Here is a 111,701-nt window from a genome sequence, read left to right as displayed (position 1 = left end):
GTCCGGGAGGTCGGGTCGGCGTAGTCGAGCTTCAGGTCGCTGGCCCAGTGGGCGTGGACGTCCCCGGTGAGCACCACCGGGTTGCGGACCCCGGCGGCCAGCCAGCCGCGGGTGATCCGGTCGCGCGAGGCGACGTAGCCGTCCCAGGCGTCCATGCTGGTGACGGTCAGCGGCCCGGAGTTGTTGTCCCGCTGGGCGAAGAAGACCTGCTGGCCGAGGATGTCCCAGCGGGCGTCGGAGCGGCGGAAGCCGTCCAGCAGCCAGGCCTCCTGCTCGGCCCCGGTGATGGACCGGGCCGGGTCGGCGGCCGCGGCGCAGTTGCGGTAGCCGTCCCCGCAGGCCTGGTCGTCGCGGTACTGGCGGGTGTCGAGCATGTGGAAGGTGGCCAGCCGCCCCCAGCGCACCCGCCGGTAGAGCTGCATGTCGATGCCGCGCGGCACCGAGGTGCGGCGCAGCGGCATGTTCTCGTAGTACGCCTGGAAGGCCGCCGCCCGCCGCGCGGCGAACTCCGGGTCCGGCGCCTCGGGCGTCTCGTCGGCCCAGTTGTTCTCCACCTCGTGGTCGTCGAAGACCACCACCCAGGGCGCGACGGCGTGCGCGGCCTGCAGGTCGGCGTCGGTCTTGTACTGGGCGTGCCGCTGCCGGTAGTTGGCCAGCGTCCGGGTCTCCGGGCCCTCGTGGTCACGCGGGTTGCCGCCGGGCGCGTTGTACGTGTCCGGCGCGTACTCGTACTGGTAGTCACCCAGGTGCAGGATCAGCTCCGGCTCGGTCTCGGCCAGCCGCCGGTAGGCGGTGAAGTATCCGTGCTCGTACTGGGAGCAGGAGGCGAAGCCCATGGCCAGGGCGGCCGGCATGCTCCACGGGGCCGGCGCGGTGCGGGTCCGGCCCACGGGGGAGACGTGGCCCTCGGCCCGGAACCGGTAGAAGTACTCCCGGCCGGGCAGCAGCCCGTCCAGTTCCACGTGCACGCTGTGCGCCGACCCGGGTCGCGCCCGGGCCACCCCGCGCCGGACGACGTGCCGGAACCGCTCGTCGGCGGCCAGTTCCCACCGCACCGGCACGACCCGGTCCGGCATCCCGCCGAGGCCGTCCTCGGCCAGCGGCTCGGGCGCCAGCCGGGTCCAGAGCACGAAGCCGTCGTGGTCCGGGTCGCCGGACGCCACGCCGAGGGTGAACGGGTACGCCAGCCGGCGGGTGCCGGTGGCCGGCGTTCCGGCGGGCTGCGCGCCGGCCGCGGCGGGTAGGCCGACGGCGCCGGCCGCGCCGACCGCCGCGCCGCTCAACAGGATCGTTCGTCGGGACAGTGCCACGAATTCCTCCCCAGAGTCCGGTTCTTGCCGACCTGGGGAGCGTCCCGAGCGCGGGTGACCGCCAGATGACCGGAAGGGCTCCTCGTCGTCGCCAACGGCCGAACAAGGAGCCCTTCCCGGTCGCTCAGACGGCGACGTCCCGCCGGGTGAAGGCGGCGGTGCCGGCGGCGACCAGCAGCACGGTGGCGCCGAGCAGCAGCAGCGCGCCGGCCGGCTGCACCCCGTCGACCAGCGGCGAGCCGCCCAGGTACCAGTGGAACGGGGACACCTCCCGCGCCCAGGCCAGCCCCTCCACCTGCGGGAAGACCGAGTTCGCCAGGTAGCCGAGCACGGCCACCGCGGCACCCGCGCCGAGCGCCGCGGCCCGCCGCCCGGTGGCCGCGCCGACGGCGAAGGCGAGCGCGGCGAAGGTCAGCCCGAACAGGGTGAGGTGCACGGTCATCGCCGCGAAGCCGCCGGCGCCGATGCCGTCGAACTGCGCCGGCCCGCTCAGCGCGACCATGACCAGGCCGAGCAGGACGGCCACCGCGACGATGCCGGCCGCCACCGCCGCGAAACGCAGCAGCGCGAGCCGGGCCCGGCTGACCGGATGGGCCAGCACCAGGTCGAGGGTGCCGGCCTCCTCGTCGCCGGCCACCGCGCGGGTGCCGGCGGCGATGGCGAAGACCGCCACCAGCAACGGCACCAGCAGGCCGTAGACGGCGCTGCCCAGGTAGCCGGCGGCGGTGGTGAGGTCGCTGTAGTTGAACGCCTCCAGCACCCCTTCCGGATACGCCGCCAGCGCCTCCTTCATCTCCGGCGTCTGCACGGTCGGCCAGAACGAGGCGTACATCGCGCCGACGGCGACGATCGCCACGGTCCAGCCGAGCAGCGACCGGCGCGCGTCGTGCAGCGCCTTGGTGAACGGGTCACGCAGCAACACGGGTGCCCTCCTCGCGGGAGTAGTAGCCGAAGAAGAGTTCCTCCAGGTCCGGCTCCTCGGAGAGCAGCCCGACCACTGTGTGCCCGGCGGCGGCCTTGACCAGTGCGTCGGCCCGGCCGTCGAGCCGGCAGCGCAGGGTGGTGCCGGTGACGGTGACCTCGCTGACCCCGGGCAGGTCCCGGAACTCGGCCTCGCTGACCGGGTCGTCGAAGTGGATCTCGACCTTGCGGACGGCCTGCTCGCGCAGCTCCTCGACCCGGGCGACGGTGACCAGCCGGCCCTCGCGGATGAAGCCCACCCGGTCGGCGGTCTGCTGCACCTCGCTCATCACGTGCGAGGACATGAAGACCGTCCGCCCGTCGGCCCGCGCCTCGCGCACCAGGGACAGGAACTCCTGTTGCAGGAACGGGTCCAGCCCGCTGGTCGGCTCGTCGAGGATGAGCAGCTCGGGCTGGTGCATGAACGCCTGCACCACGCCGACCTTCTGCCGGTTGCCCTTGCTCAACCCCTTGATCCGCCGGCCGAGGTCCAGGTCGAGCCGGGCGGCCAGCTCCTCGATCCGGGCCCGGGACACCCCGCCGCGCAGGTTGCCGAGGTAGGTCAGCAGCTCGCGGGCGGTCTGCCGGCCGTCGACCACGAAGTCGCCGGCCAGGTAGCCGATCCGGCGGCGCAGTGCCACCCCGTCGCGGCGGGGGTCCGCGCCGAGCACGCTGACCCGGCCGCTGGTCGGGCGGATCAGGTCGAGCAGCAGCCGGATGGTGGTGGACTTGCCGGCTCCGTTGGGGCCGAGGAACCCGTACACCTCGCCAGGCTCGACCCGCAGGTCCAGCCCGGTCAGGCCGCGGTTGCGGCCGTACGTCTTGACCAGCTTCTCCGTCTCGATGGCAAGCTCAGCCATCGCCCTCTCCCTTCCCCTGGTACTCGGCCTCGAAGCGTTCGACGAGCTTGGGCACCTCGCGTTCGATGAACGCGTAGAAGTCGCGCATGACGCGCAGCCGCTCGGTACCCGGGGCGTCCTCGCCGCCGACGACGGCCAGGCCGCGCTCCATCAGCTCCCGGAACGCCCGGAACTTGGTGGCGTCCGCGGCGATCCGGATGATCGCGTCCGGCCGCACCTCGTACGCGTGGCCGCGGTGGCCCGGCACCGGCACCCGACGCGCCAGGCCGCTGGTCTCCAGCAGCCGCATGCCGGTGCTGACCGAGCCCTTGGAGAGCCCGAGCCCCTCGGCGAGCTGGCCGCTGGTCTGCCACGGCGGATCGCAGACCAGCAGCCAGCCCAGCAGCTTGCCGTACGCGGGCGGCAGCCCGAGCCCGCTGAGGACGACGGCGGCGTCCTCGGCGTACCGGCGCTGGGCGGTCAGTTCCGTCATCGTCCCCTCGTTCCAAATGTTCAATAAGTTCTGAACGAAGAGTACACGCGGAAGCCGCGATGCGGAAGTCCGGGTGGGGTCAGCCGTCGCGGAGCAGGTGGCGGAGCCGGCCCGGGGTCTGCCCGAGCTGGGCGCGGACCGTCCGGGTCAGGTGGGCCTGGTCGGCGAAGCCCAGCTCCGCCGCGACGGCCGCCAGGTCGGCCCCCTCGCCGAGCAGGTCGAGTGCCCGCCCGACGCGCAGCCGGTTGCGGTACCGGGTCAGCGGCACCCCGACCAGCGCCTGGAACGAGCGGCTCAGCCGGTACGGCGACACCCCGAGGGCGCGGGCGAGCGGCAGCAGCCCGGCCGCCTCGGGCGCCCCGTCGCGTACCGCCGCCCGGGCCGCGGCCACCAACGGCCGGTCCCGCTCCGGCGCGCCGGGAGCCGGCCCGGTGGCCCCGGCGACCAGCCGGACCAGCCGCTCGGCGGCGCCGAAGTCCGGGTCGGGCCGGGTGGTGGCCCGCAGCAGCAGCCGGTGGGCCAGGTCGAGGCGGGCGTCGACGTGCACCACCGCCGGCGCCGGCCGGTCCGCGAAGAGGTCCCGCCAGAGCCGCTCCGACAGGTGCAGCGAGGTGCAGTCGTCGCCCCCGGCCGGGTGGGCGAAGCGCTCCTCCTCGCCGGGCACCGTCAGGTAGCCCACCGTCGGGTCCACGAACTCCTCGCCGCCGCGCCCGTGCCGGCGGAAGCCGCCGCGGCGGGTGAGCACCATCCCGTACGCGGCGTTCGGCTCGGGGGCCGACCAGCGGGTGTGGTCGTCGCGGCAGCGCACCGCCTGGATCCGGAACTCCGGGTGGCTGGTCAGCACGGTGCTGGTCCGCATGCCGGCCAGGGTAGCCAGCGCCGGCGCCCGCAAGGATCGACAAGACGCCGACCCCGGGCGGCCGGCAGCGTGGCGGCATGAGCGAGCCGATCCCGAAGCGGCCTGCCGCGCTGCTCGTCATCCTGCTGACCGGGCAGGCGATGGCCTCGATGGACACCTCGATCGCCGCGGTCGCCGCGCCGACGATCCGGGCCGACCTGGCCGGCCCGCCCGCGCTCGCGCAACTGGTGCTGGCCGGCTACACGCTGGCCTTCGCCGTGCTGGTGGTCACCGGCGCGCGGCTGGGCAGCCGGCACGGTCCGGGCCGGGTCTTCCTGCTCGGCCTGGCCGGCTTCACCGTCACCTCGCTCGCCTGTGGGCTGGCTCCCGGGCCGGGCAGCCTGGTGGCGGCCCGGGTGCTCCAGGGCGCCACCGCGGCCCTGCTGGTGCCGCAGGTGCTGACGCTGATCCAGGCCCGCTTCAGCGGGGCGGCCCGGACCCGGGCCATCGGGGCGTACTCGATGATCCTGGCGCTCGGGGTCGCGGCCGGGCAGGTCGCCGGCGGCCTGCTGGTCACCCTGGACCTCGGCGGGCTCGCCTGGCGGGCGGCGTTCCTGGTCAACGTGCCGGTCGGGGTGCTGCTGCTGGCGCTCGGCCGGCGGGTGCTCGCCGCGCCCACGGACCCGCGCCGGCGGGAGGCCCTCGACCCGCCCGGGGTGCTGCTGCTCTCCACCGCGATGCTCGCCCTGGTGGTGCCCCTGGTGCTCGGCCGGGACCTGGGCTGGCCGGGTTGGTCGGTGCCGGCCGTGGCGGCCGCCGGCGCCGCCGGGCTCGGGCTCTTCCTGCGGTACGAGGACCGGCTCGCCCGGCGCGGCGGGGCGCCGCTGCTCGACGTGACAGTGCTGCGGCTGCCCGGCGTGGCGACCGGCCTGCTGGCCGCTGCGACAGTGATGGGCTGCTACGCCGGCTTCCTGTTCAACCTCACCCTCTGGTTGCAGGACGGGCTGCGGTTCAGCGCCCTCGCCGCCGGCCTGGCCTTCCTGCCGTACGCCGCCGGGTTCGCCCTCTGCGGCCTGGGCGTGCCGCGACTGCCCCGGCGGTGGCGCGACGTCCTCCCGGTGGCCGGTCCGCCGGTGCTGGCGGCGGTGGTGCTCGCGGTCGGCGCGCTGTCCCGCGAGGGCTGGCCGTGGCCGGTCGCGGCCGCGGTGCTGCTGGTGGGTGGCGCCGCGCACGCCGCCGCGTTCAGCCCGCTGGTCGCCCGGCTGGCCGCCGTCGTGCCGACCGGCGCCGCCGCCGCGCTCTCCGCGCTGGTCTCCACCGGCACCCTGCTGGCCGCGGTGCTGGGCGTCGCGGTCCTCGGCGGGCTGCACCTGTCCCGGTCACCCGGGACGGCCGGCGCCACGACGGCGGCTCTCCTGCTGGCCGGCGCCGTGGCCGCCCACCGCTCACGCCGGGCGTCCGCCACCCTGGCCGCCCGGCCCGGCGGATCGCCCCGGCAGGAGCGCGTCACCGCGGCGCGGCAGCGGCCCGGGGCAGCCGCCGAGGCGCCGTCCCGGCGGCCGGGGACGGCGAGAACCGAGAGGTCGGAGGCCTGAGCGGCGCGACAACAAAGATGATCAACTATCCGTCCGGACGTAGGATGGGCGGCATGGCGCAGCACACCGCTCCCTCCACCGGGCCCGACGTGGACCGGCGCTCCGGGGTGGCCGGGGACGCGGTGCGGCGGATCATGCACGTGGCGTCCGCCCTGCGGCACTACCAGGATGTCGAGATCGCCGCGCTGGGGCTGACCCCGGCGGTCGCCCGGGCGCTGCACGAGCTCGACCCGGACCGGCCGCTGCCCGCCCGCGACCTCGCCGAACAGTTGCGCTGCGACCGCTCCAACGTCACCGCGCTGGTCGACAAGCTGGAGCAGGCCGGGCTGGTGCGGCGCCGGGTGGACCCGGCCGACCGGCGGCAGAAGACCCTGGTGGTGACCGACGCCGGGCGCCGGATGCGGCAGCGGGTGCACGAGGTGATGTCCGACTCCCGACTGCTCGCGGGGCTCACCACCGACGAGCTGTCCACCCTTCGTGACCTGGTCTGGAAGGTCTCCGACGGCGGCTGCCCGGAGGGCTGCGGCACCGACTGAGCCGCCCCGCGCGGTTCGTGTCCGACTGGGCGAGCCGGCCTTCCGTCGGTAATGCTGTCCGACGTGACCACCCCGCAAAATCTCGACGACCGGCTCCGGGAGGCCCTGGCCGCGCTGGCCGCGCCGGAGCAGCGGCGTGACCCGGCCGAGCCCGTCACCGACGGCGCGGCGCTGACCGGCGCGCAGGCGCTCGACCTGTTCGACGCGCAGGTCACCAGCCGGCAGCTCGACCTCGCCGGGCGCTGGCTGCGCAGCTTCGGCGAGGGGTACTACACGATCGGCTCGGCCGGCCACGAGGGCAACGCCGCGGTCGCCGCCGCCGTCCGGGCCACCGATCCGGCGCTGCTGCACTACCGCTCCGGCGCGTTCTACTGCGTCCGGGCCGCGCAGGCCACCGCCGGTCCCGATCCCGCCGGCGCGCCGGGCGCGACCGGCCCGGCGGGCAGCGTGGCGGACACCCCCGCCGCCGCCGAGGACCCCGCCGGCGACGAGGGCGCCGGTGGTGCGCCCAGCGGCGACGACGCCGCCGGGCCCGCCGGGGACCGGCCGTTCGCCCGGGGGTACGCCGAGGCGGCGCGGGACGTGCTGCGCGGGATGGTCGCCTCGGCGCGCGAGCCGATCGCCGGCGGCCGGCACAAGGTCTTCGGCCGCGCCGACCTGGCGGTCGTGCCGACCACCTCGACCATCGCCTCGCACCTGCCGCGCGCCGTGGGGATGGGGCTGGCGGTGGAACGGCTGCGCCGGCTGGACCTGGCCGGGCGGCGCACCGGCACCGGGGTGCGGATCGGCAGCGGCGGCGGCGCGGAGCACGCGCCCTGGCCGCCGGACGCCATCGTGGTCTGCTCCTTCGGTGACGCCTCGGTCAACCACGCCAGCGCCACCGCCGCGTTCAACACCGCCGGCTGGTACGACCACACCGGCCTGCGCATCCCCGTGCTCTTCGTCTGCGAGGACAACGGGCTGGGCATCAGCGTCCGCTCGCCGAAGGGCTGGGTGGCCACCGCGTTGCAGGCCAGGCCGGGGATCCGCTACTTCGCCGCGGACGGCACCGACCTGCCGCGGGCGTACGAGGTGGCGGCGGAGGCGGCCGCCTGGGTGCGCCGGCACCGGCGGCCGGCGGTGCTGCACCTGTCCACCGTGCGGCTGATGGGGCACGCCGGCGCGGACGTCGAGACCGCGTACCGGGGGGCCGAGGAGATCGCCGCCGACCTGGAGCGGGACCCGGTCGTCGGCACCGCGCGGCTGCTCGTCTCGGCGGGCGTGGCCACCGGCGAGGAGCTGCTGGCCCGGTACGACGAGATCGGTTGGCGGGTGCGGCGGATCGCCGAGGAGGTGCTCGACGAGCCGAAGCTGACCGCCCCGGCCGAGGTGGTCGCCCCGCTCGCGCCCCGCCGGCCGGTCCGGGTGGCCCGGGCGGTGGCCGACGCGGCGGCCCGGGCCAGCGGCCCCGGCGCGGCCGCGCGGGCGGAGTCGTTCGGCGGCAAGCCGCCGGAGCTGGCCGGCCCGCTGACGCTGGCGCAGAGCATCAACGCCGCGCTCGCCGACGGCATGCTCGACCACCCGCAGATGGCCGTCTTCGGCGAGGACGTGGCCGCCAAGGGCGGGGTGTACGGGGTGACCAAGGGGCTGCGGGACCGGTTCGGGGCGGCCCGGGTCTTCGACACGCTGCTCGACGAGACCTCGGTGCTCGGGCTCGGGCTGGGCGCCGGACTGGCCGGGATGCTGCCGGTGCCGGAGATCCAGTACCTGGCGTACCTGCACAACGCCGAGGACCAGCTGCGCGGCGAGGCGGCCACCATGCAGTTCTTCTCGCAGGGGGCGTTCCGCAATCCGATGGTGGTGCGGGTGGCCGGGCTGGCGTACCAGGAGGGCTTCGGCGGGCACTTCCACAACGACAACTCGGTGGCCGTACTCCGGGACGTGCCGGGGCTGGTGATCGCGGTGCCGGCGCGGCCGGACGACGCCGCGCCCATGCTGCGGACCTGCCTGGCCAGCGCGGCGGTGGACGGCAGCGTCTGCGTCTTCCTGGAGCCGATCGCGCTCTACCACACCCGCGACCTCTACGCCGAGGGCGACGGGGAGTGGCTGGCCGGCTATCCCGAGCCGGGCGCCTGGGTGAGCGGGCACGTGCCGATCGGGCGGGCCCGGGTCTACGGCGTCGGCTCGGCCGAGGACATCACGATCATCACCTTCGGTAACGGCGTACGGATGTCGCTGCGCGCGGCCGCGACGCTCGCGGACGAGGGGATCGGCACCCGGGTGGTGGACCTGCGCTGGCTGGCGCCGCTGCCGGTGGCGGACATCATCCGGGAGGCGGCCGCGACCGGCCGGGTGCTGGTGGTGGACGAGACCCGCCGCTCCGGCGGGGTCGGCGAGGGGGTGATCGCCGCTCTGGTCGATGCCGGATATGTCGGGGCGGCGCGGCGAGTTGCCGGAGTTGACTCGTTTGTACCATTAGGTCCGGCGGCACGTCAGGTTCTGGTCTCCGAGGAAGCCATTACCCAGGGTGCCCGTACGCTCCTGGCACGGTAAATTCCGTTCCACCCGGTGCGCCACTTGCGCGGGGAGCCACAACTGTGTGGACTTTGCCTGACGGCGTCGCCGACGTCGCTGGCAGGGATGAGATGAGGAGGCACGCGACAGTGAGCGCGACCGCTGGTCAGGCCGCCGACGGGGTACGCAGCCTGGCGGACCGGTTCGGGATCGAGCCGGGGATGGTCGTCATGGAGATGGGGTACGACGACGACGTCGACCAGGATCTCCGGGACGCCCTGACCGACCGCTGTGGAGAGCTGGTCGACGAGGACACCGACGAGGTGGTCGACGCGGTGCTGGTCTGGTACCGCGACGGCGACGGTGATCTCTTCGAACTCCTCGTCGACGCCCTCGGCCCGCTGGCCGACAACGGTGTCGTGTGGCTGCTCACGCCCAAGGCGGGGCGCGAGGGGCACGTCGAGCCGAGCGAGATCGCCGAGTCCGCACCCACCGCCGGCCTCCAGCAGACCTCGACCGTCAACGCCGGCCGGGACTGGAGCGGCGCCCGGCTCGTGCTGCGTCGCGGCGCCAAGAGCCGGAAGTAGGCACACCCCGCCCGTCCGGCAGCGGCTGCCGGCGGCACCGCCCGGCGGCCCGATCCGGCCGCCGCCGGGTGTGACAGGCTGGGCGCCGACCCCGACTTCGAACCCAGGAGCTGGCATGCCGATCGAGGTGGGCGCCGAGGCGCCGGACTTCGTGCTGAAGGACCAGAACAACCAGGAGGTGCGGCTCGCGGACTTCCGCGGCCGGCGTACCGTGCTGCTGGTCTTCTACCCGCTCGCCTTCACCGGCACCTGCCAGGGCGAACTGGCCGAGGTGCGGGACAACCTCGACGACTACGTCAACGACGACATCCAGGTGCTGACCGTCAGCGTCGACTCGGTCTACAGCCACAAGGTCTGGGCCGACCGGGAGGGCTACCAGTTCCCGCTGCTGGCCGACTTCTGGCCGCACGGCGCGGTCGCCCGGGCGTACGGCGTCTTCAACGAGACCGCCGGCTTCGCCGACCGGGGCACTTTCGTGATCGACAAGGCCGGCGTGGTCCGCTTCGCCGAACACAACGGCCCGGGCGAGGCGCGCGACCAGCAGGCGTGGCGCAAGGCACTGGCCGAGGCCGCGGGGGCCTGACCCGGTCGGGCACGCCGTGCGACCGGGCCGGTGGCGGGCAGGGTAAGCTTGCCAACCTCCGGCCCCGTACGGGCGTTCCGGGCGCGTAGCTCAGTGGGAGAGCACTCGCCTTACAAGCGAGGGGTCGCAGGTTCGAAACCTGCCGCGCCCACCACCTCATCAGCACCAACGCCGGCCACAAGATCAGAGAACCGGCCGATGACAGCAACGGTGTTCACGAGAGCCGCCCGTCGAGCTTGCCGAGTGCCTGACGCATGGCGTCGAGGTTGGCGTGCGAGTAGACCTTCAGAGTGATCTTCGCATCGGCGTGCCGGGCGATGGCCTGGACGATGTGCGGCGGAACGCCCAGCCCCATCAGCAAGGACACGACGGTGTGCCGCAGGTCGTGTAGCCGGACGTCGGGGCAGCCGGCCTTCTCGCGCAGCGCGGCGATAGGTGTCGGTTCGGGTGCGGCGATGGCGGCCGGCGGTGCCGGCTCGGTGACCTAGGCGCGGAGCGGTTCGGCCGGTGCAGCAGCCGGCGGCGGGGTGGCCAGCTCCGACCCTGGGAGCCGCGTTCGTGCCGGGCGAGGCTGGGTCAACTGCGTCACTGTGGCGGTGTCCGCCGGGGGTACGCTCCGCGACACGAGAGCCGACCCAGTCTGTTCCGGCAGCGCCCGCACGAGCCGTCAAGGCCCGCTTGACATGGGGGCCGAGCGGCGGCCCGCTTCCCTGCGGCACGTCTCGAACCCGCTACGGTGGCTCAGCTCAAACCGAGACCGTGGCACTGGTGGGTGGACCTCCGGCCTTTCCCGGGCGAGAGGCTGTGCGAGTCTGATCAACGATGTGATGGGGGATCGCTGGTGGGACAGCGGCACGTGCGGAAAATGTTGCGGAAGATGGCCGGCGGGCAGCCGGTGGAGGTCGAGCAGGTGGCCACGTTGCGCTCACTCGCCCTTATGGCCGCTGTTGCCGAGCAATTCGGTTACGCGTACACGGACACACGGCAGCGACACCGCAACGGACCGCAGCTGTTCTTCGTACCCGACCCCCGTCCGCAGGCCCGCGAAAGGGCCGAGCGGAACCGAGTGCAGTACCCGGATGCTTCCACCGGGGGCGCACTGCCCCCCGTGCCTGCCGACGTGCTGGATCTGTTCAAGGCCCGTATCAGCTACGACCTTGAGGGCTGGAACGACGACAAGCAGCGAACGTGGCTCCTCTATGTCGTCCTCACCGTGCTGTGCGCGATCCTCGGTGTGCGGCTCGGGCTAGGAGGGACGCCCCCCACCGCCGCCGCGGCTGTCGCCGCCGTCGCCTGGGCGGCGCTGATGTCTGTCACCCTATTTTTGGTCTCCATTCGTCGACGCAGACGGGCTAAGTTCGCTGCGATCCTGGAGGCGGCCGGGTTCACGAAGACGACTGAGCAGAGCGGCCGGGAGCGGTATCTGCCGCCGACGTACCAGTAGGCCGCACAGCCGCGGCGATCACGAACAGGGTGTCGGTGGTGGCGGAGAGCCGGTCATGCCCGTTACGTGCCCGTGAGGTCGGTCAACAAGGGTCAACAGCAGCTCCTACCAGCTCCGAGCCGTGACTGTCCGGGAGGAAGGCCACCCGATCACCAGTGCCGCCGCGAGCGCGTGCCGGCAGATCAAGGCACCTTCCAAACTAACGGTGCGGCACGTGACAGCCAGTGCCTGACGCATGGCGCCGAGGCTGGCGTGCGAGTCGACCTTCAGGGTGATCGTCACATCGGCGTGCCGGGCGATGGCCTGCACGATGTGCGGCGGAACGCCCAGCTCGTCGCACTGGCATATCCCCGGCGGCTAGGTAGCGCAGCGCGAGAGCCCGCGGCACACTCCCGCCCCACCAGCTCTCAGCCGTCTCCTTCCGGGACGGCGAGCTCGCGGAATGGGCGTTCGGTTACGGACGAGCAGCTCGACGACCGGCCAGCCGAGGATCCCGTGGAACTTTTTCTCGGAATGGCGTCGGATCCGGGCCGAGTCGTTCGTGGAACGGGCGAGAGGCGGGAGACGCCTGCCCGATCCCGGAACAGACGTGCTGCTCAACCGGCCAGCGGGCGAAGGTGACCTCCCCATCGGGACCGAAAGGTAGAGGCATGGCAAAGCTGATCTACGTGACCAATGTGTCGCTCGACGGCTATATTGAGGACGACAGCGGAGCCTTCGACTGGTTCCCGCCCGACGAGGAGGTATTCGCGTTCACCACCGACCTCCTGCGGTCGGTGGGTACTTTCCTTTACGGGCGGCGCCTGTACGAGTCGATGGCCGTCTGGGAAACCGACGCTGCGCTAGCCGCGCAGTCCGGCCTCATGGCTGACTTCGCGAGCGCCTGGCAGGCGGCGAACAAGGTCGTCTACTCCACGACTCTCACCGCGGTGTCAACGGCCGCCACCAGCTTGGAGCGCCGTTTCGACCCGGCCGCCGTACAGCGGCTGAAGGTGACGGCCGGCAGTGACATCACCATTGGCGGCGCCAACCTGGCGGCGCAAGCCATGCGGGCTGGACTGGTTGACGAGTGCCAGTTGTTCGTCTGGCCCGCGGCCGTCGGAGGCGGCAAGCCGGGGCTGCCTACTGGCGTGCGCGCCGACTTCGCGCTCCTCGACGAGCGTCGATTCCGAAACGGCGTCCTTCACCTCCGTTACCGCTCGCTCGGCCGCTAACCAGGGGGCTGTCAAGCCGGCCCGAGACCCCGCCGCTCACTGCTCGGCGCCAGGAAAACCGGTGGCCTCGCCGAGCCGTCCCGCCCTAGCTTGTCACCGGACCTGCTGCTCCGACCCATCACGAGAGGACTTCACCCCGCGTGACGCCGCCTGCTCTCTAGAACTGACACCTTCCCCGCGCATCGGTCGCCGACGTTGCCGTCGGCTCCTTTCCCATGCCTTCCGTCAGGTCTGAAGAGAGATCATGTCTACGCGTCCTCATATCGTGTTGTCCTGGACCGTGTGGCGCACGCGCCCTCCCCTGCTCGCGTTCGCCTGCGTCCACTGCCGTTCCGGCCTCGCCGGCGACGGGACGTTCCGGGTCAGTGCCAACGGCAAACTCGTCGACGTCTGGCTCCTGGTCGGCTGCGTGTCCTGCGACCGCACCAGCAGAGTCACCGTCCACGATCGCGTCCCGGTCCGGTGCCTGGATCCGGTCCTTCTGTGCGGCTACCTCCGTAACTCCGCTGCCCTCGTCGCCCGCGTCCTACTCGACCCGCTGATCGCCCAACGCAACCGGCTCGCGCTGAAGTGGGAGCCGAGCCGGGAACTGCTCGCCCCGACCCCACCCGACAGCCCCTGGCCCGTCCAGGCTCCGGTCATCGTCGGCCAGCCCGTGCCCGTTCGTTCCGAACGGCTCCTCGCCCAGAGGGTTGGGCACCAGCCACGCGGAGGCCGCTCGCCGGGTCACGATCGGCATTCCGGTCGACCGCAGCACGCACCGGGACTTCTCGTTCGTCCCGCGGTGAGCCGCCGCCGCGGGCCCGAGCCAGGGCCGAGGGCACGGTGGCCCTGCCCCGGACCGCATCACGCGGCGCTGCGCGCGCGGTCGCTGATGACCGGGCGCGAACGACGGTCAGGGTCGGCCCGACACCGGAGACTGCGGTGAACGCCCGGCTCCGTCGTCGACCCTGACGGAGTCGGGCCACGGAGGTCACCGACCGCGACGACATGCCGCTCGGACTCCACGATCCGCGTGCCGAGGCCCGGCGGACCGAGGCGGCGCTCGACCCGTCAGCGGTCGGCGGCGCACGAGGCCGCCGGGCAGCGGGACGCGGTCAGCCGCCCGGTCGCGGGCGACAAAGCGGGTGACGTCGGTGGTCATCCCCGTGACGATGGCCGACGTGGAGAAGGTCGAGGTCGTCGTCGCCCATGACGAGCGCGCGACCCTGCGCGCCGGCGACGTCTTCCTGAAGATCGACGCTGATCAGCTGCGCACCGTGTTGAGGTCCCGGCGGTGACCCCGCACGGGCCCGACGGGAGCAGGTGACGGCACACCGCACCGCAGAACTCGTGCGCTGCGACAGCGCAAGCGCGCGTCGGAGCCGATCAGCCGGCGAGCTGGTCGCGGCGGCGGGTGAGGTAGGCCCGCTCGGCGGGGTTGCCGGCAAGACCGATGGCCCGGTCGTAGGCCGCCCGCGACTCGCCGCCGCGCCCGAGCCGCCGCAGCAGGTCGGCGCGCGCGGCGTGGAAGGCGTGGTAGCCGTCGAGGACGGCGGCGAGCCGGTCGATCTCGGCGAGCCCGACCCCGGGACCGTCGACCTCGGCGACCGCGACCGCCCGGTTGAGCCGCACGACCGGTGAGGGGTCGAGCCGCACCAGGCGCCCGTAGAGGGCGACGATCGAGGACCAGTCGGTGTCCCGGGCGGACGGGGCAGCCGTGTGGACCACGTTGATCGCGGCCTGCAGCTGGTAGCGCCCGGGTGGGTCACCGCCGGCCGCCACCGCCTTGACCCGCTCGCGGACCAGGGCGGCGCCCTCGGCGATCTGGGTGCGGTTCCATGCGCCGCGGTCCTGCTCGCCGAGAGTCACCAGCTCTCCGGTGCGGGACACGCGCGCCAGCCGCCGGGCGTCGGTGAGCAGCATCAGGGCAAGCAGGCCGGCCACCTCGCCGTCGTCCGGGAGGAGAGTTCGGAGCAGGCGGCCGAGGCGGATCGCCTCGTCGGTGAGGTCGACGCGCACCGGGTCGTTTCCCGCGCTGGCGAGATAGCCCTCGTTGAAGACGAGATAGACGACCGCGAGCACACCGGCGAGCCGCTCGCGGACGTCGTCGGCCGAGGGCACCCGGTAGGGAATGTGTGCCGCTTTGATCTTCGCCTTGGCGCGGGTGATCCGTCGCGCCATCGTGGTCTCCTGCACCAGGAAGGCGCGGGCGATCTCGGGGACGGTGAGGCCGCCGAGCAGGCGCAGGGTGAGCGCCACCCGGGCCTCCATCGCGAGCGCGGGGTGGCAGCAGGTGAAGACCAGTCTGAGCCGGTCGTCCTCGACCGGACCGGTCGGCTCAGGAGGGGTGTCGTCGTACACCATCCGGGCCGCCTGGTGCTTGGCGTCGCGCTGCGATTCGCGACGGAGCCGATCGATCGCCTTGCGGGTCGCGGTGGTGGCGAGCCAACCGCCGGGGTTGGGCGGTACGCCCTCGCGCGGCCACCGCTCCGCCGCCGCCAGGAACGCCTCTGCCGTCGCTTCCTCGGCGACGTCGAGGTCACCGAAACGGCGCGCGAGACCGGCGACCACCCGCGCCCACTCCTCGCGGTGGACCCGGGTGATCACCTGCTCGACGGTGGGATCGCTCACGGCCTCAGCGGTGCTCGACGGGGTTCCTCGGCCCGGAAGGGACGCACCTCGACCGGGCCGTGGCACGCTCTCGACCCTTCGGCGGCAAGCGCCAGGGCCACGTCGAGGTCGGCCGCCTCGATCACCCAGAAAGCGTCGAGGTGCTCCGTCGTCGCCAGGTACGGCCCGTCCGTGAGGGCCGGCTTCCCGCCCTGCCCGTCGACGGTGGTGGCGGTCGTCGCGGGCGCCAGGCCGTCGGCGAAGACGAGGTGACCGTCGCGCTGGAGTCTTTCGTTGAAGGCGCCGGTGCCAGCGAACGCCTGCACCATGGCGTCCCGGGAGGCGTGGCCGCTCGACTCGGTGCGCTCGGCCGGTCCGTAGACGGACAGCAGGTACCGGGGCACCGCGCTCACTTCTCCGCAGAGCCGTTACGCCGGGCCTGCCCGGGACCTCGGAACCGGTGCACCTCCTGCGGCCAGTCGAGCGCGGTCGCCAGCCGGCCGGCCCAGTATCGCGCCGCCGCGTCGTCGGGCACGTCCACCACGGCGAAGCCGCCGAGGTGTTCCTTGGTCTCGACGTACGGGCCGTCGGTGAAGACGGGCTTGCCGTCGACCGACTCGACACTGCACACCGCGGTGGACCGGTCGAGCCCACCGTTGGAGAAGATGAGGACGCCGTCGGCCTGCATCTCCTCGATCACCGCCAGGCCAGCCCTGCTCTTCTCGCGTACCTGCTCCGCCGTGTGCTCGGGCACCCACTCATCGTTGAAGGTGATCAGGTACTCCGTCATGATTGTCTCCTCTCGGTCCGGGACGAGGGGCATCTCCCGACTCCTCGCGTGCGGCAGTCCGGCCGGCCGCCGCACACCAGTTCCACGAACGGCTGCGCTCTGATACGACACCATCCCAAAAGTTCCGCTGCGGCGAAGACATCCTCGGCCGGAGCGCCGTCGACGGCCTTGACGAACACCGACGGCGCGTCCCGGCGGGTGGCTATCCCCGCGAGCGACGTGCCGGCGACCGCCCGGACCGCTGGCATAGCATGCGGCGGGTGGGCCCGAACCGACGTGAGCAGGTGCTGCTGCGCCTGGTGGACCACCTCCTGCGGCGCCGCGTGGCACACCCACTACGGGTGGCCGTCGACGGTCCCGACGCGGCCGGGAAGACCCGCTTCTCCGATGACCTGGCCCACCTGTTGAGCCAGCAGCGGGAAGTGATCCGGCTGAGCGTGGACAGCTTCCATCGGCCGGAGGCCGTGCGCCGGCAACGCGGCTCCCTGTCGGCCGAGGGCTACTACCTGGACTCGTTCGACCACGACATCATCGTCGGCTCGGTCCTGCGCCCGCTGGGGCCCGGCGGCGACGGGCGCTACCGTCCCGCCGCGTACGACTACCGAGCGGACGAGCCAGTGCCGCCGGCGTACCGGCGGGCCGCGGCGGATGCCATCGTCGTCTTCGACGGCGTCTTCCTGCTCCGCCCTGAACTGCACGAATACTGGGACGTCGCGCTGTACCTGCACGTCGCGCCCGAGGTGACGGTGCGGCGGGCCCTGGAACGGGATCTCGAACTGTTCGGCTCGGCGGCTGCCGTGGAGCAGCGGTACCGCGGCCGGTACCTGCCCGGGCAGGAGTTGTACCGCGTGCAGGCACGGCCGCTCGACCGAGCAGACATCGTGCTCGACATGACCGACCCGCTCAACCCCGGCACGCTGCGCTGGAAGCCGGCCCCTGCGTCGGCAGGGCGGCACGCAAGCCTTGGCCCCGATCGGTGAGGCGGGTCCCGACACCGAGTCCGTCGGGCAGGCCGCGAATCAAGGGCTGACCTCGTGCATCGTCCCGTCCGGCCCCAGCCGGAACGTCCGCGGCGGGCCCATGGCCCGCAGTGCCTCAGCGTATGCGGCTTCCCGCGCGGCCTGCTCCCGGCCGGACGGGTCGGTGACGCGGAAGCCGTGCAGATGAACGTTCTCGGCGTCGACGTCGTCCGGCTCGGGGCGCCCCTCGACGATGAAGCCGAACAACGCGCGCAAGGCCTGCTCGCCCAGCGCCAACGGATGGAACGGCAACGGGTGCGGACCTTGGTCGGGCCAACCCGGGACCGGTTCGACGGGATGCTCGCCCGCCCAGTAGGGCAGCTCGAAGTCGTACGGCTCGCCGATGTTCTCGCGGATGCCGCCGTCGGGCGACAGGCTCAGCGATCTGATGAGCACGCCGTCTTCCCAGACCGCGAAGCTGAGGCAGTCCACGACCGAGTGCATCCCGTGCATGACGATCCGCCTGCCCGCTCCCGCTGCGCGCAGGTGCTCCGGCAGGTCGGACGGACGATCGAGCGCCAACCGCCGGTCGCAGTACAACTCGGCCCCGGCAAGCTTGGTGGCGTACGTGACGTCATCGGGCGGATAGACGTCGTCCCACAACGTGCTCTCGTCGAAGGGCTCCACGGCGTAGCCCGGATGGACCTGACGTACCAGTGCCTCGACATCGGCTCGCTCCGAGCGGGTCGCCGCACGCAACGCGGGGCGGATGTCTCCATCGGCGAACGCCAGCAGGGCTGTCTTCGCCCCCACGTCGAACCTCCAGGTTGTCGGTCGCACAAACGCCCGCACACTACCTGTCGAAGAGCGGCCGGCCGGCGGCACTGGCGGCGACGATCCACTGTGGGAGACCCCCGTGGCGGTCGCCCGTCGGGCTCATGTGAACCTTGACGAGTGGTGGAGACGTCATCCGGGCAACCGCAACATAGTGCTGAGGACCGGATCGAGGCGGCCCGCCGCGTCGGCGCCACCTCGCTGGATCTGAGTCGCCTGTCGTTGGCGGCCCTGCCGGAGTCGCTGGCCGGCCTGCCCGGCCTCACCGAGCTGCTGCTGGTCGGCAACAACCTCACCGAACTGCCGGACTGGTTGGGTGACCTCACCGCCCTCACCCGGCTGGGCCTGGGCTTCAACCAGCTCACCGCGGTGCCGGAGTCGCTCGGCAACCTGACCTCCCTCACGTGGCTGGGCCTGTCCGGCAACCAGCTGCGGGCGCTGCCGGAGTCGCTCTCCCGGCTGACCGCTCTCACCTGGCTCGACCTGTCCCACAACCAGCTGTCGGAGCTGCCGCGATGGGTGGGCGAGCTGACCTTTCTCACCCGGTTGGACCTGACCGAGAACCGGCTCACCGTGCTGCCGGAGTCGCTGGGTGAGCTGACCGCCCTCGCCCGGCTGGAGCTGACCGGCAACCAGCTCACCGCGCTGCCGGAGTCGCTCGGCGGCCTGACCGCGCTCACCCGGTTGGACCTGGCCGGCAACCAGCTCACCGGGTTGCCGGAATGGCTGCGCGACCCCACCGCCGGCCGGTCGGTGAACGCGCCGCTGCACGCCTGGATCGACGGCACCCAGAGTGTCGTGGCCGGCCCGGCCGACCTCGACGCCCTCCTCGACGGCTCACCGGCCGGCGGCGTGACGCTGGTCAGCGAGGACGGCGTGCGGAGCCTGCACATCACCCTGCAGGGAGACAGCTCCGCGCTGGTCTGGGAGGACGAGGAAGAGATCATGCTCAGCTGGGGGCCGGTGCCGCCGGGCGCCCCACCCGGCCAGACGGCCGGCGACGCCGAATACGCCTACGCCGACCCGTGGTTCACCACCGACGACGCCGAACCCTTCGAGCTCACCGAGGAGGAGGCCCGTCGGGCGGGGCACGGGTTCCTCCGCACCGGCCGGCGCCCGGTCAACGTCCAGTGGGTCGACAAGCCCTAGCGTTGCCCGCCCCGACCCGGGTGGGCGGCACCCGGCCCGCCGGTCAGCCGGGCAGCTTCTCGAAGAGTTCGTGCGGGGCGTCGTAGTACCGGGTCGTACGGCCGAGACCGGTCATGCCGAGCCGGCCGATCGAGGCGAGGGCGTCGTCGCGGGTGGTCATGGTGGTGGGATGCGCGCCCAGGAAGCGGACGACCTCCCAGCGCGACTCCAGATCCAGCAGGAAGTCGGCGTCGTCGTCGCGCCAGGGGCGCAGCACGAGACGGTCACTGGTGACGGTGCGCACGGAAGGCATGTTGCCAGCGCCGGGCGGCGCGCCGTGAACGGTGCGACAAAGTCGGTGGCCGGCGGGCCGGCGCCCGGGGAGGATGCGGCGATGGCGCGTTCCACCCTGCTGCGTCGCGCGCAGGACCTCTGGGTGCACCTGGCCGGTGTGCCGGCCGGCTTCCCCACCGACGGCGTCCGGGTGGTGGTGGCCGCCGACTCGCGGCTGTGCCCACCCGGGTGGGCGGGCGTCGTGGTGCTGGGGGACGCCGGCCTCGCCACCGCGCCGGACGCCGCCACCGCCCGCTTCCTGCGCGACTCGCTCGCCGCCCGGTCCGCCCGGTCCGCCGTCGCGGCGCAGCGGTGGCGTGGCATCCCCGGAATTCGGGATGTGCTCGGTCCCGCCACCCTGGCCTACCTGGACGAACCCGAGTTCCAGCCGGCGACGGGCATGGTTGACGTGGCACCGCTGCCGCCTGGGCACCCGGATCTCGCCGCGTTCCTCGCGGCGGTCGCCGCTGACGAGGCCGCGGAGAGCGGCCTCCGGGACGTGACCTCGCCGGTCTTCGTCGTACGGGAGGGCTCCCGGGTGGTGGCGGCGGCCGGCTACCGCCGGTGGCCGGGCTCCGTCGCCCATCTCGGCGTGCTGACCGGCGCGGGGTTCCGGGGCCGAGGGCTCGCCGCCGCGGTGGCCGCCGCGGCGGTGGCGGACGCCCTCGGCGACGACTTGCTGCCGCAGTGGCGCGCCCGCCCCGAGCCCTCCCGCCGGCTCGCTCGCCGGCTCGGATTCCGCGAACTCGGCGACCAGGTGAGCATCAGGGTCGATCCGATCGACTGACACCGGCCGTCGGCAGGGAGCGACACGATGCAGGCGTGAGCCTTCCGCCGGTCTTCCCGCCGCCCGAGGCCGCCGCGGGGCCGCCGCCGTCGGGGCGGGGCACGGCGCGGTGGTGGGTCCTCGGCGGCGGCCTGGTCGTCGTGAGCGCGGTCTGCGGCGTCGTCGTGTTCTGCGCCGGTCTCTGGACGTACGCGAACCACGACCGGCCCGAGCTGATCGACGATCCGCCGGTCAGCGAGGTGGCGGAGAGCGCGTGCGCGACGATGCGCGCCACCGTGGCGGCGAAGGCCGCGCCGCCCGGCGCCCCCGTCGACGCGCGGGTGCGCTCGATCCGGGAGCAGAACGCCGCAGTGACCGCCATGGTGGCGCAGGTACGCGGACTGGACGCCGACCTGCTCGCCGACGACCGCCCGACCACGCTGTGGCTGGCCGACTGGGAGACGCTCGTCCAGACCCGCGAGCGGTACGCCGCCGACCTCGCCGCCGGCGGCCGGCCGCACTTCGTGGCGCCGACCGCCGACGGCGAGCCGCTCACCGACCGGATGAATTCGGTGGGGCTGCTCTGCGAGGTCCCGCCGCAGCTCCTCGATCTCCCCTAGCCGGGCGAGCCCACCCGGTCAGTGGGACGTCGCCCCGCCCACGTTGAGGGTCACCACGCCGGCGACGATGAGGCCGACCCCGACCACCTTCACCAGCGTGATCGGCTCGCCCAGGAACGCCGCGCCGATCGCCACGATCGCCGCGGTGCCCAGGGCCGACCAGAGCGCGTACGCGACGCCCACCGGGATGTCCTTGACCGCCTGTGACAGCGCGACGAAGGAGACCAGGTAGCCGGCCAGGCAGGCGACCGTCGGCCAGAGCCGGCTGAACCCCTCGGTCGCCTTGAGCGTGCTGGTGGCGAAGACCTCGGCCGCGATGGCGGCGAGCAGGAAGACGTACGGCACGGGCACTCCTCGGTACGGGGACGGTCAGGCGAACCGTTCGGTAGTCACGGGGATGAGCCCCTGCTCGCGTACGGCGGTGGTCAGCTCGCGCAGCACCGGCCCGACGGCGGTGTCGTCGGCGGTCGCCAGCAGCACGGTCAGGTCGAGACCCCAGGCGATGTCCCGGCCGACCCGGCGGAGCTGCCAGCTGAACCGGTCCGCGCCGATCCGCTGCCGGCCGGCCGGGCGGCAGCCGTCGGGCCCCCAACGGGTCGCCAGGTCCGCCAGCCGGTCCGCGGGCAGGTCCTTGGCGAACAGGACCCGGTAGACCCGCCGTTCGTGGCACCCGTCGGGCGCGCCCGCCGGACCGAGCCGCAGCGGCGCGGCCGTGGCGAACGGCTGGCGGTCGCGGAACCGGGTGCGCAGCACCGCTTCGGCGGGCAGCGGTGCCCCGGCGAGCCGATGATGGACCGCCGCCGCGGTGTCCCGGCGCACCGGCGTCACCCGGGCGCGCAGCTCCGGGTCGGCACGCATGCGCTGGCTGAACGCGGCGGAGCTCCACCAGCGGCCGGCCGCGGCCGTCCAGCCCGCGCTGTCCAGGCCGACGGTCGAGTGGTCCGGGCCGCGGACGAACTCCTCGACCACGATCCCGTCGATCCCGCCGGCCGGGGCGCGGATCAGGTAGTAGTCCAGGACCGGTTCCGGTCCGGTGCCCTCGGCGAGGGCCGCCACCGGCCCGGTCCGCCACGGCGCGCTGTCCACGTCCGATCCTCCGGCTGCTCGGCTGGTCGCGTCCCGCCGGTCATTGTGCCGGCCGATCCGCCAGCAGGTCGCCGGTGGCGGCCCGCAGCGCGCGTACGCAGGCGGCGACCGCCGGGTGGTCGCCCGCCCCCTTGCGGTACGCCACCCGGGTGCGCCGCCGGACCGCCAGCGGCAGCAGGCGGACCCGCGGCACCGGCTGCCCGACCGCGAGTTCGGGCACCAGACCGACGCCCTGACCGGCGGCCACCAGGGCGAGCACGGCGGTGAAGTCGTCGGCGTGGTGCCGCACGGTGGGGCGGAACCCGGCCAGCTGGCAGGCGTGCAGGGCCACGGTGTGGCACAGCGTGCCGGGGCTGCCGACGATCCAGTCCGCCCCCTGTGCGGCGCGCACCGGGTCACCGTCGCCGGCCGGGGCCGCCCCCGCCGGCACCGCGAGGTACACCGTCTCGTCCAGCAGCGGGGTGGATTCGAGCGCCGGATCCGGTTCGACCGGCGCGATGTCGTAGTCGTGCAGCAGTGCCACGTCGAGCCGACGGTCGCGCAGCGCGGCCGGCACGGCGACCGGATCCAGTTCGGCGACCATCAGGTCGAGCGCCGGGTGGTCGCGGGTCAGCGTCACCAGCGCCGCCGGCAGCAGGGTGCGTACCGCGCTGGGGAAGGCGCCGATGCGTACGGTGCCGGACAGGCCCGCCCGCGCGGCGGCCAGGGTGGCGTCGGCCGCCTCCAGCGCGGCCAGGACGGCCTCGGTGTGCCGGACCAGCGCCTGCCCGGTGGCGGTGAGCGCGACCCGCCGCCCGGCGCGTTCCAGCAGCCGCACGCCGGCCTGGCGTTGCAGGGCCGCCAGCTGCTGGGACACCGCGGAGGGCGTGTACGCGTGGGCCTCGGCGACGGCCGCGATGGTGCCGAGCCGGGCCAGGTCACGCAGCAGGCGGAGACGGCGGACGTCGAGCATCAGCTCAGCTTACGTTTCCGTTCAGGAATCTGAACTGGTGCTGCACAATTGTCCGGCCCAGGCTGGAGGCATGACACTGACCGGCCTGTACGTTCCGCTGATCACCCCGTTCGACGACGCCGGGGCGGTCGCCCCCGATGCGCTTGCCGCGCTCGCCCACCAGGTGCTGGACGCCGGGGCCACCGGGGTGGTCGCGCTCGGCACCACCGGGGAGCCCGGCGCGCTGACCGACCGGGAGCGCCGGGAGGTGGTTGACGTGGTCGCCGGGGTGTGCCGGGAGCGCTCGGCGCCGCTGCTGGTCGGCGCGAGCAGCGTGGCGGCGCTGCGCGCGCTGGCCGACCGGCCCGAGGTGACCGCCGCCCTCTGCCTGGTGCCGCCGTTCGTCCGCCCCGGTACGGAGGGGGTGCTCGCCCACTTCGCCGAGCTGGCCCGGGTGAGCCCGGTGCCGCTGGTCGCCTACCACGTCCCGTACCGGACCGGGCAGCCGTTGTCGGCGGACGCGCTGCGCCGCCTGGTCCGGCTGCCCGGCGTCGCCGGGGTCAAGTACGCGGCCGGCGGGATCGACGCCGACACCTCCGAGTTCCTCGCCGACCTGCCACCCGACGTCGCGGTGCTCGGCGGCGACGACGCGGTGGTCGCGCCGCTGCTCGCCCTCGGCGCGCACGGCGGCATCCTGGCCTCCGCCCACCTCGCCACCGCCGAGTTCGCCGCGCTGATCGACGCGTGGCGGGCGGGCGACGTGGCCCGGGCCCGGCCCCTCGGGCACCGCCTCGCGGCGCTGTCACGGGCACTGTTCGCCGAGCCCAACCCGGCGGTGGTCAAGGCCGTCCTGCACGCGCAGGGCCGCATCCCGACCCCGGCGGTACGGCTGCCGCTGCTGCCCGCCGGCCCGGCGACCCTCCGGGCGGCGCTGGCGCACCTCGACCGGTAGTCGCCGTCGTTTCCCTGGTGTGGGATCGGGACCGACGACGGCGGGGGCGGCGTGAGCTACGCGGAGGTGAACGGGCTGCGGCTCTGGTACGAGTCGCACGGCACCGGGCGGCCGCTGGTGCTGCTGCACGGCAGCTACGGCGCGGTGGAGACGTTCGCCGAGATCCTGCCGGCGCTGGCCGAGCGGCGCCGGGTGATCGGGGTCGACCTCCAGGGCCACGGGCACACCGCCGACATCGACCGCCCGCTGCGCTACGAGTCGATGGCCGACGACGTCGCCGCGCTGATCGGTCGGCTCGGCCTGGCCGAGGCCGACCTGATGGGCTACTCGCTCGGCGGCGGGGTCGCCCTGCGTACCGCGATCCAGCATCCGGCGCTGGTCCGCCGGCTGGTGGTGGTCTCCGCGCCGTGCCGCCGGCGGGGCTGGTATCCCGAGGTGCTGGCCGCGATGGCGGAGCACGACGAGCAGGTCGGCGAGCGGATGCGCGGCACCCCGCCGCACCTGCTCTACGCGCGGCTCGCGCCCCGGCCGCAGGACTGGCCGGCGCTCTGGGCGAAGTCCGGCGCCCTGCTGCGGCGCGAGTACGACTGGGCGGCGCAGGTGGCCGCGCTGACCGCGCCGACGATGCTGGTCTTCGCCGACGCCGACTCGATCCCGGTGACCCACATGGCGGAGTTCTTCGGGCTGCTTGGCGGCGGCCACCGGGACGCCGGCTGGGACGGCGCCGGCCGGCCGGCGGCCCGGCTGGCGGTGCTGCCCGGGCTGACCCACTACGACATCGTCCGCTCACCGGCGCTGCCGGCCGCCGTGCTGCCGTTCCTCACCCACCCGGCCGGCGCGCCCGGCTGACGGCGCCGAGCCGAGCGCGGGCAGGACATCCGCCGGCGGAGTCGGGCGCGGCGGCACGGCACCGCCACGCCCGGCTGGCGCAGCGGGCCAGGCGCGCCGGTCAGCCCGTGAAGCCGCCGACCGCCGCCGCGTTCGGCCCGTCCGCCGGGCTGGCGTCGGTGTCGGTCGGCCCGGGGTTGACCAGGTGGAGGTCCGCCGCGAGGTCGACGCCGGGCGGGTCAGCGACCGGTGCCGGGTGGATCGCCGGCCAGGCCGAGGCCGCGCTCGCGCAGCGCCGCGCGCAGCACCCGGACCGCCTTGGGGCCCACGCCGTGCAGGGCCAGCAGCTCCCGCTCGGTCACCGCGGTCAGTTGGGAGAGGCGGGTCCAGCCCGCCGCGGCCAACGCGCCGCGGGCCGGTGCGCCGGCCGCGCGCGGGATGTCGTCGTCGCTCATCGTGTCGGCTCCTCGCCGTGTGCCGTCTGCCCCGCCGCCGGTGGTGTCCGCGCGGCCGGCCCGTGGGGGGACGGTAGCGCCGGCCACCGACAGGTTCAGCGCATCCGCTGGGCCAGCCAGGGCAGCAGGGCGTCGGCCTGGGCCTGCTGGAACGCCCGGACGGTGGGGATCCCGGGCGGCGGCGGCCGGCGGGCGGCGTCGGCGAAGAAGCCGGCCAGGCCGGCGTACACGCCGGTCAGGGCGGCCGGATCTACGTCGGCGGTGAGCGGCAGCCGGCGCAGCAGCGCCTCGGTGTCGTGCCCGCCGTGCAGGCGGACGTTGACCAGCAGCAGGGCGGTGTCCAGCCAGGCCGGCCCGCGGCAGGCCCACGGCCAGTCCACCACGGTCACCCGGCCGGCCGCGTCGAGCAGCAGGTTGTCGGCGCGCAGGTCGGCGTGGCAGAGCGTGTCGCCGTCCAGCGCGGCCAGGCCCTGCTCGGCTGCGGCGCAGAGCTCGGGCAGGCGTTGCGCCGCCCACGGGTCCAGGCCCGGCGGTGGGTCGGCGGCGATCCGGTGCCAGCCGGTGAAGTCGTACGCCAGGTGCTCGGCGGCGGTCGGCGCGTGTGGCACCGGGTTCGGGGTGAGCGCGGCGGCCAGCGTCTCCACGGCGGCCAGCACGACGGCCAGCTCGTCGGCCCGCCACGGCGTGACCGGATGCCGGCCGTCCACGTCGGTGAGCACCAGCGCGACCCAGTGGCCGTCGTCGTAGTGGCCGAGCAGCCGTGGCGTCGGGGCGTGTCCGGGCAGGGCCGCCGTGTTGCGGGCCTCGGTGCGGTGCAGCCGCGGGCTGACGTCGTTCTGCGCCGGGCTCACCGCCTTGACGAACGCGCGCCGGCCGCCGGCGGTGCGCACCCGGTCGGCGGTGCCGGGGGAGAAGCCGCCCGGTTGCGACACCGCCTCGACCACCCGGTCGCCGAGGATCCGCTCGACCTCCGCGCGCACGTGGTCGGGCAGGTCGGCCCAGCCGATCCGGCCCTTCGTCAGGCTCTCCACCGGTCCACCGTGGTCGACATCGGGACCGGCGGGCAAGCCGATTATCGGCGGCGCGGACCGTCACCTCCGCGATCCCCGGTGCCGGTCCCGCGCGATGTGGTGCCGCTCGTGCCGCGCTGCCGCGCCGTGCCGGGTCGGCGTGTCGTCGCGGGTGGGCACCTCGTCCCGCAAGCCCGATACCTCTACGGCATATTGATGACTCAGAGGTATCAGCCTCGTTCGTCTGGTGTCTCCACCCCGGCCGGCCGGGTTCGGCCCGGCCGGCGTGGTTTCCGCCTTGGTGTCCCGTCCACGAGAGCCTCGGCTTCCAGGTCACCGCGGCAGATGGCCAAGCCGATCGACCCGGCGGGCTGACCGGGCGAGGGTTGTTCCCGGGCGCAACGGGAAACCCCCCTGGACGCACCTGGGGAGGAGCGACGGATGACGCGTGGCGCCGGACTGACCATCGGTGTGCTCGGCTCGTACGGCGGTCGCAACCTCGGCGACGAGGCGATCCTCACCGGGCTGCTCGCCGATCTGCGCGAGCAGGAGCCGAACGCCCGGATCATCGTCTTCTCCCGCAACCCGGCACACACCCGGGTGGCCCACCCGGACGTGGAGGCGGTGCCGTGGGAGGGGGTCAGCCGCACCGACTCCGCGCTCGTGCTGGCCCAGCTCGACCTGCTGATCCTCGGCGGGGGCGGCATCCTCTACGACAAGGAGGCCCGCCGCTACCTGCGGGTGGTCCGGGTCGCCCAGGAGCGCGGCCTGCCGCTGCTGACGTACGCGGTCGGGGTCGGGCCGCTCAGCGAGGGCGTGGACACCGGGATGGTGCGGGAGACCCTGGCCAGCGCCACCCAGGTGACCGTCCGGGACCAGGAGTCCCGGATGGTGCTGGAGGAGGCCGGCCTGCTCAACCCGATCACGGTCACCGCCGACCCGGCGTTCCTGCTGGAGCCGGAGGACTTCCCGGCGCACCTGCTGCGCGAGGAGGGGGTGCCGGCCGGCAAGCGGCTGATCGGGATGAGCGTGCGCGAGCCCGGTCGGGCCGCGGAACGGCTCGACGTGGACGGCTACCACCGGCTGCTGGCCCAGATCGGCGACTTCCTGGTGCACCGGGTCGACGCGTACGTGCTCTTCGTGCCGATGGAGCGGGACGACATCCGGCACTCGCACGGCGTGCTGTCCCACATGATCGCCGCCGAGCGGGGCCGGATCCTGCACGGCACCTACTCGCCCCAGCAGGTGCTCGGCCTGATGCGCCACTTCGACCTGGCCGTCGGCATGCGGCTGCACTTCCTGATCTTCGCGGCCATGGTGGGCACGCCGTTCCTGCCCCTGCCGTACGCCGGCAAGGTCTTCGACCTGGCCCAGCGGCTCGGCGTGCCGGCGCTGCGCGGTGTGGAGCGGGAGGTGGAGGGGCCGCTGCTGGCCGAGGTGGACCGGCTCTGGGACGAGCGGGAACACCGGTCCGAGGCCACCGCCCGGCGGGTGGCCGAGGTGTGCGACCAGGCCCGGGGCACCTCGCAGGTCACCCGCGCGGTGCTGGAGAGCCTGCGCGCCCGGAACCTGGCCCGGGTCGGCGCCTGAGCGCCGCCGGCCGCCGGCCGCGCGTCGCGGCCGTCACACCGCCGGGCCGCGCCAGCAGTAGCGCCAGTCCCGGGCCCGGCCGCCGACCGTCTCCAACTCGTAGATCTCCGCCTGGGCCAACCCCTCGGGACCCAGGTGGTGGTGGGTCAGCGGGGGACGGCCGTTCGGGTCCAGCTCGACGGTGACCGTCTCGCCGTCGGCCGGCCCGCCCGCCAGGGGGATCTCTACCGTTGTCGCCATGGGCCCATCCTGCCCCCGGCGACCGCGCCCCCGCAGCGAATAGCGGGGCAGCGGACCGGCCGGTCGCGGGGCTACCGTCAGCCGATGGCGGAGATCTCGATCGACCCCACGCTCGGCCCGGTGCTGGCCCGGACGGGCGACGAGCGGGCGGTGCTGGAATCCTTCCTCGACTTCCACCGGGCCGTGCTGCTGCGCAAGGTGCGCGGCCTCTCCGACGCCGACGCCACGCGTCGGCTGGTGCCCTCCGCGACCACCCTCGCCGGCCTGCTCAAACACCTCGCCCTGGTGGAGCGGAACTGGTTCCCGTGCCTGCTAGCGCCGGGCCCGGGGGACGTCTACCTGACCACCGAGGAGGAGGCGCTGGCCAGCTTCACGCTGACCGGGGAGGACACCGTCGAGCGGCTCGCCGCCGACTACGAGCGGGCCTGCGCCCGCTCCCGGGAGGTGGCCGCCCGGTTCCCGCTCGACCACGTGGTGCCGCACCCGCAGCTGGGCGAGGTCTCGCTGCGCTGGATCCTGGTGCACATGGTCGAGGAGACCGCCCGGCACGCCGGGCACGCCGACGTCCTGCGTGAGCTGACCGACGGCAGCACCGGCGCGCTCTGAGCCGGGCCGCCGTCGACGGCGACCCGGGCCGCGACCCGGCCCACGTGGCCGGAGCAGCGTGGCCGGAGCCGCGTGGCCGGAGCAGCGGGGCCGGGCCGTCAGGGGCGCGGCAGCAGGCCGGGCGGGTACTCCATGCCGTCGTGGGTGCAGGCCGCGGCGGCCACCCGGGCCGCGTACGCCGCCGCGTCGGGCAGCGCCGCGCCGCGCAGCCGAGCGGCGATCAGGCCGGCCGCGAAGGCGTCCCCCGCGCCGTTGGTGTCCCGCACCGGCGCCGGCGGCGCGGCGGGGGGCACCGGCCGGGCCCCGGGTGCAGCTCGGCGCCGGCCGCGCCCCGGGTCACCACCACCGTGCGCGGCGCCAGCGCGGCGGCGACCGGACCGGCGGTCCCGTCCAGCCGTACGCCGCTGACGAAGACCAGGTCGGCGGCCTCGGCGAAGGGGCGGTGGTAGGGGTTGGTGCCGTCCCAGTCGTGCAGGTCGGTGGAGACCGCGGCGCCCGGCGCGAGCCGGGTGCGCAGCGCGGGCAGCAGGTCGAGCGTCCAATCCATGATCGACAGGTGGACGTGCGCGGCGTCCCGCACCAGCGCGGCCAGCTCGGCCGGGGTGAACGGGGCCGGCCCGCGCCACGGCCGCGGGTCGTAGAGCGACATCCGCCGGCCGGCCGGGTCGACCAGGTTCACCGACCGTCGGGTGCCCGCCGGGGCGTCGGCCAGCACCGCGTGCACCCCGGTGCGGGCCAGCGCGGCCCGGACCACGTCCCCGGCCGGGTCGGCGCCCAGCACGTCCAGTACCGCCACCCGCAGGCCGAGCGCGTGCGCGGCCAGGGCCACCCCGGCGCCGGTGTTGCCGATCCGCAGGTCGATCGGGTCGACGGTCACCGAGTCGGCGGCCGGCAGCGGCAGCCCGGGCACCCGCACCCGCACGTCCACCCCGAGGCCGCCGATCACCAACAGGTCGTACATGGCGTTCGACGGTAGCCTGCCCCGGTCGCCTATCCTGGGCCCGGGCGTCGACGAGGGGGAGCGAGTGCTGGTCATCCACGGGTCGTGGCTGCCCGGCGACGGTCCGGACGGCGGCCTCGCCGTCTGGGCCGAGGACAGCACCCGGCCGGGCGACGCGCCCCGTCGGCCCGGCCGCGCCCCCCGGGAGCGCCCGCACCCGTTCGCCGCCGACCACGCCACGCTGGCCGCCGCGCTGGCCGAGGGCGCCGACCCCGCCGACCTCGGCACCGCACTGCTCACCCTGCCCACCCGGGCCGGGTCGCCGCTGGACTCACCGGAGCTGGTCCGCACCGCCGCCGTGGCGCCGGCCCGCGGGGCGGTCACCCTCGCCGGCTGGCGGGTCCCCGTCCTGGTGTACGCCCCGGACGCCGCCTGGGCGCTGCTGCGCCGCCTCGACCTGGCCGCCGCGGCGCCCGGCGCCACCCTGCGGCACCTCGCCGAGCTGGCCGAGTTCGCCGCCGACCTGGTCACCCGGGGCCGGGTCCTGCCCGGCCTCGCCGACCCGCCCGCCCGGGCGGCGGATCCGGCCGGCGACCCCGACCGCGCCGGCGGCGACGGCAGCGGGGCCCGGGCGGTGTGGCGGCCGCTGCTCACCGGCACCGACGCGGCCTGGGCCCGGGCGCTCGCGCTGGCCCTGCCCCCGGCCGCCCGCGCGGTGCTCCGGGTGGACCGGCTCGACCCGGCCGTACGCCCGCCCGCCGGCCCGCGCGCCCCGGACGGTCCGCGAGCCACCGATCGCCGGCCGGTGAGCCCCCAGACGGCGGAGCTGCCGGCCGGCGAGCTGGTCGCGCGGGCCCTCGACGCGCTCACCGACGCGGCCGCCCGGGCGGCGCTCGGGGAGATCTCGCTGGCCCGGGGGGTGCGCCGCAACGGCGCGGTGCCGGCCTGGCTGGCCGCGCTCACCGGCCCGCGCCGGGACTTCACCGCCGACCCGGCCGCCCTGGACACCCTCCGCACCGAGCTGGAGAGCTGGCAGCGCGACGCCGCCGGTGGCTCGGTGCGGGCCAGCTTCCGGCTGGTCGAGCCGCCCGCCGACGAGATCACCGAGCCGGTCGTCGTGGTGCCCGCCGACCCGGCGGCGACCGTGGCGCAGCAGGGCCACTGGCGCGTCGAGTTCGGCCTCCAGGCGGCCGACGAGCCGAGCCTGCACGTCGCGGCCGGGCAGGTCTGGCGCGCCGAGCAGGCGGTGGGCGGGCTGGCCGGCCGGCTGGACAGCCCGCAGGAGACCCTGCTGGCCGAGCTGGGCCGGGCCAGCCGGCTCTGGCCGGAGCTGGACGTCGCGTTGCGCACCGCCACACCGGAGGCGCTGGAGCTGGACGTGGAGGGGGCGCACCGGTTCCTCCGCGAGGGCGCCCCGGTGCTGCACGCCGCCGGCTTCGCCGTGCTGCTGCCCTCCTGGTGGCAGCGCCCCTCGTCGCGGCTGGGCGCCCGGTTGCAGGCGCGCAGCCGGACCGCGCCCGGCACGGTGGCCACCGCCGCCGGCGGGGTCGGGCTGGACGCCCTGGTCGACTACCGCTGGGAGGTGGCCCTCGGCGACCAGCCGCTGACCGCTGACGAGTTGGCGTCGCTGGCCGCGTTGAAGACCCCGCTGGTCCGGCTGCGCGGCCGCTGGGTGGAGCTGGACCCGAAGCGGCTCGCCGCCGGGCTGCGGCTGCTCCGCTCGGCCGGCGAGCTGACCGTGGCCGACCTGCTCCGGCTCGGCCTCTCCGACGCCGAGCAGCCCGACGCGCTGCCGGTGCTGGAGGTGACCGCCGACGGCGCGCTGGGCGACCTGCTCGCCGGCGCGGTGGAGCGGCGGCTCACCCCGCTCGACCCGCCGCCGACCTTCCACGGCACGCTGCGGCCGTACCAGCGGCGAGGGTTGGCCTGGCTGGCCTTCCTCCAGTCCATCGGGTTGGGCGGGGTGCTCGCCGACGACATGGGGCTGGGCAAGACCGTGCAACTGCTCGCGCTGCTCGCCGGGGACCCGCCGCAGGCCGGTCCGACCCTGCTGGTCTGCCCGATGTCGCTGGTCGGCAACTGGCAGCGGGAGGCCGCCCGGTTCGCGCCCGGGCTGCGCGTACACGTGCACCACGGCGCCGAGCGGGCCCGGGGGGCGCGGTTCGGCACGGCCGTGCACGACGCGGACCTGGTGCTCACCACCTACTCGGTGGCCGCCCGCGACGCCGTGGAACTGGCCGGCATCGACTGGCACCGGGTGGTGCTGGACGAGGCCCAGGCGATCAAGAACGCCGCCACCCGCCAGGCCGAGGCAGTACGCGCGCTGCCGGCCCGGCACCGGATCGCGGTCACCGGCACCCCGGTGGAGAACCGGCTCGCCGACCTCTGGTCGATCATGCAGTTCGTCAACCCCGGGCTGCTCGGCCCGGCGGCCACCTTCAAGAAGCGGTTCGCCGAACCCATCGAGCGGCACGGCGACGCCGAGGCCGCCGAGCGGCTGCGCCGGATCACCGGCCCGTTCGTGCTGCGCCGGCTCAAGACCGACTCGTCGATCATCTCCGACCTGCCGGAGAAGCTGGAGATGGAGGTGGTCTGCAACCTGACCGCCGAGCAGGCCTCGCTCTACCAGGCGGTGGTCGACGACATGATGGCCCGGATCGAGTCCAGCGACGGCATCGAACGGCGCGGGCTGGTGCTGGCCACCATGACCCGGCTCAAGCAGGTCTGCAACCACCCCGCCCAGCTGCTGCGCGACGGCTCGCCGCTGGCCGGGCGCTCCGGCAAGCTGGCCCGGCTGGAGGAGATCCTCGACGAGGTGCTCGCGGCGGGGGAGAAGGCCCTGCTGTTCACCCAGTACGCCGAGTTCGGCGGCATGCTGCGCGGGCACCTCGCCGCCCGGTTCGGCCGGGAGGTGCTGTTCCTGCACGGCGGGGTGGGCAAGGCCGAGCGGGACGCGATGGTCACCCGCTTCCAGTCGCCGGACGGGCCCGCCCTGTTCGTGCTCTCGCTCAAGGCCGGCGGCACCGGGCTCACCCTGACCGCCGCCAACCACGTGGTGCACGTCGACCGGTGGTGGAACCCGGCGGTGGAGGACCAGGCCACCGACCGGGCGTTCCGGATCGGCCAGCGCCGCCGGGTGCAGGTACGCAAGTTCGTCTGCGCCGGGACGGTGGAGGAGAAGGTGGCCGCGCTGATCGCCGACAAGCGCGGCCTGGCCGAGCGGGTGGTCGGCACCGGCGAGCAGTGGGTCACCGAACTGTCCACCGCGCAGCTGCGCGAGCTGTTCAGCCTGGAGGCCGGGGCGGTGGTGGAGTGAGCGGAGCAGTGACCGCCCCGCACGGCGTCGCCCGGCGGTGGGGAGCGGTGCCGTGAGCGAGACAGCGCAGGGCCGGTTCGCCGACTACGGCCGGCCCCGCCGGGTCGACGGCGGCCTGCGCGCCCGCAGCACCCGGGGCGCCATCGGCCGGTCCTGGTGGTCGCGGCGCTTCCTGGAGGTGCTGGAGTCGTTCGCGCTCGGCACCCGGCTGACCCGCGGCCGGTCGTACGCCCGGGCCGGCCAGGTGGTCAGCCTGGACATCGCCCCCGGCGTGGTGAGCGCGGTGGTGCAGGGCTCCCGGGCGCAGCCGTACCAGGTGCGCATCGCGCTGGCCCCGTTCCCGGCCGCACTCTGGGCCCGGATCGAGGACGACCTGGCCGCCCAGGCGTTCTTCAGCGCCCGGCTGCTCGCCGGTGACCTGCCGGCCGAGCTGGAGGAGCTGTTCACCGCCGCCGGCGGTCCGCTCTTCCCGGCCGGCATCGACGAGCTGGACCAGCGCTGCAGCTGCCCGGACTTCGCCGTGCCGTGCAAGCACCTGGCGGCGACCTTCTATCTGCTCGCCGAGGCGTTCGACGCCGATCCGTTCCAGCTGCTGCACTGGCGGGGCCGGGCCCGCGCCGAGCTGCTCGACCGGCTGCGTGCGCTGCGCGCCGCGGCCGGCGGAGCGGACGACGCCGCAGCCGGCGATCGACCGTCCAGGCCGGACGGCGTGGCCGCGCCGGCCCCGGCCGGACCGGCGGCGGGCACTGCGGACGTGCCGGCGGTCGGCGCCGCCCGGGCGGTGGCCGGCCTGCCGCCGACCCCACTGGCCGAGGCGGTGGACCGGTTCTGGCTCCCGCCGGTGCCGCTGCCCGACCGGCCGCCGAGCCTGGCCACCGGGCCGGACCTGTTGCTGCGCCAGCTCGGCCCGCCGGCGCCCGCCATCGGCGGGCCGGGGCTGGTGGAACGGCTGCGGCGGGCCTACCGGGCCCTCGGCGGGTCATAGCCAGCGGCGCCGGTACCGCCACATCACGGCGGCGTTGGCCAGCAGCACCACCGCGCAGATCGCGCCGGCCAGCCGGCCGCCCAGCACCGTCGCCGCCGGCAGCGAGGCCCACAGCACGATGGTCAACAGCATCAGATAGCGGCTGCGGCGGGCCCGGGCCCGGTTGTCCAGCCGGGCGAAGAACGCCGGGTCGCTCTCCCGGAGGTGACGGGTGATCTGCTCGAACCTGCGCTGATCCTCTTTGCTGAGCATGTGCCTTCCCCTCACGCGTTCAGCGGTTCGGCGGCATACCCGTTGCGGCGGCGGCTCACGCCCCTCCTGCTGCCAGTTTGGCCCGCCGCGCGGGCACCGCGGGGGCCGTCACGCGCGGGGAGCCGACGCCCGGGCGAGCACCTCCCGGACACCTCAGCACAGGCTTATCCGGACCTTAAGTTTCGCTGTGCCGTTGAACGGCGCTAAAAGCGTCGCGTACGGCGGAAACGTTACGTCCGGGGCGGCGGGGGACGTGTCGGCCCTGCTCCGGGCCTCCGGGACCGGCCGGGCACCGGACCCGCCGGGCGGCGCGCCGCTGAGGGGTGTCTTAAGTGCCCTCCTGGGGCCGTACGGCACGCCTTGAGGCGGCCCGACCCCTTCACTACCTTGCCGGGCAACCCCCTCAGGCAACAGTCGCCGCACCTCGACCCCTCGCTGGTCGCAGCCGTGCCGGCGCACGGTAGAAATCGGGATTGGTACATGGCCGACCAGAATGTGCCACCACGGCGACCGTGGGACGACCGCGGCTGGGACGCACGACAGCACCCCAGCACCGGATACCGCGAGCCGGACGCGTCCACCCCGCACGGACACCGCTCCCTCCAACCGGAGTACCCCCCGCGCGGACCACAGTGGGTCGGTCCGGACGGCTTCGGCCAGCCGACCGGCCCCGCCGGCGGCTTCGGCCAGCAGACCGGCGGCGGCGGACTGCCCAACCTGGACGACGACGAGGAGCGCGGTCGCCCGGTCGGTCGCCGCAAGGCGCTCGCCGCACTCGGCGGCACCGCCGCGGTGGTCGCCGGCGGCGCCGCCCTCGCGATGACCCCGCAGGTGCGCGGCCTCTTCGGCGACGAGCCGGTGGGCGACGCGACCGGCACCGCGGTCACCGACGGCACCGCCGCCCGGCCCAGCGGCCAGCAGCCGAGCACGGTGCGTACCTACACCGAGCAGAACGAGAGCTACATGGGCTCCCGGGCCGGCGAGGCGCTGAAGCGGAACGCGCCGGCCGGCGGCCGGACCTTCTCCGGGCCGGCGGCCGCCGCCGCGGAGACCCCGGTGACCGTCAAGACGGTGCTGGCCAAGGACCCGGTCCTGCACCTCGCCCGGCGGGCCACCTTCGGCGCCACGCCCAAGCTGGTCGCCGACATCAGGGAGCAGGGCATCGACGCCTGGCTGCGCGCGCAGCTCGACCCCGACAAGATCGCCCCGACCCGGGCCGAGCTGAAGCTCGCCGAGCTGCCCACCCTCAAGCTCTCCACCCAGCAGCTGCGCGACCAGCGCGACCAGCTCAACGAGCGGGGCGCCCAGCCGGAGCGGGAGGTGGTCGAGGCCACCATCGCCCGGCAGATCTGGTCCGACCGCCAGCTGTACGAGGTGATGGTCGACTTCTGGAACGACTTCCTGCACGTCGCGGCGGACTTCGACGGCGGCGAGGTGTACCGGGCCTCGTTCGACCGGGACGTCGTCCGGGCGCACGCGCTGGGCAGCTACCCGGAGATGTTCCTGGCCGCCAACAAGCACCCCGCGCTGCTGCTCTACCTGAACCAGAACGACTCCCGGGCCGACGCGGTCAACGAGAACCTGGCCCGGGAGAACCTCGAGCTGTACACGGTGGGCGTGGACGGCGGCTACACCGAGAAGGACGTCCGGCAGGCCGCCCTGCTCCAGACCGGCCGGGGCGTCAACGACGGCAAGTACGTCTTCCGCCCGGAGCGGCACTACGTCGGCAAGGTGAAGATCCTCGGCTTCACCCACGCCAACAACTCGAAGGACCCGAAGAAGGCCGAGGCGGCCATCGACGCGTACCTGACCTACCTCGCGCTGCACCCGTCGACCGCGAAGTACGTGGCGCAGAGCCTGGCCACCCGGTTCGTCTCGGACACCCCGTCCAAGTCCCTGGTGGACCGGCTGGCCAAGACGTACACGGCCAACAAGGGCATGGTGAAGCCGGTGCTGATGACGCTGTTCAGCTCCTCGGAGTTCTGGGCGGCGGTGGGGCAGAAGGTGCGCCGGCCGATGGAGTACCTGGTCGCCACCTACCGCACCCTCGGCGTCTCGCCGGAGGCGTCGCCGAAGCACGACAACGGCGACAACAAGCGCACCCCGTTCGCCCGCGGCCTGCGGCAGATCCACGACAAGCTGCGCGAGCTGGGCCAGTACCCGATGGGCCAGCCCACCCCGGACGGCTACCCGGACGTCTACGTCGCGTGGACCTCCGCCGGCACCATGGTCAACGGCTGGAACGAGGCCGGCGACCTGCTGGCCGGCTACCGCACCACGTTCACCTACACCCGGCCGGAGAAGCTGGTCGCCAAGCCGCCGGCCACCGCCGGGGCGTACGTGGACGCGCTGGCCAAGCGGCTGGTGCAGCAGAAGCTCTCGGCCCGGGAGAGGGCGCTGATCCTCGGCGTGGCCGGCGTCTCGGCCGGCACCCGGGTCGACGCCACCTTCAACGGGGCCATCGCCGCCGTCGCGCGGGCGATCCTCGCGTCCCCCCAGCACCACCTCCGGTGAGGCATTCGATGGAGAAGACCGTGTACTCGTACCCCCTGCACCCCGAATGCCCCGACCTGCGGCGGCTGGCCGACAACCCGGCCGAGGCGCTGCTGCGCGCGGAGGCCGACGTCGTCGCCGCCGAGAACGCCGCCGAGCGGGACCGCTACCGGCGGCTGGAGGACCTGGAGGAGGCCCAGCAGGACGGGCGGGGGGTGACCCGGCGCACCTTCGTCGCCGGCGCCGCCGCCACCGCCACCGCGCTGGCCACCGCCCAGTTCGTCACCACCTCGGCGTCGTTCGCCGCCACCAAGACCGGCACGCTGGTCCACGTCTTCCTCTACGGCGGGCTGGACGGGCTGAGCCTGGTGGCCCCGGCGGACGACCCGGTGCTCGCCAAGGCCCGCCCCGACCTGCTGCTCGCCGACGACTCCCTGGCGCTGGGCCGCGGGTTCAAGCTGACCAGCGCGTTCAAGTCGCTGGAGCCGTGGCTGAAGTCCGGCCGGCTCGGCTTCGTCCCGGCCGTCTCCGACGAGCGGCTCTCCCGCAGCCACTTCCAGGCCGCGGACGCCTGCAACCTGGGCGGCCTGCCGGGCGAGACCGGTGGCCGGGGCTGGCTGGACAGCCTGGTCGACGCGCTCGGCAAGGGCACCGCGTTCCGCAGCGTCGGCATCGGCAGCACGCTGCCCCGCTCGCTGGTCGGCACCAACGGCGCGCTGTCGCTGAACAGCGTCGGCTCGCTGCGGCTCAACGGCGACGACCGGTTCCGCGCCGCCACCGAGAAGGCGATCAAGGGGCTGTTCACCGGGATCAACCACCCGGTCGAGGAGGCCGTGCAGTCCGGCCTGGGCGCGCTGGCCACCGCGCAGAAGCTGGCCGCCAAGCCGTACCAGCCGGCCGAGGGCGTGCGCTACGAGGGCGTCGGCCGCGCCTTCCAGCAGCTCGCCCAGCTCATCAAGGGCGGCGCCAACGTCCGGGTGGCCACGGTCGGGATGGGTGGCTACGACACCCACGAGAACCAGGGCACCCGGGCCGGCGGCCAGCTGCACCGGCGGCTGACCGAGCTGGCCGACGCGATGGCCGCGTTCTTCACCGACCTCGGCGACCAGGCCGACGACGTGACGATCATGGTGTCCAGCGAGTTCGGCCGGCGGGTCGCCTCCAACGGCGGCGGCACCGACCACGGCCACGGCGGCGTGGTCACCATCCTGTCCGGACGGAAGCTGGCCGGCTCGCTGCTCGGCACCTGGAACGGATTGAACGATCTCGACTCCGGCGACGTACCCGAATACAACAACATGTTCAACGTCTACGGAGCCGTCGCGCAGGGTCGCTTCGGGCTCACCAACGCGGAGGTGGAGAAGATCTTCCCCCGGCAGAAGTACACCCCGATGAAGCTGTACGCGTGACGTACGCCCGCCCGCACGCCGGCCGCCGTACCGGGACCCCGTCCCGGCACGGCGGCCGGCCGGTGAGCGCCAGGGGCGAGCCAGGTCTGCGAGCCCCGCGGTCGCGAACGACGGGGAGCCGGGCCGCGGACGTACCGCCGCGGCGCGGACCCGGCGGCCGGCGGCTGCTGGCCGCCCTGCTCGCGGTCGGCCTGCTGGCCAGCGTGCTGCCCTGGTGGCTGGACACCCCGGCCGGCTCGCTGCGCGACTCCGCCGCCGCGCTCACCGCGGCCGGCCGGATCACCGGTCTGGTCGCCGGCTACCTGCTGCTGGTGCAGGTGTTCATGATGAGCCGGCTGCCGGTGCTGGAACGGTGGATCGGCGGTGAGCAACTGGCCCGCTGGCACCGGGACGTCGGCGCCACCCTGCTGGTCGCGGTGCTCGCGCACACCTCGCTGATCCTGGTCGGCTACGCCGGCCTGGAGGACAACTCGGTGCTCACCGAGGCGGGGGTGCTGCTGCGCGACTACGAGGACATGGTGTCCGCGTTCGCCGCGGCCGGCCTCATGGTGCTGGTCGGCTTCACCAGCATCCGGGCCATCCGCACCGCCCTGCCGTACGAGCTGTGGCACGCCCTGCACCTGTCCGCCTATCCGGTGCTGCTGCTCGGCTTCGGCCACCAGTTCAGCAACGGCGCGCAGCTGTTCCGCCCCGGTCCGGTGCGCACCTTCTGGATCGCCCTGTACGTGCTGGTGGTCGCCGCCCTGCTCGGGGGCCGGGTGCTCGCCCCGCTGGCGTTCAACCTGCGGCACCGGTTGCAGGTCGCCGACGTGGTCGCGGAGAGCCCGGACACCATCTCGATCTACCTGACCGGCCGGCGGCTGGACCGGATGGAGCTGCTCGGCGGCCAGTTCTTCCGCTGGCGGTTCCTCACCCGGGGCTGCTGGTGGCAGTCCCACCCGTTCTCGGTCTCCGCCGCGGCCAACGGCCGGTGGCTGCGGCTGACCGTCAAGGTGGTCGGCACGCACACCGCCGACCTGCGCGATCTCGACCCGGGCACCCGGGTCTGGGTGCAGGGGCCGTCGGGCACCTTCACCGCCGCGCACCGCACCCGGGAGCGGGCCCTGCTGATCGCCGGCGGCAGCGGGATCACCCCGATCCGGGCGATGCTGGAGGAGCTGCCGCCCGGCGCGGCGCTGATCTACCGGGCCCGGACCCCGGCCGACGTGCTGCTCGGCCGGGAGCTGGACTGGCTGGCCCAGGCCCGGCAGGTCTCCGTCTGGTACGTCATCGGCTCCCGCCACGACCCCGGCCCCCGGCAGGTGATGAGCCCGGACGGGCTGCGCCGGCTGGTGCCCGACGTCGCCCGCCGGGACGTCTACCTCTGCGGGCCGCCCGGCCTGGTCGAGCAGTCGCTCCGGGTGCTCCGGCAGGCCGGCGTGCCAAGCCGCCAGATCCACCTCGCCACGTTCGAGCTGTAGAGAGGCATCCATGCGCCGCGCACTCCTCGCGATCACCGGCCTGGCGGCCAGCACCACCGCGATGGTGGTGCTCAAGGGCGGGCCGGACACCACCCAGGTGGCCGCCCAGGGCCTGCCGGTCGACGGCCGGCCGGTGGCCCCCGGGGCCGGCTCGGCGCCCCCCGAGGCGACGGCCGGAGCGCGCCCGACACCGGCCGGCGGCACCGCCTCACCCCGGCCCACCCGCACCACCGCCCGCCCGCCCGCGAGCCGGCCCGGCGCCGGCACCCGGACCCCGTCCGCGCCGCGGACCAGCAGCAGGCCGGCGCAGCCGAGCACCCGCACGGTGACCGGGCCGGTGGTGGAGAACGAGTACGGCAACGTCCAGGTGCAGATCACCCTCTCCGGGTCGCGGATCGTCAACGTGGTGGCGCTGGAACTGCCCGCGGAGACGGCCCAGTCCGACCAGCGCAGTGAGCAGGTCGACGACCGGTACAGCGGCACCGGCGGGCTGGTGGTGCAGCAGCAGAGCGCTGACCTGGACACCGTCTCCGGGGCCACCGCCACCAGCGAGTCGTACCGGCGGTCGTTGCAGGCCGCCCTCGACCGGGCCGGCTGAGGTGTCGGCCGCGCCGACCCGGCCCGGGCTGCGCCGGGTCGAGCAGGTCATGGGTACGGCGATCAGCCTGGACCTGGCCGACGACCTGCCCACCGCCGAGCTGACCGGGCTGGCCGACGGGGTGTTCGGCTGGCTGCGCGAGGTGGACGCCCGGTTCAGCACGTACCGGCCGGACAGCGAGGTGTGCCGGGTGGACCGGGGCGAGCTGGCGGTCGCCGACGGCTCGGCCGACCTGCGCGACGTGCTGGCGCGCTGCGCGGACCTGTGGGCCGCCACCGACGGCTTCTTCGACGCGTACGCCACCGGCCGGCTCGACCCGTCCGGTTACGTCAAGGGCTGGGCGGCGCAGGTGGCCTCGGACCGGCTGCTCGCCGCGGGCGCGGCGAACCACTGCCTGAACGCCGGCGGGGACGTGCGGGTGCGCGGGCGCTCGGCCAGCGGCCGGCCGTGGCGGATCGGCGTCCGGCACCCGTGGGACCCGATGGCCACCTGCCTGGTGCTGACCGGCACCGACCTGGCCGTCGCCACCTCCGGGGGGTACGAGCGCGGCGCGCACGTGCGGGACCCCCGCCGGGGCGTGCCGGCCAGCGGCCTGCGCTCGGTCACCGTGGTCGGGCCGGACCTCGGCGTCGCCGACGCGTACGCCACCGCGGCGGTGGCGATGGGCGTCGCCGGCATCGGCTGGTTGGACCGGCTCGCCGGGCACCAGCACGCGGTCGTCACCGAGGACGGCCGGCTGCTGCACTCCGCCGGCCTCCCGCTGACCGGCTGACCGGTGCCGGGTGCGATCGCCGCCTCCGCCTGCGCCTCAGCGGGCCGGGCGGTGGGTGCCGGCGGGCCGGGAGCCGGCCGGCCGGGGCCGGCCCGGGCGGGCGCCGGCGGGCCGGGTGCCCGCCCAGCGGTACCGCGGGCGGCTGTGCCGGGGCGGCTCGGTGCCGTCCGGCTGGCGCGTGGTGTCGTCGGTGGACATGCAACCCCCGCTCCTGGCGTCTGCGCCGTCGCCCTGTGCAACGAGGACGGGCCGGCCGGCGACGCTGCCCGGGCGGGGTTCACATCCCGCGGCGCGGCAACGGGAGGTGGCCGGGGAGCAGCTCCGAGGTCAGCGTCACGCCGGTGGCCCGCAGCGCGTCGATCAGCGCGTTCTGCACCAGGTAGGAGTCGGGCAGCCGCCAGCGGGCCTGTTCCGGGGCGACGGCCCAGCGGACGGTGCCCTCGGGCAGCCGGGTCGGCGGCGCGGGGATCCACGACCCGGGCCCGTGCCGGACCACCTGGAAGCAGTGGTCCAGCTCCGGCCGCAACGGGTCGCCGGGGCGGACCAGGAACATCCAGCGGCCGGTGGGGGTCACCAGCACCGGCCCGCGTACGCCGAGGCCGGCCGGGTGGGTCTGCACCGCGTCGAGGACCCGCCGGCCGAGGTGCGCGGCGACCTCCAGCACGTCGAACGCCCGGCCGGTGGGCAGCAGCACGCCGTGCGGCCGGGTGCGCCACCAGGTGGCCACCCGCGCCGGGTCGGCGCTGGCCGCGTGCTCCCAGTTCTCCAGCGCGGGATGGCAGCCGACCGTGGGGCAGCCGGCGCGGCCGCAGACGAACCGGCTCCGCGCCAGGCAGGCGCCCGGGGTCACCTCCCAGCCGTGCAGTGCGTAGCGGACGGCCACCCGGCGCAGCCGGACCCGTTCCAACGGCGACAGTTGGACGACGCGTGGTCCGACGTTCCCCCACATGTGTGCCATCTCCCCTCGGCGGGCCCGGTCGGGCACCCAGGTCGCATGTCGAACACCGTCACTGCCGTAACCCACGATCGTTGAGTTGACGAACGGCTGATGCAAGTTGCACGAAAACTACGAGGACTGGCTGTACGGCTGACGCACAGAGTGTGCGACCAGCGAAAACCTGAGACCTGCCGCGCGCCCGCAACCGCGAGGGGGTCAGCCGGCCACGGCCGGGGGTCGCACCAGGGGAGGGACGGGATGGACGAGTTACCCATCGGGCGGCGGGTGGCCTACTGGCGCGGGCGGCGCAAGATGTCGCAGCAGGTCTTCGCGGACCGGCTGGGCAAGTCGAAGAGCTGGGTGGACAAGGTCGAGCGCGGGGTGCGCCGGCTCGACAAGTTCTCCGTCGTCTACGAGATCGCCGACATCCTCCAGGTCGACGTGCAACTGCTGCTCGGCAAGGACCCGGAGCGGCGTACCGACGCGTTGAACTGCATCGACCAGGTCGAGGTCCAGGAGATCCGGGCCGCCCTGGAGCGCTACGACGCGATGAGCGCCTACTTCGACGCGGCGCCGCACCCGCCGCCGCTGGCCGACATGCGCAAGGCGGTCAACCACGCCTGGCTCACCTACCAGTACGGCCGCTACGGGATGCTCACCCGGGCGCTGCCCAAGCTGCTGCGCGACGCCCAGGCCGCGGACGCCGGCTACGGCGGCGACCAGGCCCGCGAGGCGGCCCACCTGCTCGGGCAGGTCTACCAGATCGCCTCCTCGGTGCTGCGCAAGCTGGGCGAGTGCGACCTGGCCTGGCTCGCCGCCGACCGGTCCATGGCGGTCGCCCAGCGCGCCGACGACCAACTGCTCGCCGGCATCGCCACCACCCGGGTCTGCAACGCGCTGGCCGCGATGGGACGGTCCCGTCCCGCGCTGGAGCTGAACGTCACCATCGCCAACCGGCTCGCCCCCGGCGGGAGCAACGACGCCTCCCCGGAACGGCTCTCCGTCTACGGCATGCTGCTGCTGCAGGGTGCCATGGCCGCGTCCCGGATCGGCGACTCGGCCACCGTCGACGACCTGCTCAACGGCGCCGGGGAGGCGGCCCGGCTGCTCGGTGGCGACGAGAACCACTACTGGACCTCGTTCGGGCCGACCAACCTCGAGCTGCACCGGGCGGCGGCGGCCGTCGAACTGGGCGACGGCGGCCGGGCGGTCGAGGTGCACCAGCGCATCCCGGAACCGGCGTTCAACGCGCTGCTGCCCGAGCGGCGGGCGCACCACCTGCTCGACATCGCCCGCGGCTACGCCCAGATCGGCGACGTGGCCAACGCCGGGGAGATGCTGCTGCGCGGCGACCGGCTGGCGCCGTCCGAGATCCGCTGCCGGCCGATCGCCCACGAGGTGATGTCCGACATCCTGCGTCGCACACGTGGTGCGCCGCCTTCTCCGATCGCGGAGTTGGCTGAGCACATGGGAGTAGGGGTATGAGCGCGGAGCCGGTCTGATGACCGGCCGGCAGCACACCGAGCGCCGCGAGGTGCTCTACGTCATCGCCTGCGGATCGCCGCTGGCGCGCCACGTCGGCCGGCTCGTCGAGCTGGCCCAGCAGGACGGCTGGGACGTCTGCGTGATCACCACGCCGGACGGCGCGAAGTTCGTCGACCGGGCCGCGCTGGCCCGGCAGACCGGTCACCCGGTGCGGACCCACTACAAGAACCCGGGTGACCCGGACGTCCTGCCGCCGGCCGACGCCATGATCGTCTGCCCGGCCACTGTCAACACGGTCAACAAGTGGGCGGCCGGGATCACCGACACCCTCGCGCTCGGCCTGCTGGTCGAGGCGCAGGGCCTGGGGGTGCCGCTGGTCGCGGTGCCGTTCACCAACACGGCGATGGCCCGCCACCCGGCGTTCCGCAGCGGCCTGGCGCGGCTCGCCGAGTGGGGGGTGACGGTGCTCTTCGGCGACCAGGTCGTCCCGCTGCACCCGCCCGGAACCGGGGAGCGGCACCTGAGCGCCTTCCCGTGGGCGCTGCCGCTCTCCGCGGTGCGCGACCGGCTCTGCCGGGTCGGCCCGGCAGTGGCCTGACCAACCGCCGCGCCCGAGCATCCGCCCGGGCCGCCCGGGTACCGGTAAGCTGGCCCGCCGTGAGCACAACCGCAGTTCCGCCGACCGTCGCCGACGTGGTGGCCGAGCTGGAGCGGCGCTACCCGCCGGTCTGGGCGGAGGAGTGGGACCGGGTCGGGCTGGTGCTGGGCGAGCCCTGCGCCCCCGTACGCCGGGTGCTGTGCGTGGTCGACGTGGTGCCCGAGACGGTCGCCGAGGCGCTCGCCGCGGGCGTCGACATGATCGTCGCCCATCACCCGCTGCTGCTGCGCGGGGTCTCCTCGGTGGCGCCCACCACGTACAAGGGGCGGATCGTCCACCAGTTGATCAAGTCGGACGTGGCCCTGTACGTCGCGCACACCAATGCCGACGTGGCCGCTCCGGGCGTCTCCGACGCGCTTGCCGCCCGGTTCGGGCTGACCGGGCTGCGCCCGCTGCACCCGCCCGCGCCCGGGTCACCGGCGCACGGCGCCGGGCGGGGGATCGGCCGGATCGGCGAGCTGCCGGAGCCGATGACCCTGGCCGAGCTGGCCCGGCACGCCGCCGCCGTGCTCCCGGTCACCGCCTGGGGCGTGCGCGCCGCGGGCGATCCCGGGCGGATGGTGCGTACCCTCGCCGTCAGCGGCGGTTCGGGCGACGCCTTCCTGGCCGACGCGACCGCCGCCGGGGTGGACGCGTTCCTCACCGCCGACCTGCGCCACCACCCGGCCGGCGAGCACCTCGCCGCCGAGGGGCCGGCGCTGCTGGACGCCGCCCACTGGGCGACCGAACGACCGTGGCTGGACGACCTGGCCGCCCTGCTGCGGGCGACGCCGGGTGTCGAGACGCTGGTGTCCGACCTGGACACCGACCCGTGGACCGTACACGCCGCCCCACCCGCGGTGGACGACAAGGAGCCCCGACCGTGAAGGCTGACCCCCAGGTCCAGCGCCGCCTGCTCGACCTCCAGGCGATCGACACCGCGCTCGCCCAGCTCGCCCACCGCCGCCGCGCGCTGCCCGAGCGGGCCGAGCTGGAGGCGCTGGCCCGCCAGCTGTCGGCGCTGGAGGACGAGCGCGTCCGCGCCCAGGTGGCGGTCGACGACCTGGACCGGGACATCGCCCGGCTGGAGAAGGACATCGACCAGGTGCGGGCCCGCAAGGCCAAGGACGAGGCGCGGCTCGCCGCCGGCAGCGGCCCGGCCCGCGAGCTGGAGGCGCTCCAGCACGAGCTGGCCTCGCTCAACCGCCGGCAGGGTGACCTGGAGGACGCCGAGCTGGAGCTGATGGAGCAGCGGGAGACCGCGCAGGCGGTGCTCGACGACGTGGAGCGCCGGCTGGCCGAGACCCGGGAGCAGCGGGACGCCACCGAGCGGCGCCGGGACGAGGCGCTGGCCGAGATCGGCAAGGAGGAGGAGTTCAAGCAGTCGGCCCGCCGGCCGCTCGCCGCCGACCTCCCGGCCGACCTGGTGCAGCTCTACGACAAGATCCGCGAGGACACCGGGCTCGGCGCGGCGCTGCTCGCCGCCGGCCGGTGCGGCGGCTGCCGGCTCGAACTCTCCGGCGCCGACCTGGCCCGGATCCGCAAGGCGGACCCGGACGACGTGGTCCGCTGCGAGGAGTGCCGGCGGATCATGGTGCGTACCAACGAGTCCGGTCTGTAGCCCGTGGCGCCGCGCGTGGTGGTCGTCGAGGCCGACGGTGGATCGAGGGGCAACCCGGGCCCGGCCGGCTACGGCGCGGTGGTCCGCGACCCCGACACCGGCGAGGTGCTCGCCGAGCGCTCCGAGTCGATCGGGGTGGCCACCAACAACGTGGCCGAGTACCGGGGGCTGATCGCCGGGCTGGCGGCCGCCGCCGAACTGGGCGCCGCCGAGGTGGAGGCCCGGATGGACTCCAAGCTGGTGGTCGAGCAGATGTGCGGCCGCTGGCAGATCAAGCACCCCGGATTGCGTCCGCTCGCCGCCCAGGCGGCGGGCCTGGTCGAGCGGTTCGCGGCGGTGCGGTTCAGCTGGATCCCGCGGGAGCGCAACCGGCACGCCGACGCCCTGGCCAACGCCGCGATGGACGCCGCCGCCGGCGCCGCGCCGGTGGCCCCGGCCGTCGAGCCGCCACGTGTGGTGGAGCCCCCGCGCGAGCTGGCCGGCCCCGAGCCGGCGGGCCGGCAGCAGGCCCGCGAGGCGGCCGCCCGCGCCGCGTCGGGGCGGACCACCGGCACCGACCCGGCCACCGCCCCCGCCTCCTGGGAGCCGCGCCCGAGCTTCACCGCCACCCGGTTGATCCTGGTGCGGCACGGCGAGACCGAGTACACCGAGCAGCGCCGCTACTCCGGTCGTGGCGACGTGCCGCTCTCCGACCGGGGCCGGGCCCAGGCCCGGGCCACCGGCGCCCGGGTGGCCGAGCTGGCGCCGAGGGTCGCGGCAGTGGTCAGTTCCCCGCTGTCCCGGTGTACGGCGACCGCCGAGGCGATCGCCGCCGCGCTCGGCGGCGTGCCGGTACGCCGGGCGGACGACCTGATCGAGTGCGACTTCGGCGCCTGGGAGGGGCGGACCTTCGCCGAGGTGCGCGAGGGGTGGCCCGGCGAGATGGACGCCTGGCTCGCCTCCACCCGGGTGGCCCCGCCGGACGGGGAGTCGTTCGCGGCGGTGGCCGAGCGCACCCGCCGGGAGTTGGACGCGCTGGTCGAGGCGTACCCGGGGGAGACCGTGGTGGTGGTCTCGCACGTCTCGCCGATCAAGCTCGCGCTGCGCGACGCGCTCGCGGCCGGTGACGCCTTCCTGCACCGGCTCTTCCTGGACGCCGCCGGCATCTCGGTGCTGGACCGGTGGCCCGACGGCGGCATCGCCGTGCGCACCGTCAACGACACCGCCCACCTCGCCGGAGCGGACTAGCTCCCACCAGCCGGGAGGATGCCGGCGGCCACCCTGGACGATCCGGGAACTTGTTGACAGCCCACCGGCAGCCGATGAAGATCGGTTTCGTGCGCAGCGTTCACCTGACCAAGCGGGGTCACATCGACCTGCTGCGCGTCGCCAGCGCCGCCTGTCGACGCTCCCTCTGACGCCGGGTTCGCCGTCCTCGCGCGCTGCTGCCGCATCCACCCGTTCCGCAGGTCTCCGGCCCCGCGGTCGCGTCCGCCTGCGCGCGTTCCCTCCTCGTGACAGGAGACCGCTCCTTGTTGGTCAACAGACGTCTTCGCCGAATCGCCGCGACCGCGGTGACCGTCGCGGTGCTCGGCCCGGTGGCGCTGACCGCGCCGGCCGCCGCCTCGGCGCTGCCGGCGGTCCCGCCCGCCCCCGCCGAGCTGGGCGAGATCCGGGGCTATCCACAACAGAACGTCCTGCCGGTCTGGCCGGACAACCCGGCGGACGCCTCGATCCCGATCGGTGTCATCCCCTACGACGACATCGCCCCGAAGCTGAACGCCCTCCAGGCCGCCAGCGACCGGGTCTCCGCCCGGGTGGCCGGGAGGTCCGCCGGCGGTTACGACCTGTACGCGGTCACGGTGACCGCCCCGGAGAGCCGCGCCGAGGCCCGGCAGCAGGAGATCTGGAAGCGCCGCATCGAGGACGAGCCGACCTGGGCCCAGCGGGACCGCGCGCTGCTCGCCGGCTACAAGACCCCGCTCTTCGTCAACGCCAACATCCACGGCAACGAGTGGGAGGGCACCGACGCGGCGCTGCGGGTCATCGAGCAGTTGGCCACCGACACCAGCGCCGAGACGGCCCAGCTGCTGAGGCGCAACCGGCTGGTCTTCAACATCACGTCCAACCCGGACGGCCGGGTGGCCGGCACCCGGGCCAACTCCGCCGGGTACGACCTGAACCGCGACCTGACCATCGTGGCGCAGCCGGAGACCAACCTGATCCGCGAGCTGATCATCGACACCAAGCCGATCATCACGCTCGACCTGCACGGCTACGTCAGCCCCACGCTGCTGCACCCGAGCACCCCACCGCACAACGTCAACAACGAGTACGACCTGTTCATCAAGCACGGCCTGCCGAACGCGCTGGCGATCGAGCAGGACCTGCGCGGCCTCGGGTACGCCGAGACCCAGCGGGCCCGGATCCCGTTCCGGGACGACGAGCCCGGGGTGTGGGACGACTTCCCGCCGATCTACGTGCCGTCCTTCGCCATGCTCCAGAGCAGCATCCCGTACACCATCGAGGCACCGCTGAACCCGCGCGGCAACCTGACGCCGCAGGAGCGGGTGCGCCGCTCGGGCATCAACACCGACGTGCACGAGGTGGCGATCCGGACGTCGCTGCGCTACATCCAGGAGCACCGGGCCGAGGTGCTGCACGACCAGGCCGAGGTCTACCGGCGCGGCTGGGCCGGTGAGCCGCTGCGGGACATCCCGGACGGCTACGTGCCGGGCTGGGGCCCGGAGGACGACTACCGCACCACCTTCCCGCGCGCGTACGTCATCCCCACCGGGGCCGGCCAGCGCTCCGAACCGGCCGCGGCGCGCCTCGTCGACCTGCTGATCGGCAGCGGCGGCCGGGTGTGGCGGGCCAAGCAGCCGTTCACCGCGGACGGCCGGCGCTACCCGGCCGGCTCCTACGTGGTCGACCTGCACCAGCCCAAGCGGGGCCTGGTCAACTCGCTGCTGGAGCCGGGCGCCGACATCACCGACCGGGTGGACGACCTGTACGCCGGCCCGGCCGCGTGGAGCCAGGGCCTGACCTGGGGAGCCACCGTGGACACGCTCTGGGACGAGCTGCCCGACGTGCGGCTGACGCGGACCTACGACGGGCGGGCCGAGGGGTCCCTGCCGCCCGGCAACGGTGACCTGCGCCTCGACCTGCGCGACGCCGCCGACCTGCTGACCGTGAACGCGCTGCTGGCGCGGGGCGTCGCGGTGTACCGCCTGGCCGACGGCTCGGTGGTCGTCCCGGGCACGCCCGGCAACCGGAAGCTGGCCCGGGCCGCCGTACGCGAGCACGGGGTGACCTTCGGACGGGCGCCGGCCCGGTGGAGCGGGACCCGGCTGGACGAGGTGGTCGTCGGCTACCTCGGCACGGTGGAGGAGCGGGACACGCTGGCCGACCTCGGCTTCGCCACCCGTGCCCTGACCGCCGCCACGCTCGGCGGCACGCTGACCGCCGACGTGGACGTGCTCCTGGTGGCCAGCACCGTCAACCTGGCGAACCTGCCGGCGGAGAGCCGGGCGGCCCTGGACGCCTTCCTCGCCCGCGGTGGCGGCGTGGTCGGCCTGGGCACTCCCGGGGCGGGCTTCAGCAACGCCGCCGGGCTGCTGTCGGTGACCGCCACCGCCGGGCCGAGCCTGGCCAGCGGGGTGGCCAACGTGGTCAACCACGGCGGACCGGTGAGCGCCGCCGCCATCCCGCACGCCTTCATCAGCCAGCCGGTCTGGTTCACCGGCCTCGGCGCCGGCGTCACGGTGGAGCAGTCGTACGCCGCGGACCCGCTGCTCTCCGGCTGGTGGGCGACCGAGGGCGCCGGTGGCCAGGGCGCCGCGGCCAACCAGGCCAGCATCGTCAGCGGGGTGTCCGCCGGCGGCAACGGGGTGGTGCTGTTCGGCACCGACCCGACGTTCCGCCTGCACCCCAAGGGCCTGCAGGCGCAGCTCGGCCGCGCCCTGCTCTGGGCCGCCGAACGGTGATCGCCACGCGGTGAGCCGGTGGGCGGGCCCGGGTGCGAGGTGCACCCGGGCCCGCCCTCGTCCGGGCCGCCGCCGGGCCGCCGCCGGGCCGCCGCCGGGCCGCCGCCGTGCCGCCGCCGGGCCGCCGCCGTGCCGCCGCCGGGCCGCCGCCGCGGCCCGGGGGTGGCCGCCGAGGCGCGGTTGGTGGACCGGTGGGCCATCGCCGCCCGCCGTTCGGCGCAGCCGAGCGGCCGTTCGGCGCAGCCGGGTGGATCGGTCGAACGTGACGGGGCTCACAGGGTCGTAGCCTCCGGCCGTCACATCACGAGCGACGACTGGAAGGTGGGTCCGATGGCTGCACCCGAACCGGCCACACCCGCACCGGAGACACCCCTGACGGGGTCGTCCCGGGCGAAGGACAAGAGCAGGTGGAACTGGTTGCTCTTCATCCCGATCGTGGTGCCGCTGATCCCGGCGTTGTTCAACGCCGACGGCCCACGGCTGTTCGGTTTCCCGCGGTTCTACTGGCTCCAGTTGGCCTACATCGTGCTGGGCGTGACCACCACGACGGTGGTCTACCAGCTCACCAAGAAGCGGGGTGACCGCTGATGTGGCGGGACCACCTCACCGAGATCATCATCTTCACGCTGCTCTTCCTGCTGGTCAGCGTGATGGGCTTCGTGGCCGCCCGGTGGCGGGCCCCGCGCGACATGGCCCACCTCGACGAGTGGGGCCTGGGCGGGCGCAACTTCGGCGGCTGGATCACCTGGTTCCTGGTCGGCGGTGACCTCTACACCGCGTACACCTTCGTGGCGGTGCCGGCGCTGGTGTTCGGCGCCGGCGCGATGGGCTTCTTCGCCGTGCCCTACACCATCGTCATCTACCCGCTGGTCTTCCTGGTGCTCTGTCGACTCTGGTCGGTGTCGCACCGGCACGGCTTCGTCACCCCGGCCGACTTCGTCCGCAGCCGGTTCGACTCGCCGGTGCTGGCGCTGCTGGTCGCGATCACCGGCATCGTCGCCACCATGCCGTACATCGCGCTGCAACTGGTCGGCATCGAGGCGGTGCTCAAGGCGATGGGGGTGACCGGCGAGAGCACCCTGGCCCGGCACCTGCCGATCATCGTGGCGTTCGCCATCCTGGCCGCGTACACCTACCAGTCCGGGCTGCGCGCGCCGGCACTGATCGCCTTCGTCAAGGACACCCTGATCTACATCGTGATCCTGGTGGCGGTGCTGTACCTGCCGTACAAGCTGGGCGGCTGGGGCGAGATCTTCGGCGCCGCGGACGCGAAGTTCGACGCCTCACCGAGCCCCGGCGACGGGATCCTGCTCAACGCCAACAACCAGCTCCAGTACGTCACGCTGGCGTTCGGCTCGGCGCTGGCGCTGTTCCTCTACCCGCACAGCATCACCGGCGTGCTGGCCAGCCGGAACCGGGACGTGATCAAGCGGAACATGTCCGCGCTGCCGGCGTACAGCCTGCTGCTCGGGCTGATCGCGCTGCTCGGCTACATGGCCATCGCGGCCGACGTGAAGCCGCTGCCGGGGGCGAGCGAGGGGACGGTGGACAACAACACCATCGTGCCGTTGCTCTTCGACCAGCAGTTCCCGAGCTGGTTCACCGGTGTCGCGTACGCGGCCATCGGGATCGGCGCGCTGGTGCCGGCGGCGATCATGTCGATCGCGGCGGCGAACCTGTTCACCCGCAACATCTACAAGGAGTACCTGCGCCGGGACGCCACCCCGGCCCAGGAGGCGAACGTCTCCAAGATCACCTCGCTGGTGGTGAAGATCGGCGCGGTGGCCTGCATCGTCTTCCTCGACCCGCAGTTCTCCATCGACCTCCAGCTGATCGGCGGCGTGATCATCCTGCAGACGCTGCCGGCGGTGGCGCTCGGCCTCTACACCCGCTGGTTCCACCGGGGCGCGCTGATCGCCGGCTGGGTGGCCGGCATGGGGCTCGGGATGTGGATGCTCTACCAGATCTCCAGCCCGACCCGGAAGCACTTCGCCGGCTCGGCCTTCCCGCTGGAGAAGTTCGGCTTCGACACCCCCAAGACGATCTACGTCGGCATCGTGGCCGTCCTGGTCAACCTGCTGGTGGCGGCGATCCTGACGCTGATCCTGCGGGCGGTGAAGGTGCGCGAGGGCGTCGACGGCACCACCTCGGACGACTACTTCGCCGACGAGGGCGACCCGCGGGTGACGCCCGGCGAGCGCCGGGACGCCGACGCGGCTCCGGAGCCGGTCGCCTGAGCCCGCCCCGGCCCCCGGCAGCCGCGCGCCCGGGGGCCGGGTGCGCCAGGTCCCTCGCTGGCATGGTCACCGCCCCGCGGTCGGGCGGCACCGGCCGGGACGCCGCCGAGTCGGCACCACGACTCGGCGGTGTCCCGCCGTCCGGGCCGGTGCGGCCACCCGGTCGTACCCGGGGCGGCCACCGGCAGCGGCTGGCCGCCGGGTCGGCACCGGGGCCGGGCGTCCGGGGCGGGCCTGGTCGAGCCGGTGGGCGAGGCGTGCCGACCGGTCCGGCGACCGGGTCAGGTCAGCGCGCGGTAGAGCAGGTAGAGCCCGATCAGCGTGCCGAAACTCACGATCAGCGTCTTGAGCACCACCGCCGGCAGCCGGCGGACCAGCCGGGCGCCGGCGTACCCGCCGACCAGCGTGGCCGGCGCGGCCAGCCCGACGGCCGCCCAGTTCACCGGGCCGAAGAGCGCGAAGACGACCAGCGTGGTCAGCCCGACCAGGGCGGAGAGCAGGTTCTTGATGGCGCTCACCCGGGCCAGCGTGGCGTCCAGCACCAGGGCCAGGCCGGCGACCAGCATCACCCCGAGCGCCGCGCCGAAGTAGCCGCCGTACACCGCGCCGAGCGCGACCATGGCCTGCACCACGACCGTACGGCGGCGCGGCGACAGGTCCCGCGGATGCCCGACCAGCCGGCGCAGCGGGTCCTGGAAGGCCAGCACCGCTGTCGCGCCGAGCACCAGGAACGGTACGACCAGCTCGAACGCCCGCGCCGGGGTGGCCAGCAGCAACAGCGCCCCGGCGATGGTGCCGACGATCGTGGTGGGCACCAGGGTGGCCAGTGCCCGGCCGCGCGGCAGGTCCACCCGGCTGCCCGCCACGCTGGCCACGTAGCCGGGGAACACGGCCACCGAGTTGCTGACGTTGGCCGGCACCGGCGCCAGTCCGACCGCGAGCATCGCGGGGAACGTGATGAGCGAGCCCCCGCCGGCCACCGCGTTGACAGTGCCCGCGGCGAGACCGGCGACGAGCAGCAGCGCGGCGTCGGAGAGATCCATGATCCCCAGAGGCTAGTACGGGTTCCGGCCGGCCGCCGGAGCGGTGCTGCCACGCCTCTCAACCTCCCGGCCCGGTGCCGCGTCGTACCGGGTGAGACGAACCCAGGGAGAGGAATCGGCACCATGACCGGGCACGACGAAGGGGCGGCGCGTGGATGAGGCCGACTTCCGGGAGTTCGTCGAGGTGCGCTACGGCGACCTGCTGCGGACCGCGTACCTGCTGACCGGCAGCCGGGAGGTCGCGCAGGACCTGGTGCACGAAGCGCTGCTGAAGGTGATGCGGCACTGGCGCACGGTCGACGAGCCGATGGCGTACGTCCGCCGGGCGATGGTCAACGACCGCACCAGCCGTTGGCGGCGGATCGGCCTGCGGGAGGTGCTCACCTCGGTGGTGCCGGACCGGGCCGGCCCGGACGTCACCGACGCGGTCGTCGTCCGCGACGAACTGCTGACCGCGCTGGACCGGCTGCCCGCCCGGATGCGGGCGGTGCTGGTCCTGCGCTACTGGGAGGACCTCTCCGAGGCCGACGTGGCGGCGGCGATGGGGTGTTCGGTGGGGACGGTGAAGAGCCAGGCGGCGCGGGGGCTGACCCGGCTCCGGGCGGTGCTGCACCCGCCGGCCGGCCGTTCGGCGGTCAACGGCGAGCTGATGGGGGAGCGGGCATGAGCGTGGACGATCTCCGCATCGGGCTGGCCCGGATCGCCGGGACAGTGGTGCCGGACGAGGACCCGTACGGCCGGCTGATGCGGCACGCCCGGCGGCGCCGGCGGCGGCGCCTCGCGGGCCTCTGGGCGGCGGCGGCCGCGGTCCTCGCCGCCGCACTGGCCGGCCCGGCAGCCTTCAGCGCCGCCGGCCCGGACGGACGGCCCGACGGCGGTTCCCCGGTCCTCCACGGCTACCCGGTCGACTCGGAGTGGACCTGGCGCCTGATCAACTCACCCACCCGGGGAAGCCTGGCCGGCGACCGGGCCTTCCTCACCGAGCTGACCCGGCGCGCCGACCGGGACGGCGACCGGCTGTTCATGAGCGCGGAGTTGTCTACCGTGCGGGTGCTCTGGGCCGACGACACGGCGGGCTTCCGCACCATCGTCCTGGCCTACCACTCGGACACCCGTGCCGCGCTGGTCACCCTGCATGCCCGGGTCGGAGCGTCACCCCGGGACCTGGTCAGGGGCGACGCCCAGGCGAACGTGGAGCCCGCCGCCTTCACCGTGCTGGACGCCAGCTTCGGCACCGAGCACGGGTGGCTGCTCGGGTTGGCGCCGTCCGGGTGCACCGTCTCCTACGCCCGCTCCGCTCAGCTGTGGGGCGGCGTGCAGCGGCGCTGGCAGACCGCACCCGGCGGCGACCACCTGCTGGTCGAGCCGAGCCTGGCCCGCGGCTGGTGGCGGGTCGAGTGCGACGGCCAGCTCCGCGAGGCCGGCCCCGTCGGCATCCAGCACCTCGCCGTGCAGACCCGATGGGCGGGGAAGGAGGACCCGCGCGACGGTCGGCCGGACCCCTCACCGACGGCCGACTGGCGGGCGGCGCGCGGCGCGGACACCGCCTACCGGGAGCTGGTGGACGGCAGCGGCCTGGTGGACGGCACGCCGCCCGAGGTCCGCTGGGCGGGCCGGCTCGACTCCCGGGACGCCGTGCTGGTCGGCCCGCCCGGCGACGGGCCGCTGGTCCTGCAACTCGGCTCCGGGGAACACGGGCGGCTCGCCCTGGCCGGGCCGGGCGAGTCCCGGCCCGACGTACCGCCGGTGGAGGCGCCCGACCGGAACCCGGCCCCGCTGGTGGCCACCGGGACCAGTGTCGCGTACGACCTGGCCGCGGTCCGCGTGCCGGCGCTGGTCGACGGCCGTGCCGCCCTCACCGACCGGCTGCTGGTGGTGCCGCGCCCGGCGGCCGTCCGGGTCGAGGCCGTGGCGGGTGGCGAGGTCCGTGCCACGGCCGAGGTACGCGACGGCGCGGCGCTGCTGACCCTGCCGCTCGGCGCGCAGGTGACCCTGCGCGCGGTGGACGGCGACGGGAAGGCGGTGGGCTCCGGGACGCTGCGGGAGCCGGCGAAGGGCGAGCGGATCTTCAACGAGTCGCTCGTGTGGAACTGGTGAGCCGCGCACGGAGTCGACAACAGGGGCCGGCGGTCGACACGGGGCGACCCGCCGGCCCCTGTGCTACCGCCGCTGCCACCCGCGCGGGGCGGAAATGGGCGTCGGCGCCGCGTCGTTAGGATGAGTGCGCGACGGACGAGTCGACCGGGCGGTCGCGTCGGCGGGCTCCGGCCCGCCGCCGAGGAACGTCCGGACTCCACAGGGCAGGGTGGTTGCTAACGGCAACCCGGGGTGACCCGCGGGACAGTGCCACAGAAAACAGACCGCCGGCCCCATCGGGGACGGTAAGGGTGAAACGGTGGGGTAAGAGCCCACCAGCACCCCGGGTGACCGGGGTGGCTCGGTAAACCCCACCCGGAGCAAGGCCAAGAAAGGGTCGTCGCCCGCAGGATGACGACCCGCGCAGACGATTGAGGGTGGCCCGCCCGATGTCTGCGGGTAGGCCGCTGGAGCCTGCCGGCGACGGTAGGCCGAGATGGATGGCCGCCGCCGGCGTGCGCCTTACCGGCGCGCGTCGGTCACAGAATCCGGCGTACAGGTCGACTCGTCCGTCGCCCACAGCTCAGAGACCTGATCAAGGCTCTGAGCTGGTCGTTTATCTGGTGCCGTTGGTTGGCCTTGGTCATCGTTGGGTGGCGTTTGACGGCCTGGCCACGGCCTGAGACGGCCTGCGTCGGCTCAGTGCACCTCGGATCCGGCCCACGCCCTCCCTTCGTTATGGGGCCTTTCGGTGGGTGTGGGCTCTGCTGCTGTGCCGCCGGCTGTCGTGGACGCCGGGCACGTCCTGGCGGTGGAGCTGATGCCGCGACCCGGTGACCCAGTGGCAAGCCAGTCCCGGTGTTGGACTGGCGCGACAGGCGGAGCCCCGACCATCCGACCAGAGCGGCCCCGCAGGCTTCCGTCACGGCATCGCTGAGGCTGGTTCCTCTCGCCGTGGGGGCGGTGTCCAGGCGGCTGTCGGTGGCTCACCGCCCCGGCGCCGCAGGCGGCCGGGGCGGCTTGCCGCCGGCCGGGTTTGCCGCCCCGCACCGCGCGGAGCGCGGTGCCTTGATCTTGTAAAGGTGGTTTCGGCAAACGCTACGAAGGCATCGTCGAACCCGATGCGTGGATCGAATGGCATCTTGATCGTAAGCTCCAAACAGGATAAAAATGACAAGGTTGGTCGCCGCAACGGGAGGAGTGTGCCTGTGGTCAGCCGGGGCAAGCAGGTCCTTCAAGCAATAAGCGACATTACGGGCGCCTCTGAGTCCGTGGACGGCGAGAGTGGTGATGTCGACCGAGTGGCGAGCATCGTTGACCTCGATCTTTTGAGGCTGCTCACTGAAGACTCATTCGACCTTCAGGCCGTGGCGGAAAGGCTCATACAGAGTGCAGATTAGAATCGAAGCCCAGTCTCGCCGAGGGCTTCGCATCATCGATGAGATTCCCGACATTCCGTTGTGTAAGATTGAGGGGTACAACGGGATTGGCAAGACTGCGGCGATCAAGCTGCTGCGCCTATGCGCGGGCGACCAACCATTTGCCGAAAATGATCAGGATTGGCGTAGCTTCCGCGAACAACTTGTAAAGGCGCGGGTTACGGTTACGGGATTGCAGCACGCTAGAACGATTGAATGGCGACTGGATCCATCCGACTGGCCGTTGGATCCTCGGCCGTTGGAGGATCGTCTGGGCCGAATAGAGGTAGATGGCAAGACTGTCAACTACATAGCAATCCGCTCGCTGTTCAGCGTTCACCACATCATCGCCGCCGAGACGCCTCTAAAGGTGTTGGCAAATAGGGTCGAGGCATCTCGTCGCCACATTTTCGACTGGCTAGAGGGTTCAGGCGAGCGCCGGCAGAGCGACATCGATTTCGCGATAGACGAAGTCCAAAAGCTTGTCTTGCAGAGTCTACCTTCGCAATTGCCGACAGAAATGAAGGCGGCGGAGGACTTTGCAAAAGTGAGCAAGCTGTTGACCGACGAGCTAAGCGATCGCCGCCAGCGTATGGAAGTATTGGACCGCGCTACATCAGTGCTGGATCGCCTCGATCAGGTTCGAGGGCAGGGCCCTGAGATGCAGGAGAAGCTTGACCGGCTTAAGGAAGAGCTTGACGATCTCGAGGCAAAGACCGAGCGACTCGATGATCAAATCACTCGCGCAAGTAGCCGTCAACATTTGAATGAGCAGGCAGAGCGCGAGTTCGAGAATGCAAGAAAATTTCTTGTCCGAACCGATAAGGCGCTGCGCCAGGCTACGAACGAGTTGGAGCGGCTCACTACAGCAGCTGAAGTGGAGCCGAACAGCGAGCAGATCGTAGCTACCCAGAGCGAGCTTAGCCGACGGTTGAAGGAGTTGCTGGAGCGCCGCCCCCAGGTGCACGCAGCACCCATGCTCGTGTCAGTTCTAGAAGATTTGGCCGAAAGGCTATCCGACGCAGAGCGGCACGAACTCGGGCAAACAACGCTCCTTGAGGGGGAAGAGGGCGCTCCCAGTTGGAGCGTCTCCGCCTTGCGGGATGCATGCCTCAGACAGGCCGCAAAGCTAAGGGATCGGACCCCGTCTGGAGATGCGCAACAGTTGGAGGCCGACATCGATCTGCTCCGCTCGCGGATCGCTGCGGTAGTACAAGCATCCGCGAAGCTCGCGGAGGTTGAACAGGCGCAAGCAAACTTCTCCCGTGCCGAGAAGCGGCTTAAGGACGCATCTGAATCACTGCCAGCTCAAACCGCCAAGACCATCGACGAATTGATCAAGGCCCGTAATGAGCTTGATCAAAGAAGCCGCTCGGTTCAAGCTGCTCATGCCCGCCTAGAACATGCGCGTGAGGTTTTGGGGGGCGGCATGACGGAGGACGCCTTAGCCGCAGAACTCCTACGCCTATGCAGGCAGGCGGAGGTCGAGGTTGCACGCGTGCGTGGCAGGCGTGAGCAGGCGCGCGCCGAACTTGATCAGTTGACGAGGCAACAGGTGCAAGCGGTTCAGGCAGCGGAGCGAGCAGACAGGGTGCTCCAAGACCGCAAGTCGCGCATCGCTCAAGTGGTCGAGCTGCTCACGCAAGACGACGCCCACGCGTGGCTGCGGGCTGCCTTGCCTGAGGTCTCCGCACTGCAGCGGGCAACCGTGTTTCAACAGGCGATCCAACTCGATGCCCTCTCTGGCCGCCTAGAGCAAGCGCGTGACAAGCTTCAACAGCAATACGCCGCTATCCAAGGAATCGGCGCGGCGCTAGGCCGTCTCTACGGCGAAATTGGGCGTTCTTCCAGCATGTCGGCCGCCCCTACTCCTTGGGACAGAGCGGCGCGGGTATGGTTGGCTAGTGAGGTTCGGGATTGGTTCAATGACCCTCTTCTTCGGCAGTCCCTGTTCGAGAATGCAGACGATCTGTGGTTGGACTGGCGCGATATGAGGGTCCACTGGACCGCCGAGGGCGAGGAGATGAGTAGACCTCTTTCGGGCTTCTCCAGTGGTCAACAAGCTTTTGCTTACACCCATGCTCAGCTGGCACAGTTGGAGCGAGACGAGCTCGGGGCAGCGAACCGACTCATCGCACTGGACGAGTTCAACGCTTTCCTCGATGCTGAAAGAATGCGAGATCTTGCCGTCTATTTGGACGAACGACGCCTGCGTCAACCGCATGATCAGATAGTCGTGATCCTTCCTCTCGAACGCATTCCCCCCACTGAAGGCGGGGATGACAAGCAGCGGTCGCGTATCAGGGACCTTAGGCAGCGCGGCTATCTCACCGAGGCGTTCTCTCTATGACGAATAGCGAAACGTCCACTGTCCGGCAGGCATTTGGCGCGCCTGCTGTGCTTGCTGAGTCAGAGGCGCGAGCGCTTTTAGCGGACCTTTCCCACTTGTGGCGCCTCACCTACGGGCAAGGTCTTTCTAGTGCCGACGCAGATTTGGATGCTTGTAAGAGATTCTTTGATCCATTAGCTAGAGGCCAGTCGCTGCGCGAGAGACTGTCTCGCCTTCCTAAAACTCCGCCAAGCCTCCGTCGAAGCCTGTCCCCACTGGGCCCTCCTCTAGTTATCGACGGCGGGGATGATGCCCTCCTCGTTGGACCTGAGGGGCGTCTGCTGATCGAGATTCTCGAAGAACAGACTGGCGCAAACGATGACTTGGTGATTATTTCGCCCGCAAGGATTGCGGCCGCGGAGCATAGGGCTCTTGCGCTTTATCGCTCGTGGTCGCTTGCTAGGCTGAACCAGGTTATTGATCTTCGCAGCGGGCGCGGCAAGGAGGTTATGCAAGCAATCGCGGTCGGCGTCGTGCTCGCCTTGTTGGTTAATCGCTCAGACTCGCCAGATAGGGCTGTTATCCAGCCGGATCCAAAGTCGCCAGAGAGCGGACTTATTGATTCGGCCGTCTTCGCTGGCGCTGAAAGGTTTGCGCAGGTGATTACGGGCAGCGATGGTCGGTCGACAGGAGAGCAGCGGCTCAAGGGAGGGTATGGGCTTAGCGAAGCACGCCGTCGTTTGGCGCCAAAGTTGACGGTGACGCGCAAGGATGGCGACGTGATTCTGTACATTGCATCGGCGCACCGGCCCGAGGTGGTGGAGTTCGTCGGCCGTGACCTGGCCCGGCGGCCAGCTCTTACTGAGGAGAAACTAGCGCTTGCATTCGACCAGCTGACGGTTGCCTTTCGGGCGAAGTCAGGGAACCTTGCGCACCGGTCCATGACGTTCGAACGCCCTGCGGATACTAGAGATCTTCGCGCGGCTCTCTTGGCATCCTTTGCTCGCCACCGTCCAGCACACGAAGCCTGATGTCGAACCAATCATCTCCGGAGTGTGAGCAGACGTTCGGACAGTTCGACTTGGTGTCGAGTGGCATTCTGTGCCCATCGCTGACCGCGACGGCGCAGGGGATGATCATCCTCTGTCGTGAACCCAACTTGTCCCGCTAACTCCGCGATGATCGAGGGCGTGTCAACGTACACGCCGTAAGGCGCACTGTCGCCGATGAGCCAGACGACGGGCGCTCCCGGCTCCAGGGCCGATGAAAGGTTTGTTAGCACTTTGGCAATGGCAGCGAAGTAGTCGGGGACCACGCGGTCGTACTCTTTTCCCCGTTTTCGTGCTAGGCGCTCAGCCTTAAGCTCATCGGCTACATCATAGATCCGTTTCGCAACATCTCCGTAGTTCCTCAGTTGCTGGCTGGCTGCTTCTGCTGCACCAACGCTGCTTTGCTGAGTTGTTGCTGTGATCATCTTCGATCGAACAGTCGAGCATAGTTCAGCCCAGCTTCCGGCATCGCCCCAGAAATACATTTCCAGGCGAGTCGCATCGGCATAATCGAAGTTGTTCAGGTAGGGGGGTGATGAGACGCAGCCCTGTGCCGAGCCGTTCGTTAAGGACGTCCACGACCCTTCGTCAGTGGAGTCCCCGTGTACCACCTCGAGCTTGAGGTGCTTAGGCTGGGGTGAAGTAAGCTCTAGGAGATCGTCCCTCATCCATGATAGGCGCTGTTCAAACCTAGACAAAACGTCTGAGAAACGTGCTTTACGGGCCTTCGTCGGATTCTGATAGGGCCAACCGACGCGTACGGCTGCGACATCGCGCAGGGTGCTTAGGAGGGCCCACTTAGCGTGCAGGAGCCAGTTGCCGGCTTCTCCATCCTTGATGAGTTCTCGCAGCGTCACTAGCTGAGCGAGGGCACCTGGCGCAAAACACCTGCGAACTAAGTCTGTTTCAGAACTGAAGCTTAGGTCGACATTCGTCGCATCTTGCTTGGTGCGCTTTATCAAATGATGCGCGACCTTGGTCAACTCGTCGAGATTGCCTTGCTTTGGTTGAAGCTTCAAGGCGGCCAGTTCGGCTATAGCTGGATGCGCCTCAATCCCAAAGAATGAGTAGCCCATTCGGCGAGCTGATGTCCCCGTTACCCCTGAGCCGGCGAAAGGATCTACGATCACGCTTCCACCCGGAATGTCTAGGCGGCTTAACAGCAAGGACACATAGTCCGATGCAAAGCCTGCGGGATACCGGAACCAGCGATCGAAGGCCTCGCTACTGCTTGTGCCATGGCTTCGCCCCCGCCCGGAAGCGGGCGCGACAGGCAGCAGGCCGTCGTCGGCGCGGAGCGATCGGGCGGCTGGGGTCGTCTCGGGCGTAGAGGCTAAGGCATGCTCGGTGGACACGCGACCATTCCACCACGGTGTTGGGGTGAAAGCCACGGCGGGGACGGGGCCGATAGATTACGCGGCGAGTAGGCCGCGTAGGGCGACGCTGCGTGGATGCCACCCTAGCTCCCTGTAGTATTCGACGGCGGCGGGGCGGCGGGCTAGCTCCGGGTGGACCGCCCCCACGACGCTGTCGCTCAAGTCGGCCAGCCACTCAAGTGTTCGGGTGCGCTGGGAGGGCTGGTCCCACTTGACGTCGGCCTCGAAGTAGAGTCCCGCCACGTCCTGTGCCAGTCCGACGCTGCGCATCTCCACCAGCGCTCGCAGGACGGTGAGGACAAACGTCAGCGGAGTGGTGGCGTACTGGACATCGCGGTCTCCCCATGGGCTGCGAATTAGGTGCCCAGCCATCGATCGCGCTAGCGAGGCAGCGCGTTCGGGTTCCCTGGTCGTCCAAGCTCTGGTCTTGCCGCTGGGTATTTGGGCCAGGTAGTCCAAGAAGATGACAGGCTCCTCCCTAAAGCTCTCAGCGAGTGACATCAACTCTGTCAGGCTCTCCTCATCACCAGCCAGAAGACTGTCGAGAAGTCGACCTGCTCGGTCGGGTAGTGGGTCGTCACGGTGCTCGAAGACCTGTTGAAGGAGTTCGCTTAGGCCCTCCATCGTCTGCACCCGTAGATTCACGTCTTGCTCTGTGCACGCGCGGACGAATGGGCGCCAGTGAAGCATCTCGCCATCCGGTAGCAGCGCAACCCCGGCTCGGGGTTCGCGGCGCGTCAAAAACCATGCGGCGACGCGACCAAGACTGTAAACATCAACGGCAGCAGTCGCCCTGCTCGGATCATCGTCTAGCTCCGGAGCATCGAAGCCGGGTGTCCCCATGCGTTGGCCGGTCCGTGTAAGAACGCGTGATGCGAGTTCAGGCGATACTCTTACCATCCCCCAATCCGCCACCACCCATCGAAGACGGCCGCCAGTGGCACCCGGCAAGCCGAGGATGTTGCTGGGTGAAACGTCCCGATGAATCAGATCTTTCTTATGCGCTAGGGTGAGTGCGTCGGCGAGATCGAGGAGAATCGAGGCTAGATCTTCCTCGCCGAGCTGATCACGTTCTTCGAATAGATTTCCCTTGGCGAGCGGCATTGCGTACCAGAGAAATGCTGAGTCGTGATCCCAGATGGGCATTATGTTCGGATGGGCCAACTGCTTCTGTGCGACGATCTCTCGCTTGATCCGGTCTCGCGCCTCGTCGAACTGCTTGGCGCGCTTGATGGCGACTTCGGTGCCTTCTGCCTTATGGACCGCACGAGTCACCTCCGCGAAGCCGCCGCTACCGCGTGGTTTTGGATCGAGGCGGTAGAGCTTCTTCAGCTCCGCGTTCGACTCGGTCAGCTGCATGGCGCCCAGCTTAGAGATCAGGACGCCTGTACAACCAGTCCCCAATAGACGGTCAAGTCACGAACGTAGCCAGTCCTCCCCGGACCGGGCCAAGCGTGAAGCTGACGCGTTCCTCGTCTCCACCGAGACGGACAAGCTCCGCGGCTCGTACGTCGACCCGTCCGCCGGCCGGATCACCTTCGCCCAGTATGCCGAGAGCTGGTGGCGGACGCGCTCCTCTGACGAGTCGACGCGGGAGAGCACAGAGTTCCGGGTGCGCAAGCACCTGTTGCCGTTCTTCGGCTCTCGGCAACTGGCCTCGCTCAAGCCGGGGCACGTCCGAGAGTGGGACGCCGCAATGGTCGGCAAGCTGGCTCCCGCGACCCGCGCCGTTGTCTTCGCCCACCTGCGGACCATCCTCGGTGCGGCTGTCGACGACGAGCGCATCGCCAAGAACTGGTGTTCGGCTGCCTCGGTCAAGGCGCCCCGGCCCTTGCAACGTCGCGTCGTCCCCTGGCGGGCCGACGAGGTTTCGGCAATCCGCGATGGCCTCGCTGAGCGGTACCGTCCGATGGTGGACCTGGGCGCCGGCTGCGGGTTGCGGCAGGGAGAGATCTTCGGGCTGGGAGTCGATGACCTCGACTTCGCCGCTGGCTCGGTGCACGTTGTTTGGGGGGCAAGTCAAGGTGGTCCGCTCGCGGCTGGTCTTCGGCCTGCCCAAGAACGACCGGGATCGCCGGGTGCCGTTCCCCGACTCGGTGGCGCAGTCGCTAAAGGAGCACGCCGAGAAGTACGACCCCCTCTCGGTCACCCTGCCTTGGGAGGACCCGTTCAGCGACGAGCAAGTGACGGTGCCTCTAATCTTCACCACCACCCGGCGAGGTACGATCAAGCGGGCCACCTTCGATGGGAAGAGCTGGCGTCCAGCGGTCGAGGCGGCCGGAATCGTTCCGACCCGGGCGACGGGGATGCACGCGCTGCGCCACTTCTACGCCTTGGCGCTGCTAGACGCGGGGGAGAGCATCAAGGCCCTCGCCTCGTACCTCGGGCACTCTGACCCCGGCTTCACGCTCCGCGTCTACACGCACCTGATGCCGGCCAGCGAGGAACGCACCCGGCGGGCTATCGATGACCTTTCATCGGAGGATGGCAATCGGCATCCGGCTGATCTGCGAGTCGCCCGAGTGGCGGCCACGCGGAAGTGGACCCGATGAGATACACATCGACTGACGGAGCGGCGCCAGCCCAACCCGGACTGGCGCCGCACGGCCGATGGGAGGAGTTGGCTCGTGGGCGAGCGCGGTGAGTCCGTTCGGTACGCGTACTGGTCTGATCGAACTGTACGCTCTATTGCTAACGATGGCGGGATCAACATCAATCCACTGTGGAAGACCAAGGTTTCTCTCTTCAAGATTCCAGTTGTACAGACTGGCATCGAAGTTGAACGGGAACCTCGCACGCTCCATCGCAAAGAGATCGCAAGTCGTATTGAGCGGGGTATCGGCGATCTTGCCGTGGAGGACTTCGTGACGCCTCCGCCGACCCGTTACGCAAGGGGTGTTGGGAGGGTGGAGTTCTCCCACTTCGTCTGTGAAGAGCAAAAGCGGGTTGTCCTTGGTGTGCGTTCCATCGCGTCCGACGGCACTCGGGTAGCCGTCTGCCTCTTCGGCAGCAGGGACAACGTCGCTGGCTTCATGGGCCCTCTTGACCCTGTGGCGGGTGGCTGGAGTTCTTCCTCGATGTGGTCGGTCAGGGAGTGGCTGGCGGCGCGTTGTGCGGAGACCTCCTTGCGACACGACGACATGCAGTCCATCTCTGTCGAGGCAATGAAGATCGCCTTCGACCAGGGCTTTACCCAGGAGTCACGCGAAGCCACCGACCGGCCATGGATGCGGGGCTACACGTTCGGTGATGCTACTGACTCGGAGTGGTTTGCGGAGATCCACAGCGACGTGGTCCTCGACAAAGACCGATGGAGTCTGGATGAGCCCGTGGACAGGATCGTCGTCGGTGCGCCGCTATGGGTGCGGACTCCGCGGGCTGCCGCTCGGCGATACCGCGACTTCCGCACGGGCGAAAAGGTCCGCCGTTACGAGTAGCTCGTTCGGGCGTTGCGATGGCTGTACCCGACGTCTTGTGACACCCTGACGGCCTGGCGACGGCCTGCAGCGGCTGTCGCCGGGCTCGGCCCCTAGTCAGCCCGGGTGCAGTGATCTTAATCCGGCGTACAGGTCGACTCGTCCGTCGCCCACCAGGTCGTGGCTCCATTCGATGCTGCTGCCAGGCGCTGGCACCCCCGATGGGAACCAGGCCGCCCGGCGGATCACCGTCGGTGGCACGAGCAGCCTCGTCGCGTGGCGTCATCCAACGACCGCCAGGAAGTCCGAGTAGAACAGGCCCAGGCCGACCGCGACGCAGACGCCGGCCACGATCCAGAACCGGACCACGATGTTGACCTCGCTCCATCCGGCCAACTCGAAGTGGTGGTGCAACGGCACCATCCGGAAGACCCGTCTGCCGGTGGTCCGGAACGAGACGATCTGGATCACCCAGGTCGTGGTGATGATGACGAAGAGGCCGCCGATGAAGATCGCAAGCAGCGTGGTGCGGGTTGCCACCGCGAGCCCGCCGATCAGGCCGCCGAGCCCGAGCGAGCCCACGTCACCCATGAAGATCCGTGCCGGGGACGTGTTCCACCACAGGAAGCCCACGCAGGCGCCGGCCGCCGCCGCCGCGATCATGGCGATCTCCAGGGGATCCCGTACCTGGTAGCAGTAGTCGTTCACGCGGGCGTACGCGTCGTCGGCGCACCAGTGCCGGTACTGCCAGAAGCCGATCAGCGCGTACGCGCCGAGCACCAGGATCGACGCGCCGGTGGCCAGGCCGTCGAGGCCGTCGGTGAGGTTCACCCCGTTCGACATCGCCATGATCACGAAGACGAAGACCATGACCGCGCCGACCTTGCTGACGTCCAGCCAGCTGATGTCGCGGATGAACGAGATGTGCTCGCTGGCCACGGTCTGGCCGTTCGTGCTCGGTACGTAGAGCGCGGCGATGCCGAACCCGCCGCCGACGATCGCCTGGCCGAGCAGCTTGCCTTTGGCGGACAGTCCGTCGGAGTTGCGCTGGCGCACCTTCAGGAAGTCGTCGAAGAAGCCGACCGCGCCGCAGAAGACGAACAGCCCGAGCAGCACCAGGGCCGTCATGGTCGGCCCCTCCTGCGCGATCTGCCGCTCGGGCAGGGTGGTCAGGGCGATGTGCCCGGCGACGTAGGCGAGGACGGTCGCCACGATGAAGACGACGCCGCCCATCGTGGGTGTGCCCTTCTTGCCCTGGTTGCTGGCGAGCCCGATGGATCGGATCGGCTGGCCGGCCTTGAGCGCGGTGAAGACGCGAATCGCCACCGGCGTGCCGAACAGGGAGATGATGAACGCGACCGCGGCCGCGACGATGACCGCCCTCACCGGCGAACCTCCACGAGATCCGGATGTCTCCCGGCGTCCCCACCGAGCTTCCCGATCAGCGCCGGAGGTACCGATCTGAGCCGGCGGTGCGGATGGTCCGTGGCGAAGTCGTCGATCACGAGACAGGAGCTTGCCATCCGACGGCGAGCGGAGCAGCCCTGGACCTACTCACAGCGCCGTGGTTCGCAACTCGCCGACACCCGGAGGCGGTCAGGTGGTTGGCGAGGTTCTTGGCGCGTCCGCTCAGTACGGCTGGCCGCACACCTTCCAGACGCCGTCCTCCTTCACGAGCGTGAACATGTGCTGGTCGGTGAAGCCGCTGTCCAGCGTGAGGGCCATGGTCACCCGCGCCGACGTGCGGCCGTTGACGGTCGACACGTTGACGCCGTTGACCTTGTGGCCACGGATCTTCGGCTGCCTCGCGACGCCCTGGGCGAACACGTCCCTCGGGTACCTGTCGCGCGTGTCGCCGCACAACTGCCCGTACGCCGCGTCCGCATTGCCGGCTTCCAACTCGGTCACGAACGACTCGGCGGCCTGCCGCGCCGGATCCGTCGCGCCCTTGACCCCCTTGTACAGGAAGAAGCCACCGATGCCGGCGCCACCGCAGCACAGCACCAGGACCACGCCGACGACGATCAACACGGTGCGTAGCGTCCGTCGCTGCGGCGGTTGTGGCGCCTGGGGCAGCTGGTAGGGGTGGGTCATGGGTAGTGACGGTAGGGGATGCGAGAACTTCTCGTTGCCCCGTCGCAGCCCGGCCCGCGCCGACCGCCGTCACCTGGAGAATGTCCTGCTCTCTGGTCACGCCGCTCCGGCAGGGGTGACCCCGTCACCCCTGCCGGCCCCCGTTGTCCGCTGGCGTCGACGCCCGACCTCAAGGCGTCAGGAGCCCTCGGCCGGCTCGGCTTCCACGCGGTCGTAGGTGAGGAAGATCGCGCCGCTGTCCAGGACTGTGTGATCCGTCAGCCGCCAGGTGCGCGGCGCGAAGGCGGCACCGTGGCCGAAGAGCGGGATGCCGGCGCCGGTGGTCAACGGAGCGAGCTTGACGATCAACCGGTCGATCTCGGAATAGAGCGCGCCGGCCAGGGCACCGCCGCCGATCACCCAGATGTCCCGCCCGTCGTGCCGCTTCAGTTCCCGCACGGTGGCGACCGGGTCACGGGACACGACCTCGACGGCCGGGTTCGGGCTCTGCGCCAAGGTACGGGAGAAGACCAGGTGGCGCAGGTGGGGGTACGCGTCGGTGACGCCCACCTTCAGCCCGATCTCGTACGAGTGGCGGCCTTCCAGGACGGTGTCGAACCGTTCGCCGGCGGCGGTGACGCCGAGCGCCTGCCGGGCCGGGCCGGGCAGCGTCTCCGGATACTCGGTGACGAGGTGGCGCAGGTAGTCGTCGGGGATCGGCCAGAACCCGTCGGGCCCGGTCGGGTCCGCCCCGTCGGGGGCGGCGATGAAGCCGTCCAGGGTGACCGCGATGTAGTACACGAGCTTACGCACGACAACTCCTTGCCACATGGTCCGAACGATCACCGGTCGGTGATCGCCTGGCGTATCTCAGCGTCGGGCACCGGCAGGGCGGGATCAACGACGACTCCGGTAACAGCCGATAACCCACCGGTTATCGGCCGCCGCCACCCGACCGGCGGATGGGGTCCGCGTCTGTGCCGACCCTGGTCCGCGCCGGCGCCGCTACGGCTGCCGGGTCTGGCCGAACGCCCGTGGTCCCAGCTCGGCGGCGGTGTCGACGAAGCCACGCACACGTGGGGGAAGGTCGCCCGCGCGCCAGGTCAGCGCCCACTCGGTGGGTGGCGCGTCGTGGACCGGCAGGAAGACCACCCCTGGATGCGAGTAGTAGTGCAGGACGTGTTCGTTCAGCGGGGTGAGGCAACGACCGGCGGCCACCATGGTGAGCAGCTCGTGGAAGGTGGCGGCCAACGGACCGCGCGGGATCGGACGCCCGCCGGGGGTCTGCGCCGGCACCATCGCCTCGATCCAGTAGCCGGGCAGGTCCGGTCCGGGATCGAAGAACATCCGGTCGCCGAAGTCCTCCATCGACACCGATGCCCGACCGGCCAACTCGTGCCCGGTCCCGACCGCGAGGACCCGGCCTTCGGTGAGCACGACCGGCCCCTCGGTCAGACCGGGCTCGCGCACCGGCCGCCACAGCAGCGCCAGATCCAGGTCGCCGGTACGCAGCGCCGCGAACGGATCGCTGAAGTGGACCTCGCGCAGCACCACGTCGCAGTCGGGATAGCGGGTGCGGAACAGGTCGATCACGTCACGGACCTCGTGCCCGACCGCTCCCATCACCCCCAGCCGCACGGTGCCGCTCACTCCCCGGGCCGACTCCGTGGCCCTGGCCAGACCGGCCCGGATCACGTCGTAACCCGCCTGCAGGTCGTCGCGTAGCTGTTTGCCGACCGGCGTCAGCGTCACCACCCGGCTGGTCCGGTCGAACAACGCCGCACCGATACGGCGTTCCTGCGCCTTGATCGCTTGACTGACCCGCGCCTGAGAGATGTGCAGCCGCTGGGCCGTCCGTCCGAAGTGCAGCTCCTCCGCGAGCGTCAAGAAGATCTCGATGTCGCGGAACTCCACCCCAGGGCCCCCTCCGATAACGGCTGAGTTATCGATCTTAGCGATGGGGGTTATGGATCGCGCGGCGGGAAGCGCCGCTCACCTCGGCCGCCCCGACCGGGCTCCAGCCGCCGGGTCTACCCGACCTCGCACCGGCCGGCGACGAGGGCGCTCGACCACCGGCACGGGGGTGGGTCGGCTCGGCGGCGGCCTGATCGGGCGCAGGGGCCGGCGGCACCGGTCGTAGCCCTGCGCGTCCACGACGGCTGACGGTCGCTCGGCGTCGCGGTCGGCCGTCGCACCGCGGGAGCCGGGGTCAGGCAGCGGTGCCCGGGGTGGCGCCGGCCGTGTCCCGGACCAGCTTGGCCAACGGCTCGACCAGGTCCGGCCGGTCATGAAGCAGGTCGTCGAGGCGTACCCGCCAGACGCCTGACTCGACGGCGGCGGACTCGAAGCCGTGGCGGGCGAGCAGCCGGTTGCGGGAGTCGATCACCAACTGCCCGTACGGTTGGCCGGCATGGACGTCGAGCCAGTCGGCGAAGCGGACCGCCTGTGTCGGGTCGGCCGAGGTGGAAACGATGGTCCGGGCCGCGTCCCAGGCGAGACGCGGGATGTGCGTCCTCGTAGCCATGCATCGATTGTTGTCCCGATGTCGGCTGCCGACAAGCACCCGGTGACCCCGGTGCACGGGTGCGACGGGCGGCCGGTGCCCGGCGAGGATTCCCCGGCTCGCGGACGGTCGGGTTCGGGGCGGAGCCGGACGGTCCCGCAGGTTCCGCCGGCCAGCCCGCGTGGCCGGGCGGGTCGCGGTCGCCGGCGCCGGCCTTTCGAATGGCCCCGCTGGTCGGCCGGTCACCCCGGACCGGCCGACCACGCAGGTCACCGCCGCCACGATCAGGGCTCGTGACCTCCGCGGTCCCCCTGCCAGCGCCGACTACTTCGGCTGCGCGATCTGGATGAGGTTGCCGCAGGTGTCGTCGAACACGGCGGTAATCACCGCACCCATGTCGGCGGGCTCCTGGGTGAACACCACACCGAGCCGCTTCAGCCGGTCGTGCTCGGCGGCGATGTCGGTCACCGCGAACTGCGTGAGGGGGATGCCGTCGCTGACCAGCGCCTCCTTGAACGCCTTGGCGGCCGGGTGCGCGTCGGGCTCCAGCAGCAGTTCGACCCCGTCCGGCTCGTCCGGCGAGACGACTGTCAACCAGCGGTACTCGCCCACCGGCACATCGGTCTTCTTCACGAAGCCCAGCACCTCGGTGTAGAAGCGCAGCGCGTTGTCCTGGTCGTCGACGTACACGCTCGTCAGGTGGATCTTCATGTGGTCTCCTGTCGGGGTTCGGGCCTCAGCCACCGCTCGGCGATGGCGTGCAACGGCCGGACATCGATGTGGTGGAACTTGTAGCGACCCTGCCGGCGCGTGACGATCAGGCCGGCGGCCTCCAGGACGTCAAGGTGCTGGGAGATCGCCTGGCGCGACGACGTGACCTGGTGCTTGGTGGCCAGCCGGCCACAGATCTCGAACAGGGTCTGGCCGTCCCGGTCGGTCAGCTCGTCGAGGATCTGCCGGCGGGTCGGATCGGCCAGTGCCTGGTACAGGTCACCCATGCGGACCACTATAGGCAAGTAGCGACTTGCCTATCAAGCCGGACGCCGGTGCCGTGCGCCCCCGCTCACCGTGGCCAGGTGCGCAGGAGGGTGTCGAGGGCGTCCAGGGTCCGGGACCAGGAGGCGTCCGCGGTGCGCGGATGGTGCCGGAAGCCTCCCGTCCGTTCCAGGCTCACGAATCCGTGGAACGTGCTGTGCATCATCCGTACCGCGTCCGTCTGATCGGGCTCGGACAACTGGTAGCCGCGCAGGATCGCGCGCGTCATCTCCGCGTGCCGGGGGCCGGCGCTGGCGGCCGCCGTCTCCGGGTCCAGTTCCTGCTGCATCGCGGCGTACCTGCCCGGATGCCGCTTCGCGTAGTCCCGGTAGGCGTTGGCGAAGGCCACCAGCGCGTCCTTGCCGGCCCGGCCGGCGAGCGCGGCGGCGACCCGGTCGGCGAGCTCGGCCAGGGCGAGCAACGCCACCCTGATCCGCAGGTCCTGCGCGTTCCTGATGTGGGAGTACAGGCTCGCGTCCCTGACCCGGAAATGGCGCGCGAGCGCCGAGACGGTCACGTTCTCGAAGCCGACCTCGTCGGCCAACTCCGCCGCCGCGAGGGTCAGGCGCTCCGCGGTCAGCCCCGCACGCGTCATGTGCCGCACTCCACACCTAGTCGTCTTAAGCGCTTGCCTAATGGGGTTAGGCTGGTTCCTATGCTACCCCTCACCGAGCCCGCCATCCGCGCCTGCTTCGTCAACTGCACCAAGGGGGAGGCCAAGCGCCTGGCCGTGCCGAAGGACCTGGCCGAGCGCCCCTGGGGCGACCTCGACTTCCTCGGCTGGCGGGACGGGTCCGCGGCGGAGCGGGCCTACCTGGTCGCCGAGTCCGGCACCGGCCTCGTCGGGGTGGCGCTGCGGGTGGCGCCCCAGACCGGACGTGTCCGGCGCAGCATGTGCTCGTTCTGCCTGACCACCCACACCGGCGACGGCGTCTCGCTGATGACCGCCCGCAAGGCCGGCCGGGACGGGCGGCAGGGGAACTCCGTCGGCGCGTACATCTGCACCGACCTGGCCTGCTCGCTCTACCTGCGCGGGAAGAAGAACGCCGGACGGCGGATCGACGAGTCGATCACGCTGGCCGAGAAGGTCGAGCGGACCCGGGCCAGCGTCACCGCCTTCCTCGGGAAGGTCGTCGGGTGAGCGGAGGCCGGCGGGGGTGACCGCGGCCCGGCGGAACGAGGACGGACAGGTACGGCCCGAGTCACTACGCTTGCGTCGTATGCATCGAAGCCGGGTCTACGCCCTCCTCATCGACGCTCCCGAAGCCGAGACCGCCCGGGCGACCGCGTTCTGGTCCGCCGCACTCGGCGTCCGCGCCGAGGCCAACCCCCAGTACCCACAGTTCATCGGTCTGCACGACGCGCTGCCCGGGATCGTCACCGCTGTGCAGTCTGTCGACGACGCCCCTCGTTTCCACCTCGACTTCGAGACCGACGACGTCGAGGCCGAGACGGCGCGGCTGGTCGCCCTCGGCGCCACCGAGGTGACGCGCTGGCAGGAGTGCCGGGTGCTGCGGGTGCCCGGCGGGCACCTGGTCTGCGTCCTGCCCGTGGAGAGTCCGCCGGAGATCTTCGACGCCCAGGCCAGGACCTGGCCCTGACCCCGCCAGCCGTCGCCGGGTGCCCGATCGATCCGGGCACCGGATGTCGGGTTCGCACCAGGTCACCCGCCTAGCGTTGCTGCTGGAAGAGGGAAGGAGACCGGGGTGCTGGAGCGGCTGAACCAGGCCATGGAGCACATCGAGCGCCATCTCGACCAGCGGATCGAGGTGGCCGAGCTGGCACGGATCGCGGTGACGTCGGAGTACCACTTCCGGCGACTCTTCTCCGCGCTCGCCGGCGTGCCGCTGTCGGAGTACATCCGGCGCCGGCGGCTCACCGTCGCGGGCGCGGAGGTGCTGGCGGGGGAGCGGACGCTGCTGGACGTCGCGGTCCGCTACGGCTACGGCTCCACCGAGGCCTTCGCCCGGGCGTTCCAGGCCATGCACGGCGTGGGCCCCGGCGAGGCCCGGCGTACGGGGGCGGCACTGCGCTCCCAGCCCCGGATGTCCTTCCGACTCGTCGTGGAAGGGAGCAGCAGCATGCGATACCGGATCGTACGCAAGGACGAGTTCACACTGGTGGGCCGCAAGGCGCGGGTGCCGCTGGTGCACGAGGGGATGAACCCCGCCATCGTCGCCTTCGTCAAGGGCATCGACCCGGAGACGGTACGGCGCATCGAGTCGCTGTCCGACCAGGAGCCGAGCGGCATCGTCAACGTCAGCGACAACCTGGCCGGCAGCCGTGCCGAGGGCACCGAACTGGACTACTGGCACGGGGTGGTGACCGGCGCCGACGCGCCCGCCGACCTGGACGCGCTGACCGTGCCGGCCGGCACCTGGGCGGTCTTCGAGACCTCCGGGGCGTTCCCGCAGGCGTTGCAGTACCTGTGGCGGGACGTCTTCACCCAGTGGTTCCCGTCCAACCCGTACCGGACCCGGCCCGGGCCGGAGATCTCCCGGACCCGGCTCTCCGCCGACGGCAAGGAGGCGGACGCGGAACTGTGGATCCCGGTGGAGCGGGTGGCCGCCTGACCGGTTGACCGGTGGGGGCCCGGCGGCCGGTGGCCGCCGGGCCCCCACCCCTGCGTCACCGCGCGCCGCCGCCGATCTCGGCCAGCACCCGCCGCTGGAAGGCGCGGGCCTCGGGGCCGCTCGGCGGTGGGCCACCGGCGCGGGCCGCGATCGACCGTTCGATCAGGCCGGCTGGGTCGCCGTCGCCGTCGCCGGTCGACCGGGCCGCCCAGCCGTCGGCGATCAGCCGGCGACCCGCCTCGGTCTTCGACAGCCACCGACCGTGCCGCACCTTGGCCAGCGACCGGCAGGCGCCGAGCACCGCGTCCTCGGCGCCCGGGGCCGGGCCGTCGCCGGGCGGGGTGGGCAGCGCCAGCCACCAGCGCAGCGCGTCGACCAGCAGGCGGCGCAGGTCCGCCGGGGACAGGTCGCCGAACGCCTCGGCGGCCGGCGGCCCGAGCAGGGCGTGCCCGCACCCGTGCAGGATGCTGCGGTCCAGCCCGTACCAGAACCGCCCGTCCGCCGCGGGCCGCTCGTCCGGGTGCCAGGTGACCCGGAAGTCCATCCGCGCCCCGGTGTTCAGCTCCACCTCGAAGCCGGGCTCGGGGGGGCCGGACCGGGCGGCGGCCGCGGTGTAGACGACCAGTTCCAGGCCGCGCGCCGGGCAGGGCAGCGCCTCGTGCCGCAGCCCGGCCACCAGCCGGCGCTTGCGGTCCGGGCCCAGCGGCTCGGCGCAGACCAGCGCCACGTCGACGTCGCTGCGCCCCGGCTGGTAGGCCCCCAGGCCGACCGAGCCGGCGGCGTACGCGCCGACCAGGTCGTCACCGAGCACGTCACGGGCCACCCCGACCAGGTCGGCCAGGTAGCGGCGCACCTCGCTGTCCACGCCACATTGTGGCCCGCCCGCTCGGCCCGGCCGCGCCGAGGGGCGGTCAGTCGTCGCCGGTCCACGCCACGCCGGGCGGCAGGTACCAGGCGGCGGGCTCGTCGGCCAGGGCGTGCGCGACGACCGTACGGCCGTGCGCGTCCAGCGCCGGCAGCGCGTCCATCGGGAACCAGCGCACGGCCACCGACTCGTCGTCGTTGACCCGGGCCGTGCCGCCCAGCAGCCGACAGTGGAAGCCGAGGTTCAGGTACTCGCAGCGGTCGCCGTTCGGGTAGCTGTGCGGGTGCGAGACGACGCTGCTCAGCCGCACCGGCTCGACGTCCAGGCCGGTCTCCTCGTACACCTCGCGGACCACCGCGGTGGCCGGCTGCTCGCCGGGCTCGACGAAGCCGCTGACCACCGACCAGCGCCCGTCGTCGGCGCGCTGGCCGAGCAGCAGCTCGCCGGCGGCGTTGCGGACCACCGCGCTGACGCTCGGCAGCCAGAGCAGGTCGTGGCCGACGTGCTTGCGCATCCGCAGGATGTAGTCCGGTACGCCCATCGGCCGACCCTAACCCCGGCGGTCGGCGGTTAGCCGGACCAGCTGATGTTCCGGCGGACCCGCTCGTACTCGCGGGCCAGTTCGGCGTCGATGCGGGCCGAGCGCTCCTCGTCGAGCACCACCGCCGCCTCGTGCGCCGGCCGGCTCGCCAGCATCCGGTGCCGCAACCCGGTGGGCGGGTGGGAGGCGAACAGCGACGTCTCGTCGCGCACCGAGAGCTGGCGGCGGCGGGCCAGCCGGTCGGCCGCCGCCGCCCGCGCCTCGGTCACCGCCGCCCGCCACCGCTGCGGCCCGTGCCCGGCCCGCGCCTCCCGGCGTACGGCGAGCGCGACGGAGTCGGCCGCCAGGGTGGCGTCCAGCAGGCTGGTCGCGGCGGCCGTGCCGGCGGCCCGCGCGGCCATCTCGTCGGCCAGGTACTCGGCCCGCTGGATGTCGCGCAGCGCGACGCAGACCAGGGCCACGTGGGCGGCGAAGAGCAGCCGCGCCAGCGTCCACTGGAACGCCCGGGCCAGCGCCGCCCCGACCATCTCCAGGATGCCGGCCCCGGCGACGGTGTCCACCGGGCGGACCAGGTTCGCCGCCGTGCCGAGCGTGGTGAACGCCGGCTGGGTGAGCAGCGCCCGGCGGGGATCGTTGTTGACGAAGTGCCCGAGTTCGTGGCCGAGCAGCGCCACCCGCTCCGGCGGGGTGAGCGAGCCCCAGTACGGCAACCCGAGGCAGAGCACGGCACGGCGCCGCAGCCCGACCCGGCCGGCGTACGCGTTGAGGTCGCCGTCCACGCCGACCACCTCGGGCACGGGCGCGCCGACCGCCGCCGCCACCTCGTCGACGAGCCGGAACAGCTCCGGCGCCCGGGCCCGGTCGAGCACCTCCAGATCCTCGTCCAGCCGGCCGAACCGCGGGCGCAGCGCGACGGCGAGCCCGAGCAGCGCGACGCCGAGCAGGATCGACGGGTTGGGGAACCGGAACGCCACGATCAGCCAGATTCCGGTGCCGGCGAGCGCGACCACGCCGGCGAGCAGCACCAGCGAGGCGGCCCCGGTGACGACCCGGGCGACGCCCGCGCCGGTGGCCTCCGGCTGCCGGCCGACCAGTCGCGCGAACTGCCGTCGCGTCGTCCGGTAGGCGAGCCGGTGGGTCCACCGGTCCACCCACCTCCAGCCGAACTCCGGCGCCCGCCGGTCCACCTCGTACGCGTCGAGGTTCCACTCGCACCCGGCGCACCAGGGCAGCGCGCCGGGCAGCGACACCGTCGCCGCGCCGCAGTCCGGGCAGGCGCTTCGGTCGGTCACCGTCTCGATCATGAGGTCCGATGGTGGCGGTGGCCGGGGCGTACCGGAACCGGCCGTTCAGCCGATCCCGCCCCGCGTCCCGGCACCTGTTTGCGCAGTTCCGGCCCGGCTCGGGAGGTAGCACGTCTACTGTGGAGGCGAGCGGAGATTTGCGGTGTTCCGGTGGCGGCCGGGCGATTCGCGGTGCACAGTGATCCCATGAGCGACAGCGGGAGTGGTGGGCACTACTACTGGTGCACCCGACACCACCGGGTCGAGACCGATGCCGACGTGTGCCCTGCCAAGCACGTTCTCGGACCGTACGCCTCAGCCACCGACGCCGAGAACGCGCTGCAGCGGGTGCGGGAGCGCAACGAAGCGTGGGACGCCGAGGACGCCCGTTGGGCCGGGGAGGACAGATGAGCGGCGCGGGACGGCCCGCGTCGAGGTACCGCGTGCTCCGCGAGGGCGAGAGCACGTCCCCAAGGAGGGAACCGAGATGGCCGTAACACCGAAGGCCACCCGCCCGGCCGCGAAACGGACCACCGCGAAGAAGACCGCCGCGGCGGAGCGGAACACCGGCGCGAGCCGCACCACGCCCGCGCGCCGGGCCGCGACCACGGCGGCCAAGAAGGCGACCGCGGGCGCCGGCCGGGCGCCGGCGAAGAAGACCGCCAAGTCGACCCCCGCCCGGCAGGCCGGCGCCAAGGCCACCACCGCGGCGCGGAAGGCCGCCGCGAAGGCGCCGGCCAGGAAGGCGGCGACCCGGACCACCGGAGCCGCGAAGAAGACGGCGGCGGCGGCGAAGAAGGCGCCCGCCAAGACCTCGACCGCGGCGGCCCGGAAGGTCAGCTCGACGGCGAAGAAGACCACCGCCGCCGCCAAGAAGACCACCACCGCGGCGAAGAAGACCACCACGGCGGCGAAGGCACCGGCGAAGAAGACCGCCACGGCGGCGAAGGCGCCGGCGAAGAAGGCCGCCGCGAAGAAGACGGCCGCCAAGAAGACGGCCGCCAAGAAGACGGCCGCCAAGAAGACGGCGCCGACCCGCCCGACCGGCACCGCCCGCAAGACCGCGGCGAAGACCGCCCCGGCCCGCAAGGCGCCCGCGAAGAAGGCCACGGCGACCTCCTCGACCACCGCCCGCAAGGCGGCCACCGCCAAGAAGGCCCCGGCGAAGCGGACCACCGTGGCCAAGGCGCCGGCGAAGCGGGCGGCCACGCGTACGGGGGCGGCCGGCGGCACCCGCACCACCGCCCGGAAGGCCACCGGCTGACCTGCCGCGCTGACCGTCGGCGCTGACCGGCCCGCCGCGCCGATCGGTCGGCGCCGACCGGCCCGCGCCGGGGAAGCGGATCAACCGCCGCGCTGTCAGGATTGACCCCGTGGTCATCCGACGCGTACTCGCGCCCCGCATCGACTTCGGCGCGCTGCGCCGCGAGCTGGGACTCCCCGAGGAGTTCCCGGTCGCGGCGCAGCGCGAGGCGGACGCCGCCGCGGCCGCCCCGCCCCGCCCGCCCGTCGACCGCACCGACGTGCCGTTCGTGACCCTGGACCCGGCCGAGTCGCGCGACCTGGACCAGGCGATGTGCCTCACCCGCCGGCCCGGCGGCGGCTACCGGGTGCGGTACGCGATCGCCGACGTCGCCGCGCACGTCCGCCCCGGCGGCGCGCTGGAGGAGGAGACCTGGCGGCGGGGGCAGACCGTCTACCTGCCCGACGGCAACGTGCCGTTGCACCCGGAGACGCTCAGCGAGGGCGCGGCGAGCCTGCTGCCGGACGTCGACCGGGCCGCCGTGGTGTGGACGATCGACCTGGACGCCGACGGCGGCACCGTCGCCGTCGAGCTGGAACGGGCACTGGTGCGCAGCCGGGCCAAGCTCGACTACGCCGGCGTCCAGGCCGACGCCGACGCCGGCCGGCTGCCCGAGCCGATCGCCCTGCTGCCCGAACTCGGGGCGCTGCTCACCGCCCGCGGGCTGCGCCGGGGCGCGATCAACCTGCCGCTGCCCGAACAGGACGTGGAGGCCGACGGCGACGGTTGGCGGCTGGTGCTGCGCGGGCCGGTGCCGATGGAGGAGCACAACGCGCAGATCTCCCTGCTCACCGGGATGGCCGCCGCCGACATCATGCTGGCCGGCCGGGTCGGGCTGCTGCGGACCATGCCCGCGCCGAAGCCCGAGGCGGTGCACCGGCTGCGGGCCGCCGCCGCCCCGCTGGGCGTGCACTGGCCGGACGGCGCCGGCCCCGGCGAGGTGCTCGCCGGGCTGGACGCCGGGCAACCCCGGGCGGCCGCCTTCGTCGACCAGGCCGCCGAGCTGATGCGCGGCGCCGCGTACACCGCCTTCGACGGCGAGGTCCCCGAGCAGCCGCGGCACGGCGGGGTCGCGGCCGCGTACGCCCATGTCACCGCGCCGCTGCGGCGGCTGGCCGACCGGTACGCCACGGAGGTCTGCCTGGCGTTGCACGCGGGCCGGCCGGTGCCGGAGTGGGTCCGCGCGGCGCTGCCCCGGCTGCCCGAGGCGATGGCGGTGACCGACCGGACCGCCTCGGCGGCCAGCCGGGGCGCCATCGAGCTGGCCGAGGCGGTGCTGCTGGCGCACCGGGTGGGGGAGACCTTCGACGCCGCGGTGCTGGACGTCGACGCGCCGCCGAACGGCCGGAGCCGACCGGGCCGGCCGCCGGGCGGCACCGTCGCGCTGGACGACCCGCCGGTGCGGGCCCGGTGCGTCGGCGAGCTGCCGCTCGGCGAACGGATCCGGGTCCGGCTGGTCACCGCCGACCCGGTCGCCCGCTCGGTCGTCTTCGAACGCGCCTGACCGCGCGGCACCGGCGCGCGTCGGGCCCACCGAGCCGGACCGCCGCACGCTCGCCCGGCGCGCGTCGGGCCCACCGACCCGGGACCGCCGCACGCTCGCCCGTCGCGCGTCGGGCCCACCGACCCGGACCGCCGCACGCTCGCCCGGCGCGCGGGCCGCCGGCCTCAGCCGACCCCACGGCCGAGGCGGGCCGGCCGCCCCGGGCCGGCCGGGTCAGCGGGGTTTGTCACAGCGCCGGGCGCTGCTGCCGGGACACCGGGTTTGCGAGGATGACCGCATGGCATACGACGCGAGCGCACTGCCCGACGTGTCCGGGCTGACCGTCGGCATCATCGGCGGGACCGGCGACCAGGGGCGAGGGCTCGCCTACCGGTTCGCCCGGGCCGGGCAGCGGGTGCTGATCGGTTCCCGGTCGGCCGAGCGGGCCGCGCGGTCCGCCGAGGAGATCGCCGCCCTGCCCGGCGTACCGGCGGGGACGACGGTCACCGGCGGCGACAACGACGAGGTGGCCCGGGGCAGCGACATCGTCGTCATCGCGGTGCCCTGGGACGGGCACGCGGCCACCGTCGCCGCGCTCGCCGAGCCGCTCGCCGGCAAGATCGTGGTCGACTGCGTCAACCCGCTCGGCTTCGACAAGCAGGGCCCGTACGCGCTGCCGGTGCCCGAGGGCAGCGCCGTCCAGCAGGCCGCCGGGCTGCTGCCCGACTCGCGGGTCTGCGCGGCGTTCAACCACGTCAGCGCCCCGCTGCTGGCCGACCCGGAGATCGACCGGATCGACCTGGACGTGCTGATCTGCACCGAGGACCGGGAGGTGGCCGGGGTGGTCGCGGCGCTCGCTGCCCGGATCCCCGGCATGCGCGGCATCTACGCCGGCCGGCTGCGCAACGCCCACCAGATCGAGGCGTTCACCGCCAACCTGATCGCCATCAACAAGCGCTACAAGGCGCACGCCGGCATCCGCGTCACCGACCTCTGACCGCGCGCATCCCCCTGATCCCGGCGTCGCCGACGCCCGTTCCTACCGGGGTGCCGGGGGCGGGAGCGGGATGCGGCGGTAGTGGGGGTGCAGCCGGCCGACGGCCAGGGCGTTCTCGTCGAGACCGGGTAGACGACCAGGTCGGGTGTCGGCGAACGCGAAGCCGAGCGCCAGCGTCCCGTTGGCCATCTCGCCCCTGCCGCGCGCTCACCGGATCTTGGTAGGGAACCGCCCCTCCAGGGGCCGTTCCCTACCAAGATCTCCGCGGCCGGGGCGGGGCGGGGCGGGGCGGTTAGAAGGTGTGCTCCGGGGCGGGGAAGTCGCCGCCGCGTACCTCGTCGGCGAAGCGCCGGGTGGCGTCGGCGAGGGTGCCGGCCAGGTCGGCGTAGCGCTTGACGAAGCGCGGCGCCTTGCCGGCGCGCAGCCCGGCCATGTCCTGCCAGACCAGCACCTGGGCGTCGGTGTCCGGGCCGGCGCCGATGCCCACGGTGGGGATCCGCAGCTCGTGCGTGATCCGCTTGGCCACCTCGCCAGGCACCATCTCCAGCACCACCGCGAACGCGCCCGCCTCGGCCACCGCGTGCGCGTCGGCGATCACCTCGTCGGCGGCGTCCCCGCGACCCTGCACCCGGTAGCCGCCGAGGGCGTGCTCGCTCTGCGGGGTGAAGCCGATGTGTGCCATCACCGGGATGCCGGCGCCGGTGATCGCCGCGATCTGCGCCGCGCAGCGCCGGCCGCCCTCCAGCTTCACCGCGTGGCAGCCACCCTCCTTCATGAACCGCACAGCGGTGCGCAGCGCCTGCGTCGGGCCCTCCTCGTACGAGCCGAAGGGCAGGTCACCGACGACCAGCGTGTGCCGGGTGGCGCGGACCACCGCGCGGACCAGCGGCAGCAGTTCCTCGGCGGTCACCGGGACCGTCGTCTCGTAGCCGAACACGTTGTTCGCCGCCGAGTCGCCGACCAGCAGCACCGGGATGCCGGCCTGGTCGAAGATCGACGCGGTGTACTGGTCGTACGAGGTGAGCATCGGCCACCGCTCGCCGCGCTCCTTGGCGGCGATCAGGTCGCGGGTGCGGATCCGGCGGGTGGCCGGGCCGCCGTAGAGGGCGGTCACCTCGGTCGGGGTGGACTCCACCATGACTCTCTCCTTCCTCGAGGCCGCGTGCGCGGTCCCCGGGTTCCGCCGCGATCGTCGCACCGGACGGCCCGGCGGCGGCAGGGCGCAGTGGAGGATTTCACTCCCGGGCCGGGCTCCGGCCCGACCCGGCGGGCGGGCTCAGCCCTTCTCCCGCCACCGGTTGGTGATCGGCAGCCGCCGGTCCCGGCCGAACGCCTTCATCGAGATCTTCGTGCCCGGCGCGGACTGCCGCCGCTTGTACTCGGCGGTATCCACCATCCGCAGCACCTTGTCGACAACCGCCGGATCGTGGCCGGACTCGACCAGCCCGTCCCGGCCCAGGTCACCGTCGACGTAGCCGATCAGGATCGGGTCGAGCACGTCGTAGTCGGGCAGCGTGTCGCTGTCCAGCTGGCCCGGGCTCAGCTCGGCGCTCGGCGGCTTGCCGATCGAGTTCTCCGGGATCGGCGGGGTCTCGCCCCGGCGGGCCGCGTCGGCGTTGCGCCACTTCGCCAGCCGCCAGATCAGCGTCTTCCACACGTCCTTGACCGGGTTGAAGCCACCGACCGAGTCGCCGTAGAGGGTGGAGTAGCCGACCGCCAGCTCGCTCTTGTTGCCGGTGGTCAGCACCAGGTGGCCCTCCTGGTTCGACAGCGCCATCAGGATCACCCCGCGCACCCGGGCCTGGAGGTTCTCCACCGTCACCCCGGACAGCGACATGTTGGCCAGGAAGGTGTCCACCATCGGCTGGATCGGCTCGGTCCGGTAGTCCAGCCCGGTGCGCTTGGCCAGCTCCGCCGCGTCCTCCCGGCTGTGCTCGGAGGAGTGCTGGCTGGGCAGCGACACCCCGACCACCCGGTCCGGCCCGAGCGCGTCCACCGCCAGCGCGGCCACCACCGCCGAGTCGATGCCGCCGGAGAGGCCGAGCACCACCGAGGGGAACCGGTTCTTGTTGACGTAGTCGCGCAGGCCGAGCACCAGCGCGTGCCACACCTCGGCCTCGTCGGCCACCGGGGCGATCAGCCAGCCGGTCACCGCCGGCCCGGCGGGCGCCGGCGGCAGCTCGCCGATCGCGGCGCGCACCACCCGCAGCCCGTCGGCCAGCTCGGCGCCCGCGTCGGCCGGCTCGCCCGCCGCCGGCAGCTCCAGGTCGTGCACCAGCAGGTGCTCGACGAACTGCGGGGCCCGGGCGAGCAGCTCGCCGTCGGCGCCGACGACCATCGAGTCGCCCTCGAAGACCAGCTCGTCCTGGCCGCCGATCATGTTCACGTACGCGATGGCCGCGCCCGCCTCGGCGGCCCGGCGGCGGACCAGCGGCAGCCGGATGTCGTCCTTGTTCAGCTCGTACGGCGAGCCGTTGATGTTCACGACCAGGCCGACGCCGGCCTGCCGGGCGGCGGCGAACGGGCCGCCGGCCTGCCACAGGTCCTCGCAGATGGTCAGCGCCACGTCCACCCCACCGACCCGGACCACGGTGAGCATGTCGCCGGGCAGGAAGTAGCGGTCCTCGTCGAACACCCCGTAGTTGGGCAGGTGGTGCTTGAAGTAGGTGGCGACCACCTCGCCCCGGTGCAGCAGCGCGGCGGCGTTGCGGGCGCCCCGCCCCGGTTCGGCGTCGCCGGCGACCTGCGGCGGGCCGTCGGCGTCCAGGTAGCCGACCACCACCGCCAGGTCGCCCAGCCCGTCCGCGGCCAGGTCGGCGGCGAGCCGGCGCAGGGCCGCCTGCGAGGCCGCCACGAACGACCGCCGGAAGACCAGGTCCTCGACCGGGTAGCCGGTCAGCATCATCTCCGGGAACGCGACGAGCTGGGCGCCGGCGTCCGCGGCCTGGCGGGTCCAGCTACGGACCAGGCCGGCGTTGCCGGCGAGGTCGCCGACGGTCGGGTTGACCTGGCACAGGGCGAGACGCAGGGTGGGCATGTCCTCATCTTGCCCCAGCGGCAGGGGGCCGACACGGCGGGCCGCGCGAGACGGCGGCCACCGCCGCGGCGCCTCGCGGGCCCCGGCCGGCACGGCCGGTCCGCGCGGCGGGACGCGGCGGGACGACCGGCGGGAGCTTCGCGTAACGTCGGCGTAACGAGGCCGGTGGAGACTGGTCGGTCAGGCCGGGCCGGGGCCCGTCCGGTGGCCGACGAGGTGTCGCGAGGAGTGGAAGTGGACCGTCAGCAGGAGTTCGTCCTCCGTACGCTGGAAGAGCGGGACATCCGGTTCGTCCGGCTCTGGTTCACCGACGTGCTCGGCACCCTGAAGAGCGTGTCGGTGGCCCCCGCCGAGCTGGAGGCGGCCTTCGAGGAGGGCATCGGGTTCGACGGCTCGGCGATCGAGGGCTTCGCCCGGGTCTTCGAGTCCGACATGGTGGCCATGCCCGACCCGACCACCTTCCAGGTCTTCCCGTTCGAGGGCGGGGTCAGCGGCGAGAGCGCCCGGATGTTCTGCGACATCCTGCTGCCCGACGGCGGGCCGTCCTGGGCCGACCCGCGGCACGTGCTGCGCCGGGCGCTGTCCAAGGCCGCGGAGAAGGGCTTCACCTTCTACACCCACCCGGAGATCGAGTTCTTCCTGCTGGAGAACGGCCCGCTGGACGGGTCGGTGCCCACGCCGGTGGACACCGGCGGCTACTTCGAGCACACCACCCACGCGGTGGCCCGGGACTTCCGCCGCCAGGCGGTGCTGGCGCTGGAGCGGATCGGCATCTCGGTGGAGTTCAGCCACCACGAGGTGGCCCCCGGCCAGCAGGAGATCGACCTGCGCTACGCCGACGCGCTGACCACCGCCGACAACATCATGACCTTCCGGCACGTGGTGAAGGAGGTGGCGCTCTCCACCGGCGTGCAGGCCACCTTCATGCCGAAGCCCTTCACCGACCAGCCGGGCAGCGGCATGCACACCCACCTGTCGCTGTTCGAGGGGGAGCGCAACGCCTTCCACGACGCCGGCGACCCGATGAAGCTGTCCAAGGTGGCCCGCGCGTTCATCGCCGGGCTGCTGGTGCACGCCCGCGAGTACACGGCGGTCACCAACCAGTGGGTGAACTCCTACAAGCGACTCTTCCCGCAGGCCCTGCCGGACCGGGTCACCGAGAGCCCGGCGTACGTCTGCTGGGGTCACCTGAACCGGTCCGCGCTGGTCCGGGTGCCCGCGTACGGCAAGCCGAACTCGGCCCGGGTCGAGGTCCGCTCGCCGGACTCGGCGGCCAACCCCTACCTGGCCTTCGCGGTGCTGCTCGGCGCCGGCCTCAAGGGCATCGAGGAGGGCTACGAGCTGCCGCCGGGTGCCGAGGACGACGTCTGGTCGCTGACCAGCGCCGAGCGGCGGGCGATGGGCTACGAGCCGTTGCCGGAGAACCTCTCCGAGGCGATCGACGTGATGGCCGGCTCGGAGCTGGTCGCCGAGGTGCTCGGCGAGCACGTCTTCGACTTCTTCCTGCGCAACAAGCGCGCCGAGTGGGAGCAGTACCGCCGCGAGGTCACCCCGTACGAGCGGCAGCGCTACCTGTCGCTCTAGCCGGTCCGCCCGCCCGGGGCTGCCGGCGGTGGCGTGCTGCCGCTATCGTCTCGATCACCGCGCCGGCACCCCCGCCGGGCGTAGCCGGTCGGGAGGCAGTCGGTGCTGGAGGATCTGCTCAGCGGAGCCTGGCAGAGTGTGGTGTTCGGGGTCGTCGGGGTCGCCCTGATGGCGGCCGGTTTCCTGCTGGTCGACCTGCTGACGCCGGGGCGGCTGCGGGAGCTGATCTGGGTGCGCCGCAACGGCAACGCCGCGCTGTTGCTCGCCGCCAACCAGCTCGGCATCGCCGGTATCGTCTTCACCGCGATCCTGACCAGCTACAGCGACTTCACCAAGGGGTTGGCGTCCACGGTGATCTTCGGGCTGGTCGGGTTGGCCATCATGGCGCTGGCCTTCTTCGTGCTGGACCTGCTCACCCCGGGCCGGCTCGGCGAGATCATCTGCGCGGACGAGCCGCACCCGGCGGCCCGGGTCAGCGCCGCCACCCACTTCGGCGCCGCGCTGATCGTCTGCGCCTGCATCGCCTGAGCCGGTCTGTCGTACCCGCGACCTAGGTTCGCGGGGTGAACCGCACGGACCGTCTCTACGCCATCGTCGAGGAGTTGCGCGCGGTGTCGCCGCGGCCGCGCAGCGCCCGCTGGCTGGCCGAGCGCTTCGAGGTCAGCGTCCGCACCATCGAGCGCGACATCGGCGCCCTGCAACAGTCCGGGGTGCCGATCTGGGCCGAGCCGGGCCGCACCGGCGGCTACGCCGTGGACCGGGCCCGCACCCTGCCGCCGGTGAACCTGACCCCCGGCGAGGCGGTGGCGATGGCGGTGGCGCTGCACCGGTTGCGCGGCACCCCGTTCGCCGCGGCCGCCGGCACCGCGCTGCGCAAGCTGCTCGCGGTGATGCCGGCCGCCGACGCCGCCGAGGCGCACCGGCTGGCCGCGCGGGTGCGGCTGATCGGCGACGGGCCGGTGACGCCCGTCCCGGCCACCGTCGCCGACGCGGTGTCCGCCGGGCGGGTGCTGCGCATCCGGTACGCCGACCGCGCCGGCGCGGGGACGCTGCGCGAGGTGGAGCCGCTCGGCTACCTCGGCAATGCCCGGCACTGGTACCTGCTGGCCTGGTGCCGGATGCGCGGCGGCATCCGGGCGTTCCGCACCGACCGGATCGTCTCGGTGACCACCCTCGCCGAGCGGGTGCCCGACCGGGACCTGGATCTGGACGTCGTCTGCGACATCCCGCGGGAGCGGGTCCGCCGGCTGAGCCTGGTCTGAGCGGTGGGAGGCGGCGACGGTCGCCGGCCCGTGGCCTGACCCGGCGTCGGGCGGCGTGGTCCGCCGGCCGTTCGCGGGGGGTTCGCCGCCCGCTGGCGCCTGTTCCGCGCCGGTCGCGCCGGCCGCGCCGGTCGCTCGCGCGGCTGGACAACGCCGGAAACACCGACAGGACGCTGTCGCGGGTGAGGGTGAGGCTGCTTCCCGACGGCGCCGGCAGAACGCCGGCGCCCGGCACGGGAGGCGATACATGACGACCAACAACGGCGTGACCTGGTTCGAGATCGGCACCGAGCGGCCGGACGAGGCCGAGCGGTTCTACGGCGACCTGTTCGGCTGGACCTTCACCGAGGAGGGCGCCGGCGGCGCCACGTACCGGACGACCGGAGCCGGCGGCAGCGAGGGGATCGGCGGCGCGGTCCGGGGCACCGGCGGCACCAGCCCGAACTACGCCATCTTCTACGTGCAGGTGGCCGACGTGGCCGAGACCTGCCGTCGGGCGGAGGCGGCCGGCGGCAAGGTGCTGGTGCCGCGCCGGGAGAACGACAACGGGCTCGCCTTCGCCCACCTGCTCGACCCGGCCGGCAACCACCTCGGCGTCTTCAGCCCGCCGCCGGCCGGCTGAACCGCCGGAGCGTGGCCCGGGCGGGTCGTCCCCGCCCGACCACGATGCCTGGGAGTCGTCATGACGACTCCCAGGCATCACGGCGGGACCGGTCACCCGGCCCGGACGAGCGGTGGGCAGGCCCGGGCCGGGCGTGGGTGCGTCAGCCCGAGGTCACTTGCCGGCCGGGCCACCGTGCCCGCGGCCGCCCGGGCCGCCCGGGGCGCCGGGGAGGACGCCGGCCTCGATCGCCGCGGTGATCGCGTCGGCCTGCTCCTGGGTGAGCTTGCCGTCCTCGACGGCCTGCGCCAGCCGCTCCTTCAGCGCCGCCTGCCGGTCCTCGGCGGACGGACGCTCCGGCCGGTCGGCCGGCTTGTGCTCCTCGCGGATCTTCTCCAGCGCGGCGGTCACCTTGTCGGTGGAGACGCCCAGCTCCCCGGCGAGCGCCTCGGCGAACTCGGCCTGGCGGTCGGCCCGCTGCTGCTGCCGGTCGTCGGTGGCGCTGGCGCTCGGCGCCGGGTCGGTGCCGTCGGCGGCGAAGGCGACCGTCGGGGCGGCGACCCCGAGGCCGAGCACGCCGGCCGTCGCCAGCCCCGCGATCAGGTGCTTCTTCGTCATGGCCATGGTGTCCTCCAACTCGTCGGTACGTGGTGCGCTGACCTCACCGACAGTGACCAACCGAACTGGGGGCGGCCCATGGTGAAGCTGTCAGCGAGCTGGCAATCCGGGCCGGCCGGCCGGGACAAACCGGTTGCTCCGGGACGCCGCGGCGGTAAGGGTGGACGGTCGCCAGGCCCGGCCCGATCCGGGGGTCGGGCGACCGCCGACGGGAAGGTGACCGCCAGTGACAACGCCGCAGATCCGCGAGATTCCGCTGCCCGATCCGGCCGCCGGCCCGTACGGCATCACCGTGGGACCGGACGGCGCGCTCTGGGTGACGCTGGTGCACGCCGGCGCGATCGCCCGCGTGGAGCCCGACGGCACGGCCCGGGTCCATCCGCTGGAGCCGGCCGGCAGCCGGCCGCTGATCATCACCCCCGGCCCGGACGGGGCGCTCTGGTTCACCCGCTCCGGTGACGACCGGATCGGTCGGATCACCACCGACGGGCGGCAGAGCGCCGTCGTCCTGCCGGCGGGCACCGGCCCGTGCGGCATCGTCGCCGGTCCCGACGGCGCCCTCTGGTACGCCGGGATGAGCTCCGACACGGTCGGCCGGGTCGGCACCGACGGCGAGCTGACCGAGTTCCCGCTCCCGGTGACCGGCGGGTTCCCGTCGATGCTCGCCGCCGGGCCGGACGGTGCCGTCTGGTGCACGCTCAACCAGGCGAACGCGATCGCCCGCGTCGGCCGGGACGGGGCGGTGGACCTGCACCCGCTGCCGACCGAGGGCGCCGGGCCGGTGGGCATCACCGCCGGGGTCGACGGGGCGCTCTGGTTCGTCGAGATCGCCGCTGGTCAGCTCGGCCGGATCACCCCGGACGGCCGGATCGACGAGTTCCCGCTGCCCGACCGGGCCGCCCGGCCGCACGCGATCGTCGCCGACCCGGCGGGCGGTTGCTGGTACACCGAGGCCGCCAACCGCGTCGGCCACGTCGACCTCGAGCGGCCGCATCGACACCTACCCGCTGCCTCCACCCCGCCGCCGAACCCCTTAATGGCCTCACCGCCCCCGACCACACCATCTGGACCGCCCTAGAATCCGGCACCCTAGCCCACCTAACCCCCAACCCACCCCTTCCCCTTCCTCCCCCTTCCCCCTCCCCCTCCCCCCGCAGCGACCTCGGTGATCATGAGGTTACCTGGTGGAGATTCCGACATTTCGCGCCGCTAACCTCATGATCAACCGGGCGGGGGGTGAGGGTGGGGAGGGGGAGGTGGGGGGTTAGCGGACGGCGGGGGTGGTGGTGAGGGTGCCGGAGCGGCGTCGAGGGTGGCTTCGGTGCCGACGGGGACGGTGAGCCGGCCGGTGCCGTGGCCGATGGGGAGGCCGCCGAGGACCGGGACGCCGAGGTCGCCGGAGGCGCTCGGCGAGCACGTCGGCGACGGTGACCGACCAGCCGTCCGCGCAGTCGGTGAACTGCCCGACGGCCACCCCGGCCAGCCCGTCCAGCGCGCCGGCCCGGCGCAGCTGGGTGAGCATCCGGTCCACCTTGTACGGCGGTTCCCCCCACGTCCTCGACGACGAGCAGCACCGCCCCGGTCAGGTCCGGCATGTCCGGGGTGCCCAGCGACGCCACGATCAGGCAGAGGTTCCCGCCGAGCAGCGGGCCGCTGGCCCGGCCGGGCACCCGCACCGGATAGGTCTTCCCCGCCGGCACCGCGGTCACCGTGACCGGCCTGGTGGTCATCAGCGCGGCGTGCAGCGACTCGGCGGAGCGGGGCGTAGTGCGGTCGTCCGTCCAGGCCGCGCCGGGGCCAGGCACGCTGGCCAGCCGGGCGCCCCGCCAGAGCGCGAACTGCAACGCGGTGATGTCGGAGAAGCTGGCCACCACCTTCGGGTCGCGGCGTACCGCTGCCATGTCGATCGCGTTCACCACCCGCTGCGCGCCGTACCCGCCCCGGGTGCAGATCACCCCGCGTACCTCCGGGTCGGCGAAGGCCGCGTTCAGGTCGGCGGCCCGCAGTTCGTCCGCGCCGGCCAGGTAGCCCTGCCGGGCGTACGCGCGCCAGCCCGGCCGCAGCCCCCAGCCGGTGAGTGCCTCGATGCCGCGGGCCACCCGTTCCGGCCGGGTCGGCCCGACGGACGGCGACACCAGCATCACCGCAGCCGCCGCGCAGCACCGGTGGGCGGACGACGGACGCATGGCTCGGGCGCGGTGTACCGGGGCACAGCGGCAGAGCCGAGCCGCGCGGCGGCCGGCCCGCCCGAGTACCGCCTGGCGGCGGTGGGGCGGGACGACCACGCCTCGGCCCTATTGCAAGAACATTGCAACAAGTAAGCTGGTGCAAGCAGCGATGGCGAAGGGGAGGCACCGGCCGTGCTCGGAAGGACGACGGACAGCCGTCAGGGGTGGACGACACCGCGTCGATCGCCGAGCTGGTGATGGCGTGGGGAAGCGGCTGGACCCTCTGCCGGGGCAGCACGCCCGCCTGGTGCGGGTGCCCGGCGGCTTCCGGGTGACGTCGGGCCAGCTGGCCATCGGGTGCGCCAGCCGTGCTGCACACCTGGGACGCCGACTCGGTCGGCCGGCTCCTGCTGGCGGCTGACCACGCCTCGGAAGCTGGATCAAGGTGGCCGGCGACCGCGCCGGGCTCCGCGCCGCGCTGCCGCCCGCGTGGCGGCTGGACGTCCCGGGTCACCTGATGACCGCCCCGCTCGCGGTCGACCCGGTCGGTCTCGGTCGATCCGCCGCGCCGTACCGCCCAGGTCGGCACCAGACGGCGCTGCGTGGTGGCGGCGGTGCTCGACGCCGACGGTGACCGGGCCGCGTCCGGTCGCGTCGAAAATGCCGGCGGCTACGCCGTGGCTCGACCAGGTGCCACCGGACCTGGCCCACCGGCGGCGCGGGCTGGGCAGCGTGGTGATGGCGGCGCTGCACCGCCATGCCGCGCGGCGCGGCGCGCGGACCGGCATCCTGGTCGCCACCGACGAGGGTCGTGCGTTGTACCAGCGGCTCGGCTGGGTCGTGCACACCGAGGTGTCCGGCGCCTTCCGGCCGGCGGACCGGTAGTCCCGGCGCACCACCGCCGACCGGGCCACCGCCTCGGCCCCTGCTGGCCGGCGTCGAGGAGCTCCGGCAGCCGTTCACCGGTCGCGCCGGAGGGCTCAACCGGCGACGTACCGCTGCGCCCACTCCCCGGTCGGTGGGATGGGGGTGATGACGTCGATCAGGACGCCGTCCGGGGCGGCCAGGATGAAGTGCCGCTGGCCGAAGTCCTCGCTGCGCAGCTCCAACTCGACGGGGAGGCCGGCCCGGACGGCGAGGCGCTCCCACTCGGCGTCGACGTCGCCGACCTCGAGGTTGAGCAGCAGCCCGCGCACCGGGGACCGGTACGCCGCCGGCAGGGTCGGGTGCCGGTGGTCGAGCAGGGCCAGTTCGTACTCCGGCGGGCCGGGGCGGCGCAGGCTGACGTACCAGTCGGCCTCGAAGGTCGTCTCGAAGCCCAGGTGCTTCTGGTAGAAGTCGCGGGCCTCGATGAGCCGGTCGGTGCAGACGACCGGATAGAAGCTGGTCAGGTTCATGCCGGAGCCCCTTTCGCATACCATCGGTATGTGAGGGACGGTAATTCGCGTACCATCGGTATGTCAATGGAGGGTTGATGACGCAGGGGATCCGGGCCCGGCAGCGCGCGCAGACCCGGGCGGCGCTGGTCCGCCACGCGCGGCGGCTCTTCGCCGGCCAGGGCTACGCGGCCGTCGGCCTGGCGGAGCTCGTCCAGGCCGCCGGGGTCACCAAGGGCGCGCTCTACCACCACTTCACCGGCAAGCCCGACCTGTTCCGCGCGGTCCTCGCCCAGGTGCAGCAGGAGGTCGCCGACCGGGTGGCCAGCGCCGCCGACGCCCACCACGACCCGTGGTCCCGGTTCACCGCCGGTTGCCGGGCCTTCCTCACCGCGAGCACCGATCCGCAGCTGCAACGGATCATGCTGGTCGACGGCCCGGCGGTGCTCGGCTGGAACGAGTGGCGCGCGCTGGACGAGGCGACCTCCGGCCGGCACCTGGCCGAGGCGCTGACCGAGCTGGTCGAGTCCGGGACGATCGGCCGGCAGCCGGTCGCGCCCCTGGCGCGGCTGCTCTCCGGCGCCATGAACGAGGCGGCGCTCTGGCTGGCCGGGACGACGGATCCGGCCGCCCTCGATGACACCTGGGCGGCGCTGTCCCGCATGCTGGATGCCCTGCGCACCCCGGCCCCCGCCCGTCGCGCCGGATGACAGCAACGGTGTGCGGCTGGCGGGCGTGGTGCCGTTCCGGGGTGCGGCGGCGCACCGGCTAGCCTCGACGGCGTGGCAACCGCGCTGGTGATCGAGAACGACCCGACCGACGACGCGCGCCGGCTGGGCGAGTGGCTGACCGAGGCCGGGCTGGAGCTGTGGGTGGTGCGCCCGCACGCGGGCGACGAACTCCCCGCCGATCTGGAGGGGTACGCGGCGCTGGTGGTGCTCGGCGGCGAGCAGCAGGCGTACCCGCTGCCGGACGGGTCGCCCGGCGCGCCCTGGTTCCCGGCCGTGGAGGGGCTGCTCCGCAAGGCCGTCCGGCACCGGGTGCCCACGCTGGCCATCTGCCTGGGCGCGCAACTGCTGGCCACCGCGCACGCCGGCCAGGTGGAACGCAGCCCGTCCGGGCCCGAGATCGGCCCGGCCGTGGTCGGCCGGCGGGACGCCGCCGAGGCCGACCCGCTCTTCCGGTACGTGCCGCTGATCCCGGACGTGCTCCAGTGGCACGCCGACGAGATCACCGAACTGCCGCGCGGCGCGACCCTGCTGGCCGCCTCCACCCGCTACCCGCACCAGGCGTTCCGCCTCGGCGACCGGGCCTGGGGGCTGCAGTTCCACATCGAGTGCGACACCGCGATGATCGCCGACTGGGCCAGCGACTCGACAATGCTGGCCGAGCTGGGCTACGACCCGGAGCTGGTGGTGGCCGCCTGCCACGGGGTGATGGCCGACGTCGAGGAGGTCTGGCAGCCGTTCGCCGCCCGGTTCGCCGCGCTGGCCCTCGGCGAGCTGGACGACAGCGGGCCGCGGCGCAGCCTGCCGCTGCTCGGGCAGGGATGAGCCGGCCGACCAGGGCCGCCGGGCGGCTGGCCCGCTACGGCTTCGGGATCGGCGAGGACGACGGCGGAGCGCGGGCGGCCGACCTGCTCGGCCCCGACGGGCTGGGCCTCTGGCGGCCGGACACCCAGGAACCGGCCGACGAGCCGGCGGCGGAGCTGCTGGCGGCGCTGTCCCGGGCGGCCGACCCCGACCTGGCGCTGCGCCAACTGCACCGCCTGGTGGAGGCCGAGCACCGGGCGAACCCGACCGGCGACAGCGCGACCGGCAACCGGGCCGCGACCGCTGCCGCCGGACAACCCGCCGGCACCGGCGGGGCCGCGACCGCCGCCGGACAGCGCGGGGGCACCGGCGGGATCGGGGACCAGGCCGGCGGCGCGGCGGAATCCGCAGCCGGGATCGGCGCCGGCTCGGCGCTGCTGGCGGCGCTCGGCGACGACCCGGGCCTGCGGCGGCGACTGGTCGCGGTGCTGGGCGCCTCCTCGGCGCTCGGCGACCACCTGGTGGCCAACCCGGACCAGTGGACGGCGCTGCGCACCGCGCCGGACGGGCTCGCGCCGACCGCCGAGGGGCGGCTCGACCTCGCCGGTGAGGGCAACCCGATCGCCGTGCTGCGCCGGGCGTACCGGCTGGCGCTGCTGCGGATCGCGGCGGCCGACCTGACCGGCGGGCGGGGCCTGGAGCAGACCATGGCGGCGCTCTCCGCGCTGGCCGACGCCACCCTCGCGGCGGCGTACCGGATAGCGGTCGGTGAGCTGCCGGCGGACGCGCCCCGCCCCCGGCTGGCCGTGGTGGCGATGGGCAAGTGCGGCGGCGACGAGCTGAACTACGTCTCCGACGTGGACGTCATCTTCGTGGCCGCCGAGGACGCCGACCTGCCCGCGGCCACCACTGTCGCCACCCGCCTGATCCACATCTGCGGGCTGGTCGCCTGGCCGGTCGACGCCGCGCTGCGCCCGGAGGGCAACCGGGGGCCGCTGGTGCGTACCCTCGCCAGCCACCTGGCCTACTACCGGCGCTGGGCCCGCACCTGGGAGTTCCAGGCGCTGCTCAAGGCCCGGCCGGCCGCCGGCGACCCGGCGCTGGGGCGGGAGTGGATCGACCAGCTCGCCCCGCTGGTGTGGCGGGCGGCCGAGCGGCCGGAGGCGGTCGAGGACGTCCGCGCCATGCGCCGGAAGATCATCGACAACATCCCGCCGAAGGAGCTGGAGCGCGAGATCAAGCGCGGCCCGGGCGGGCTGCGCGACATCGAGTTCGCCGTGCAGCTGCTGCAACTGGTGCACGGCCGCGGTGACGAGTCGCTGCGGGTGCCCGGCACCATCCCGGCGCTGCGCGCGCTGGTGGCCGGCGGCTACGTGGGCCGGGCCGACGGCGAGGCGCTGCTGCGCGGCTACCGGTTCCTGCGGACGGTCGAGCACCGCCTCCAGTTGCAGGGCCTGCGCCGCACCCATACCGTGCCCACCGAGCCGGCCGCGCTGCGCTGGCTGGCCGCCGCGCTCGACTACCAGGCCACGCCGGGCCGCAGCGCCGTCGAGGAGTTCCGCGCCGAGTGGGTCACCCACGCCACCGAGGTACGTCGGCTGCACGCCAAGCTGCTCTACCGGCCGCTGCTCGAGTCGGTGGCCCGGGTGCCCGCCGACGGGCTGCGGCTGACCCCGGAGGCGGCCCGGCACCGGTTGGAGATCCTCGGCTTCGCCGACCCGGCCGGGGCGCTGCGCCACCTCCAGGCCCTCACCGGCGGGGTGAGCCGCACCGCCGCCATCCAGCGCACCCTGCTGCCGGTGCTGCTCAGCGAGTTCGCCGACGCCCCCGAACCGGACCGCGGCCTGCTCAACTACCGGCAGGTCTCCGACAAGCTCGGCAGCACCCCCTGGTACCTGCGACTGCTGCGCGACGAGGGGCCGGTCGCCCGCCGGCTGGCCCGGGTGCTCTCCTCCTCCCGGTACGCCGCCGACCTGCTGGCCCGGGAGCCGGAGGCGCTGCGGCTGCTGGCCGAGGAGAGCGAGCTGACCCCGCGCCCGCGCGAGGTGCTCTGCGAGGGGTTCGCGGCCGCCGCCGCCCGGCACGCCGACCCGGTCGAGGCCACCGGGGCGGTCCGCGCGCTGCGCCGCCGGGAACTGGTCCGGCTGGCCTGCGCCGACGTGCTGAGCCGGGCCGGCTCGCTGGCCCCCGCCCCGCCCCGGCCGGACGGCGCGGGGCGCGCCGCGCCGGCGCTGACCGACATCGCCAGGGTGGGCACGGCGCTGGCCGACGTCACCGACGCCACGCTGGCCGCGGCGCTGCGCGTCGCCCGGGCCAGCCGGCCCGAGCTGCCCGGGCTGCGGTTCGCGGTGATCGGCATGGGCCGGCTCGGCGGGTACGAGTCGAACTACCTCTCCGACGCGGACGTGCTCTTCGTCTACGCCCCGCCGGAGGGCGCCGCCGAGAGCGCGGCCAGCGCGGCCGCGCACGCCATCGCCGAGGAGCTGCGTCGGCTGCTCGCCCTGCCCGCCCCCGACCCGCCGCTCGGCGTGGACGCGGACCTGCGCCCGGAGGGCCGGCAGGGGCCCCTGGTGCGCAGCCTCGCCGCCTACGCCCAGTACTACGCCCGCTGGTCCCGGGTGTGGGAGGCGCAGGCGCTGCTGCGGGCCCGCTTCGTCTGCGGCGACGCGGACCTGGGCGCCGAGTTCGAGGCGCTGGTCGACCCGGTCCGCTACCCGGCCGACGGGCTGACCCGCGAGCAGGTCGTCGAGATCCGCCGGATCAAGGCGCGGGTGGAGCACGAGCGGCTGCCCCGGGGTGCCGACCCGGCCACCCACACCAAGCTGGGCCGGGGCGGGTTGGCCGACGTCGAGTGGGCGGTGCAGCTGCTCCAGCTGCGCCACGGCGGGGCGAACCGGGCGCTGCGCGGCACGCGTACCCTCGACGCCCTCGCGGCGGCCCGGGACGCGGGCCTGGTCGACCCGGCGGACGCCGCGGCGATGGCCGCCGGCTGGACCCTGGCCGCGCAGGTCCGCAACGCGCTGATGCTGGTCCGCGGCCGGGCCGGCGACCAGCTGCCCCGGCACGGCGTGGAGCTGGCCGGCGTGGTCCGGCTGCTCGGCCGGGACGATCCCGGCGAGTTCCTCGACGAGTACCTGCGCACCGGCCGGCGCTCCCGGGCGGCGATGGAACGGGTGCTGGAGAGCTGACCGGTCAGCTGCCCAGCGTGTAGCTGCCGGCGCGCGGCACGGTGACCGCCGTCCACTCGCCGTCGGCCGCCACCGTCGCCCCGCCGGACGCGGTCAGCCAGCGGCTGTGCCGCACCCGCACCGGCACGGTGCCGGCGGCCGGGGCGCGGAAGGTCAGCGTCGCGCCGTCGTGGCCGACCAGTTCGGCGGGGGCGCCGACGATCGGGGTCGGGTCGGCGACCGCCCAGACCCGCCAGTGCCGGCCGGACCAGACCGGGGTCAGGTACGGCAGCCCGCCGGTCACCAGCTCCGCCTCGGCCCGGCCCACCCAGGACAGCGGGGCGTCGGGGACCGCGACGTACTGCACGGCGTTCTCGGCCAGCCAGGCCCGGTAGCTCGCCGGGGTCAGCGGTACCCCGGTGCCGGCCGCGCCGGGCACGGTGGTGAAGAAGAGCGGGTTGCGGTCGATGTCGGCCTGCCGCAGCCAGCCCCGGGCCAGTGGCACCTCGCCCAGCGCCGCGGCCTCCCAGTAGTCGCGGGTCGGCGGCACCTCGACCCGGCCGGTGAGCCGCTGCCCGTCCAGCCACGACCGCAGCGGGGCGAAGTAGCCGGGCCGGGTGGTCGGGCCGCCGACGCCGCGCAGGTCGGCGGGGACCACCGGCGGCTGCCAGACGCAGACCGCCACCAGCAGCGCGGCCAGCGCGCCGGCGGGCAGCACCCGCCCCCGCCGCCGCTGCGGCCCGCCGGCCGGTCGGCTCGCGCCCGGCCCGGCGGCCCGGCTCGCGGCGCCCGGCAGCCGGCGGGTGAGCCAGGCCGGGGGCCGGGCGGTGGCGGCCAGCACGGGCAGCCCGAACATCACCGCCAGCCGGGTCGCGTTCAGCCCGACCGGGGTGTGCACCAGCGCGGCCGCCGCCACCCCGGCCGCCGAGAGCAGCGCGCCCACCCGCACCGGCCGGTACGCCACCAGCGCGGCGACCAGCAGGCTGGTCACCACCGCCCGGACGGTGTCGGTGCGGCTGATGTTCATCCAGCCGCCGTCGCCGAAGAGCAGCGCGGTCACGCCGAGCGGCAGCGCGGCCGCCACGCCGAGGGTCAGGCCGTCGGCGTACCGGCGGGTGAGCAGCAGCGCCGCCCCGGCCAGGCCGACGAAGAGGCCGGCCACCGGACTGGTCGCCGAGGCCAGCAGCGCCCCGGCCGCGGCCAGCCCGAGCCGCGGCAGCGCCGGACGGCCAACCCGGCCCGCCGCGCACCGGCTGTGGCCGGCGTCCGGGACCGACCGCGTGGGCCGCCCGCCGGGGACGCCGTCCGGAGCGGCCGGCCCGGTCTCCGGACCGGCGCGGCCGGGCAGGGTGAGCGCGAGCAGCGCGCCGAGCCCGAACGCGACCCCGAGGCCGTAGGTGACCCGGCCGGAGACCAGGTTGCCGGCGATGGTGAGCACCCCGACCAGGCTGCCGAGCAGCGGGCGGGGAACCCGGGTGCGGACCAGCAGCGCGGCGAACGCGCTCGCCGCCCCGAGCAGCGCCAGCGCGCCGGTGACCCGCACCCCGAGGAGCGCCATCACCGGCTGGGCGAGCAGGCTGTAGCCGAACTGCTGCACGCCGCCGTACCAGCGCAGGTCGACCGGGGCGAGGCCGTTCGCGGCGAAGAAGTCGGCCCGGGCCACCTGGGCGGAGAGGTCGGAGCCCATCGGCGGCAGGGTGAGGTAGACCACCCCGAGGACGGCGGCGGACGCGGCGGCCACCGCCACCACCCGAGAGCGCCGCATGCCCACCTCCGTACCGCGACCACCGTACTGGCAGCATGTCGGGCGTGCCTCACCACCTCGCGCGCTGGACCGGCCTGGCGGGTTCGGCGCTGCTCGCCGTCGCCGCCGTGCTCGGCGGCGCGCTGCCCGACGGAGACCTGCGCCCCACCCCGGTCAGCATCTGGCGGGGCCCCAACGGACCGCTGATCATCGCCACCTGGCTGGTCGGCACCGGGCTGATGGCGTACGCCTGGTGGACGCTGCGCGACCGGGTGCCGTCGGCCCGGTGGGCCCTGGTCACCGTCGGGCTCTGGCTGCTGCCGCTGCTGTTCGCGCCGCCGCTGGGCAGCCGGGACGTCTACGCGTACGCCTGCCAGGGCGCCAGCTACGCGGCCGGGATCAACCCGTACGAGCAGGGCGTGTCGGCGCTGCCCTGCCCGTGGCTGGACACCATCTCCTACATCTGGCGGGACACCCCGGCCCCGTACGGGCCGCTGTTCGTGATGCTCTCCGGCGCGGTGGTGGCGGCGACCGGGTCGCTGACCGCCAGCATCGTGCTGTTCCGGCTGATCGCGGTCGCCGGGGTGGCGCTGACCGCGGCCTGCCTGCCGGTGCTGGCCCGCCGGTGCGGGGTGCCGGTCGGCCGGGCGCTCTGGTTGGCGCTGGCCTGCCCGCTGGTCGCCGTGCACCTGGTCTCCGGGGCGCACAACGACGCGCTGATGGTGGGCCTGCTGGTGGCCGGGTTGGCGGTGGTGGTGTCCCGGCCCGGTCGGCCCGGCCCGCTGCTCGCCGGCGGTGCGCTGCTCGGGCTGGCCGGCGCGGTGAAGGTGACAGCGCTGGTCGTGGTGCCGTTCGCGGCGCTGGCCGCGATCGTCGGGGCGTACTCGATCCGGGCGCTGCTGCGCGACGGCGGCTGGGTGGTCGGCGGGGCGGTCGCCGCGGTGGTCGGGGTGACCCTCGCCGCCGGCCTGGACTTCGGCTGGATCGCCGGGCTGGAGCAGGGCGGCCTGGTGATCGCCTGGACCTCGCCCTCGACGGCGGTGGGGCAGACCGTGGCCTATCTCGCCGCGCCGTTCGGCTGGCACGGCGACCCGCTCCCGGTCACCCGCGGGATCGGGATGGCGGTGCTCGCGCTGGTGCTGATCTGGCTCTGGTGGCGGGCCCGCACCCGGGACCCGCTCTGGCACGCCGGGCTGGCGCTGGCCGCCACGGTGGCGTTGGCCCCGCTCTTCCACCCCTGGTACTGGATCTGGCCGCTGACCGTGCTTGCGGCCACCGCGCGGCACCGGACCGGCTGGTTCACCGTGGTGGCGCTGGTCTCGGCGTTCCTGGTGCTGGCCGACGGCACCGGCCTGCCCCGGTACACCAAGACCGTCGGCGCCCCGCTGATGACGCTGTTGGTGATCGTGGTGGCGGTTCGCTTGGTACGGTCGGCTCGGGCGGCCCGCCGGCCGGTCGCCGTCGACTGAGGGAAGGTGCGCCGGTGAGCGATCCCGGCGCCCCGCCCGCCCCGCCGCCCGCCGCCCCGTCGTCGCCCGCCGCAGCGCCGTCACCCGGCGCCGCCCGGCTCGCCCGCTGGGCCGGCCTGGCCGGGGCGGTGCTGCTGGCCGTCACCGGCTGGCTCGGTGGCGCGCTGCCGGGCACCGCCACCGCGCCGATCTGGCGCGGCGACCGCGGCCCGCTGGTCGTCGCCGGGTGGCTGGTCGGCACGGTGCTGCTGGCCGGCGCGTGGTGGGCGCTGCGCCGGGGCGCCCCGTCGACCGGGTGGGCGTACCGCACCGCCGGGCTCTGGGGGGTGCCGCTGCTGCTCACCCCGCCCCTGGGCAGCCGGGACGTCTACTCCTACGCCTGCCAGGGCTGGGCGTACGCGCACGGCGCCGACCCGTACGCCACCGGCGTGGCCGGGGCGGGCTGCCCGTGGGTGGACGCGGTCGCGCCGATCTGGCGGGACACCCCGGCCCCGTACGGGCCGTTCTTCGTGCTGCTCGCCGCGCTCGCGGTGACCCTAGGCGGCGGACTGGTCGGCACCGTGGTGGCGCTGCGACTGGTCGCGCTGGCCGGGATGCTGCTGGCCGCGCTCTGCCTGCCGGGGCTGGCCCGGGCCGCCGGGGTGCCGGTGCGCCGCGCGGCCTGGCTGGTGTTGGCCTGCCCGCTGGTCGGGGTGCACCTGCTGGCCGGCGCGCACAACGACGCGGTGCTGCTCGGCCTGCTGACGCTCGCCCTGCTGGTGCTGGTCCGGCTGCCCGGGCGGCCGCGGGCGCTGCTGGTCGCCGGGGCGCTGCTCGGGCTGGCGGTGACGGTGAAGGCCACCGCGCTGGTGGTGCTGCCGTTCGCGGCGCTGGCCGCGGTGCACGGCCGCTACACGCTCGCGGCGCTGCTGCGCGCCGCCGGCTGGCTGGCCGGCGGGGTGCTCGCCGCGCTCGCGGTCACCGCGCTGGCCGCCGGGCTCGGCGTCGGCTGGGTCGGCGGGCTGGTCCGCACCGGCGACTCGGAGCAGTGGACCTCACCGCCGACCGCGGTGGGCTTCGTCGTCGACTACGCCGGCGCGCTGGTCGGCCGGGAACCGGGCGCGGTGCCGGTGGTCCGGGCGGTGGCGCTGCTGCTGCTCGCCGTGCTGCTGGTGGTGCTCTGGTGGCGGGCGTGGCGGGCGCTGCGCCGGTTGAACGACGTCCGGCAGCGGGTGGCCCGGATCGAGGCGGCCCGCCCCCGGGTGGCGCTGCGATCCGCCGGGCTGGCGCTGGCCGCCACCGTCGCCCTGGCCCCGGTCGTCCACCCCTGGTACCTCACCTGGCCCCTCGCGCTGCTCGCCGTCGCCGTGGCCCGGACCACCTGGTTCGTGCTGCCCTGCGCGCTCGCCGCGTTCCTCACCCTGCCCGACGGCACCACCCTGGCCCGGTTCACCAAGGCCCCGGGCGCGATCGCGATGACCGCGCTGGTCCTCGTGCTCCTGGTCGTCCTGACCGTGACCCGCGCCCGAGGGCCGCGCGCCCACGCCTCCGGACCCCCGCCCGGTCGGCCTTGAGGTCGGCGGATCGACAGCTCCTCCTGACCGGCGGGCGGGGGCGGGGGCGGGGGTCAGCGGGAAGTGGGGCGGGGGGAACGGGTCGGGCGGCGGAGGGCGAGCGCCAGCGGCAGCAGCGCGGGCCCGAGCACCCCGATCACGACGGCCGTCGCGGCGAGTTCGGACCAGACCGCGACGGTCGTGCCGACCCCGTCCACCACTCCGGCCAGCGGCTGCAGCGCCAGCAGGCCGATGGGGGTGAGCAGGATCAGCGCCGCCCAGACGCCCCGGTGATCGGTGCGCACGGCGAACCCCGCCGCCAGCAGCAGCGCCACCGCGAGCAGCGCGACGGCGGCAACCGGCAGCACCGGCACGGCCGTCGAGATGTAGTAGCTCCCGGCGAACCGCTGCGGGGACAGCAGGTGCAGGTTGGTCCCCGCGAGGGCGACGACGCCCACGGCCACCGGTGGCGCCGCCCGCAGCGGCGCCGGCAGCGCGTCCGGTAGGCCGAGCGCGACCAGGCCCAACGCGATCTGCGGCAGCAGGACGAACAGCGGCGGGCGGGGCAGGCCGACCAGCGGGGCGGCGGGAACGAGGCCGAGGGTGAGGAGCAGGGCGAGCGCGACGGCACGGCGGGTCCAGCGACCGGGGGCCAGCGCGTACCCGACCGCGGCGAGCAGCCAGGCGATCCACGCCCCGATGCCGAGCGAGACGAACGGCCTCGCGGTGGGCAGGCTGAGATCGGCCGGAGGCCGCAGCTCCAGCACCGACCAGGCCGCCGCGAGCGAGGTGGCGGTGAGGAACGCGAGGACGGCGGCCAGGCGTACGCCTGGAAGCAGGTCGGCGGCGCCGGCGGCGCGCAGCCGCTGACGCAGGCCGCCGCGCAGCAGGTCCGCGGCGTCCGCGAGGGACGGCCAGCGCCGGTCCGGGTCGGCGAGGTCGAGGTACGTGCCGACGATCTCGGCCCCGCGCGCTCGCCGGTACCCGGCCGGGTACGCGCGCAGCAACCGCAGGTAACGCCGTTCCAGGTCGCTCATGCCAGCCCTCCGGCGGTACGCGGGGCGAGCGACCGGGCGGTGCCGGAGCGGCCGCGCAGCCGGGCGGTGGCCGCCTCGACGTTGCGGCGCAGCCGCTCGGTCTCGGCGGCCAGGGTGGTGCTGCCAGCGGGGGAGAGGCGGTAGTAGCGGCGCAGCCGGCCGTCCACCACCTCCTCCCGGTCGACCTCGACCAGGCCGGCGTCGACCAGCCGGTCGAGCGCACCGTAGAGCGTGCCGGGGCGCAGCGAGACGCGGCCCTCGGAGAGGGCGGCCACCTCGCGGATCAGGCCGTAGCCGTGCAGCGGCTCGCCCGCGAGCGCGGTGAGGATCAGGAACGTGGGCTCCCGTAGCGGTGTGTCCATGCCGGCAATATAACGGACGCGAAGGTATATCGGGGGGCGTTACATGATGGCGGGTCGGGCCGGACGGCTACGGAACGGCCGGGCCGGCCCCGCGCGTCGCGGAGCCGGCCCGGCCGGTGTCGGTCGAGTGCCTCAGCAGTCGAAGTAGAGCGCGAACTCGTGCGGGGTCGGGCGCAGGCGCACCGGGTCGACCTCGTTGGTCCGCTTCCACTCGATCCAGGTCGAGATCAGGTCCGGCGTGAAGACGCCGCCGTCGAGCAGGTAGTCGTGGTCGGCCTCGAGCGAGTCGAGCACGGCGGGCAGCGAGCCCGGCACCTGCTTGACGTCGCCCCACTCCTCCGGCGGCAGGTCGTACAGGTCCTTGTCGATCGGCGCCGGCGGCTCGATCTTGCTCTTGATGCCGTCCAGGCCGGCCATCATCATCGCCGAGAAGGCGAGGTAGACGTTGGCCGACGGGTCCGGCACCCGGAACTCGACGCGCTTGGCCTTCGGGTTGCTGCCGGTCACCGGGATGCGGGTGCAGGCGGAACGGTTGCGCTGCGAGTAGACCAGGTTGACCGGCGCCTCGAAGCCCGGCACCAGTCGACGGTACGAGTTGACCGTCGGGTTGGTGAACGCCAGCAGCGACGGCGCGTGGTGCAGCAGGCCGCCGATGTACCAGCGGGCGGTGTCGGAGAGCCCGGCGTAGCCGGTCTCGTCGTAGAACAGCGGCTCGCCGTTCAGCCAGAGGCTCTGGTGGGTGTGCATGCCGGAGCCGTTGTCGCCGAAGAGCGGCTTCGGCATGAAGGTCGCGGTCTTGCCGTTCGCCCAGGCCTCGTTCTTCACGATGTACTTGAAGAGCTGGAGCTGGTCGGCCGCGTGCAGCAGGGTGGAGAACCTGTAGTTGATCTCGGACTGGCCGGCGGTGCCCACCTCGTGGTGCGAGCGCTCCACGGTGAAGCCGGTGTCGACCAGCCGGCGCACGATGCTGTCCCGCAGGTCGGCGTAGTGGTCCACCGGCGGCACCGGGAAGTAGCCGCCCTTGTACGCGGTCTTGTAACCGCGGTTGCCACCCTCCTCGTCGCGGCCGGTGTTCCAGGCGCCCTCGATCGAGTCGATGTAGTAGTACGACTGGTGCGCGGAGGTCTCGTGGCGGATCGAGTCGAAGATGTAGAACTCCGCCTCCGCGCCGAAGTACGCGGTGTCGGCGATGCCGCTGGCCGCCAGGTAGGCCTCGGCCTTCTTCGCCACGTTGCGCGGGTCGCGGCTGTAGGGCTCGCGGGTGAACGGGTCGTGGATGAAGAAGTTCAGGGCGAGCGTCTTCTGCGCCCGGAACGGGTCGATGAAGGCGGTGGCGACGTCCGGGAGCAGGAGCATGTCCGACTCGTGGATCGCCTGGAAGCCGCGGATCGACGAGCCGTCGAACGCGAGCCCGTCGGTGAAGAGGTCGTCGGCGACGGACTCCACCGGCAGGTTGAAGTGCTGCATCACGCCGGGCAGGTCACAGAAACGTACGTCGACGAACTTCACGTCCTCGTTCTTGAGGTATCGCAGGAGTTCCTCGGGATTGGCGAACACACGTCCTCCTGGCACGTCCACGGGGTAGCTAGGCTGCTGGCGACGCTATGGCCGCGCGGTTGCCCGGCCGTGTCTTGAGTGTTTCTGCCGTGTTACGTCCCTCGCGGAGCGTCATCCGCGCCGGTCAACCTGGCTGGGACGGCCGGCCGGAAGCAACCGGCTGTGCCAGTGTATTGACACTTGACGGGGTTGGTCCGTTTTTGCGCGGTGGAGCGGCCGGTCCCAGCCGAGAAACGGCCGACGGGCCTGGCTACCCTGAGCGCTGTGACCACGTCGCAAGACCGCCCCGTGCCGCCCGCCGCGGATTCCGCCTTCACCCCGCCGAGCCTGGGCCGCCGGTTCGGGGCCCTGATCATCGACTGGGTGCTCTGCCTGCTGGTCTCGAACTTCTTCGCCGACCCGGTGCGCGACGGCTGGGCGCCGGTCCTGGTGCTCGTTCTCGAGTACGGCTTCTTCCTCGGCCTGTTCGCGCAGACCCCCGGCATGTACATCACGAAGATCCGCTGCGTCGCCTGGGTCGACGGTGGCCGGATCGGCCTGGTCCGGGCCCTGCTGCGGGGCCTGCTGCTGGCCCTGGTGGTGCCGGCGCTGCTGATGGACCAGCACCGCCGCGGCCTGCACGACCGCCTCACCGGCTCGGTGGTCACCGCCGCCTGACCCGCAAGCGCCGTGCTCGTCGTCCCCGGACCGGGCGGAAACGGCCGATCCCCCAGGCCGGGCGTCAGACGATCGAGGGGAGCAGGGGCCCCTTACGCGAGGAGCCGGGCCCGTCGGGCCCGGCTCCTCGCGTACGTCGTGGGTCAGCGACCGCGGGTCTGGCGGAAGGCGCCCCGCGGCGGCCGCATGTTCTTCGGGATGGCGCCCTTGGGCATCTGCGGCCGGGCGGTGAGCGCCTTGAGCCGCTTGTCCAGCGAGTTGACGTCCTTGCCGCTCAGGTTGCGCGGCAGCCGCATCAGCGTCATCCGCAGCTTGCGGATGGGCAGCTCACCCTCGTCCTGGCCGATCACGTAGTCGTAGAGCGGCGCCGAGCCGATCACCTTGGCCAGCCGGCGCTTCTCCTGGCCGAGCAGGCCGCGCACCCGCTGCGGGTTGCCCTCGGCCAGCAGGATCACGCCGGGACGGCCGATGACCAGGTGCACCATGTCCATCTGGGTGGTGGAGCTGACCGCCGGCGTCACCCGCCAGTCGCCCCGCATGCTCTCCATGATCTGGGCCGCCGCGCCCGGCTGGCCCTCGGCGGCGTTCATCATGGCCTTGTTGGACCGCAGGTTGAGCACGATCAGCAGCGCGAGCAGCGTCAGCAGGATGCCGATCGGCAGCCAGATCCAGCCCCACAGGATCACCGCGACCACGGTGAGCGCGAGCGGGATCAGCACCGCGGCGGCGGCCAGCGGCGCGAACCACCTGTCCTGCTTGGCGGTGAACTTGAACACCAACCCGATCTGCTTCAGCCGCTGGCCGAACGAGACCTTCTCCTGGGGCTTTGCCATGCCCCAGAGTCTAGTGGTCGGCAACCGCCGGGTTGATCCGCGGCCGGTGCTCGGTGGGCTGAGTACCTTACGGCGCCGACCGGGCGGGTGAGCGCCGGCGTAAGGAGGGGGAGCGGGCGAAGATCAGGCAGCGTGCCCATGCCCCGGGGCCACCTTCGCGCGGAGAGTCAACGTCAGCAGATGACCGAGACGCACGACAGGAGCCCGACATGTTCGGCAACGACGCGGAATTCATCCTCTCCCTGCACCGCACGCACGCCGCCGAGCTGCGCGCCGAGGCGGCGGCCGACCGGCTCGCCCGGTCGGTGGCCCGGCGCAGCGGACGCGGCTGGCTGGGGCGCCGCCAGGCCGGCCGTACCGACGACGCCCGCCGGTGACCGCCCCCGCCCCGCCGGCGGCCGGCGCTGCCCGCCCGGCCGCCGGCCCCGCGACCCCGGCCGCCGGTGACCAGTCACCGGCGGCCGGTGTCGTCCCCACGCCGGACCGGCCCGCCGCGCCGGCCGGTCTCGTGCCGCCGGCGGCGCCCGACCGGTCCGCCGTGGCCGCACCCGACACACCCGACGCACCGGCCGCGCCGGCCGCCGACGCGCCGCCGGCCGGCGGGTTGATCTCCGTGGACGGCGGCGGCGCCGGCCGTGGCATGCTCGGAGCCGTGACCGTACGCGCCGCCAGCTCCGTCCTCGTCGGCCGCCAGAGTGAACTGGCGGCCCTGCGCGACGCCCTCGCCCGGGCGCGCACCGGGGAGCCGACCACGGTGCTGGTCGGCGGCGAGGCCGGGGTGGGCAAGACCCGGCTGCTGGAGGAGTTCGGCGGGCTGGCCACCGCCGCCGGGGCGCGGCTGCTCGTCGGCCAGTGCCTGGAGCTGGGCGAGGCGGGCCTGCCGTTCGCGCCGTTCGCCGCTGCGCTGCGCGACGTGCTGCGCCAGGACGGCCCGGGCGTCCTCGACGGGTACGAGGGGGAGTTCGCCCGGCTGCTGCCGGAGCTGGCCCGGGTCCCGGCCGGGGTCGCCGTGCCCGCCGCCGTACCGACCTCCGACGCTCCCCGCGGCTACCTGTTCGACCTGGTCGCCGGGCTGTTCCACCGGCTCGCCGCGGCGCAGCCGCTGGTGCTGGTGATCGAGGACCTGCACTGGGCCGACCGGTCCACCCGCGACCTGATCGGCTTCCTGGTCCGGGCCGCCCGCACCGCCCGGCTGCTGCTGGTCTGCACGTACCGCACCGACGAACTGCACCGCGGGCACCCGCTGCGCCCCTTCCTGGCCGAACTGGACCGCGCCCGCGGCGTCGAGCGGGTCGAACTGGGCCGCCTGGACCGGGACGGCACCGCCGCGATCCTGACCGACCTGCTCGGCGCCGAGCCGGCCGCCCGCGCCGTCGAGGACGTGCACGACCGCACCCAGGGCAACCCGTTCTTCATCGAGGAACTGGCCGCCGCCGGTGACCCGATCGGCTGTGCCGCCCTTCCGGACACCCTGCGCGACCTGCTGCTGGCCCGGGTGGACCGGCTGCCCGACGCGGCCCAGCGGGTGCTGCGGATCGCCGCGGCCGGCGGCACCCGCTTCGCCCACCAGCTGATCGCCCAGGTCGCCGGCCTGCCCGAGGCGGAGCTGGAGGACGCGCTGCGCGCCGCCGTCGCCGCCCAGCTGGTGGTGGCCGACCCGGACGGCGACTACGAGTTCCGGCACGCGCTGGTCCGCGAGGCGGTGCACGACGAACTGCTCCCCGGCGAGCACGCCCGGCTGCACGCCCGGTTCGCCGCCGCCATCGAGGCGCAGCCGCACCTGGTCCCCGCCGGCCGCGCGCCGGCCGAGATCGCCCACCACTGGTACGCCGCGCACGACCACCCCCGGGCCCTGGTGACCGCCCGCGCCGCGGCCCGCGCCGCCGCCGAGCGGTACGCGTACGCGGAGCAGAGCCGGCTGCTGGAACGGGTGCTGGAGCTCTGGGAACTGGTGCCCGACGCGGCCGACCGGCTCGGCATGGACCACCTGGCGGTGCTGGAGGAGACGCTGGCCGCCGCCACCACCGCCGGTGACTACAAGCGGGCGCTCACCCTGGCCCGGGCCGCGCTGGCCGAGGTCGACGCCGACGCCGAGCCGCTGCGTGCCGCCGGCCTGCTCGACCGGCACGCCCGGATGCTGGCCATGCTCGGCAAGGCCGACGGCGCCGCCGAGCTGCGGAAGGCGTACCGGCTGGCCGGGCGGGTGCCGGACGGGCCGGAGCGGCTGCGCCTGCTCGCCGGCATCACCGCCCAGCTGGCCCGGATCGACCCGGTCGACGGCACCCGGCTCGCGGCCGAGGTGCTGGCCGCGGCGCAGGAGTCGGGGATCGACCAGACGATGCTGCCGGTGCAGCTGGCGGTGCTCTGCCACCGGCATGACTCGGCCGACCTGGGGCTGGCCGAGGTGGACCGGGCCGAGCAGCTGGCCCGGGCCGCCGGCAACGCCGAGAGCCTGGTCACCGCGCTGGTCTACCGCTCCGACGTGCTCTTCGAACTCGGCCGGTACGCCGAGTCGGCGCAGGCGGCCGCGGACGGGGTGACCGAGGCCCGCCGGGTCGGGATCAGCCGGTCCACCGGCGCGTACCTGCTGTCCAACCAGGCTGAGGCGCTGCTGGCGCTGGGCCGGTGGACGGAGGCCGAGGAGATCTGCGCCGAGGCGGCCCGGATCGACCCGCCGGGCGTCTCCGGCCTGCACTGGCTGCAACTGCGCGCCGGGCAGCGGCTGGCCCAGGGGCACCCGGGCGCGGACGAGGCGGTCGGCCGGGCGCTGGGCTTCCTGAACCGCCCCTACCTGCACGCGCACCAGCGGCTGCCGCTGCTGGAGCTGCGCCTGGAGGCGGCGCTGGCCGCCGACGACCGTACCGAGGCGCGGCGCGCGGCCGAGGCGGCGCTGGTCGACCCCGACCTGCCCGGCTGCCCCCGGTACGCCTGGCCGGTGCTGACCGCGCTGGCCCGGACCGCCCGGCAGCTCGACGACGAGTCGCTGGTCGCCCGGGTCACCGCGCTCGCCGCCAGCGTGCCGGTCCGGTTCCCCGCCGAGCGGGCGCACGCCGCCGAGCTGGCCGCCACCGTCGCCGCCGGGGACGACCCGCTGGCCGCCTGGCGGACGGCGGTGAGCGCGTGGCGCGCCGACGGGCAGCCCTGGCCGCTCGGCCGGGCGCTGCTCTCGCTGGCCGAGGCGGCCGCCGCGGCCGGCGAGCGGGACGAGGTGTCGGCAGCGGTGGCCGAGGTCGCCGCGATCGCCGACCGGCTCGGTGCGCCGCCGCTGGCCGAGCGGGCGGCCACCCTGGCCCGGCGGGTCGGGCTGCGCGGCGCGACCCGCGGCCGCCCCGGCGCCGACCTGCTCACCCTGCGCGAACGCGAGGTGCTGCGGCTGGTCGCCGAGGGGCACAGCAACAGCCGGATCGCCGAGGAGCTGTTCATCTCGCCGAAGACGGCGAGCGTGCACGTGTCCCGGATCATCGCCAAGCTCGACGTGAGCAACCGGGTCGAGGCCGCCGCGCTCGCCCACCGCCTCGGCCTCCTCGCCGAACCCGCCGCCTCCTGACGGCTCGCGCACGGTCCCGGAGCGAGTGGCCATCCCGTGCGGGACAGCCACTCGTTCCGGGACCGAGCGGGCGGCGGGGGTCAGGGTTGCGGGAGGTAGATGCGCCAGCCGTCGATGGTGACGGGCGTCAGGCGGTCCGGCTCGGCGCGGGTCCGCTGGTCGAGGCGGGCGGCCAACGGCGAGCCGACGGGCGCGACCCAGGCGGGAGCCGCCGCCTGCCGCACCGCCCGCCGGTACGGCAGGTAACGGTCGTGGCCGGGACTCAGGTCGTCGTGGACCACCGCGCAGACCACGTCCTCGGCGCTGGCGAAGGTGAGCCGGTTGCAGGTCCAGTAGCCGCCGTAGACGTGCCGGACGCCGCGCTCGCGCAGGGTGGCCACGAGCGCGGCGTGCCGGGCCTCGGCGGCCCGCACGGCCGGGGCGGTGCCGATCGCGCCGGCCGTGGCGACGACGGCGGTGCCGGCGGTCGCCGCGAGCACGCCGACCGCCGCGACCCGGAGCGCGCCCGGCCGCCAGCCTGTCGCGTCCGGCCCGGCCGACCGCCGTGCCGCCGGTCGGACGCCTGACCTCGGGTCAGCGCTCCGCGCGTCACCGGCCGGCCCGGCATCCCGACCGGCGGTTCGGGTGTCCGGTCCGGTGCCGGCCGGTTCAGCCGCGGCTCGTGACCTCGCGCCCCGGGCGGCGGTCCAGAGTGGCCAGAGCAGGGCGGGCAGGGAGACCAGCAGGCAGGACAGGTAGCGCGAACTCTCCACCGGGGTCCGCCCGGCGGCGCTGCTGACGGCGTAGACGGCGAGCGTGGCGACGCCACCCAGCACGAGCGCGAGCCGGATCGCCGCCCCCACCCGCGGATGCACGCCGGTGCCGCCGGTGCGCAGGGTGCGCCAGGCGGCGGCGCCGGCCACCGCGAGCAGCACCGGCAGGGCCACCGCCCACCAGAGCTGCCAGGTGGTGCAGTGGCTCGGCGAGCAGAAGCCCATGCCCAGCGGCGGGCCGAGCACCAGCGCGCCGTGCAGCCGGTCGGCCCAGCCGGCGCTCTGGTCGGCGCCGCCGGCGGCGAGTACGGCGGCGAACGGGTTGCCGCCGGTCAGCAGGCTGTGCCCGAGCAGCGGCGCGGCGCCGAGCACGGCGGCGAGCCCGAGCAGCGCGCCGGCCCGGCCGCGCAGCTCACGCCGGCGGAACCCGAGCAGCACCGCGCCGGTCGCCGCCACGTACGGCAGCACCAGCGGGTCCACCCAGGCCATCAGCCCGGCCAGGAACCCCCAGGCCGCCCAGCGGGGCAGCCGGCGCCCCGGCCGCCCGGCGGCCAGGTCGTACGCGAGCAGGGCGAGCGCCATCCCGGCCACGTTCATCTCGGGGTAGCCGCCCCCGGCGATGAGCTGGTTCTTCACGATCCGGTCGGAGCCGAGCGCGAGCAGCGCGACCACCAGCAGGGCGAACCACCGGTCCCCGGTGAGCCGCACGCTCAGCCGCCAGGCGAGCAGCACGAACAGGGCGTACAGCGCCAGGGTGGGCAGCCGCAGCCCGAGCACGGAGGGCCCGGCCAGCGCGAACACCGGCGCGGCCAGGTACGCCTCCAGCGGCCCCATGTACTCCTGGCCGTAGAACCAGACCGGGAACTCGCGCCCCTGGGCGATGTGCAGCGCGGCCAGGCCCAGGGTGGCCTCGTCGCTGTTCGTCGGCGGCGCGTCGTGCAGCAGCAGCCAGAGGCGGTAGCCGACCCCGGCCACGATCGCCGCCACGGTGAGCAGCCCGGCCAGCCCGGTCCACCGGGCGCCCGGCAGCGCGCGCGGCGCGGTGCGGCGCCGCTGGCGTACCCCCGTGGTCATGGGCCGATCATGGCACCTGGCCGGCGGCGGGCCGGGCAGCGGTGCCGGCGGGTCAGCCGGCGGTGCCCACCGTGGCGCCCTCGCGGGCCTCCAGCGCCTGCCGGTAGAGCCGGCCGGCCCGGTACGACGAGCGCACCAGCGGCCCGCTCATCACCCCGGCGAAGCCGATCTCCTCGGCCTCCTCGCGCAGCTCGACGAACTCCTCCGGCTTGACCCAGCGGGTGACCGGGTGGTGCCGGGGGGAGGGGCGCAGGTACTGGGTGATGGTGATCAGCTCGCAGCCGGCCTCGTGCAGGTCACGCAGCGCCTGCGAGACCTCGACCCGCTCCTCGCCCATGCCCAGGATCAGGTTGCTCTTGGTGACCAGGCCGGCGGCGCGGGCCTGCCGGATGACGTCCAGCGAGCGCTCGTAGCGGAACGCCGGGCGGATCCGCTTGAAAATCCGCGGCACGGTCTCGACGTTGTGCGCGAGCACCTCGGGCCGCGACCCGAACACCTCGGCGAGCTGCTCCGGGTCGGCGTTGAAGTCGGGGATCAGCAGCTCCACGCCGCAGCCGGCCTGGAGCGCGTGGATCTGGCGCACGGTCTCGGCGTAGAGCCAGGCGCCGCCGTCGGGCAGGTCGTCGCGGGCCACGCCGGTGACGGTGGCGTAGCGCAGGCCCATCGCGGCCACCGACTCGGCGACCCGGCGCGGCTCGTCGGCGTCGAACTCGGCCGGCTTTCCGGTGTCGATCTGGCAGAAGTCGCAGCGGCGGGTGCACTGGTCGCCACCGATGAGGAAGGTGGCCTCCCGGTCCTCCCAGCATTCGTAGATGTTGGGGCAGCCGGCCTCCTGACAGACGGTGTGCAGCCCCTCGCGCGAGACGAGCCCGCGCAGCTGGGTGTACTCCGGGCCCATCTTGGCCTTGACCTTGATCCACGGCGGCTTGCGCTCGATCGGCGTCTCGGCGTTGCGCGCCTCGATCCGCAGCATGCGCCGCCCCTCGGGGGCGGGCGTCGCGGTACGCGCGGCCGGGCCGGTCGTCGGCGCGGAGTGCTCGATCGTCACGAATCCGAGCCTACGCCCGACGGCCGCCGTCGATGTACGTCGGGCGACCGGCGTCACGCCGCGGGGCTTGTGACGGTCGACACCCGGCCGCCCCGAAAAAGCGTCACATCCGGGCCGGCGGGCCTGCTACCGTGCCCGGCAAAGCTGTGACGGAGCCGAGTAACGGGCCGATCCGCCAGTCGAAGAGAGCCGCCGGTTGCTGTGAGGCGGTCTGGCGCCGGCCCGCGAAGACCCTCCCGAGCTGCGGGAAGAACGGCGCTCGCGCCCAGTAGACCCCGCCCGGCTGGCCCCGGTCACCAGGCGACGAACGAGGCTCCCGTTCGCGGGGGCGAAGGTGTGGTGGCACCGCGAGGTTCCCGCTCGCCCACACCTCCCGGGGATCGCGTTGCGATTGATCGAGGAGGTAACCGCCGTGCAACGCATCCTTTCCGCCCAGCTTCCCGCCCAGGTCGGCAGGTCCGTCCGGATTGCCGGCTGGGTGCACCGCCGCCGGCTGCTCAAGTCGGTGGCCTTCCTGATCGTCCGGGACGCCGCCGGGCTCGCCCAGGTGGTGGTCACCGACCCGGCCGTGCGCACCCAACTGGCGGCGCTGACCGAGGAGACAGTCGTCGAGGTCACCGGCACGGCGGTCGCGAACGCCACCGCGCCCGCCGGGGTCGAGGTCACCGCGCCGGTGGTACGACCGCTCGGCCCGCCCGCCGTGCCGCCCCCGTTCGACCTGTTCCGGCCGGAACTGACCGCGAGCCTGCCCACCCAGCTCGACCACGCGCCGGTCGCGCTGCGCCACCCGACCCGGTCGGCGGCGCTGCGCGTCTCGGCGGCGGCCGTGGCCGGCTTCCGCGCCGCGCTCGACGCCCGCGACTTCGTGGAGATCCACACCCCGAAGGTGGTCGCCTCGTCCACCGAGAGCGGGGCGAACGTGTTCGCGCTGGACTGGTTCGGCCGGCCCGCGTACCTGGCCCAGTCGCCGCAGTTCTACAAGCAGCTGATGGTGGGCGTGTTCGAGCGGGTCTACGAGGTCGGGCCGGTGTTCCGGGCCGAGCCGCACGACACCGTCCGGCACCTGGCGCAGTACACCTCGCTCGACGCCGAGCTGGGCTTCGTCACCGACCACCGGGACGTGATGGCCGTGCTGCGGCACACCCTGGCCGGCATGCTCGACGCGGTGGCGGGGCGCGCCGGTGCGGCGCTGGCCACGCTCGGCGTCGAGGCCCCCGAGGTGCCGGCGGAGATCCCGGCGGTGCACTTCACCGAGGCGCTGAAGATCGCCGGCGCGCCGGCCGACGAGCCGGACCTCGCCCCGGCGCACGAGCGGGCGCTGGGGGAGTGGGCCCGGCGGGAACACGGCTCGGAGTTCCTCTTCGTCACCGGCTACCCGATGGCGAAGCGGCCCTTCTACACCCATCCGGACCCGGCGCGGCCGGCCTACTCCAACGGCTTCGACCTGCTGTTCCGGGGGCTGGAGCTGGTGACCGGCGGGCAGCGGCTGCACCGGCACGCCGACTACCTGGCGGCGCTCGCGGCGCGCGGCGAGCCGGTCGAGCCGTACGCCGGCTACGTCGACGCGTTCCGGCACGGCATGCCGCCGCACGGCGGCTTCGCCATCGGCCTGGAACGCTTCGTCGCCCGCCTGCTGACCGTCCCCAACATCCGCCAGGTCAC

The 111,701-nt window shown here is 73.6% G+C and carries 107 protein-coding genes, 1 tRNA gene, 1 other RNA gene and 4 pseudogenes (1 of these 113 running past the window's edge); 64 read left to right on the top strand and 49 right to left on the bottom strand.

Annotated elements, in window-relative coordinates; genetic code table 11:
* From Q3W71_RS08935 to Q3W71_RS08915, 5 genes are all read right to left on the bottom strand, one after another.
* Positions 1–1,310, bottom strand: partial view of an alkaline phosphatase gene (locus tag Q3W71_RS08935; RefSeq protein ID WP_302918854.1) — the 5' portion only. Its footprint begins 358 nt before the window's first position; 1,310 of the gene's 1,668 nt are visible here — the first part of the coding sequence; it begins with the start codon at positions 1,308–1,310; its stop codon lies beyond the left edge, outside the window.
* Between the two features lie 124 nt (positions 1,311–1,434).
* Positions 1,435–2,232 (bottom strand): ABC transporter permease subunit, encoded by a 798-nt coding sequence (locus Q3W71_RS08930; RefSeq protein WP_302918853.1) that lies wholly within the window; start codon positions 2,230–2,232, stop codon positions 1,435–1,437.
* Entirely contained in the window at positions 2,219–3,130 is a 912-nt protein-coding gene (locus Q3W71_RS08925; protein ID WP_302918852.1) for an ABC transporter ATP-binding protein, read from the bottom strand. The genes Q3W71_RS08930 and Q3W71_RS08925 overlap by 14 nt, the downstream gene beginning before the upstream one ends.
* Complete coding sequence (locus Q3W71_RS08920) at positions 3,123–3,602, bottom strand: GbsR/MarR family transcriptional regulator (RefSeq protein ID WP_302918851.1); 480 nt, start codon at positions 3,600–3,602, stop codon at positions 3,123–3,125. Before Q3W71_RS08920 ends, Q3W71_RS08925 begins: the two co-directional genes overlap by 8 nt.
* Before the next feature lie 79 nt (positions 3,603–3,681).
* Positions 3,682–4,461: an AraC family transcriptional regulator gene (locus tag Q3W71_RS08915; RefSeq protein ID WP_302918850.1), complete on the bottom strand. Its 780-nt coding sequence runs from the start codon at positions 4,459–4,461 to the stop codon at positions 3,682–3,684.
* 77 nt (positions 4,462–4,538) lie between these two features.
* Between Q3W71_RS08915 and Q3W71_RS08910 the strand changes: the two genes are divergently transcribed.
* The 6 genes from Q3W71_RS08910 (at position 4,539) to Q3W71_RS08885 (ending at position 10,388) form a co-directional block, all read left to right on the top strand.
* Entirely contained in the window at positions 4,539–6,035 is a 1,497-nt protein-coding gene (locus Q3W71_RS08910; RefSeq protein ID WP_302918849.1) for an MFS transporter, read from the top strand.
* A gap of 53 nt (positions 6,036–6,088) precedes the next feature.
* A complete protein-coding gene (locus Q3W71_RS08905; protein WP_302918848.1) occupies positions 6,089–6,571 on the top strand; it encodes a MarR family winged helix-turn-helix transcriptional regulator in 483 nt (160 codons plus the stop codon).
* 51 nt (positions 6,572–6,622) lie between these two features.
* On the top strand, positions 6,623–9,103 hold the full coding sequence (locus tag Q3W71_RS08900; protein WP_302918847.1) for a transketolase C-terminal domain-containing protein: 2,481 nt from the start codon (positions 6,623–6,625) through the stop codon (positions 9,101–9,103).
* Positions 9,104–9,213: 110 nt separating this feature from the next.
* Positions 9,214–9,651, top strand: a complete 438-nt coding sequence (locus tag Q3W71_RS08895) for a DUF3052 domain-containing protein (RefSeq protein WP_088992571.1) — start codon at positions 9,214–9,216, stop codon at positions 9,649–9,651.
* 115 nt (positions 9,652–9,766) lie between these two features.
* Complete coding sequence (locus tag Q3W71_RS08890; protein WP_302918846.1) at positions 9,767–10,234, top strand: peroxiredoxin; 468 nt, start codon at positions 9,767–9,769, stop codon at positions 10,232–10,234.
* 79 nt (positions 10,235–10,313) lie between these two features.
* Positions 10,314–10,388: transfer RNA gene (locus Q3W71_RS08885), tRNA-Val, on the top strand.
* 60 nt (positions 10,389–10,448) lie between these two features.
* On the opposite strand, the gene Q3W71_RS08880 is transcribed toward Q3W71_RS08885, so the two are convergent.
* The gene (locus tag Q3W71_RS08880) at positions 10,449–10,658 is read right to left on the bottom strand and encodes a tyrosine-type recombinase/integrase (protein ID WP_302919636.1); all 210 of its coding nucleotides are present in this window, start codon (positions 10,656–10,658) and stop codon (positions 10,449–10,451) included.
* A gap of 417 nt (positions 10,659–11,075) precedes the next feature.
* Here Q3W71_RS08880 and Q3W71_RS08875 point away from each other — a divergent pair, with 417 nt between their 5' ends.
* The 4 genes from Q3W71_RS08875 to Q3W71_RS08860 all read left to right on the top strand — a co-directional run bounded on the left by Q3W71_RS08875 (position 11,076) and on the right by Q3W71_RS08860 (position 14,172).
* On the top strand, positions 11,076–11,678 hold the full coding sequence (locus Q3W71_RS08875; protein WP_302918845.1) for a hypothetical protein: 603 nt from the start codon (positions 11,076–11,078) through the stop codon (positions 11,676–11,678).
* A 650-nt stretch (positions 11,679–12,328) separates the two neighbouring features.
* Positions 12,329–12,892: a dihydrofolate reductase family protein gene (locus Q3W71_RS08870; RefSeq protein ID WP_302918844.1), complete on the top strand. Its 564-nt coding sequence runs from the start codon at positions 12,329–12,331 to the stop codon at positions 12,890–12,892.
* 244 nt (positions 12,893–13,136) lie between these two features.
* Positions 13,137–13,820 (top strand): DUF1062 domain-containing protein, encoded by a 684-nt coding sequence (locus Q3W71_RS08865; protein ID WP_302918843.1) that lies wholly within the window; start codon positions 13,137–13,139, stop codon positions 13,818–13,820.
* A gap of 208 nt (positions 13,821–14,028) precedes the next feature.
* On the top strand, positions 14,029–14,172 hold the full coding sequence (locus Q3W71_RS08860) for a hypothetical protein (RefSeq protein WP_302918842.1): 144 nt from the start codon (positions 14,029–14,031) through the stop codon (positions 14,170–14,172).
* Positions 14,173–14,260: 88 nt separating this feature from the next.
* On the opposite strand, the gene Q3W71_RS08855 is transcribed toward Q3W71_RS08860, so the two are convergent.
* From Q3W71_RS08855 to Q3W71_RS08845, 3 genes are read right to left on the bottom strand one after another with little or no spacing between them, the layout of a single operon-like run.
* Positions 14,261–15,505: an RNA polymerase sigma factor gene (locus tag Q3W71_RS08855; protein ID WP_302918841.1), complete on the bottom strand. Its 1,245-nt coding sequence runs from the start codon at positions 15,503–15,505 to the stop codon at positions 14,261–14,263.
* Complete coding sequence (locus tag Q3W71_RS08850) at positions 15,502–15,888, bottom strand: YciI family protein (RefSeq protein ID WP_302918840.1); 387 nt, start codon at positions 15,886–15,888, stop codon at positions 15,502–15,504. Before Q3W71_RS08850 ends, Q3W71_RS08855 begins: the two co-directional genes overlap by 4 nt.
* 5 nt (positions 15,889–15,893) lie before the next feature.
* The gene (locus Q3W71_RS08845; protein WP_302918839.1) at positions 15,894–16,274 is read right to left on the bottom strand and encodes a YciI family protein; all 381 of its coding nucleotides are present in this window, start codon (positions 16,272–16,274) and stop codon (positions 15,894–15,896) included.
* Positions 16,275–16,558: 284 nt separating this feature from the next.
* On the opposite strand from Q3W71_RS08845, the gene Q3W71_RS08840 reads away from it, so the two are divergent.
* Positions 16,559–17,254, top strand: a complete 696-nt coding sequence (locus Q3W71_RS08840) for a uridylate kinase (protein ID WP_302918838.1) — start codon at positions 16,559–16,561, stop codon at positions 17,252–17,254.
* A 39-nt stretch (positions 17,255–17,293) separates the two neighbouring features.
* Here Q3W71_RS08840 and Q3W71_RS08835 read toward each other — a convergent pair whose 3' ends face one another.
* Positions 17,294–18,046, bottom strand: coding sequence for a hypothetical protein (locus Q3W71_RS08835; protein ID WP_302918837.1), 753 nt, complete (start codon positions 18,044–18,046; stop codon positions 17,294–17,296).
* A 141-nt stretch (positions 18,047–18,187) separates the two neighbouring features.
* Between Q3W71_RS08835 and Q3W71_RS08830 the strand changes: the two genes are divergently transcribed.
* A complete protein-coding gene (locus Q3W71_RS08830; RefSeq protein ID WP_302918836.1) occupies positions 18,188–19,216 on the top strand; it encodes an Imm1 family immunity protein in 1,029 nt (342 codons plus the stop codon).
* Between the two features lie 121 nt (positions 19,217–19,337).
* On the opposite strand, the pseudogene Q3W71_RS08825 reads toward Q3W71_RS08830, so the two are convergent.
* Positions 19,338–19,499 (bottom strand): annotated as a pseudogene (locus Q3W71_RS08825) (GNAT family N-acetyltransferase); the annotation flags it as partial.
* Positions 19,500–19,589: 90 nt separating this feature from the next.
* Here Q3W71_RS08825 and Q3W71_RS08820 point away from each other — a divergent pair.
* Positions 19,590–20,315 (top strand): GNAT family N-acetyltransferase, encoded by a 726-nt coding sequence (locus Q3W71_RS08820; protein WP_302918834.1) that lies wholly within the window; start codon positions 19,590–19,592, stop codon positions 20,313–20,315.
* Between the two features lie 35 nt (positions 20,316–20,350).
* Entirely contained in the window at positions 20,351–20,914 is a 564-nt protein-coding gene (locus tag Q3W71_RS08815) for a hypothetical protein (protein WP_302918833.1), read from the top strand.
* An 18-nt stretch (positions 20,915–20,932) separates the two neighbouring features.
* Here Q3W71_RS08815 and Q3W71_RS08810 read toward each other — a convergent pair whose 3' ends face one another.
* Genes Q3W71_RS08810 through Q3W71_RS08800 form a run of 3 tightly spaced genes read right to left on the bottom strand, consistent with a single transcriptional unit; the run spans position 20,933 to position 22,952 of the window.
* Positions 20,933–21,259, bottom strand: a complete 327-nt coding sequence (locus Q3W71_RS08810; protein WP_302918832.1) for a multidrug efflux SMR transporter — start codon at positions 21,257–21,259, stop codon at positions 20,933–20,935.
* A 24-nt stretch (positions 21,260–21,283) separates the two neighbouring features.
* Positions 21,284–22,000 carry a hypothetical protein gene (locus Q3W71_RS08805; RefSeq protein WP_302918831.1) on the bottom strand — a complete coding sequence of 239 codons (717 nt, stop codon included), beginning with the start codon at positions 21,998–22,000 and terminating at the stop codon, positions 21,284–21,286.
* Positions 22,001–22,040: 40 nt separating this feature from the next.
* Positions 22,041–22,952: a LysR family transcriptional regulator gene (locus tag Q3W71_RS08800; RefSeq protein ID WP_302918830.1), complete on the bottom strand. Its 912-nt coding sequence runs from the start codon at positions 22,950–22,952 to the stop codon at positions 22,041–22,043.
* A gap of 70 nt (positions 22,953–23,022) precedes the next feature.
* Between Q3W71_RS08800 and Q3W71_RS08795 the strand changes: the two genes are divergently transcribed.
* Positions 23,023–23,883, top strand: a complete 861-nt coding sequence (locus Q3W71_RS08795) for a dihydrodipicolinate synthase family protein (RefSeq protein WP_302918829.1) — start codon at positions 23,023–23,025, stop codon at positions 23,881–23,883.
* Between the two features lie 51 nt (positions 23,884–23,934).
* Positions 23,935–24,732, top strand: a complete 798-nt coding sequence (locus tag Q3W71_RS08790) for an alpha/beta fold hydrolase (RefSeq protein WP_302918828.1) — start codon at positions 23,935–23,937, stop codon at positions 24,730–24,732.
* A gap of 218 nt (positions 24,733–24,950) precedes the next feature.
* Here the strand turns inward: Q3W71_RS08790 and Q3W71_RS08785 are convergent, their stop codons facing one another.
* On the bottom strand, positions 24,951–25,166 hold the full coding sequence (locus Q3W71_RS08785; protein WP_302918827.1) for a DNA-binding protein: 216 nt from the start codon (positions 25,164–25,166) through the stop codon (positions 24,951–24,953).
* A 95-nt stretch (positions 25,167–25,261) separates the two neighbouring features.
* Positions 25,262–26,197 carry a phosphotransferase gene (locus tag Q3W71_RS08780; protein ID WP_302918826.1) on the bottom strand — a complete coding sequence of 312 codons (936 nt, stop codon included), beginning with the start codon at positions 26,195–26,197 and terminating at the stop codon, positions 25,262–25,264.
* 420 nt (positions 26,198–26,617) lie between these two features.
* On the opposite strand from Q3W71_RS08780, the gene Q3W71_RS08775 reads away from it, so the two are divergent.
* Entirely contained in the window at positions 26,618–27,766 is a 1,149-nt protein-coding gene (locus Q3W71_RS08775; RefSeq protein ID WP_302918825.1) for a polysaccharide pyruvyl transferase family protein, read from the top strand.
* 33 nt (positions 27,767–27,799) lie between these two features.
* Here Q3W71_RS08775 and Q3W71_RS08770 read toward each other — a convergent pair whose 3' ends face one another.
* Positions 27,800–28,006: a hypothetical protein gene (locus Q3W71_RS08770; RefSeq protein ID WP_302918824.1), complete on the bottom strand. Its 207-nt coding sequence runs from the start codon at positions 28,004–28,006 to the stop codon at positions 27,800–27,802.
* A gap of 84 nt (positions 28,007–28,090) precedes the next feature.
* Between Q3W71_RS08770 and Q3W71_RS08765 the strand changes: the two genes are divergently transcribed.
* Positions 28,091–28,612 (top strand): DinB family protein, encoded by a 522-nt coding sequence (locus Q3W71_RS08765; RefSeq protein ID WP_302918823.1) that lies wholly within the window; start codon positions 28,091–28,093, stop codon positions 28,610–28,612.
* A gap of 98 nt (positions 28,613–28,710) precedes the next feature.
* Here Q3W71_RS08765 and Q3W71_RS08760 read toward each other — a convergent pair whose 3' ends face one another.
* Together Q3W71_RS08760 and Q3W71_RS08755 are read right to left on the bottom strand one after the other, a co-directional pair.
* Positions 28,711–28,878, bottom strand: coding sequence for a PfkB family carbohydrate kinase (locus Q3W71_RS08760; RefSeq protein ID WP_302918822.1), 168 nt, complete (start codon positions 28,876–28,878; stop codon positions 28,711–28,713).
* Complete coding sequence (locus Q3W71_RS08755) at positions 28,833–29,573, bottom strand: carbohydrate kinase family protein (protein ID WP_302918821.1); 741 nt, start codon at positions 29,571–29,573, stop codon at positions 28,833–28,835. The genes Q3W71_RS08760 and Q3W71_RS08755 overlap by 46 nt, the downstream gene beginning before the upstream one ends.
* 64 nt (positions 29,574–29,637) lie before the next feature.
* Between Q3W71_RS08755 and Q3W71_RS08750 the strand changes: the two genes are divergently transcribed.
* Positions 29,638–32,868: a DEAD/DEAH box helicase gene (locus Q3W71_RS08750; RefSeq protein ID WP_302919635.1), complete on the top strand. Its 3,231-nt coding sequence runs from the start codon at positions 29,638–29,640 to the stop codon at positions 32,866–32,868.
* A 52-nt stretch (positions 32,869–32,920) separates the two neighbouring features.
* Complete coding sequence (locus tag Q3W71_RS08745; protein WP_302918820.1) at positions 32,921–33,853, top strand: SWIM zinc finger family protein; 933 nt, start codon at positions 32,921–32,923, stop codon at positions 33,851–33,853.
* Here the strand turns inward: Q3W71_RS08745 and Q3W71_RS08740 are convergent.
* Positions 33,848–34,105, bottom strand: coding sequence for a DUF3040 domain-containing protein (locus Q3W71_RS08740; protein WP_302918819.1), 258 nt, complete (start codon positions 34,103–34,105; stop codon positions 33,848–33,850). The genes Q3W71_RS08745 and Q3W71_RS08740 overlap by 6 nt on opposite strands.
* A 480-nt stretch (positions 34,106–34,585) precedes the next feature.
* On the opposite strand from Q3W71_RS08740, the gene Q3W71_RS08735 reads away from it, so the two are divergent.
* Genes Q3W71_RS08735 through Q3W71_RS08715 form a run of 5 tightly spaced genes read left to right on the top strand, consistent with a single transcriptional unit; the run spans position 34,586 to position 40,837 of the window.
* Positions 34,586–36,619 carry a DUF1800 domain-containing protein gene (locus Q3W71_RS08735; RefSeq protein ID WP_302918818.1) on the top strand — a complete coding sequence of 678 codons (2,034 nt, stop codon included), beginning with the start codon at positions 34,586–34,588 and terminating at the stop codon, positions 36,617–36,619.
* 8 nt (positions 36,620–36,627) lie between these two features.
* Positions 36,628–38,007 carry a DUF1501 domain-containing protein gene (locus Q3W71_RS08730; RefSeq protein ID WP_302918817.1) on the top strand — a complete coding sequence of 460 codons (1,380 nt, stop codon included), beginning with the start codon at positions 36,628–36,630 and terminating at the stop codon, positions 38,005–38,007.
* Positions 38,004–39,467: a ferredoxin reductase family protein gene (locus Q3W71_RS08725; RefSeq protein ID WP_302918816.1), complete on the top strand. Its 1,464-nt coding sequence runs from the start codon at positions 38,004–38,006 to the stop codon at positions 39,465–39,467. Before Q3W71_RS08730 ends, Q3W71_RS08725 begins: the two co-directional genes overlap by 4 nt.
* A 10-nt stretch (positions 39,468–39,477) precedes the next feature.
* Positions 39,478–40,065, top strand: a complete 588-nt coding sequence (locus tag Q3W71_RS08720; protein WP_302918815.1) for an FMN-binding protein — start codon at positions 39,478–39,480, stop codon at positions 40,063–40,065.
* A gap of 49 nt (positions 40,066–40,114) precedes the next feature.
* Positions 40,115–40,837 carry an FAD:protein FMN transferase gene (locus Q3W71_RS08715; RefSeq protein WP_302918814.1) on the top strand — a complete coding sequence of 241 codons (723 nt, stop codon included), beginning with the start codon at positions 40,115–40,117 and terminating at the stop codon, positions 40,835–40,837.
* A gap of 36 nt (positions 40,838–40,873) precedes the next feature.
* Here Q3W71_RS08715 and Q3W71_RS08710 read toward each other — a convergent pair whose 3' ends face one another.
* Both Q3W71_RS08710 and Q3W71_RS08705 read right to left on the bottom strand, forming a co-directional pair.
* Positions 40,874–41,035 carry a hypothetical protein gene (locus tag Q3W71_RS08710; RefSeq protein ID WP_302918813.1) on the bottom strand — a complete coding sequence of 54 codons (162 nt, stop codon included), beginning with the start codon at positions 41,033–41,035 and terminating at the stop codon, positions 40,874–40,876.
* A 79-nt stretch (positions 41,036–41,114) separates the two neighbouring features.
* Positions 41,115–41,795, bottom strand: a complete 681-nt coding sequence (locus tag Q3W71_RS08705; protein WP_302918812.1) for a bifunctional DNA primase/polymerase — start codon at positions 41,793–41,795, stop codon at positions 41,115–41,117.
* A 237-nt stretch (positions 41,796–42,032) separates the two neighbouring features.
* Between Q3W71_RS08705 and Q3W71_RS08700 the strand changes: the two genes are divergently transcribed.
* The 9 genes from Q3W71_RS08700 to mctP all read left to right on the top strand — a co-directional run bounded on the left by Q3W71_RS08700 (position 42,033) and on the right by mctP (position 51,719).
* Complete coding sequence (locus Q3W71_RS08700; protein WP_302918811.1) at positions 42,033–43,259, top strand: helix-turn-helix domain-containing protein; 1,227 nt, start codon at positions 42,033–42,035, stop codon at positions 43,257–43,259.
* A gap of 16 nt (positions 43,260–43,275) precedes the next feature.
* Positions 43,276–43,857 (top strand): flavoprotein, encoded by a 582-nt coding sequence (locus tag Q3W71_RS08695; RefSeq protein ID WP_302918810.1) that lies wholly within the window; start codon positions 43,276–43,278, stop codon positions 43,855–43,857.
* A 95-nt stretch (positions 43,858–43,952) separates the two neighbouring features.
* Positions 43,953–44,783: a Nif3-like dinuclear metal center hexameric protein gene (locus Q3W71_RS08690; RefSeq protein ID WP_302919634.1), complete on the top strand. Its 831-nt coding sequence runs from the start codon at positions 43,953–43,955 to the stop codon at positions 44,781–44,783.
* Positions 44,780–45,517, top strand: coding sequence for a zinc ribbon domain-containing protein (locus Q3W71_RS08685; RefSeq protein WP_302918809.1), 738 nt, complete (start codon positions 44,780–44,782; stop codon positions 45,515–45,517). Before Q3W71_RS08690 ends, Q3W71_RS08685 begins: the two co-directional genes overlap by 4 nt.
* A gap of 3 nt (positions 45,518–45,520) precedes the next feature.
* Complete coding sequence (locus tag Q3W71_RS08680) at positions 45,521–46,744, top strand: bifunctional RNase H/acid phosphatase (protein ID WP_302918808.1); 1,224 nt, start codon at positions 45,521–45,523, stop codon at positions 46,742–46,744.
* Positions 46,745–46,818: 74 nt separating this feature from the next.
* A complete protein-coding gene (locus Q3W71_RS30945; protein ID WP_368050408.1) occupies positions 46,819–46,914 on the top strand; it encodes a putative leader peptide in 96 nt (31 codons plus the stop codon).
* Positions 46,915–47,028: 114 nt separating this feature from the next.
* The gene (locus tag Q3W71_RS08675; protein WP_302918807.1) at positions 47,029–49,482 is read left to right on the top strand and encodes a M14 family zinc carboxypeptidase; all 2,454 of its coding nucleotides are present in this window, start codon (positions 47,029–47,031) and stop codon (positions 49,480–49,482) included.
* Positions 49,483–49,812: 330 nt separating this feature from the next.
* Positions 49,813–50,070 (top strand): DUF3311 domain-containing protein, encoded by a 258-nt coding sequence (locus tag Q3W71_RS08670; protein WP_302918806.1) that lies wholly within the window; start codon positions 49,813–49,815, stop codon positions 50,068–50,070.
* Positions 50,070–51,719, top strand: a complete 1,650-nt coding sequence (mctP, locus tag Q3W71_RS08665) for a monocarboxylate uptake permease MctP (protein WP_302918805.1) — start codon at positions 50,070–50,072, stop codon at positions 51,717–51,719. Before Q3W71_RS08670 ends, mctP begins: the two co-directional genes overlap by 1 nt.
* Before the next feature lie 281 nt (positions 51,720–52,000).
* On the opposite strand, the gene Q3W71_RS08660 is transcribed toward mctP, so the two are convergent.
* The gene (locus Q3W71_RS08660; protein WP_302918804.1) at positions 52,001–52,762 is read right to left on the bottom strand and encodes a sulfite exporter TauE/SafE family protein; all 762 of its coding nucleotides are present in this window, start codon (positions 52,760–52,762) and stop codon (positions 52,001–52,003) included.
* Between the two features lie 151 nt (positions 52,763–52,913).
* On the opposite strand from Q3W71_RS08660, the gene Q3W71_RS08655 reads away from it, so the two are divergent.
* From Q3W71_RS08655 to Q3W71_RS08635, 5 genes are all read left to right on the top strand, one after another.
* Positions 52,914–53,429, top strand: a complete 516-nt coding sequence (locus Q3W71_RS08655; protein WP_302918803.1) for a SigE family RNA polymerase sigma factor — start codon at positions 52,914–52,916, stop codon at positions 53,427–53,429.
* Positions 53,426–54,859 carry a hypothetical protein gene (locus Q3W71_RS08650; RefSeq protein ID WP_302918802.1) on the top strand — a complete coding sequence of 478 codons (1,434 nt, stop codon included), beginning with the start codon at positions 53,426–53,428 and terminating at the stop codon, positions 54,857–54,859. Before Q3W71_RS08655 ends, Q3W71_RS08650 begins: the two co-directional genes overlap by 4 nt.
* Before the next feature lie 136 nt (positions 54,860–54,995).
* Positions 54,996–55,410, top strand: an RNA gene (gene rnpB / locus Q3W71_RS08645) — RNase P RNA component class A.
* A gap of 817 nt (positions 55,411–56,227) precedes the next feature.
* Positions 56,228–58,606: a hypothetical protein gene (locus tag Q3W71_RS08640; RefSeq protein ID WP_302918801.1), complete on the top strand. Its 2,379-nt coding sequence runs from the start codon at positions 56,228–56,230 to the stop codon at positions 58,604–58,606.
* Positions 58,607–58,971: 365 nt separating this feature from the next.
* Complete coding sequence (locus tag Q3W71_RS08635) at positions 58,972–59,616, top strand: hypothetical protein (protein WP_302918800.1); 645 nt, start codon at positions 58,972–58,974, stop codon at positions 59,614–59,616.
* 11 nt (positions 59,617–59,627) lie between these two features.
* Here the strand turns inward: Q3W71_RS08635 and Q3W71_RS08630 are convergent, their stop codons facing one another.
* Positions 59,628–60,989 (bottom strand): DNA methyltransferase, encoded by a 1,362-nt coding sequence (locus Q3W71_RS08630; protein WP_302918799.1) that lies wholly within the window; start codon positions 60,987–60,989, stop codon positions 59,628–59,630.
* Between the two features lie 57 nt (positions 60,990–61,046).
* Entirely contained in the window at positions 61,047–62,369 is a 1,323-nt protein-coding gene (locus tag Q3W71_RS08625) for a serine/threonine-protein kinase (RefSeq protein ID WP_302918798.1), read from the bottom strand.
* Between Q3W71_RS08625 and Q3W71_RS08620 the strand changes: the two are divergent.
* The 3 genes and pseudogenes from Q3W71_RS08620 to Q3W71_RS08610 all read left to right on the top strand — a co-directional run.
* Positions 62,368–62,637: pseudogene (locus Q3W71_RS08620) on the top strand (hypothetical protein); the annotation flags it as partial. The gene Q3W71_RS08625 and the pseudogene Q3W71_RS08620 overlap by 2 nt on opposite strands.
* Before the next feature lie 343 nt (positions 62,638–62,980).
* On the top strand, positions 62,981–63,562 hold the full coding sequence (locus Q3W71_RS08615; protein ID WP_302918797.1) for a tyrosine-type recombinase/integrase: 582 nt from the start codon (positions 62,981–62,983) through the stop codon (positions 63,560–63,562).
* A gap of 75 nt (positions 63,563–63,637) precedes the next feature.
* Positions 63,638–64,447, top strand: coding sequence for a hypothetical protein (locus Q3W71_RS08610; protein WP_302918796.1), 810 nt, complete (start codon positions 63,638–63,640; stop codon positions 64,445–64,447).
* Between the two features lie 261 nt (positions 64,448–64,708).
* Here the strand turns inward: Q3W71_RS08610 and mraY are convergent, their stop codons facing one another.
* The 8 genes from mraY to Q3W71_RS08570 form a co-directional block, all read right to left on the bottom strand.
* Positions 64,709–65,812 (bottom strand): phospho-N-acetylmuramoyl-pentapeptide-transferase, encoded by a 1,104-nt coding sequence (gene mraY / locus Q3W71_RS08605; protein ID WP_302918795.1) that lies wholly within the window; start codon positions 65,810–65,812, stop codon positions 64,709–64,711.
* Between the two features lie 243 nt (positions 65,813–66,055).
* Positions 66,056–66,520, bottom strand: a complete 465-nt coding sequence (locus Q3W71_RS08600) for a DUF4878 domain-containing protein (protein ID WP_302918794.1) — start codon at positions 66,518–66,520, stop codon at positions 66,056–66,058.
* A 177-nt stretch (positions 66,521–66,697) separates the two neighbouring features.
* Positions 66,698–67,312, bottom strand: a complete 615-nt coding sequence (locus tag Q3W71_RS08595) for a dihydrofolate reductase family protein (RefSeq protein ID WP_302918793.1) — start codon at positions 67,310–67,312, stop codon at positions 66,698–66,700.
* A gap of 192 nt (positions 67,313–67,504) precedes the next feature.
* Positions 67,505–68,413 (bottom strand): LysR family transcriptional regulator, encoded by a 909-nt coding sequence (locus Q3W71_RS08590; protein WP_302918792.1) that lies wholly within the window; start codon positions 68,411–68,413, stop codon positions 67,505–67,507.
* Between the two features lie 295 nt (positions 68,414–68,708).
* Positions 68,709–69,023 carry a hypothetical protein gene (locus Q3W71_RS08585; RefSeq protein ID WP_302918791.1) on the bottom strand — a complete coding sequence of 105 codons (315 nt, stop codon included), beginning with the start codon at positions 69,021–69,023 and terminating at the stop codon, positions 68,709–68,711.
* 303 nt (positions 69,024–69,326) lie between these two features.
* The gene (locus Q3W71_RS08580; RefSeq protein ID WP_302918790.1) at positions 69,327–69,713 is read right to left on the bottom strand and encodes a VOC family protein; all 387 of its coding nucleotides are present in this window, start codon (positions 69,711–69,713) and stop codon (positions 69,327–69,329) included.
* Entirely contained in the window at positions 69,710–70,000 is a 291-nt protein-coding gene (locus tag Q3W71_RS08575; protein WP_302918789.1) for a helix-turn-helix transcriptional regulator, read from the bottom strand. The genes Q3W71_RS08580 and Q3W71_RS08575 overlap by 4 nt, the downstream gene beginning before the upstream one ends.
* A gap of 65 nt (positions 70,001–70,065) precedes the next feature.
* Positions 70,066–70,632, bottom strand: a complete 567-nt coding sequence (locus tag Q3W71_RS08570; protein ID WP_302918788.1) for a TetR/AcrR family transcriptional regulator — start codon at positions 70,630–70,632, stop codon at positions 70,066–70,068.
* A 60-nt stretch (positions 70,633–70,692) separates the two neighbouring features.
* Here Q3W71_RS08570 and Q3W71_RS08565 point away from each other — a divergent pair, with 60 nt between their 5' ends.
* The 3 genes from Q3W71_RS08565 (at position 70,693) to Q3W71_RS08555 (ending at position 72,610) form a co-directional block, all read left to right on the top strand.
* The gene (locus Q3W71_RS08565) at positions 70,693–71,178 is read left to right on the top strand and encodes an FBP domain-containing protein (RefSeq protein WP_302918787.1); all 486 of its coding nucleotides are present in this window, start codon (positions 70,693–70,695) and stop codon (positions 71,176–71,178) included.
* A gap of 79 nt (positions 71,179–71,257) precedes the next feature.
* Positions 71,258–71,638: a VOC family protein gene (locus Q3W71_RS08560; protein WP_302918786.1), complete on the top strand. Its 381-nt coding sequence runs from the start codon at positions 71,258–71,260 to the stop codon at positions 71,636–71,638.
* Positions 71,639–71,743: 105 nt separating this feature from the next.
* Positions 71,744–72,610: an AraC family transcriptional regulator gene (locus Q3W71_RS08555; protein ID WP_302918785.1), complete on the top strand. Its 867-nt coding sequence runs from the start codon at positions 71,744–71,746 to the stop codon at positions 72,608–72,610.
* A 55-nt stretch (positions 72,611–72,665) separates the two neighbouring features.
* Here the strand turns inward: Q3W71_RS08555 and Q3W71_RS08550 are convergent, their stop codons facing one another.
* The 3 genes from Q3W71_RS08550 to Q3W71_RS08540 are packed head-to-tail and all read right to left on the bottom strand — an operon-like array spanning position 72,666 to position 75,320.
* Entirely contained in the window at positions 72,666–73,475 is an 810-nt protein-coding gene (locus Q3W71_RS08550) for a nucleotidyltransferase domain-containing protein (protein WP_302918784.1), read from the bottom strand.
* 46 nt (positions 73,476–73,521) lie between these two features.
* Positions 73,522–74,016: an NUDIX domain-containing protein gene (locus Q3W71_RS08545; RefSeq protein ID WP_302918783.1), complete on the bottom strand. Its 495-nt coding sequence runs from the start codon at positions 74,014–74,016 to the stop codon at positions 73,522–73,524.
* A 29-nt stretch (positions 74,017–74,045) separates the two neighbouring features.
* Complete coding sequence (locus Q3W71_RS08540) at positions 74,046–75,320, bottom strand: M48 family metallopeptidase (RefSeq protein WP_302918782.1); 1,275 nt, start codon at positions 75,318–75,320, stop codon at positions 74,046–74,048.
* A 186-nt stretch (positions 75,321–75,506) separates the two neighbouring features.
* Between Q3W71_RS08540 and Q3W71_RS08535 the strand changes: the two genes are divergently transcribed.
* The 4 genes from Q3W71_RS08535 to npdG all read left to right on the top strand — a co-directional run bounded on the left by Q3W71_RS08535 (position 75,507) and on the right by npdG (position 79,082).
* On the top strand, positions 75,507–75,710 hold the full coding sequence (locus tag Q3W71_RS08535) for a hypothetical protein (RefSeq protein WP_302918781.1): 204 nt from the start codon (positions 75,507–75,509) through the stop codon (positions 75,708–75,710).
* A 76-nt stretch (positions 75,711–75,786) separates the two neighbouring features.
* Complete coding sequence (locus tag Q3W71_RS08530; RefSeq protein ID WP_302918780.1) at positions 75,787–76,563, top strand: histone; 777 nt, start codon at positions 75,787–75,789, stop codon at positions 76,561–76,563.
* Positions 76,564–76,672: 109 nt separating this feature from the next.
* Positions 76,673–78,106 carry an RNB domain-containing ribonuclease gene (locus Q3W71_RS08525; RefSeq protein WP_302918779.1) on the top strand — a complete coding sequence of 478 codons (1,434 nt, stop codon included), beginning with the start codon at positions 76,673–76,675 and terminating at the stop codon, positions 78,104–78,106.
* Between the two features lie 277 nt (positions 78,107–78,383).
* Positions 78,384–79,082 carry an NADPH-dependent F420 reductase gene (npdG, locus tag Q3W71_RS08520; protein WP_302918778.1) on the top strand — a complete coding sequence of 233 codons (699 nt, stop codon included), beginning with the start codon at positions 78,384–78,386 and terminating at the stop codon, positions 79,080–79,082.
* A gap of 42 nt (positions 79,083–79,124) precedes the next feature.
* Here npdG and Q3W71_RS08515 read toward each other — a convergent pair whose 3' ends face one another.
* From Q3W71_RS08515 to Q3W71_RS08505, 3 genes are all read right to left on the bottom strand, one after another.
* Entirely contained in the window at positions 79,125–79,271 is a 147-nt protein-coding gene (locus tag Q3W71_RS08515; RefSeq protein ID WP_302918777.1) for a hypothetical protein, read from the bottom strand.
* 103 nt (positions 79,272–79,374) lie between these two features.
* Positions 79,375–80,220 carry a 3-methyl-2-oxobutanoate hydroxymethyltransferase gene (gene panB / locus Q3W71_RS08510; protein ID WP_167178807.1) on the bottom strand — a complete coding sequence of 282 codons (846 nt, stop codon included), beginning with the start codon at positions 80,218–80,220 and terminating at the stop codon, positions 79,375–79,377.
* Positions 80,221–80,358: 138 nt separating this feature from the next.
* Complete coding sequence (locus Q3W71_RS08505; protein WP_302918776.1) at positions 80,359–82,119, bottom strand: NAD+ synthase; 1,761 nt, start codon at positions 82,117–82,119, stop codon at positions 80,359–80,361.
* Positions 82,120–82,353: 234 nt separating this feature from the next.
* On the opposite strand from Q3W71_RS08505, the gene glnA (Q3W71_RS08500) reads away from it, so the two are divergent.
* From glnA (Q3W71_RS08500) to Q3W71_RS08485, 4 genes are all read left to right on the top strand, one after another.
* Complete coding sequence (gene glnA / locus Q3W71_RS08500; RefSeq protein WP_302918775.1) at positions 82,354–83,703, top strand: type I glutamate--ammonia ligase; 1,350 nt, start codon at positions 82,354–82,356, stop codon at positions 83,701–83,703.
* 102 nt (positions 83,704–83,805) lie between these two features.
* Positions 83,806–84,231, top strand: a complete 426-nt coding sequence (locus Q3W71_RS08495; protein WP_302918774.1) for a DUF350 domain-containing protein — start codon at positions 83,806–83,808, stop codon at positions 84,229–84,231.
* 35 nt (positions 84,232–84,266) lie between these two features.
* Positions 84,267–84,965: a YafY family protein gene (locus tag Q3W71_RS08490; RefSeq protein WP_302918773.1), complete on the top strand. Its 699-nt coding sequence runs from the start codon at positions 84,267–84,269 to the stop codon at positions 84,963–84,965.
* Between the two features lie 247 nt (positions 84,966–85,212).
* Entirely contained in the window at positions 85,213–85,587 is a 375-nt protein-coding gene (locus Q3W71_RS08485) for a VOC family protein (RefSeq protein ID WP_302918772.1), read from the top strand.
* Between the two features lie 153 nt (positions 85,588–85,740).
* Here Q3W71_RS08485 and Q3W71_RS08480 read toward each other — a convergent pair whose 3' ends face one another.
* Positions 85,741–86,190 (bottom strand): hypothetical protein, encoded by a 450-nt coding sequence (locus Q3W71_RS08480; RefSeq protein ID WP_302918771.1) that lies wholly within the window; start codon positions 86,188–86,190, stop codon positions 85,741–85,743.
* Positions 86,191–86,410: 220 nt separating this feature from the next.
* On the opposite strand from Q3W71_RS08480, the gene Q3W71_RS08475 reads away from it, so the two are divergent.
* Positions 86,411–87,262, top strand: a complete 852-nt coding sequence (locus Q3W71_RS08475; RefSeq protein ID WP_302918770.1) for a virginiamycin B lyase — start codon at positions 86,411–86,413, stop codon at positions 87,260–87,262.
* Between the two features lie 186 nt (positions 87,263–87,448).
* On the opposite strand, the pseudogene Q3W71_RS08470 reads toward Q3W71_RS08475, so the two are convergent.
* Positions 87,449–88,398 (bottom strand): annotated as a pseudogene (locus tag Q3W71_RS08470) (LD-carboxypeptidase).
* Between the two features lie 644 nt (positions 88,399–89,042).
* Here Q3W71_RS08470 and Q3W71_RS08465 point away from each other — a divergent pair.
* Positions 89,043–89,237 carry a GNAT family N-acetyltransferase gene (locus tag Q3W71_RS08465; protein ID WP_302918769.1) on the top strand — a complete coding sequence of 65 codons (195 nt, stop codon included), beginning with the start codon at positions 89,043–89,045 and terminating at the stop codon, positions 89,235–89,237.
* Positions 89,238–89,332: 95 nt separating this feature from the next.
* Here Q3W71_RS08465 and Q3W71_RS08460 read toward each other — a convergent pair whose 3' ends face one another.
* Positions 89,333–89,749, bottom strand: coding sequence for a VOC family protein (locus tag Q3W71_RS08460; protein WP_302918768.1), 417 nt, complete (start codon positions 89,747–89,749; stop codon positions 89,333–89,335).
* A gap of 77 nt (positions 89,750–89,826) precedes the next feature.
* On the opposite strand from Q3W71_RS08460, the gene Q3W71_RS08455 reads away from it, so the two are divergent.
* From Q3W71_RS08455 to Q3W71_RS08445, 3 genes are all read left to right on the top strand, one after another.
* Positions 89,827–90,438 (top strand): TetR/AcrR family transcriptional regulator, encoded by a 612-nt coding sequence (locus Q3W71_RS08455; RefSeq protein ID WP_302918767.1) that lies wholly within the window; start codon positions 89,827–89,829, stop codon positions 90,436–90,438.
* A gap of 72 nt (positions 90,439–90,510) precedes the next feature.
* On the top strand, positions 90,511–91,281 hold the full coding sequence (locus Q3W71_RS08450; protein ID WP_302918766.1) for a type 1 glutamine amidotransferase: 771 nt from the start codon (positions 90,511–90,513) through the stop codon (positions 91,279–91,281).
* Entirely contained in the window at positions 91,278–94,448 is a 3,171-nt protein-coding gene (locus Q3W71_RS08445; RefSeq protein ID WP_302918765.1) for a bifunctional [glutamine synthetase] adenylyltransferase/[glutamine synthetase]-adenylyl-L-tyrosine phosphorylase, read from the top strand. Before Q3W71_RS08450 ends, Q3W71_RS08445 begins: the two co-directional genes overlap by 4 nt.
* Before the next feature lie 4 nt (positions 94,449–94,452).
* On the opposite strand, the gene Q3W71_RS08440 is transcribed toward Q3W71_RS08445, so the two are convergent.
* Positions 94,453–96,192, bottom strand: a complete 1,740-nt coding sequence (locus tag Q3W71_RS08440) for a hypothetical protein (protein WP_302918764.1) — start codon at positions 96,190–96,192, stop codon at positions 94,453–94,455.
* Between the two features lie 44 nt (positions 96,193–96,236).
* Here Q3W71_RS08440 and mptB (Q3W71_RS08435) point away from each other — a divergent pair, with 44 nt between their 5' ends.
* Positions 96,237–97,640, top strand: a complete 1,404-nt coding sequence (mptB, locus tag Q3W71_RS08435) for a polyprenol phosphomannose-dependent alpha 1,6 mannosyltransferase MptB (RefSeq protein ID WP_302918763.1) — start codon at positions 96,237–96,239, stop codon at positions 97,638–97,640.
* 116 nt (positions 97,641–97,756) lie between these two features.
* A complete protein-coding gene (gene mptB / locus Q3W71_RS08430) occupies positions 97,757–99,193 on the top strand; it encodes a polyprenol phosphomannose-dependent alpha 1,6 mannosyltransferase MptB (RefSeq protein ID WP_302919633.1) in 1,437 nt (478 codons plus the stop codon).
* 53 nt (positions 99,194–99,246) lie between these two features.
* On the opposite strand, the gene Q3W71_RS08425 is transcribed toward mptB (Q3W71_RS08430), so the two are convergent.
* The 3 genes from Q3W71_RS08425 to glnA (Q3W71_RS08415) all read right to left on the bottom strand — a co-directional run bounded on the left by Q3W71_RS08425 (position 99,247) and on the right by glnA (Q3W71_RS08415) (position 102,128).
* The gene (locus Q3W71_RS08425; RefSeq protein ID WP_302918762.1) at positions 99,247–100,209 is read right to left on the bottom strand and encodes a hypothetical protein; all 963 of its coding nucleotides are present in this window, start codon (positions 100,207–100,209) and stop codon (positions 99,247–99,249) included.
* Entirely contained in the window at positions 100,206–100,571 is a 366-nt protein-coding gene (locus Q3W71_RS08420) for a PadR family transcriptional regulator (protein ID WP_302918761.1), read from the bottom strand. The genes Q3W71_RS08425 and Q3W71_RS08420 overlap by 4 nt, the downstream gene beginning before the upstream one ends.
* Positions 100,572–100,703: 132 nt before the next feature.
* Entirely contained in the window at positions 100,704–102,128 is a 1,425-nt protein-coding gene (gene glnA / locus Q3W71_RS08415) for a type I glutamate--ammonia ligase (RefSeq protein ID WP_302918760.1), read from the bottom strand.
* Positions 102,129–102,392: 264 nt separating this feature from the next.
* On the opposite strand from glnA (Q3W71_RS08415), the gene Q3W71_RS08410 reads away from it, so the two are divergent.
* The gene (locus Q3W71_RS08410; RefSeq protein ID WP_302918759.1) at positions 102,393–102,785 is read left to right on the top strand and encodes an RDD family protein; all 393 of its coding nucleotides are present in this window, start codon (positions 102,393–102,395) and stop codon (positions 102,783–102,785) included.
* Positions 102,786–102,928: 143 nt separating this feature from the next.
* Here Q3W71_RS08410 and Q3W71_RS08405 read toward each other — a convergent pair whose 3' ends face one another.
* Positions 102,929–103,618: a DUF4191 domain-containing protein gene (locus tag Q3W71_RS08405; RefSeq protein ID WP_302918758.1), complete on the bottom strand. Its 690-nt coding sequence runs from the start codon at positions 103,616–103,618 to the stop codon at positions 102,929–102,931.
* Positions 103,619–103,827: 209 nt separating this feature from the next.
* Here Q3W71_RS08405 and Q3W71_RS08400 point away from each other — a divergent pair, with 209 nt between their 5' ends.
* Both Q3W71_RS08400 and Q3W71_RS08395 read left to right on the top strand, forming a co-directional pair.
* A complete protein-coding gene (locus Q3W71_RS08400; protein ID WP_302918757.1) occupies positions 103,828–103,995 on the top strand; it encodes a hypothetical protein in 168 nt (55 codons plus the stop codon).
* Positions 103,996–104,270: 275 nt separating this feature from the next.
* The gene (locus tag Q3W71_RS08395; protein ID WP_302918756.1) at positions 104,271–107,165 is read left to right on the top strand and encodes a helix-turn-helix transcriptional regulator; all 2,895 of its coding nucleotides are present in this window, start codon (positions 104,271–104,273) and stop codon (positions 107,163–107,165) included.
* An 80-nt stretch (positions 107,166–107,245) separates the two neighbouring features.
* Here the strand turns inward: Q3W71_RS08395 and Q3W71_RS08390 are convergent.
* Positions 107,246–108,895: pseudogene (locus Q3W71_RS08390) on the bottom strand (hypothetical protein); the annotation flags it as partial.
* A 148-nt stretch (positions 108,896–109,043) separates the two neighbouring features.
* A complete protein-coding gene (lipA, locus tag Q3W71_RS08385) occupies positions 109,044–110,039 on the bottom strand; it encodes a lipoyl synthase (RefSeq protein ID WP_302918754.1) in 996 nt (331 codons plus the stop codon).
* 412 nt (positions 110,040–110,451) lie between these two features.
* Here lipA and aspS point away from each other — a divergent pair.
* A partial coding sequence (gene aspS, locus Q3W71_RS08380; protein ID WP_302918753.1) for an aspartate--tRNA(Asn) ligase occupies positions 110,452–111,701 on the top strand: 1,250 nt, incomplete at its 3' end.

The sequence above is a fragment of the Micromonospora sp. C28SCA-DRY-2 genome (genome assembly GCF_030519475.1).
Classification (GTDB): domain Bacteria; phylum Actinomycetota; class Actinomycetes; order Mycobacteriales; family Micromonosporaceae; genus Micromonospora.
This window is presented reverse-complemented; position numbering and strand designations above follow the sequence as displayed.

What these genes read in the sequence shown, in the direction of transcription:
- Q3W71_RS08925 (WP_302918852.1), bottom strand. Translation starts at nt 3,130, where the DNA reads ATGGCTGAGCTTGCCATCGAGACGGAGAAGCTGGTCAAGACGTACGGC.
- Q3W71_RS08920 (WP_302918851.1), bottom strand. Translation starts at nt 3,602, where the DNA reads ATGACGGAACTGACCGCCCAGCGCCGGTACGCCGAGGACGCCGCCGTC.
- Q3W71_RS08915 (WP_302918850.1), bottom strand. Translation starts at nt 4,461, where the DNA reads ATGCGGACCAGCACCGTGCTGACCAGCCACCCGGAGTTCCGGATCCAG.
- Q3W71_RS08910 (WP_302918849.1), top strand. Translation starts at nt 4,539, where the DNA reads ATGAGCGAGCCGATCCCGAAGCGGCCTGCCGCGCTGCTCGTCATCCTG.
- Q3W71_RS08905 (WP_302918848.1), top strand. Translation starts at nt 6,089, where the DNA reads ATGGCGCAGCACACCGCTCCCTCCACCGGGCCCGACGTGGACCGGCGC.
- Q3W71_RS08900 (WP_302918847.1), top strand. Translation starts at nt 6,623, where the DNA reads ATGCTGTCCGACGTGACCACCCCGCAAAATCTCGACGACCGGCTCCGG.
- Q3W71_RS08890 (WP_302918846.1), top strand. Translation starts at nt 9,767, where the DNA reads ATGCCGATCGAGGTGGGCGCCGAGGCGCCGGACTTCGTGCTGAAGGAC.
- Q3W71_RS08870 (WP_302918844.1), top strand. Translation starts at nt 12,329, where the DNA reads ATGGCAAAGCTGATCTACGTGACCAATGTGTCGCTCGACGGCTATATT.
- Q3W71_RS08865 (WP_302918843.1), top strand. Translation starts at nt 13,137, where the DNA reads ATGTCTACGCGTCCTCATATCGTGTTGTCCTGGACCGTGTGGCGCACG.
- Q3W71_RS08845 (WP_302918839.1), bottom strand. Translation starts at nt 16,274, where the DNA reads ATGACGGAGTACCTGATCACCTTCAACGATGAGTGGGTGCCCGAGCAC.
- Q3W71_RS08820 (WP_302918834.1), top strand. Translation starts at nt 19,590, where the DNA reads ATGGCGCGTTCCACCCTGCTGCGTCGCGCGCAGGACCTCTGGGTGCAC.
- Q3W71_RS08800 (WP_302918830.1), bottom strand. Translation starts at nt 22,952, where the DNA reads ATGCTCGACGTCCGCCGTCTCCGCCTGCTGCGTGACCTGGCCCGGCTC.
- Q3W71_RS08795 (WP_302918829.1), top strand. Translation starts at nt 23,023, where the DNA reads ATGACACTGACCGGCCTGTACGTTCCGCTGATCACCCCGTTCGACGAC.
- Q3W71_RS08785 (WP_302918827.1), bottom strand. Translation starts at nt 25,166, where the DNA reads ATGAGCGACGACGACATCCCGCGCGCGGCCGGCGCACCGGCCCGCGGC.
- Q3W71_RS08775 (WP_302918825.1), top strand. Translation starts at nt 26,618, where the DNA reads ATGACGCGTGGCGCCGGACTGACCATCGGTGTGCTCGGCTCGTACGGC.
- Q3W71_RS08770 (WP_302918824.1), bottom strand. Translation starts at nt 28,006, where the DNA reads ATGGCGACAACGGTAGAGATCCCCCTGGCGGGCGGGCCGGCCGACGGC.
- Q3W71_RS08765 (WP_302918823.1), top strand. Translation starts at nt 28,091, where the DNA reads ATGGCGGAGATCTCGATCGACCCCACGCTCGGCCCGGTGCTGGCCCGG.
- Q3W71_RS08755 (WP_302918821.1), bottom strand. Translation starts at nt 29,573, where the DNA reads ATGTACGACCTGTTGGTGATCGGCGGCCTCGGGGTGGACGTGCGGGTG.
- Q3W71_RS08740 (WP_302918819.1), bottom strand. Translation starts at nt 34,105, where the DNA reads ATGCTCAGCAAAGAGGATCAGCGCAGGTTCGAGCAGATCACCCGTCAC.
- Q3W71_RS08735 (WP_302918818.1), top strand. Translation starts at nt 34,586, where the DNA reads ATGGCCGACCAGAATGTGCCACCACGGCGACCGTGGGACGACCGCGGC.
- Q3W71_RS08730 (WP_302918817.1), top strand. Translation starts at nt 36,628, where the DNA reads ATGGAGAAGACCGTGTACTCGTACCCCCTGCACCCCGAATGCCCCGAC.
- Q3W71_RS08720 (WP_302918815.1), top strand. Translation starts at nt 39,478, where the DNA reads ATGCGCCGCGCACTCCTCGCGATCACCGGCCTGGCGGCCAGCACCACC.
- Q3W71_RS08715 (WP_302918814.1), top strand. Translation starts at nt 40,115, where the DNA reads ATGGGTACGGCGATCAGCCTGGACCTGGCCGACGACCTGCCCACCGCC.
- Q3W71_RS08710 (WP_302918813.1), bottom strand. Translation starts at nt 41,035, where the DNA reads ATGTCCACCGACGACACCACGCGCCAGCCGGACGGCACCGAGCCGCCC.
- Q3W71_RS08705 (WP_302918812.1), bottom strand. Translation starts at nt 41,795, where the DNA reads ATGGCACACATGTGGGGGAACGTCGGACCACGCGTCGTCCAACTGTCG.
- Q3W71_RS08700 (WP_302918811.1), top strand. Translation starts at nt 42,033, where the DNA reads ATGGACGAGTTACCCATCGGGCGGCGGGTGGCCTACTGGCGCGGGCGG.
- Q3W71_RS08695 (WP_302918810.1), top strand. Translation starts at nt 43,276, where the DNA reads ATGACCGGCCGGCAGCACACCGAGCGCCGCGAGGTGCTCTACGTCATC.
- Q3W71_RS30945 (WP_368050408.1), top strand. Translation starts at nt 46,819, where the DNA reads ATGAAGATCGGTTTCGTGCGCAGCGTTCACCTGACCAAGCGGGGTCAC.
- Q3W71_RS08670 (WP_302918806.1), top strand. Translation starts at nt 49,813, where the DNA reads ATGGCTGCACCCGAACCGGCCACACCCGCACCGGAGACACCCCTGACG.
- mctP (WP_302918805.1), top strand. Translation starts at nt 50,070, where the DNA reads ATGTGGCGGGACCACCTCACCGAGATCATCATCTTCACGCTGCTCTTC.
- Q3W71_RS08660 (WP_302918804.1), bottom strand. Translation starts at nt 52,762, where the DNA reads ATGGATCTCTCCGACGCCGCGCTGCTGCTCGTCGCCGGTCTCGCCGCG.
- Q3W71_RS08650 (WP_302918802.1), top strand. Translation starts at nt 53,426, where the DNA reads ATGAGCGTGGACGATCTCCGCATCGGGCTGGCCCGGATCGCCGGGACA.
- Q3W71_RS08625 (WP_302918798.1), bottom strand. Translation starts at nt 62,369, where the DNA reads ATGCAGCTGACCGAGTCGAACGCGGAGCTGAAGAAGCTCTACCGCCTC.
- Q3W71_RS08615 (WP_302918797.1), top strand. Translation starts at nt 62,981, where the DNA reads ATGACCTCGACTTCGCCGCTGGCTCGGTGCACGTTGTTTGGGGGGCAA.
- Q3W71_RS08600 (WP_302918794.1), bottom strand. Translation starts at nt 66,520, where the DNA reads ATGACCCACCCCTACCAGCTGCCCCAGGCGCCACAACCGCCGCAGCGA.
- Q3W71_RS08585 (WP_302918791.1), bottom strand. Translation starts at nt 69,023, where the DNA reads ATGGCTACGAGGACGCACATCCCGCGTCTCGCCTGGGACGCGGCCCGG.
- Q3W71_RS08580 (WP_302918790.1), bottom strand. Translation starts at nt 69,713, where the DNA reads ATGAAGATCCACCTGACGAGCGTGTACGTCGACGACCAGGACAACGCG.
- Q3W71_RS08575 (WP_302918789.1), bottom strand. Translation starts at nt 70,000, where the DNA reads ATGGGTGACCTGTACCAGGCACTGGCCGATCCGACCCGCCGGCAGATC.
- Q3W71_RS08570 (WP_302918788.1), bottom strand. Translation starts at nt 70,632, where the DNA reads ATGACGCGTGCGGGGCTGACCGCGGAGCGCCTGACCCTCGCGGCGGCG.
- Q3W71_RS08565 (WP_302918787.1), top strand. Translation starts at nt 70,693, where the DNA reads ATGCTACCCCTCACCGAGCCCGCCATCCGCGCCTGCTTCGTCAACTGC.
- Q3W71_RS08560 (WP_302918786.1), top strand. Translation starts at nt 71,258, where the DNA reads ATGCATCGAAGCCGGGTCTACGCCCTCCTCATCGACGCTCCCGAAGCC.
- Q3W71_RS08545 (WP_302918783.1), bottom strand. Translation starts at nt 74,016, where the DNA reads ATGGGCGTACCGGACTACATCCTGCGGATGCGCAAGCACGTCGGCCAC.
- Q3W71_RS08540 (WP_302918782.1), bottom strand. Translation starts at nt 75,320, where the DNA reads ATGATCGAGACGGTGACCGACCGAAGCGCCTGCCCGGACTGCGGCGCG.
- Q3W71_RS08535 (WP_302918781.1), top strand. Translation starts at nt 75,507, where the DNA reads ATGAGCGACAGCGGGAGTGGTGGGCACTACTACTGGTGCACCCGACAC.
- Q3W71_RS08530 (WP_302918780.1), top strand. Translation starts at nt 75,787, where the DNA reads ATGGCCGTAACACCGAAGGCCACCCGCCCGGCCGCGAAACGGACCACC.
- npdG (WP_302918778.1), top strand. Translation starts at nt 78,384, where the DNA reads ATGGCATACGACGCGAGCGCACTGCCCGACGTGTCCGGGCTGACCGTC.
- Q3W71_RS08515 (WP_302918777.1), bottom strand. Translation starts at nt 79,271, where the DNA reads ATGGCCAACGGGACGCTGGCGCTCGGCTTCGCGTTCGCCGACACCCGA.
- panB (WP_167178807.1), bottom strand. Translation starts at nt 80,220, where the DNA reads ATGGTGGAGTCCACCCCGACCGAGGTGACCGCCCTCTACGGCGGCCCG.
- Q3W71_RS08505 (WP_302918776.1), bottom strand. Translation starts at nt 82,119, where the DNA reads ATGCCCACCCTGCGTCTCGCCCTGTGCCAGGTCAACCCGACCGTCGGC.
- Q3W71_RS08485 (WP_302918772.1), top strand. Translation starts at nt 85,213, where the DNA reads ATGACGACCAACAACGGCGTGACCTGGTTCGAGATCGGCACCGAGCGG.
- Q3W71_RS08480 (WP_302918771.1), bottom strand. Translation starts at nt 86,190, where the DNA reads ATGGCCATGACGAAGAAGCACCTGATCGCGGGGCTGGCGACGGCCGGC.
- Q3W71_RS08460 (WP_302918768.1), bottom strand. Translation starts at nt 89,749, where the DNA reads ATGAACCTGACCAGCTTCTATCCGGTCGTCTGCACCGACCGGCTCATC.
- Q3W71_RS08455 (WP_302918767.1), top strand. Translation starts at nt 89,827, where the DNA reads ATGACGCAGGGGATCCGGGCCCGGCAGCGCGCGCAGACCCGGGCGGCG.
- Q3W71_RS08445 (WP_302918765.1), top strand. Translation starts at nt 91,278, where the DNA reads ATGAGCCGGCCGACCAGGGCCGCCGGGCGGCTGGCCCGCTACGGCTTC.
- Q3W71_RS08440 (WP_302918764.1), bottom strand. Translation starts at nt 96,192, where the DNA reads ATGCGGCGCTCTCGGGTGGTGGCGGTGGCCGCCGCGTCCGCCGCCGTC.
- Q3W71_RS08425 (WP_302918762.1), bottom strand. Translation starts at nt 100,209, where the DNA reads ATGAGCGACCTGGAACGGCGTTACCTGCGGTTGCTGCGCGCGTACCCG.
- Q3W71_RS08420 (WP_302918761.1), bottom strand. Translation starts at nt 100,571, where the DNA reads ATGGACACACCGCTACGGGAGCCCACGTTCCTGATCCTCACCGCGCTC.
- Q3W71_RS08405 (WP_302918758.1), bottom strand. Translation starts at nt 103,618, where the DNA reads ATGGCAAAGCCCCAGGAGAAGGTCTCGTTCGGCCAGCGGCTGAAGCAG.
- Q3W71_RS08400 (WP_302918757.1), top strand. Translation starts at nt 103,828, where the DNA reads ATGTTCGGCAACGACGCGGAATTCATCCTCTCCCTGCACCGCACGCAC.